Source organism: Yunchengibacter salinarum (assembly GCF_037658235.1).
Lineage (GTDB): Bacteria > Pseudomonadota > Alphaproteobacteria > Sphingomonadales > Kordiimonadaceae > Yunchengibacter > Yunchengibacter salinarum.
The window spans coordinates 57,466-172,808 of the sequence record NZ_JBBJLN010000006.1; the positions used below are offsets into that span (position 1 = coordinate 57,466).

96 protein-coding genes and 1 other RNA gene (2 of these 97 only partly in view) are annotated in these 115,343 nt (G+C 65.0%); 43 read left to right on the top strand and 54 right to left on the bottom strand.

What is annotated here, in order from left to right; translation table 11 throughout:
• Positions 1–338, bottom strand: the beginning of a protein-coding gene (locus WGH93_RS08045) for a zinc-dependent metalloprotease (RefSeq protein WP_374764362.1). The gene continues 2,146 nt to the left of window position 1, outside the view; only the first 338 of its 2,484 coding nucleotides appear in the window; it begins with the start codon at positions 336–338; its stop codon lies off the left edge, out of view.
• Positions 339–471: 133 nt separating this feature from the next.
• An RNA gene (rnpB, locus tag WGH93_RS08050) (RNase P RNA component class A) lies at positions 472–901 on the bottom strand.
• Positions 902–1,093: 192 nt separating this feature from the next.
• Here rnpB and WGH93_RS08055 point away from each other — a divergent pair.
• Positions 1,094–1,345 (top strand): hypothetical protein, encoded by a 252-nt coding sequence (locus WGH93_RS08055; RefSeq protein ID WP_374764363.1) that lies wholly within the window; start codon positions 1,094–1,096, stop codon positions 1,343–1,345.
• 61 nt (positions 1,346–1,406) lie between these two features.
• On the opposite strand, the gene WGH93_RS08060 is transcribed toward WGH93_RS08055, so the two are convergent.
• From WGH93_RS08060 to WGH93_RS08080, 5 genes are all read right to left on the bottom strand, one after another.
• Positions 1,407–2,087, bottom strand: a complete 681-nt coding sequence (locus tag WGH93_RS08060; protein ID WP_374764364.1) for a TetR/AcrR family transcriptional regulator — start codon at positions 2,085–2,087, stop codon at positions 1,407–1,409.
• A 111-nt stretch (positions 2,088–2,198) separates the two neighbouring features.
• The gene (locus tag WGH93_RS08065) at positions 2,199–3,455 is read right to left on the bottom strand and encodes a hypothetical protein (protein ID WP_374764365.1); all 1,257 of its coding nucleotides are present in this window, start codon (positions 3,453–3,455) and stop codon (positions 2,199–2,201) included.
• Positions 3,456–3,528: 73 nt separating this feature from the next.
• Positions 3,529–4,314, bottom strand: a complete 786-nt coding sequence (locus WGH93_RS08070) for an N-acetylmuramoyl-L-alanine amidase (RefSeq protein ID WP_374764366.1) — start codon at positions 4,312–4,314, stop codon at positions 3,529–3,531.
• Positions 4,315–4,321: 7 nt separating this feature from the next.
• The gene (locus WGH93_RS08075; RefSeq protein ID WP_374764367.1) at positions 4,322–5,215 is read right to left on the bottom strand and encodes a DMT family transporter; all 894 of its coding nucleotides are present in this window, start codon (positions 5,213–5,215) and stop codon (positions 4,322–4,324) included.
• Positions 5,216–5,352: 137 nt separating this feature from the next.
• Positions 5,353–6,087: a TerB family tellurite resistance protein gene (locus WGH93_RS08080; RefSeq protein WP_374764368.1), complete on the bottom strand. Its 735-nt coding sequence runs from the start codon at positions 6,085–6,087 to the stop codon at positions 5,353–5,355.
• A 247-nt stretch (positions 6,088–6,334) separates the two neighbouring features.
• On the opposite strand from WGH93_RS08080, the gene WGH93_RS08085 reads away from it, so the two are divergent.
• Entirely contained in the window at positions 6,335–7,474 is a 1,140-nt protein-coding gene (locus WGH93_RS08085; RefSeq protein ID WP_374764369.1) for a beta-ketoacyl-ACP synthase III, read from the top strand.
• A gap of 46 nt (positions 7,475–7,520) precedes the next feature.
• On the opposite strand, the gene WGH93_RS08090 is transcribed toward WGH93_RS08085, so the two are convergent.
• Positions 7,521–8,747 carry a GGDEF domain-containing protein gene (locus tag WGH93_RS08090; RefSeq protein WP_374764370.1) on the bottom strand — a complete coding sequence of 409 codons (1,227 nt, stop codon included), beginning with the start codon at positions 8,745–8,747 and terminating at the stop codon, positions 7,521–7,523.
• A 248-nt stretch (positions 8,748–8,995) separates the two neighbouring features.
• On the opposite strand from WGH93_RS08090, the gene WGH93_RS08095 reads away from it, so the two are divergent.
• Both WGH93_RS08095 and WGH93_RS08100 read left to right on the top strand, forming a co-directional pair.
• Positions 8,996–9,382, top strand: a complete 387-nt coding sequence (locus WGH93_RS08095; RefSeq protein WP_374764371.1) for an MAPEG family protein — start codon at positions 8,996–8,998, stop codon at positions 9,380–9,382.
• A 122-nt stretch (positions 9,383–9,504) separates the two neighbouring features.
• Complete coding sequence (locus tag WGH93_RS08100) at positions 9,505–9,690, top strand: hypothetical protein (RefSeq protein ID WP_374764372.1); 186 nt, start codon at positions 9,505–9,507, stop codon at positions 9,688–9,690.
• Positions 9,691–9,788: 98 nt separating this feature from the next.
• Here the strand turns inward: WGH93_RS08100 and WGH93_RS08105 are convergent, their stop codons facing one another.
• From WGH93_RS08105 to WGH93_RS08120, 4 genes are all read right to left on the bottom strand, one after another.
• A complete protein-coding gene (locus WGH93_RS08105) occupies positions 9,789–13,079 on the bottom strand; it encodes a glycosyl hydrolase (RefSeq protein WP_374764373.1) in 3,291 nt (1,096 codons plus the stop codon).
• A gap of 106 nt (positions 13,080–13,185) precedes the next feature.
• Positions 13,186–16,491 carry a VPS10 domain-containing protein gene (locus WGH93_RS08110; RefSeq protein WP_374764374.1) on the bottom strand — a complete coding sequence of 1,102 codons (3,306 nt, stop codon included), beginning with the start codon at positions 16,489–16,491 and terminating at the stop codon, positions 13,186–13,188.
• 48 nt (positions 16,492–16,539) lie between these two features.
• On the bottom strand, positions 16,540–17,130 hold the full coding sequence (locus WGH93_RS08115; RefSeq protein WP_374764375.1) for a PepSY domain-containing protein: 591 nt from the start codon (positions 17,128–17,130) through the stop codon (positions 16,540–16,542).
• A 102-nt stretch (positions 17,131–17,232) separates the two neighbouring features.
• On the bottom strand, positions 17,233–19,212 hold the full coding sequence (locus WGH93_RS08120; RefSeq protein WP_374764376.1) for a TonB-dependent receptor: 1,980 nt from the start codon (positions 19,210–19,212) through the stop codon (positions 17,233–17,235).
• A 172-nt stretch (positions 19,213–19,384) separates the two neighbouring features.
• On the opposite strand from WGH93_RS08120, the gene WGH93_RS08125 reads away from it, so the two are divergent.
• Complete coding sequence (locus WGH93_RS08125) at positions 19,385–21,565, top strand: TonB-dependent receptor (RefSeq protein ID WP_374764377.1); 2,181 nt, start codon at positions 19,385–19,387, stop codon at positions 21,563–21,565.
• A 17-nt stretch (positions 21,566–21,582) separates the two neighbouring features.
• Positions 21,583–22,245: a thiaminase II gene (gene tenA / locus WGH93_RS08130; RefSeq protein ID WP_374764378.1), complete on the top strand. Its 663-nt coding sequence runs from the start codon at positions 21,583–21,585 to the stop codon at positions 22,243–22,245.
• Positions 22,246–22,661: 416 nt separating this feature from the next.
• Here tenA and WGH93_RS08135 read toward each other — a convergent pair whose 3' ends face one another.
• Together WGH93_RS08135 and WGH93_RS08140 are read right to left on the bottom strand one after the other, a co-directional pair.
• The gene (locus WGH93_RS08135; protein ID WP_374764379.1) at positions 22,662–23,312 is read right to left on the bottom strand and encodes a TetR/AcrR family transcriptional regulator; all 651 of its coding nucleotides are present in this window, start codon (positions 23,310–23,312) and stop codon (positions 22,662–22,664) included.
• Positions 23,313–23,536: 224 nt separating this feature from the next.
• Positions 23,537–24,043, bottom strand: coding sequence for a hypothetical protein (locus WGH93_RS08140; RefSeq protein WP_374764380.1), 507 nt, complete (start codon positions 24,041–24,043; stop codon positions 23,537–23,539).
• Between the two features lie 206 nt (positions 24,044–24,249).
• Here WGH93_RS08140 and ispH point away from each other — a divergent pair, with 206 nt between their 5' ends.
• From ispH to rnhA, 3 genes are read left to right on the top strand one after another with little or no spacing between them, the layout of a single operon-like run.
• Positions 24,250–25,239 carry a 4-hydroxy-3-methylbut-2-enyl diphosphate reductase gene (ispH, locus tag WGH93_RS08145; RefSeq protein WP_374764381.1) on the top strand — a complete coding sequence of 330 codons (990 nt, stop codon included), beginning with the start codon at positions 24,250–24,252 and terminating at the stop codon, positions 25,237–25,239.
• The gene (gene thrB, locus WGH93_RS08150; RefSeq protein WP_374764382.1) at positions 25,239–26,195 is read left to right on the top strand and encodes a homoserine kinase; all 957 of its coding nucleotides are present in this window, start codon (positions 25,239–25,241) and stop codon (positions 26,193–26,195) included. The genes ispH and thrB overlap by 1 nt, the downstream gene beginning before the upstream one ends.
• Positions 26,188–26,631: a ribonuclease HI gene (gene rnhA / locus WGH93_RS08155; protein WP_374764383.1), complete on the top strand. Its 444-nt coding sequence runs from the start codon at positions 26,188–26,190 to the stop codon at positions 26,629–26,631. Before thrB ends, rnhA begins: the two co-directional genes overlap by 8 nt.
• Before the next feature lie 477 nt (positions 26,632–27,108).
• Here rnhA and WGH93_RS08160 read toward each other — a convergent pair whose 3' ends face one another.
• The 5 genes from WGH93_RS08160 to WGH93_RS08180 form a co-directional block, all read right to left on the bottom strand.
• Positions 27,109–28,815 (bottom strand): M20/M25/M40 family metallo-hydrolase, encoded by a 1,707-nt coding sequence (locus WGH93_RS08160; protein ID WP_374764384.1) that lies wholly within the window; start codon positions 28,813–28,815, stop codon positions 27,109–27,111.
• A 144-nt stretch (positions 28,816–28,959) separates the two neighbouring features.
• A complete protein-coding gene (locus tag WGH93_RS08165) occupies positions 28,960–29,292 on the bottom strand; it encodes a hypothetical protein (RefSeq protein WP_374764385.1) in 333 nt (110 codons plus the stop codon).
• Positions 29,293–29,385: 93 nt separating this feature from the next.
• Positions 29,386–30,681, bottom strand: coding sequence for a DsbA family protein (locus WGH93_RS08170; protein WP_374764386.1), 1,296 nt, complete (start codon positions 30,679–30,681; stop codon positions 29,386–29,388).
• 176 nt (positions 30,682–30,857) lie between these two features.
• Entirely contained in the window at positions 30,858–31,337 is a 480-nt protein-coding gene (locus tag WGH93_RS08175; protein WP_374764387.1) for a peroxiredoxin, read from the bottom strand.
• 155 nt (positions 31,338–31,492) lie between these two features.
• Positions 31,493–32,389: a protein-disulfide reductase DsbD domain-containing protein gene (locus tag WGH93_RS08180; RefSeq protein WP_374764388.1), complete on the bottom strand. Its 897-nt coding sequence runs from the start codon at positions 32,387–32,389 to the stop codon at positions 31,493–31,495.
• Between the two features lie 242 nt (positions 32,390–32,631).
• On the opposite strand from WGH93_RS08180, the gene WGH93_RS08185 reads away from it, so the two are divergent.
• Positions 32,632–33,210, top strand: a complete 579-nt coding sequence (locus WGH93_RS08185; protein ID WP_374764389.1) for a YqgE/AlgH family protein — start codon at positions 32,632–32,634, stop codon at positions 33,208–33,210.
• A gap of 66 nt (positions 33,211–33,276) precedes the next feature.
• Here WGH93_RS08185 and WGH93_RS08190 read toward each other — a convergent pair whose 3' ends face one another.
• From WGH93_RS08190 to coxB, 10 genes are all read right to left on the bottom strand, one after another.
• Complete coding sequence (locus WGH93_RS08190) at positions 33,277–34,524, bottom strand: M16 family metallopeptidase (RefSeq protein ID WP_374764390.1); 1,248 nt, start codon at positions 34,522–34,524, stop codon at positions 33,277–33,279.
• Complete coding sequence (gene thrC, locus WGH93_RS08195; protein WP_374764391.1) at positions 34,521–35,942, bottom strand: threonine synthase; 1,422 nt, start codon at positions 35,940–35,942, stop codon at positions 34,521–34,523. Before thrC ends, WGH93_RS08190 begins: the two co-directional genes overlap by 4 nt.
• Positions 35,943–36,032: 90 nt before the next feature.
• Positions 36,033–36,752, bottom strand: coding sequence for an SURF1 family protein (locus tag WGH93_RS08200; RefSeq protein WP_374764392.1), 720 nt, complete (start codon positions 36,750–36,752; stop codon positions 36,033–36,035).
• A complete protein-coding gene (locus WGH93_RS08205; RefSeq protein WP_374764393.1) occupies positions 36,749–37,198 on the bottom strand; it encodes a DUF983 domain-containing protein in 450 nt (149 codons plus the stop codon). The genes WGH93_RS08200 and WGH93_RS08205 overlap by 4 nt, the downstream gene beginning before the upstream one ends.
• 51 nt (positions 37,199–37,249) lie before the next feature.
• A complete protein-coding gene (locus WGH93_RS08210; protein ID WP_374764394.1) occupies positions 37,250–38,107 on the bottom strand; it encodes a cytochrome c oxidase subunit 3 in 858 nt (285 codons plus the stop codon).
• Between the two features lie 119 nt (positions 38,108–38,226).
• On the bottom strand, positions 38,227–38,769 hold the full coding sequence (locus WGH93_RS08215; RefSeq protein WP_374764395.1) for a cytochrome c oxidase assembly protein: 543 nt from the start codon (positions 38,767–38,769) through the stop codon (positions 38,227–38,229).
• Entirely contained in the window at positions 38,766–38,894 is a 129-nt protein-coding gene (locus WGH93_RS08220; RefSeq protein WP_374764396.1) for a cytochrome c oxidase system small membrane protein, read from the bottom strand. The genes WGH93_RS08215 and WGH93_RS08220 overlap by 4 nt, the downstream gene beginning before the upstream one ends.
• A 22-nt stretch (positions 38,895–38,916) precedes the next feature.
• On the bottom strand, positions 38,917–39,822 hold the full coding sequence (locus WGH93_RS08225) for a heme o synthase (protein WP_374764488.1): 906 nt from the start codon (positions 39,820–39,822) through the stop codon (positions 38,917–38,919).
• 93 nt (positions 39,823–39,915) lie between these two features.
• Positions 39,916–41,520, bottom strand: a complete 1,605-nt coding sequence (gene ctaD, locus WGH93_RS08230) for a cytochrome c oxidase subunit I (RefSeq protein WP_374764397.1) — start codon at positions 41,518–41,520, stop codon at positions 39,916–39,918.
• Positions 41,521–41,575: 55 nt separating this feature from the next.
• Positions 41,576–42,463 carry a cytochrome c oxidase subunit II gene (gene coxB, locus WGH93_RS08235; RefSeq protein WP_374764398.1) on the bottom strand — a complete coding sequence of 296 codons (888 nt, stop codon included), beginning with the start codon at positions 42,461–42,463 and terminating at the stop codon, positions 41,576–41,578.
• Positions 42,464–42,745: 282 nt separating this feature from the next.
• Here coxB and tldD point away from each other — a divergent pair, with 282 nt between their 5' ends.
• Positions 42,746–44,179: a metalloprotease TldD gene (gene tldD, locus WGH93_RS08240; RefSeq protein WP_374764399.1), complete on the top strand. Its 1,434-nt coding sequence runs from the start codon at positions 42,746–42,748 to the stop codon at positions 44,177–44,179.
• Positions 44,180–44,364: 185 nt separating this feature from the next.
• Entirely contained in the window at positions 44,365–44,910 is a 546-nt protein-coding gene (locus tag WGH93_RS08245) for a PAS domain-containing protein (RefSeq protein WP_374764400.1), read from the top strand.
• A 70-nt stretch (positions 44,911–44,980) separates the two neighbouring features.
• On the opposite strand, the gene WGH93_RS08250 is transcribed toward WGH93_RS08245, so the two are convergent.
• Both WGH93_RS08250 and WGH93_RS08255 read right to left on the bottom strand, forming a co-directional pair.
• A complete protein-coding gene (locus tag WGH93_RS08250; protein WP_374764401.1) occupies positions 44,981–45,607 on the bottom strand; it encodes a CoA transferase subunit B in 627 nt (208 codons plus the stop codon).
• Positions 45,608–45,609: 2 nt separating this feature from the next.
• On the bottom strand, positions 45,610–46,314 hold the full coding sequence (locus WGH93_RS08255; RefSeq protein WP_374764402.1) for a CoA transferase subunit A: 705 nt from the start codon (positions 46,312–46,314) through the stop codon (positions 45,610–45,612).
• A gap of 326 nt (positions 46,315–46,640) precedes the next feature.
• Between WGH93_RS08255 and WGH93_RS08260 the strand changes: the two genes are divergently transcribed.
• Entirely contained in the window at positions 46,641–46,913 is a 273-nt protein-coding gene (locus tag WGH93_RS08260) for a hypothetical protein (protein WP_374764403.1), read from the top strand.
• A 125-nt stretch (positions 46,914–47,038) separates the two neighbouring features.
• Here WGH93_RS08260 and ppa read toward each other — a convergent pair whose 3' ends face one another.
• Entirely contained in the window at positions 47,039–47,563 is a 525-nt protein-coding gene (ppa, locus tag WGH93_RS08265) for an inorganic diphosphatase (protein ID WP_374764404.1), read from the bottom strand.
• Positions 47,564–47,603: 40 nt separating this feature from the next.
• On the bottom strand, positions 47,604–48,548 hold the full coding sequence (gene ubiA / locus WGH93_RS08270; RefSeq protein ID WP_374764405.1) for a 4-hydroxybenzoate octaprenyltransferase: 945 nt from the start codon (positions 48,546–48,548) through the stop codon (positions 47,604–47,606).
• A gap of 139 nt (positions 48,549–48,687) precedes the next feature.
• On the opposite strand from ubiA, the gene WGH93_RS08275 reads away from it, so the two are divergent.
• Both WGH93_RS08275 and WGH93_RS08280 read left to right on the top strand, forming a co-directional pair.
• Positions 48,688–49,443, top strand: coding sequence for a 16S rRNA (uracil(1498)-N(3))-methyltransferase (locus tag WGH93_RS08275; RefSeq protein WP_374764406.1), 756 nt, complete (start codon positions 48,688–48,690; stop codon positions 49,441–49,443).
• 74 nt (positions 49,444–49,517) lie between these two features.
• Complete coding sequence (locus WGH93_RS08280; protein ID WP_374764407.1) at positions 49,518–50,879, top strand: glutamate--cysteine ligase; 1,362 nt, start codon at positions 49,518–49,520, stop codon at positions 50,877–50,879.
• Positions 50,880–50,979: 100 nt separating this feature from the next.
• On the opposite strand, the gene WGH93_RS08285 is transcribed toward WGH93_RS08280, so the two are convergent.
• From WGH93_RS08285 to WGH93_RS08305, 5 genes are all read right to left on the bottom strand, one after another.
• The gene (locus tag WGH93_RS08285) at positions 50,980–51,384 is read right to left on the bottom strand and encodes a DUF4168 domain-containing protein (RefSeq protein ID WP_374764408.1); all 405 of its coding nucleotides are present in this window, start codon (positions 51,382–51,384) and stop codon (positions 50,980–50,982) included.
• 173 nt (positions 51,385–51,557) lie between these two features.
• The gene (locus WGH93_RS08290; protein WP_374764409.1) at positions 51,558–53,831 is read right to left on the bottom strand and encodes a xanthine dehydrogenase family protein molybdopterin-binding subunit; all 2,274 of its coding nucleotides are present in this window, start codon (positions 53,829–53,831) and stop codon (positions 51,558–51,560) included.
• Positions 53,828–54,352, bottom strand: a complete 525-nt coding sequence (locus WGH93_RS08295) for a (2Fe-2S)-binding protein (protein WP_374764410.1) — start codon at positions 54,350–54,352, stop codon at positions 53,828–53,830. The genes WGH93_RS08290 and WGH93_RS08295 overlap by 4 nt, the downstream gene beginning before the upstream one ends.
• A gap of 98 nt (positions 54,353–54,450) precedes the next feature.
• Entirely contained in the window at positions 54,451–55,245 is a 795-nt protein-coding gene (gene yaaA / locus WGH93_RS08300; RefSeq protein ID WP_374764411.1) for a peroxide stress protein YaaA, read from the bottom strand.
• A gap of 28 nt (positions 55,246–55,273) precedes the next feature.
• Entirely contained in the window at positions 55,274–56,533 is a 1,260-nt protein-coding gene (locus WGH93_RS08305) for an MFS transporter (RefSeq protein ID WP_374764412.1), read from the bottom strand.
• Between the two features lie 226 nt (positions 56,534–56,759).
• Between WGH93_RS08305 and WGH93_RS08310 the strand changes: the two genes are divergently transcribed.
• The 3 genes from WGH93_RS08310 to galU all read left to right on the top strand — a co-directional run bounded on the left by WGH93_RS08310 (position 56,760) and on the right by galU (position 60,367).
• Complete coding sequence (locus WGH93_RS08310; protein ID WP_374764413.1) at positions 56,760–58,025, top strand: chondroitinase-B domain-containing protein; 1,266 nt, start codon at positions 56,760–56,762, stop codon at positions 58,023–58,025.
• Positions 58,026–58,206: 181 nt separating this feature from the next.
• On the top strand, positions 58,207–59,481 hold the full coding sequence (locus tag WGH93_RS08315; RefSeq protein WP_374764414.1) for a phosphoglucose isomerase-related protein: 1,275 nt from the start codon (positions 58,207–58,209) through the stop codon (positions 59,479–59,481).
• 7 nt (positions 59,482–59,488) lie between these two features.
• Positions 59,489–60,367 carry a UTP--glucose-1-phosphate uridylyltransferase GalU gene (galU, locus tag WGH93_RS08320; protein ID WP_374764415.1) on the top strand — a complete coding sequence of 293 codons (879 nt, stop codon included), beginning with the start codon at positions 59,489–59,491 and terminating at the stop codon, positions 60,365–60,367.
• Here the strand turns inward: galU and WGH93_RS08325 are convergent.
• Positions 60,358–61,404 (bottom strand): hypothetical protein, encoded by a 1,047-nt coding sequence (locus WGH93_RS08325; RefSeq protein WP_374764416.1) that lies wholly within the window; start codon positions 61,402–61,404, stop codon positions 60,358–60,360. The two genes, galU and WGH93_RS08325, sit on opposite strands and share 10 nt — an antisense overlap.
• Positions 61,401–62,588, bottom strand: a complete 1,188-nt coding sequence (locus tag WGH93_RS08330) for a glycosyltransferase (protein WP_374764417.1) — start codon at positions 62,586–62,588, stop codon at positions 61,401–61,403. The genes WGH93_RS08325 and WGH93_RS08330 overlap by 4 nt, the downstream gene beginning before the upstream one ends.
• 175 nt (positions 62,589–62,763) lie before the next feature.
• Here WGH93_RS08330 and WGH93_RS08335 point away from each other — a divergent pair, with 175 nt between their 5' ends.
• From WGH93_RS08335 to WGH93_RS08370, 8 genes are all read left to right on the top strand, one after another.
• Positions 62,764–65,193 (top strand): calcium-binding protein, encoded by a 2,430-nt coding sequence (locus WGH93_RS08335; RefSeq protein WP_374764418.1) that lies wholly within the window; start codon positions 62,764–62,766, stop codon positions 65,191–65,193.
• A 520-nt stretch (positions 65,194–65,713) separates the two neighbouring features.
• Positions 65,714–66,277, top strand: a complete 564-nt coding sequence (rfbC, locus tag WGH93_RS08340) for a dTDP-4-dehydrorhamnose 3,5-epimerase (protein WP_374764419.1) — start codon at positions 65,714–65,716, stop codon at positions 66,275–66,277.
• Between the two features lie 35 nt (positions 66,278–66,312).
• On the top strand, positions 66,313–67,377 hold the full coding sequence (rfbB, locus tag WGH93_RS08345; protein WP_374764420.1) for a dTDP-glucose 4,6-dehydratase: 1,065 nt from the start codon (positions 66,313–66,315) through the stop codon (positions 67,375–67,377).
• 50 nt (positions 67,378–67,427) lie between these two features.
• Positions 67,428–68,336, top strand: coding sequence for a dTDP-4-dehydrorhamnose reductase (gene rfbD / locus WGH93_RS08350; protein WP_374764421.1), 909 nt, complete (start codon positions 67,428–67,430; stop codon positions 68,334–68,336).
• An 86-nt stretch (positions 68,337–68,422) separates the two neighbouring features.
• Positions 68,423–69,307, top strand: coding sequence for a glucose-1-phosphate thymidylyltransferase RfbA (gene rfbA, locus WGH93_RS08355; RefSeq protein ID WP_374764422.1), 885 nt, complete (start codon positions 68,423–68,425; stop codon positions 69,305–69,307).
• Between the two features lie 67 nt (positions 69,308–69,374).
• On the top strand, positions 69,375–72,002 hold the full coding sequence (locus tag WGH93_RS08360; protein ID WP_374764423.1) for a glycosyltransferase: 2,628 nt from the start codon (positions 69,375–69,377) through the stop codon (positions 72,000–72,002).
• Positions 71,999–75,379: a rhamnosyltransferase WsaF family glycosyltransferase gene (locus WGH93_RS08365; RefSeq protein ID WP_374764424.1), complete on the top strand. Its 3,381-nt coding sequence runs from the start codon at positions 71,999–72,001 to the stop codon at positions 75,377–75,379. The genes WGH93_RS08360 and WGH93_RS08365 overlap by 4 nt, the downstream gene beginning before the upstream one ends.
• A 54-nt stretch (positions 75,380–75,433) precedes the next feature.
• On the top strand, positions 75,434–76,159 hold the full coding sequence (locus WGH93_RS08370) for a sulfotransferase family 2 domain-containing protein (protein WP_374764425.1): 726 nt from the start codon (positions 75,434–75,436) through the stop codon (positions 76,157–76,159).
• Positions 76,160–76,181: 22 nt separating this feature from the next.
• Here WGH93_RS08370 and WGH93_RS08375 read toward each other — a convergent pair whose 3' ends face one another.
• Genes WGH93_RS08375 through WGH93_RS08385 form a run of 3 tightly spaced genes read right to left on the bottom strand, consistent with a single transcriptional unit; the run spans position 76,182 to position 82,532 of the window.
• Positions 76,182–77,666 carry a Stf0 family sulfotransferase gene (locus WGH93_RS08375; RefSeq protein WP_374764426.1) on the bottom strand — a complete coding sequence of 495 codons (1,485 nt, stop codon included), beginning with the start codon at positions 77,664–77,666 and terminating at the stop codon, positions 76,182–76,184.
• A 10-nt stretch (positions 77,667–77,676) separates the two neighbouring features.
• A complete protein-coding gene (locus WGH93_RS08380) occupies positions 77,677–80,349 on the bottom strand; it encodes a glycosyltransferase (protein ID WP_374764427.1) in 2,673 nt (890 codons plus the stop codon).
• Positions 80,346–82,532 carry a DUF6212 domain-containing protein gene (locus WGH93_RS08385; protein WP_374764428.1) on the bottom strand — a complete coding sequence of 729 codons (2,187 nt, stop codon included), beginning with the start codon at positions 82,530–82,532 and terminating at the stop codon, positions 80,346–80,348. Before WGH93_RS08385 ends, WGH93_RS08380 begins: the two co-directional genes overlap by 4 nt.
• 197 nt (positions 82,533–82,729) lie before the next feature.
• On the opposite strand from WGH93_RS08385, the gene WGH93_RS08390 reads away from it, so the two are divergent.
• Positions 82,730–83,830, top strand: a complete 1,101-nt coding sequence (locus WGH93_RS08390; protein WP_374764429.1) for a sulfotransferase — start codon at positions 82,730–82,732, stop codon at positions 83,828–83,830.
• Complete coding sequence (locus tag WGH93_RS08395; RefSeq protein ID WP_374764430.1) at positions 83,827–84,588, top strand: WbqC family protein; 762 nt, start codon at positions 83,827–83,829, stop codon at positions 84,586–84,588. Before WGH93_RS08390 ends, WGH93_RS08395 begins: the two co-directional genes overlap by 4 nt.
• 369 nt (positions 84,589–84,957) lie before the next feature.
• On the opposite strand, the gene WGH93_RS08400 is transcribed toward WGH93_RS08395, so the two are convergent.
• From WGH93_RS08400 to WGH93_RS08410, 3 genes are read right to left on the bottom strand one after another with little or no spacing between them, the layout of a single operon-like run.
• Entirely contained in the window at positions 84,958–85,143 is a 186-nt protein-coding gene (locus WGH93_RS08400; protein WP_374764431.1) for a hypothetical protein, read from the bottom strand.
• Entirely contained in the window at positions 85,143–86,552 is a 1,410-nt protein-coding gene (locus WGH93_RS08405; RefSeq protein WP_374764432.1) for a lipopolysaccharide biosynthesis protein, read from the bottom strand. The genes WGH93_RS08400 and WGH93_RS08405 overlap by 1 nt, the downstream gene beginning before the upstream one ends.
• Entirely contained in the window at positions 86,545–87,243 is a 699-nt protein-coding gene (locus WGH93_RS08410) for a PepSY domain-containing protein (RefSeq protein WP_374764433.1), read from the bottom strand. Before WGH93_RS08410 ends, WGH93_RS08405 begins: the two co-directional genes overlap by 8 nt.
• A 156-nt stretch (positions 87,244–87,399) precedes the next feature.
• Here WGH93_RS08410 and WGH93_RS08415 point away from each other — a divergent pair, with 156 nt between their 5' ends.
• The 3 genes from WGH93_RS08415 to WGH93_RS08425 all read left to right on the top strand — a co-directional run bounded on the left by WGH93_RS08415 (position 87,400) and on the right by WGH93_RS08425 (position 90,390).
• Positions 87,400–88,560, top strand: coding sequence for a glutathione S-transferase N-terminal domain-containing protein (locus WGH93_RS08415; protein WP_374764434.1), 1,161 nt, complete (start codon positions 87,400–87,402; stop codon positions 88,558–88,560).
• 57 nt (positions 88,561–88,617) lie between these two features.
• Complete coding sequence (locus WGH93_RS08420; RefSeq protein ID WP_374764435.1) at positions 88,618–89,304, top strand: glutathione S-transferase family protein; 687 nt, start codon at positions 88,618–88,620, stop codon at positions 89,302–89,304.
• Between the two features lie 276 nt (positions 89,305–89,580).
• Positions 89,581–90,390: a substrate-binding periplasmic protein gene (locus WGH93_RS08425; RefSeq protein ID WP_374764436.1), complete on the top strand. Its 810-nt coding sequence runs from the start codon at positions 89,581–89,583 to the stop codon at positions 90,388–90,390.
• A 32-nt stretch (positions 90,391–90,422) separates the two neighbouring features.
• Here WGH93_RS08425 and WGH93_RS08430 read toward each other — a convergent pair whose 3' ends face one another.
• Entirely contained in the window at positions 90,423–91,997 is a 1,575-nt protein-coding gene (locus tag WGH93_RS08430) for an EAL domain-containing protein (protein WP_374764437.1), read from the bottom strand.
• Between the two features lie 224 nt (positions 91,998–92,221).
• Here WGH93_RS08430 and WGH93_RS08435 point away from each other — a divergent pair, with 224 nt between their 5' ends.
• The 7 genes from WGH93_RS08435 (at position 92,222) to hydA (ending at position 101,728) form a co-directional block, all read left to right on the top strand.
• Complete coding sequence (locus WGH93_RS08435) at positions 92,222–93,577, top strand: NAD(P)-dependent oxidoreductase (protein ID WP_374764438.1); 1,356 nt, start codon at positions 92,222–92,224, stop codon at positions 93,575–93,577.
• 45 nt (positions 93,578–93,622) lie between these two features.
• Positions 93,623–94,933: an NAD-dependent dihydropyrimidine dehydrogenase subunit PreA gene (gene preA, locus WGH93_RS08440; RefSeq protein ID WP_374764439.1), complete on the top strand. Its 1,311-nt coding sequence runs from the start codon at positions 93,623–93,625 to the stop codon at positions 94,931–94,933.
• A gap of 27 nt (positions 94,934–94,960) precedes the next feature.
• Entirely contained in the window at positions 94,961–96,289 is a 1,329-nt protein-coding gene (gene aptA, locus WGH93_RS08445) for an omega-aminotransferase AptA (RefSeq protein ID WP_374764440.1), read from the top strand.
• Between the two features lie 6 nt (positions 96,290–96,295).
• A complete protein-coding gene (locus WGH93_RS08450) occupies positions 96,296–97,795 on the top strand; it encodes a CoA-acylating methylmalonate-semialdehyde dehydrogenase (RefSeq protein WP_374764441.1) in 1,500 nt (499 codons plus the stop codon).
• A gap of 27 nt (positions 97,796–97,822) precedes the next feature.
• Positions 97,823–98,692: a nitrilase-related carbon-nitrogen hydrolase gene (locus tag WGH93_RS08455; RefSeq protein ID WP_374764442.1), complete on the top strand. Its 870-nt coding sequence runs from the start codon at positions 97,823–97,825 to the stop codon at positions 98,690–98,692.
• Between the two features lie 64 nt (positions 98,693–98,756).
• Positions 98,757–100,268, top strand: coding sequence for an NCS1 family nucleobase:cation symporter-1 (locus WGH93_RS08460; protein ID WP_374764443.1), 1,512 nt, complete (start codon positions 98,757–98,759; stop codon positions 100,266–100,268).
• Between the two features lie 17 nt (positions 100,269–100,285).
• Positions 100,286–101,728 (top strand): dihydropyrimidinase, encoded by a 1,443-nt coding sequence (hydA, locus tag WGH93_RS08465; protein ID WP_374764444.1) that lies wholly within the window; start codon positions 100,286–100,288, stop codon positions 101,726–101,728.
• A gap of 48 nt (positions 101,729–101,776) precedes the next feature.
• Here the strand turns inward: hydA and WGH93_RS08470 are convergent, their stop codons facing one another.
• Positions 101,777–102,091, bottom strand: a complete 315-nt coding sequence (locus tag WGH93_RS08470) for a DUF6768 family protein (protein WP_374764445.1) — start codon at positions 102,089–102,091, stop codon at positions 101,777–101,779.
• A gap of 228 nt (positions 102,092–102,319) precedes the next feature.
• Between WGH93_RS08470 and WGH93_RS08475 the strand changes: the two genes are divergently transcribed.
• Positions 102,320–103,669: a sensor histidine kinase gene (locus WGH93_RS08475; protein ID WP_374764446.1), complete on the top strand. Its 1,350-nt coding sequence runs from the start codon at positions 102,320–102,322 to the stop codon at positions 103,667–103,669.
• A 41-nt stretch (positions 103,670–103,710) separates the two neighbouring features.
• Here the strand turns inward: WGH93_RS08475 and WGH93_RS08480 are convergent, their stop codons facing one another.
• The 3 genes from WGH93_RS08480 to WGH93_RS08490 all read right to left on the bottom strand — a co-directional run bounded on the left by WGH93_RS08480 (position 103,711) and on the right by WGH93_RS08490 (position 107,692).
• Positions 103,711–104,304 carry a hypothetical protein gene (locus WGH93_RS08480; RefSeq protein WP_374764447.1) on the bottom strand — a complete coding sequence of 198 codons (594 nt, stop codon included), beginning with the start codon at positions 104,302–104,304 and terminating at the stop codon, positions 103,711–103,713.
• Between the two features lie 155 nt (positions 104,305–104,459).
• Positions 104,460–105,182, bottom strand: a complete 723-nt coding sequence (gene phbB, locus WGH93_RS08485) for an acetoacetyl-CoA reductase (RefSeq protein ID WP_374764448.1) — start codon at positions 105,180–105,182, stop codon at positions 104,460–104,462.
• Positions 105,183–105,304: 122 nt separating this feature from the next.
• Entirely contained in the window at positions 105,305–107,692 is a 2,388-nt protein-coding gene (locus WGH93_RS08490) for a glycoside hydrolase family 65 protein (RefSeq protein ID WP_374764449.1), read from the bottom strand.
• A 313-nt stretch (positions 107,693–108,005) separates the two neighbouring features.
• On the opposite strand from WGH93_RS08490, the gene WGH93_RS08495 reads away from it, so the two are divergent.
• Positions 108,006–109,913 (top strand): sodium:solute symporter family protein, encoded by a 1,908-nt coding sequence (locus WGH93_RS08495; RefSeq protein ID WP_374764450.1) that lies wholly within the window; start codon positions 108,006–108,008, stop codon positions 109,911–109,913.
• A 305-nt stretch (positions 109,914–110,218) separates the two neighbouring features.
• Here WGH93_RS08495 and WGH93_RS08500 read toward each other — a convergent pair whose 3' ends face one another.
• Both WGH93_RS08500 and WGH93_RS08505 read right to left on the bottom strand, forming a co-directional pair.
• A complete protein-coding gene (locus WGH93_RS08500; RefSeq protein ID WP_374764451.1) occupies positions 110,219–110,626 on the bottom strand; it encodes a hypothetical protein in 408 nt (135 codons plus the stop codon).
• Between the two features lie 84 nt (positions 110,627–110,710).
• Entirely contained in the window at positions 110,711–111,166 is a 456-nt protein-coding gene (locus WGH93_RS08505; RefSeq protein WP_374764452.1) for a nucleoside deaminase, read from the bottom strand.
• A gap of 89 nt (positions 111,167–111,255) precedes the next feature.
• Here WGH93_RS08505 and WGH93_RS08510 point away from each other — a divergent pair, with 89 nt between their 5' ends.
• The 3 genes from WGH93_RS08510 to WGH93_RS08520 all read left to right on the top strand — a co-directional run bounded on the left by WGH93_RS08510 (position 111,256) and on the right by WGH93_RS08520 (position 114,868).
• A complete protein-coding gene (locus WGH93_RS08510; protein ID WP_374764453.1) occupies positions 111,256–112,215 on the top strand; it encodes a pseudouridine synthase in 960 nt (319 codons plus the stop codon).
• A complete protein-coding gene (gene rsmD, locus WGH93_RS08515; protein WP_374764454.1) occupies positions 112,212–112,769 on the top strand; it encodes a 16S rRNA (guanine(966)-N(2))-methyltransferase RsmD in 558 nt (185 codons plus the stop codon). Before WGH93_RS08510 ends, rsmD begins: the two co-directional genes overlap by 4 nt.
• 122 nt (positions 112,770–112,891) lie before the next feature.
• Positions 112,892–114,868 (top strand): ATP-binding protein, encoded by a 1,977-nt coding sequence (locus WGH93_RS08520; RefSeq protein WP_374764455.1) that lies wholly within the window; start codon positions 112,892–112,894, stop codon positions 114,866–114,868.
• A 15-nt stretch (positions 114,869–114,883) separates the two neighbouring features.
• Here the strand turns inward: WGH93_RS08520 and WGH93_RS08525 are convergent, their stop codons facing one another.
• Positions 114,884–115,343 carry the 3' end of a glycoside hydrolase family 32 protein gene (locus WGH93_RS08525; RefSeq protein WP_374764456.1) on the bottom strand. 1,118 nt of this gene lie beyond the right edge of the window, so only the last 460 of its 1,578 coding nucleotides appear in the window; the start codon falls outside the window, past its right edge; it ends in the stop codon at positions 114,884–114,886.

Here is a 115,343-nt window from a genome sequence, read left to right on the forward strand (position 1 = left end):
ATCACGCGCTTGCCCTGCACATCAAAGCGCAGAAGCTGGCTGCCGGTTGGCAGGCTGCGATCCAGCCCCACGGGGTTGCTGCCAAGGCCCGCAGTCAGGTAGCGGGCATGGATATAGCGCCCGGCCACGCCGCGCGCGTCCGGCGCGGGCAGGCTCAGGAAAACGCGCCCCTCCTGCCGGTCCAGATACAGGGGGATCAGGCCGGGAAGGTGTTCCAGCGCCGCGATGCGGCTGTCATAATCAGCCGCTTCCTGTTCCGCCGCGCTGGCAACCGGGCCCGTTCCCGCCACCATCAGCAGCAGCCCCATCATCCGCACAAACCCTGTCATGCCGCTCATGGCATCGCCCCCGTCGATTGTTGCTGTTCAAGGGCTCGATCCTAAGCATGGTCCGGCGAAATGAAAAGCACCCCGATCCGACGATCACGGGCCGCGAGCGGGCGGCGGGCAGAGCGCGAACAGGGCGGGAAAAGTGCGGCGAGGGCCTGTAAGCCGGGTTCTGTCCAGCCCGCGATACGGGCCTGGTCAACCATTCATCTAGGCGCGCCGTTGCCGACGCGCTCCAGCGACCGACCTGAACAACAGCCCGGAAGGGGGCCTGTCCGGCCAAGGCCGGACCCGTCGTTCCACTTGGTCTTGCTCCCGGTGGGGTTTACCTGGACCGCCCCCGTTGCCGGGGGCGCGGTGCGCTCTTACCGCACCCTTTCAGCCTTACCGACGCGCCGCCGCCTGCCCCAAGGGGCGGGCGCGGCGCCGGTCGGCGGTTTGCTTTCTGTGGCACTTTCCCTGAAGCGACGCACAAGTGCGCCGCCCCGCCGGACATTATCCGGCACCGTTCTTCCGTGGAGCCCGGACTTTCCTCTCCCGGCTCAAAAGCCGGCAGCGGTTGACCGGCCCCCGCCGCGCACCTCATGTAAGACCTTTGGGGGCCGAGCGCAATCACCCACAGGGCAAATCCGGGGCAAAATGCCCCGCGCGGCATGATCGGCCCTTGCAAGGGGGCCGGGCTTTGGGGCAGGCTCCTGACCGCGCGCCCGTGGGACGCAGGCTCAGGGTGGCGCGGATGGCAGCCAGCAACGCAAGGATCGTCACGCATGACCAACCGCCTCAGCACTCTCGTCCGCATCAGCGCGAAAAGCGGCCTTGCCGGGCTCGCCCTGCTCGGTCTGGCGGCCTGTGGCGGCGGCGGGGACGCCGTGGTGTTCGACACCACCCTCGGCCCGCGCACCAACAACCAGATCAAGGAACTGCCCGGCGGCCTTGCCGGTGACCAGGACAATGCCAATTATTCCGGCAGCATCCAGGGCAAGGGCATGACCGACCCGGATGGCGACGACGGGCAATAAGCGCCCGGCCGGGCCGATCGGATCAAGCCCGTCAGGTAACATTCGTCAGGAATAGCTTTCTTCAGGCGCGGTACAGATCCAGGAATGTGCGGGTGCAGTCCGCCGCGTGGCGGCGAATGTCATCCTCGTCCACCTTGTCGATCAGGCCGATCGCCAGCAGAAAGTGATAGCGCCCCTGCAACAGGGCGATAAGCTGGTTGGCGGCCCGGTCCACATTGTCGATCCGCAGGCTGCCCTCATCCACCCGGCGGCGCAGGAAATCCGCCAGGCTCAGGATCATGTCCTCAGGCCCGGACGCCCAGAAAAGGCGCGCCAGTTCCGGCCCCTGCGGCGCGCCGGATACCAGCAGGCGGAACATGGATATGGCTTCCTGTGACAGCAGCAGCCGGGCATATACCAGCGATATGGCGTGAATCTGGTCCTCCACCCCGGCGCCCTCAATGCCTTCAAGCGCCTGTTCGGCGAAGCTGTCCTGCATCCGGTAACGCACGGCGGCGCTGAAAAGCTGTTCCTTGCCGCTGAAATGGCTATAGACGGTCTGCTTGGACACACCGGCGCGGCGGGCCACCTCGTCCATGCTGGTGCCCTCGAACCCGTTTTCCATGAACAGGTCCACCGCCGACTCCAGAATCGCCGTGTTCTTGGCCTCGCAGCGGGGGCGCCCGCGACCGGCCGACTTGGACCGGCCAGCCACGCCCACGGGCGAGGGATGCGGTGTCAGCATTTCAGCTTTGCTCACCATGACTCTCCATCATATGCAGCCGATGGGCCGCATTGGCCGTGCCCCTTCAAAACCGGGGCCTGACCGATTTATGGCAGCTTTTACCGCTGACTGCAAAAGGGGAAACGACCGTCAGGATGCCGGATCGCCACCGTCGCCGGGTGACAGCATCACCGCCATGCGGGCAAGGCCGATGGCCTGATTGTCGTCATCTTCCATCGCCTTGACGATCGCCCCGGCCTGATCCACCGCGCCGCTGGCAACCACCGGCGCCATCAGGGACAGGCGAAGCTGATCACGCTCATAGCTGTCGTCGATTTCGGACTCGATGGCGGCCAGCAGCACCGACACCCGCTCCAGAAAGGCGGGCGTGGCATCCGTTGCCGACAGCGTCTGGAAATAGCGCACGCGCTCTTCCAGATTGCCGAAATCGTCCAGCCGCTCAAGGGCGGCGGAAAGCGCCCCGGTGCCCGCTTCCGCCGGGCCGATCAGCCGCGCCATGGTCTGCCGGGCGCCGGTGGAGCGCAGATTGGAAATGGCGGAGCGCGCCGCTTCAAGCGCCGGGGCGAACAGGGCGCTGTCACCGAGGTCCGCGTCATACAGGGCCCGCACCTTTACCGCGGTGGCCCGTGCGCTGGCAGGGTTGCCGACGGCACCGGTCAGCAGCGCATCCGCTTCATCGAACAGGGCGTCCCGCTGCTTCGCCTGGTCCAGCCGGTGATGCAGAATCCCCACCAGCACCAGCCCGCGATACCGGTCCAGCATGGCATCATGGCCACGCACCTTGTCCGCCAATGCGGCAAGGTCGCGCGCTTCGATCTCGGCCACGGGGGCGCGGCTGAGCAGCTTCATTTCCCGCCAGAAGGCCCGGCGCGCATCATCCATCCGCGCCAGTGCCTTTTGCGCGCCCGACATGTTGCCCGCATTCGCCGCTTCCTCGGCAATGCCGGCATAGACCTGATCCTGAATATTGCCGATATCAATGCTTTCGGCCAGCTTGAGCGCCTGATCCACCTGGCCCGCGCGGGCCAGAAGCGGTGCGATCTGGCGGGCCTTTTCCTGCATCACCAGCGACAGCCCGGCGGATCGGGCCTCCTCCAGCGCCAGGGTCAGGGTCTGGCGCGCGCGCCCGGTCTGGCCAAGATCGATGAGCGACTCCGCAACCGCCGTAAGCACGCGGGCCCGTTCCAGCGCCAGGCTTTCATCCACCACCGTCTGCAAGGGCGCATTCAACGCGCACTGGCGGGTGGGCGCCGTCAAACAGCCCAGGGTGTGTTCATTGGGCGTGTGGGTGCTGGTGAACCCGTTTTCATCTGACTGGTCCTGCACGGTGGCAAACGATGGCAGCGCCAAGGCCACCGCCATCAGGGCCGGTGTGAAAAGACTCATGAAACCTCGCATCGTCAAAAGGGCGCGCCGCATTCCGGCGCAGTCAGTGCCCAAACGCCTGCCCGGCCTGTTTTCAGGAACGGCTGAGTGCGGCGATGTGATCCACGGCATTGCGGGTCTCCTCATCCATGATTTCGGTTACAATTTCGTGACAGGCGGGCACATCTTCCACGCCCGGATGGGGGGTGCGCGCCATGAAGTGGCGCTGAAACGCCCCTATCAGCGGGGAAAGCGCGCCTGTCATGCCATCAAGCGCGGGAACCTTGTAGCCGATCCGCCGCAGATCACGGCAAAGCCCATCCACCGCCGGGCCGCTGGCGCCCGGTGCCAGTTCCGGCAGCGGCGGCCCCGGCGGGCCGGATACGGGCACAGGGGGCAGGCCATACCCCTGCCGCGCCAGCCGCCCCCAGGGAAACAGCTCCCCCGGATCGGCTTTACGGCCCGGCGCCACATCGCTATGGCCCACCAGGGCGGCGGGCGGCAGATCGTACCGGTCGAAAAGATCAGCCAGCAGCGCTTCCAGCGTGGCGATCTGCCCTTCCGGGAAGGGGCGATAGCCGAATTCCACGCCCGGATTGACCAGTTCTATGCCGATGGACGTGTGATTCACATTGTCCCGGCCCGCCCAGCAGGACACACCCGCGTGCCAGGCCCGGCGCGTTTCTTCCACAAGCTGGAACAGGCGGCCATCTTCCTCGATCAGATAATGGGCGGATACCTTTGCCGCCGGGTCCCGCAGCCGGTGCAGCGCTTCGGCGCCGGTTTCCATGCCGGTATAATGCACCACCACCAGATCCACTTCGGCCCCTTCGGGGCGGGCATCGTGATTGTCCGACGGCGCAAGGAGGATATTCAGCATGAAAGACCTATTGTTCCTGTTCCAGAATGTCCCGTTCCAGCCGAACCGAGCGGCGGCTGTTGCGCAGCGTGACGATGGCCACGCCCAGCAAGGTCAGCGCACCGCCGATCACCATGCGCAGAGTCAGCGTTTCCCCCAGAAAGACAATACCATTGATGATGGCAAAAAGCGGCATCAGCAACAAATAGGGGGAGATCACGGAAACCTCGTATTTGCGCAGCAGATAATTGACCCCGCCATGGCCGATGATGGAACTGGCCACGCCACTATAGACCACCGCCACAAAGGGCACCCAGTCCGCCCCGGCCAGGGCCGCCGCCTGCCCGCTTTCCATCATCATCGAAAGCAGCGCGGACCCGCTGACCCCGGCCACCGCCACCCATGCCTGCGTGGTGGTGGCGCGCACCGCGTGAAGGCGGCGCATCAGGATGGCGGCGACGGCATAGACAAGGGCGGAAAACACCACCAGCGCCAGCGCATCCAGATAGGCAAAAACGCGCGGATCGAAGCCCAGCAGCACCACCCCGGCAAAACTGAGCGCGATCCCCGCCACCCGTTTCCAGCCCACCTGCTCGCCCAGGAACAGCACGGCCAGCAGGGTGGCAAAGGGCACATTGAGCTGGGCGGCAATGGCCACGGCGGAAATATGCTCGGCCAGCGACATGGCGACAAACACCGTGCCGAAATGCAGGAAGCCGAGCGTAAAGGCCACCAGCAGCAGATCCTTCATGCGGCCCGTCACGATTTTCAGCCAGGGCAGCAGCAGAACCAGCACCACGGTAAAGCGCAGCGCATTGGCCAGCAGGGGCGGCAGATCCTCCACCGCCAGCTTGACGGCGATGAAATTGAGCCCCCAAAGAAAATTGATCACGACCAGAAAGGCCATATCCCGGATCGCCACGGCAAAGCCCCCTTAATCCTTGTGCTCGTGATTGCCGGGCGGAAAAGGCCCGGTTCGCGGCGGGGCGCAACCGTCCGCCCCAAGGCCGGCCAAGTCAAGCGCGGAAAGATACGTGGGTGGGGTGGCGCAAAGGGGCTTCAGGCGGGCTTCGGCGCGCGGTCCCCCACGATGCGGTCATAGGCGGCGTTGATCTCCGCCACACGGTCGGTGGCCACGCGAATGAAATCGCTGGGCACGCCCGCCGCCATCAGCTTGTCGGGGTGATTGTCCCGCACCAGGCTGCGATAGCGCTTCCTGACCGTGGCCATGTCCACATCGGGGCTCAGGCCCAGCACCGCATAGGGGCTGGGCGAAACACCGGGCTGATGCCGGCTGGCGACCCGCGCGAAGCAGGCATCGGAAACGCCGAAAATTTCGGCCACGGTGGCCAGATAATCTTCCTCTTCCGGGCTGATGCGGCCATCGGCGGCGGCGATGTGGAACAGCACGTCCAGCAGGTCTTCCAGCACGGCGGGGCGATCCGCCATCAGGCGGGCGATCTGGCGGGCATAGGCATCAAAACCCGCGGTATGCTGGCGGGCCAGGTTGAACACCCGCTCCATATGCGGCACATCCGCCGGCGGCACCTGAAACACCCGCCGGAAAGCGCGGATTTCGTCCTGGGTGACCTCACCGTCGGCCCGCGCCATCTTGGCGGCCAGCGCGATCACGCCAATGGTGAAGGCCACCTTGCGGGTCGCATCCGAATCGGCGCGGAAATGGTCCACGCCCGCATCCACGGCGCCGCCCAGGGCAAGCCCCAGAAGCGCACCCAGCGGGCCGCCCATGGCCAGCCCCGCCGTGCTGCCGACAATTTTCCCCCAAGCGCTCAATCCCCCGTCTCCTTTCCGCCGCAAACCGCCATTTTAACACCATATGCGGGTGGACACTATGATGCGCGCATAACCCTGCGGTGAACAGCCGCACATGCGGCGGCGCCAAAAAAGGCGCAAACACGGCCTTGGCGTGCGCGTGCAAACCTTTTATGACTGTGCGCCCGGTTCGGCAATGATTGACCGGGTGAAGCGGGAAACAGGGCAGCGGCGCGCCGCGGCCCGCAAGCATTTGAGGGCAGATCATATGAGCGATGTGGCGATCACCGGAACCGGCCTGTTCGTGCCGGAAAATGTGCTGACCAATGAGGCCATGGTCGCCGCGTTCAATGCCTATGTGGACCGCTACAACGCGGAAAACAGCGCCGCCATTGAGGCTGGCGACCTGCCCGCCAAGCAATATTCCAGCACCGAATTCATCGAAAAGGCTTCCGGCATCAGGAAACGGCACATGATCTCCACCGAAGGGCTGGAAGATCCCGAACGGATGCGGCAGGTGCTGCCGGAAGACGTGCACGGCAAGGCGGACGGCGCCCCCAGCCTGCAAGCGGGCATGGCCCTGAAGGCTGCCCGCCAGGCGCTGGAAGCCGCCGGGCTTGAAGGCCGGGACATCAACAAGATCATCCTGTCGGCGGCGGTGGTGCAGCGCTCCTTCCCGGCTGTGGGGATCGAGGTGCAGCAGCATCTGGGCGCGGGCGGCGCGGCGGAAGACATGCTGATGGGCTGTTCCAGCGCCACCTTCGGCATCATCAACGGCTATGCCGCGATCAAGGCGGGGCTGGTGGACCGGGTGCTGATGGTCAACCCGGAAATCTTCACCACCATGGTGAATTTCACCGACCGGGACAGCCATTTCATCTTTGGCGACATTGCCAGCGCCGTGGTGCTGGAGCGGGCGGACCTGGCCAGGGACAAGCCACACTGGCTGATCCGGGACGTGAAGGAATGGACCGGCATGTCGGACAATATCCGCTCCAATTTCGGCCCCATGACCCGGTTCGAGAAAGACGGCCTGTCCCGCGCGGACAATTTCTTCGTGCAGGAGGGGCGCAAGGTGTTCAAGGAACTGCTGCCGCTGGTCACCGATTTCATTACCGACCAGATGGCGCGCAACCAGATGACCGTGGCGGACCTGAAGCGCATGTGGCTGCATCAGGCCAACATCAATATGAACAAATATGCCGCCAAGAAACTGCTGGGCCGGGAACCCACGGAAGACGACGCCCCCACCGTGCTGGACAAATATGGCAACATCGCCGGGGCCGGGTCCGTAGCGGCCTTCCACGAACGAGGCGACGGCTTCGCCACCGGTGAGCGGGGCTATCTGTGCTCCTTCGGCGCGGGTTATTCCATCGCCGGTATCCTGGTGGAGCGCGCCGGGCCCTGATCCGGGCGAAGACAGAGGCTCCGGCAGGGCCTCAAACCGCGGGGCCTCAGGCGGGCTCCATGCCCGCTGTCAACACCGGCTGGCCAAGAGGTTCCGCCGACACGACCCGGTTCCGCCCCTGTCTTTTGGCCGCGTAAAGCGCATCATCCGCCGCCCGCATCATCGCTTCCATGGACAGATGATCCCCCCAGGCGGTGACCGTGCCGATGGATACGGTAAGCGGCCAGCCCTCGTCCGCCGTATCCCGGATTGTCTCGGTCGCCCTGCGGATCGTCTCCGCCACGATGGCGGCGCCCTTTTCCGCCGTGTCCGGCAGCAGGACCGCGAATTCCTCCCCGCCTATGCGGCTGATGCTATCCTCCGCGCGGCGCCCTTCCCGCATGGCGGCGGCGAAACATTTCAGCGCCCGGTCCCCGGCGGCGTGACCGTGAAAATCATTGACCGCCTTGAAGTGATCCAGGTCCAGCATCAGCAGGGATACAGGCCGCCCGCCCCGTCGGGCCGCCGAAATCGCCATCTGCGCCACGGACACAAAAGCGCGCCGGTTGAAAAGCCCGGTCAGTTCATCCGTGGCGACAAGGCTTTGCAAGCGGTCCCGCAGTCGATCCGTGGTCATCAAAATGGTGCCATAGCCCAGCATGGACAGAACGAACATCAGGCCGACCAGGAATACCGGGTCCACCAGGTCCATGAATGTGGCCTGTGGCGGCGGGTCCATCGCCCACCAGCGGCCAAACCGGTAGCTTTGCATACAGCCGCGCAGAAACACCACGACCATCACGAAAACAAGCCCCACGGGCAGGCTGTGCCGTGTCAATTGCCTGCTGCGATGCTGCCGCAGGGCCTGCGCCAGCGTGACCAGCGTGCCGAAGGACATCAGCGCCACCGCCGCCGCATAGACCAGCGTTCGCGCCCGGACACCCTGATCGGTCAGAACGAAAACGGAAAACACCGCCATCGCGATCAGCGGCAGGCCCAGCGCCACCGGCAACAGGCGCGGTGTGTACACATCCCAAAGCCGCGCCATGGCAATCCAGATCAGGCCGGGGCCCACAAGAAAAGTGGCGTTGGGCAACAGGATTCCCAGATCGGGGTCCAGCATGTCGCGCACCCAGAACACCACCAGCCCGAAAGCGGACAGGCCAAATGCCGCCGCGATCCCGCCAAGCCCGCGCACCCCGCGATTGCCCAGATAATGAACCCCAAGCGCCAGCGCGGCGAGCAGCAGCGTTACGGAGGCCGCGAAAAACATGGACTGAGCGTGCAATGACATGAAGGCGATCCTGACAACTTCCCCTTTATCCGCCTTTACCATGGCGCGGGGCATGATGCCATGCCCGCCGGACTGACTTTTGCCAGATTTCAGGGGCGCGCCTGCCGGGGGGTATCCCGCCGGCAACAATCGGCATACCGGCCCATGCGGGATCGGGCCGGGTATCTTGTGGCACCGCGCGGAACGGCGTAGGGTTTTCATCGGTAAAGCGGGCGGCGCCCCCGTCCGCCCCAGGGGAGGGCCTACACATGACCACCGATCTGACCATGCTGTTCCTGAGCACCATTCTGTATTTCGTGCTCATCATCATTCCCGCTTATGAGGCGATCCGGCGCAATGGCCGCGCGGCACAGGCGGGGCCACGGGATGACCTGCCACCGCCCAGCACGTTCAATCTGCGCGCCACCCGGCTGCATCAGAACATGCAGGAAAACCTGCTGATCTTCGCCGTTCTGGTGCTGACCGCCCATGTGGCCGGGGTTCAGACCCCTCTGACAATGCTGGGCGCCCAGGTTTTCTTCTATGCCAGGGTCATTCATGCGGTGATTTATCTGGCGGGCTGGCCCTGGGTGCGCCCGCTGGCCTGGCTGGCGGGCGTGATCGGGATGGTGCTGGTAGCCCTGCCAATGGTCTGAGGCCGGGCAGGGAAAACACAATTCTGTCATTGTCGCCAACGAGCCCTTGCGTCTGGGCGGCGATGCGAGTCAATCTGGGGGTGGTGCCGGGTACCCATGGTAGAAAGTAGAGGAGGCTCACAATGAGCGCACTCGGAAGTATCGGCGCACAGGCTGCAACCCAACAACTGGCAAGCGCGCAGGCCAATACCGGCCACGGCAACACGGCTCAGGCCGCGTCTTTGCAGTCTGACTCCAATCAGTCCACGAGCCAGGTTCAGGCCGCCGCCGGTGAGGGCAAGGGCCAGAATCTGGACATCAAGGCCTGACCACAGGGTACCCCTTAAGGGAATGAGAAAAGCCCCCGCCGCTGCCTGCGGCGGGGGCATTTTCGTGCCGGGAATCGTTCCGGCTTTGGGGCGCCCCCCTATTTCAGTTCGGGGGAACGGCCCGGTGTCCAGGGCGCGCCCATGGCATTCATGCGCGCCTCGAAAGCGGCCAGGTCGGCGCTCAGTTCTTCAAGGCGGGCCAGTTCGCCGGTCAGTTCGGCGCGGGCGATGTCATGGGCCTGCCGGTGCAGGTCGGTCACCGGCTGCTGGCTGTACCAATGACCGAACACGATGCTCTGCACCCGCTGACGGATGGAGAAGGGCACCGGTTCATTGGTTCCGGCAATCACACTGTCCCCGTTCACCGCGCGATCAATGGCGGTGAGCCGGTCCCGAAGCCCCTGATGCGCCTTGAAGCTGGCCTCACCCGCTTCCGGTGTGCGGGTCAACGCCTTGCCCAGATGCTTCAGGCGGCTGTCCAGATCGTCGATCATGCCACGGGCGCCATCCAGCGCACGGGAAAGCGCCGCCGTTTTCTGCTGGAACGCCTTCAGCCCGGCGCGATCGTCCGTCACCAGGCCGCCGCGATCCAGCGGGGTCAGGTCAAAGCTCCGGCTGTCGCCCATGGGGGTCAGCTCGCCGCCCCGGCGCACCGCCATGGACACGCTGTAAGTGCCGGGCGTGGCCAGCGGCCCCACGGGGTCCGGCAACCAGCTTGGCCGGTCGGCGGCGTTCAGTTCCACCTTGTCCGGCGCGGGGTGGCGCATGTCCCAGGCCACACGGTGCACGCCTTTGGTGGCGGGCCCGATAATGCGCCGCACCACCGCCCCGTCCGCATCGCGCACGGTCAGCACCATTTCGGGCGCGGGTTCCGTCGCCTCCGCGCGCAGGGTCTCGTCGCTGGGATAGGGGTTGTCCCCGCCCTCCTTGGCGCGCTTGCGCTCGGCCTCGCGGCGGCGCTCCTTTGCTGTGGTCCGGCTTTCCGGCAGATAATAGGTGAACACCGCACCATAAGGCGGGTTTTCAGCGGTGTAGAAGTCATCACCCTGACTGCCCTTTTCGCCGCCGCCAACGCGGTCATCCTTCATATAGATCAGGGCGTCCTTCACCGGGAACAGGGTGGCATCGCCGGATGCCAGTGCCTTGGGGTCGGCCTTCAGCGGGCGGTAATCATCCAGGATATAGATACCGCGCCCGAAGGTGCCCACCACCAGATCGTTTTCCCGGCGCTGGATTTCCAGATCCCGCACGGCGATGGTGGGGAAATTGCCGGTCAGCTCATGCCAGGTCTCGCCGCCATCGCGGGTGAAATGCAGGCCGAATTCGGTGCCCACGAACAGCAGATCCGGGTCGTCATGGTCCTGCACGATGGTATGGGCGGACCCCCGCTCCGGCAGGTTGCCGGTGATCAGATCCCAGTCCTTGCCGCGATTGTCACTGCGCAGCACATAGGGCGCATAGTCCCCCTTCTTGTGGTTGTCCATGGTAGCATAGACCACGTCCGGGTCGTGGAGGGAGGGGAACACATCGCTCACATAGGTCATGTCCGGCACGCCATCGAAATCGGTGACTTTGCGCCATGTCTCGCCGCCGTCCTCGCTGATCCCGACCACGCCGTCATCGGAGCCGGTATAAAGAAGCCCCGGCTCCAGCGTGCTTTCCTCCACCGCGATCAGGCTGCCATACATGGACGTGCTGTCATTCTTGGCCACCGCATCGACGGACCAGACACGGCCCATCACGTCCAGCCTGTTGCGGTCGAGCTGGCGGGTCAGATCGGGGCTGACGGCCTGCCAGCTTGAGCCCATATCGGTGGAGCGGAACAGCTTTTCCGCGCCGTAATACAGGGTCTTGCGGTCGTGCGGGCTGATCAGCAGCGGCGTGTTCCAGTTGAACTTGAATTCCTTTTCGCCGCTGGCGGGCTGGGGCGCGATATAGGTGCGCTCCCCCGTGCGCCTGTCGAACCGGGCCAGGCCACCATACTGATACTGGGCATAGATGATGTTGGGGTCCACCGGGTCGATCTGCGGCTCGTAACCGTCCCCGCCCAAAATCAGCCGCCAGTCCGCATTGGTGATGCCGTGCACGCTGGTGGTGCGCGACGGGCCGCACATGGAATTGTTGTCCTGCGTGCCGCCGCACACATTGTAGAAGGGCTCGGCATTGTCCGGCTCCACCCGGTAGAACTGGGTGATGGGCAGATTGCGCACATGGCGCCAGCTATTGCCCCGGTCATGGCTTTCATAAATGCCGCCATCGCCACCGATCACCAGATGGGCGGTGTTGTCCGGGTCGATCCACAGCGCATGATCGTCCACATGGCGGGTTTTGGTGCTCAGGCGCGACCAGGTCTTGCCGCCGTCCTCGCTCACCTGTGTCCAGGTATCCAGCGAATAAACGCGGTCGGGATTTTTCGGGTCCACCACCAGTTCATTGTAATATTGCGGGCTGGTGGTCATATGGCCGGAGCGCTTCTCGAAGCTGGCCCCGAAATCGGTGGACCGATACACCCCTTTGGCTTCTCCCTCGGCCTCGACGATGGCATAAATCGTATCCGGTGCCGACGGTGCCATGGCGAGCCCGATCCGGCCCAGATCGTTCTTGCCCTTCACGGTGGCCGTCACGTCATCCCAGGTTTTGCCGCCGTCCGTGGTGCGGTGAATGCCGCTGCCGGGGCCGCCATTGATCAGCGTCCACACATGGCGGCGGCGCTGATAGGTGGAAACCACCATGCTGTCCGGGTCGTTCGGGTTCACCACGATTTCGTTCACGCCGGTATGGGCATCGATCTCAAGAATGCGGTCCCAGGTCTCGCCGCCGTCCGTGGTCTTGTACAGGCCGCGATCGCCGCCCTTGTTCCACAGCGGCCCCTGCACGGCCACGACCACCGTGTCATGGTCTTGCGGGCTGATCCAGATATCGGAAATATGGCCGCTGTCCTTCAGGCCCATATGCTCCCAGCTTTTGCCGCCATCCAGTGACCGGTACACCCCGTCGCCATAGCCCACGCTGCGTTGGGCGTTGTTTTCGCCCGTGCCGAGCCAGACAATATCCGGGTTGCCGGGCGCCAGTTCCACCACGCCCAGCGCATAGGACCCGTGATTGTCGAAGATCGGCGACCAGGTGGTGCCCGCATTGTCGGTCTTCCACAGATTGCCTGAAGCCACGGCGACGAAATAGCGATGCGGCGCGCCCGGCACCATGGCGAAATCGGAAATCCGCCCGCTGGTGAGCGCCGGGCCGATATTGCGCAGCTTCAGGCCGGCCAGCGGGTGGCTGTCATCGGCACGGGTGGCGGGCGCTGGCGCGGCGGCCAGGCCGGCGGCCAGTGCCAGCAGGGCGGTACCGCGCGCAAGCGCGGGCAGCAAAGTGCGAGCTTTGAACGTCATGATGATTTCCCCCTCTTGATCCCTGTGACCAGCCTTGATCCCTTTGGCCAGCCCCTGGGCTATGCAAAAGGCCCGGCCACCCATATGGCCGGGCCCCGCGATCGTCTTACTGTTCCAGCGCCAATGGCGCCTGGGACAACAGCCCCACACCGGCACTGGCCGCCGCATCCCGCAGGGACGGCAGATCCTCGCTCAGAACCCGGTTCAGATCGCCGGTCACGGTCTCCAGCGTCCGCTCGGCGCGCCCGATCTGGTCAAGCGCGGCCTCGCTTGGCCGGTCATAGGTGGAGCCCACATAGAACTGCGCCAGCCCCAGCCTGTCGGCCACCTTGTCCTGGCTATAGACGATGCCCACCGTCTTGGGCGGCACGCGGAAACGCTTTTCAAGCTCTGTCAGCGTCTTTTTCAATGCCTTGGCCGACTCGGACAGCTCATCCAGCGTCTCGTCTTCGCCGTCGTCCTTCCGGGCATCCTTGATCAGGGTCATCAGCGTGCCGATATCCCGGCGTGCCTGCGTGATCCGCTCAAGCCCGGCCACCATGGTGCGCTGCATGTCCTGAAGGCGCAGCAGCGTGGCGTGATTGGCTTCCATGGCCGCGCGGTCATATGGTGTGCGCGGGTCCTTAAGCACACGGGCTTCAGCCGTTTCGGTGATGTCGTCAAAGGACATCTCCACGCCATAGGTGCCCGGCAGCACTTCCGGCCCGGCGGGCAGCGTGCCGTCCTCGTTCGGCTTGGCGGGCGGCGCGCGGCGCACACCGTCCCGGCGCATGTTCCAGACCACCCGGTTGAGGCCCTGATGCACGTCCGCCTTGAAGGTGCGGATCACGGTGCCCTCATTGTCCTTGACCTTGACGGTCACCTTTTTCGCGTCCTCATCCTTTTTGGCCTTTTCATCGCCCGCGTCGTCATCGCTTTCCGGGTCGGCCTTTTCCGTATCCTCGTCCCCCGCGAAGCGGCGGGCCTTGATACGGCGGGCGCGGTCCTGCTCCGGGTCCGGGTGGGTCAGATCATCGCCGGATGCCATGAAGGTGAGCATGACGCCGTAAGGTTCATTGTCGGCCCGGAACTCCCCGGAGCCGGGGAAGCGGTTATTGGGGGTCTGGTTCGGGTCGTATTGCTGGCCATTGGTCACGGACAACAGCTTGAAGCGCTCATCGAAATCGTCCGCGTCCAGCCCGCGAAGCGCGCTGTAATCGTCGATCACATAAATGGCGCGGCCATGGGTGCCCAGCACCAGATCGCTTTCGCGCTGCTGGATCGCCATATCCCGCACGCTCACCGTGGGCACGCCCTCGGTCCATTTGGTCCAGTCATCGCCGCCATTGAAGCTGACCCAAAGGCCGAATTCGGTACCGAGGAAGATCAGATCCTCGTCCACCACATCCTGGCGCACGCTCTGGGCATAGCCCTTGACCGTATCGTCATTGATCCGGTCCCAGTCATCGCCAAAATCGCTGACGCGGAAGGCATAGGTGCCCATGTCCCCCCGGCGGTGATCGTCCACAGTGATGAAGGCGGCCTCCACGTCATGGGGGGACGGCTGGATCATCTCAACCCAGGCCCCGTCCGGCGCGCCGGACATATCGTCCTCCACGCTGTCCCAGCTTTCCCCGCCATCGCGGGTCACATGCACGCGGCCATCGTCCGTGCCCACCCAGATGACATTCTCATCCAGCGGGCTGGGCGAGATCACGGTGATGGCGGTGTAATTTTCCGCCGCCGTCACATCGGGGGTCAGGCCGCCGCTTTCGGTGAAGGTCTGCTTGTCCGGGTCATTGGTGGTCATGTCCGGGCTGATCACCTGCCAGGTAACACCCCGGTCGGTGGATTTGTGCACGAACTGGCTACCATAATAGATCGTCCCCGCGTCGTGGGGGGACTGGGCAAAACCCGAATCCCAGTTGAACCGCAGGGTCACGTCATCGGCGGGCGGATTGGGCCGGATCAGCCGCATTTCGCCGGTATCCAGATTCCAGCGATACAGATTGCCGCCCTGGCTCATGGCATAGCCGCGGCGGGAGTTTTCCGGGTCCGGGATGGTGTCGAACCCGTCGCCAAAGGCCACTTCCTGCCAGTGCAGATTGCGGATGCCGCCGTTTTCGAACACCTCCGCCGGGCCGCGCCAGGAACCGTTGTCCTGCAAGCCGCCATAGACGTGATAGGGGTGATCATTGTCCACCGCCACGTGATAGTACTGGGCCAGCGGCAGATTGCGCACGAAACGGAAGGTCTCCCCCTTGTCGCGCGAAATGGCCAGCCCGCCATCATTGCCATCGATGATATGGCGCGGATCGTTCGGATTGATCCAGAAGGCGTGATTGTCGATATGGATGGTGTTGGCGGGCGCGCAGCAGTCAATGGCGGGGATGTATTCGAACGTCCTGCCGCCATCGATGGACAGCTTCACCCGCGAGCCCACGCGGTACACCCGGTTGGGATCGCGCGGGTCCACCTTCAGGTCATTGTAATAGAAGGGCCGGTCATTGATGTCATGCTCGGCATTGACCGTCCGCCAGCTTTCCCCGCCGTCGTCAGAGCGGATGAGCGCGCTCTTCTCGGCCTCCACCAGGGCATAGATGCGATTCGGATCGGCCTCGGAAATGGCGAATTCGGATCGGCCCAGCGTGCCTTCCGGCAGACCGTCCTCCTCCGTCAACTGATGGAAATTCTCGCCGCCGTCATGGGTCACATACAGCCCGCTGCCCGGCCCGCCGGACTTGAAATACCAGGGCCAGCGGCGGAACTGCCACATGGACACGAACAGCTTGTTGGGATTGCCGGGCACCATTTCAATGTCCGTGGCGCCGGTGCTGTCATTCACATACAGGATTTTCTCCCAGCTTTCGCCGCCATCGGTGGTCTTGTACACACCACGGTCCTTGCCGTCCCCCCACAAGGGGCCGAGCGCCGCCGCATAAGCGATATCGGGATTGTCCGGGTGCAGAACGATGCGGTTGATCCGCTCCGTCCCCTCAAGGCCCACGGACTGCCAGGTCTTGCCGCCGTCCAGGGACTTGAACGCCCCGCAGCCGACCGAGGTGGAGTTGCGGGTGTTGCCCTCCCCCGTGCCGACCCAGACAATATCGGGATTGTCCTGATTGATCGCCACCGAGCCGATGGAGGCACAGGGCATGTCATCGAACACCGGCGCCCAGTTCAGGCCGCCATTGACCGACTTCCACACGCCGCCCGTGGCCGCACCCACAAAGATGGTGCCCGGATCATCCGCCACCGCGTCAATGGCGGCGATCCGGCCGGACATGCCCGCCGGGCCGATACTGCGCGCCTTCAGGCCCGCCAGCAGGCTGCCATCCACCGCATCGGCCAGCGCGGGCGCCCCGGCCAGCCCGGCCATGGCCACACCGGCCATCAATGGCCGCAGAAGCTGTCTTGAAAACTGTTTGATCATCTGATCCCCCCTTGAGCGCCCGTCAGACGCCATAGTGTTCATACCCAGTCACTCCGCCGCCCGGCGCTCCACCGGCCCGGCCCTTTGCGATCCGGCCCCTTGCGACATGGCCGCTCGCCGTGCCCGACGCTTGCGCCGTTTCTGCCACCGCTTCACATGGGGCAGGAAAAACAGATACAGGCCGGTGCACCATAATACCAACAGCGCCACCCCCACCGGCAGAAACAAGCCCAGCTTCGTCCAGTCGGCGAAATAACTGCCGTCGTGCAGTGCCTCAATCACATCCGACCGGCGCCGGGCCACTTGCAGCACGGTGCCGGTGTGGGTATCCACCTGCACTTCCATGCCGCTTTCACTGACGAACTTGACCATGCCCTTGCCGGGCTTGAAATCCACGCGGTCCAGATCGACCCAGCGGTCTATGCCGGCCCCTTCCACACTGCGGGCCGCATCCAGAAGGCGTTCCATCGATATGACGGGCTGCCCGGTGCTCACCCCCCGCTGGCTGGGTGGCTGAATCCAGTCCACATCCTTTTTCAGCATCAGCAGCAGGCCCGCCACGATCATCAGGCCAAGCGGCAAGGCGATGAGGATGGACGCCCAATGATGGATTTTCCTGAGCAGAACCTGTGGCTTCAATGCGATGCTCCCCCCGACATGGCGGCCTACTGTATAGGGCCCCGCATCATGCTCAACCAATCTTAGGTTTAGGCCCCGCCCGCAGGCAAGCCTTATCGGTTGTCAGAAACCGAAATCCAGCCCCGCCCGCACGACCCGCCCCGCGGCGGGAAGGCCGCTTTGCGGCAGCACCAGTTTGTCGAACAGATTGTCGGCCCTGAGATAAAGCGTCGCAGGCCCTGCGCCCGGCGTCCAGCGCGCCGCCATATCCAGTGTAACCGCCCATGGCAGCGGTTGCAGGGTGCCAAACCGGTCCGGTGAAAAGGCCCGCCCCCGCACCTGTACGCCCAGCGCCAGTTCCAGGCGCTCATGGGGCCTGATCGTGGCATCGACCCGGCCCAGCCAGTCCGGTCGTTCCACCAGCTTGCGGCTGCCCGCGGCGGTGAGCGTGTCCCGGCGCGGCGCCATCCAGGTCATGTGGCCCTGTATGCTGGCAAAGGTCGCCGGTTGCCAGCGCCCGTCGATCGTCACCCCCGCCACCCGGCTGCCGGACAGGTTCACCCGCTGGCGCAGCAAGCGCCCGTCCCGGCGCACGAACCGCTGGTCGATGGTGTCGTCGGTCAGGGCGAGAAAGGGTATCAGGTCCACACGCAGGTCACGGCTTTCATAGCGCGCCACCAGTTCGATCTGATTGACCCGCTCCGCCTTCAGGTCGGGGTTAAGCAGGAAACGGTCCAGCGCCGCGGAAAACAGCTCCCGCATGGTGGGCATCCGCGCCTTCGTGGCCAGCCCCAGCTTCACCGACCAGGGACCATCCGGCCGCCAGGCGAGCGAGAGGGTGCCCCCCGGCTCGCTGAAGGCATCCCCGCCCGGTCGCCCCGCCGTGGCAGTGGGGTTCAGACTGTCTATGACGACCCCGGCGCTGAGCCGCCAATGCGCCCCAATATCGCGTGCCGCCTCCAGCCCGGCGCTGACGAGCCAGTGGGTGAACACCTCTTCCCCGCCGGGCGGTGTTTCCACCCGGCGGTGGCGGCTGTGCAGGGCGGACAGGCTGGCATCCAGCGACCAGCGGTCCGTCTCCAACCCGGCAATGATCCGGCCGCCAAGGCTGCGGTCCCGGTCCTGCTGGCGGGTATCCAGCACCGCCAGGTCCGGGCCATCGAAACTCAACGTGGTCTGCTCCGCCACCTGTCGCCACAGCGCCGTTTTCACCCGCCAGTCGCCCCGGTCTAGGCCGTGGGACAGCACCCAGATCGCCTGCCGGTCCCGCGGCAGACGCCAGAAACGCGCCTCATCCGGCGGGCGGTCCCCTTCCGGCGCCACGCCGCGATCCCGGTCCACCAGCAGATAGCTGGCGGCGAAGCGGCCCCAGTCCGCATCCGTCAGTTGAAGCCGGGCCAGTCCCCCTGCCCGTTCCCGATCCGTATTGAAGCGCAGCCCCCCGGCCTCCGGCGTGAAGGGCAGATCGACGCCATCCGGCAGCGGCATCCCGTTCTGGCGGCGATAGCTGCCCGCCAGCGTCAGGCCCACGGCCCCGGCCCTCGCCGTCAGGCCGCCACGGGTCAGAAATGCGCCGCCGCTGCCCCGTTCCGCCAGAAAACGGCCTGATTCCAGCCCGTTTGCCGACAGCGCGGGAGCATCGGGCAGCAATTCCACCGCGCCGCCCGTGGTATTGGCGCCGTACAGCACGGATACCGGCCCGCTGGTCACCCGCATACCCGCCAGCCCCGCCACCGGCACGCGGGACAGGTCCAGCCGATTGTCCCACGGCACATTGATGGGCGCCCCGTCGAAATAGGCGGCCACCTGCCGCTCCCCGGTGCCGCGCAGAAACAGCAGGGTCTGCCCCCGGCTGTTGGTCTGCACCAGCGCCGCCGGGGCCAGAGCCAGCGCATCGCCCATGGACCGTGGCCGCACGGCGGCAAAGCCGGACCGATCGATCCGCACGCTGCTGCCCTGATCGGTGGCGGACCGGATGGGTGTGCCGGTCACGGGGATGGTTTCCACCGACCCCAGGGCGGCGGGCGGCGGGCACAGGGCACCGGAACCCAGCACGCCGAGGGCACCGACAGCCAATTGAATCGGGCGGAATAATGCGACCATGCCCCCGGCCTTACGCCAGAAACATACCCCTGACAAGATTCCGCTACGCGACGTTTTGACATTCCCCGATCCCCCTGTTAAAGAGCGCGGCAGGGGTGCTGCCCGGACAAGCGGGCGGCTGAGAACATACCCTTTGAACCTGACGGATAATGCCGACGTAGGGAGACAATTCATGACCTTGTTTTATCGCCCCGCCTTTGCAGGCGCGGGCCTTTTCCTTTTGAGTGCCACAGCCCTGACGCCCCCCGGTTTCTTCGGTGGCGCAGCGCAGGCGAACGCCCCCGAAACACCGGAAGAAATCACCGTGACCGCGCGGGGCCGGGCCGAAAAGCTGGGCGACCTGCCGGACAGCGTAAGCGTCTTCACGCAGCGCGCATTGCGGGACCGGCGCATCACCACGGTCAACGCCATCACCGACCATACCGCCGGTGTCTATATGATCGACGATCAGGACTTCGGCACCAATCTGATCACCGTGCGGGGGGTGTCCACCAACCGTCAGCAGGCGCCGTCCATCGGCTATGTGACGGACGGCGTGCAACTGGCGGACAGCGAGCTGTTCACCCGTCCACTTTATGACGTGGCGCAGGTGGAGGTGCTGAAAGGCCCGCAGGGCGCCCTGTTCGGGCGCAGCGCCATTGCCGGGGTGTTCAATGTGACCACCCGACAGCCCGAATCCGAGCCCTCCGGCTATGTGCAGGCGGGTATCGGCACCGGCCTCACATGGCGGCTGGAAGGGGCCGCGGGCGGCGCCCTGTCGGACAAGGTGGCAATCCGCGCTTCCGGCCTTGTGATCGACAGCAACGGCTTCCGCCGCAATACCTTTCTGGATAAGAAGGTGGATGGCTTTGAAAGCCTGAATGGCCGGGTGCAACTGCGTGCGGAACTGACGGACGCCCTGACCGCCACCGCCAAGATCAGCGTGCTGGACGAGCGCGGCGGGGCCGCCTTCATTTCCAGCGGCAATGTGACCGGCGATTTCGGCGGGCGGCTGGCGGGCGATGCGCTGACCCGCCCCTTTGGCGATTTCGAAGGCCGCGCCAACCGGGATTGGATACAGGGCTCGCTCAGGCTGAACTGGACTGTGGCGGGCGGCACGCTCAGCAGCGTCACGGCCCACGATTCCTATGACAAGGATTTCATCGAGGAACTGGACTTCCGCAATGACACGCCGATCACCCTGTTTGGCGCGCCCCTGTTCCCGAACGGAATCCAGCCCATCAGCCAGCCGGTCAGCCTGGACGTGACCACCCAGGAAGTGCGCTATACCAGCGATGACGACAGGCCGATCCGCTTCATTGTGGGCGGCTTTTATCAGCGCATCGAAAAGGACCGGGTGGACGATTTCGGCCCGCTGCTGTTCGGCGCCCCCGCCCCGCGTTTCGAAACACGCACCGATCAGTTCGCCGCCTTCGGCCAGATCACCGCGGACCTGACCGAGCGGCTGGAGCTGAATGCGGCGCTGCGCTATGACCGGGGCGAAAAGGATCAGAACACGAAGGTCAATGCCACGGACGCCCTGATCGAGGCGCGCTCCGAGACCTTTGACAAGGTGCAGCCCAAGCTCAGCCTGTCCTATGATCTGGATGGCGGGCACATGCTCTATGCCACCGCCGCGCTCGGCTTCAAGCCGGGGGGCTTCAATGTGCCGCCGGGGCCGGGAGACATCCAGCAGGCCGTCTTCCCCTCGGAAGAGACGGGAACCCTGGAAGCCGGGGCCAAGCTGCGCTTTCTGAACGGTCGGGCACGGCTGAATCTGGCGGGCTTCATCACCGATTATGACAATTTCCAGGCTACGATCTTTCTGAACGGGGTGAACACCGTGCTCAGCGTGGACCGGGTGGAGGTAAAAGGGCTGGAAGTGGACGGCTTCCTGCAACTGAACGATGCCCTGAGCCTGGATGCCAATGCCGCCATCACCGACAGCACGATCAAGAACTTCGTGGCGCCCAACCCCCTCAACTCCGCCGAAACGGTGGACTATAGCGGCAATCGCACGCCGTCCGCCCCGCGCTTCCAGATCAATGCGGGGGTTCAGTGGCAGCGGGATGTGGGGCCGGGCCAGCTTATGGTGCGGGCCGATTATCACCATGTGGGCCAGGTCTTCTTTGAAGTGGACAATGTGCTGTTCACGCCGGATCGGGGTTTTGCCGACCTGCGCGCCAGTTTCACCGCCGGGTCCACCGAATTTTCTGTCTGGGCGAAAAATATCACGGACAAGCGCTGGGCCATTTCCGCCTTTGGCCAGACGCAGTTGGCGCTGCTTCAGGGGCTTGGGCCGGGCGGGCCGTTCGACAGCTTCACCATCAATCGCGGGCGGCGTATCGGCGTCAACATCCGTCAATCTTTCTGATCGGGGAGAGATAAGCCATGAGCTTTTGCAAAACCATCTGGGCGGAAGCCGCGCCACTGCGTGAGACCATCCGCACCATGCCCTTCAACCGGGAACTGGCCGATGGCACGCTGCCGCAGGCCACGTTCCAGCATTACATGCTTCAGGATTCGCTTTATCTGGAATCCTACAGCCGGGTGCTGTCCATATTGTCGGCCCGCGCGCCGGAAGTGGACATGATGCTGGAATTCGCCGATGCCGCCAAGATCGCGCTGGTGGTGGAACGGGAACTGCACAACGGCTTTTTCGAGAAATTCGGGCTGAATGCGGAAACCGTTGCGGCGGCAAGGCCCACCCCCACTACGCACACTTACTGCAACTATCTTCTGGCCAAAGCCTATGGCAGCCCGTTCGCCGAGGCCGTGGCCGCCATTCTGCCCTGCTTCTGGGTGTACCGGGAAGTGGGGCTGGACATCCACGAAAAGGCCGCCAGCGAGCATCCCTACCGCGCCTGGATCGACACCTATGCGGACACGTCCTTTTCCGATGCGGTGGACCGCATGATCGCCATTACCGACCGCGTGGCCGCCGCCACCACACAGGAAGGTCAGACCGCCATGTCAGACGCCTTCCTGACCTGCACCCGGTTCGAATACATGTTCTGGGACGCAGCCTGGCGCCGGGAAACCTGGCCACTCTGACCCGCCCCGGTCAAAAGGCGTGAGCACAAATCCATCTCTTGGTCGCGACCGCGCCCCACCCATACTGACGTTGCCCCTACCGCCATCCCGCACACACGGCAGCGCCGGAGGCCACGACCGTGGCCCGCCGCCCATGCGGCGCCCTCGCGGAGCCGCAGCGCGAAGCGCTCAGGCGTGAGCGGTAACAAACCCTACCGGTGCTGCCACACGGCAGCGCCGGAGGCCACGACCGTGGCCCGCAGCCCATGCGGCGCCCCCGCGGAGCCGCAGCGCGAAGCGCTCAGGCGTGAGCGGTAACAAACCCTACCGGTGCTGCCACACGGCAGCGCCGGAGGCCACGACCGTGGCCCGCCGCGAGTGCGGCGCCCTCGCGGAGCGCGCGCGACAGCGCGCTTGCGTGAGCGAAAACAAACCAATCAGGGCCTTAAGGCCCTGATTGTATCCTCAAGATGGTCAATCAGGCGGTGTGCCTGGTCGCCGCTGAGCGCCCCGGTCATATGGTTGAACGCCATGCCTTCCATCAGATTCTGCGTCAGGGTGAGCGCCAGATCGAAGCGCTCCCGGTCCCGCCGCCAATGGGGGAACAGGTCTTCCGCCAATTGCCGCCATATCTTGTGAAAGGCATCCTTGCGGGGCTGAAGCACGGCCCGCAGCCCCTCATCGGTTCGCGCAGCCACGGTCAGTTCATAAAAGGCGATGAAATAGGGGTGGTTGACCTGCTCCCAGTAGCGGTCCAGCACGGCCCGCGCACCATCCGGGCCGGGTGTGACACTTTCAACCATTGATCGAAACGCCCTTAACCGCCGGCCGTGAAGATAGTCTATCACGCCGGTGATCACCGTGAGTCGGTTGGAAAAATGGTGCATCATGGCACCGCGCGACAAACCCGCCTTTTCCGCGATACGGGGCGTGGTGATGCCGGCATACCCTTCTTCCAGCAGAACCTGTATGGCGGCCTTGATGATCCGTTCGCGCGTCAGGGCGCTTTTGCGCGCCTGCGGCCCGGCATCTTCGGGCAGGTCGGAAGGAAGGGGCATGACTGCACCGGGGGAAAAAGCCTCATCCATGTGACCGTCTCCGAACGCGGATTCAAACGGCGGACAAGGCCGCCATCGGCAACACACCCGCCCACGGGTAAAGGCGGCCCATGAAGGCCCTGACGCGGGTACGTGTATTTTTATAGCAAGCTATTGTTTTGATTGTCGATGGATAAGTGCAATTGAATGCAGAACACACGCGGGCCGCGTTTGCTGGCCGTGCGCCCGATGATCATACCCCGGTGCCGCGCCCCTTAGCGCTGCATGTTGAAGACGGCTTCCTGGGGGTTGAGCTGAAAGCCCAGCAGCACTTCATAATCATAGCGGCGGGCCTGCTCGATGGTGGGGATGTGCTGGCGCACCGTCTGCTTGGCGGTGGCGCGGCCCTTACCGTCAAAGGTCAGCACGGTTTCAAACCGCTTCTTGGAGACGATGCGGGCATTGTCTTTCACCACGGCAACGAAATAAGGCACCGTGATCGTGCGGCCCTCCATCGCCGGGCCAGCCGTGGCCGCGATTTCGAAACTGACGGAGGCATCCACGTCATCGCCCTGATCGCACTGGCTGGTCACGCCCATGATACTGGCGGTGAAAATCTCGTTCGATGCGCTCGGCTCATTATCGACGAAACGGGTCATGGTCCCCGCATCCCCCACCACGGCCACCGCCGGGCAGCGGGAAACCACCACTTCCAGCGGATTCTTGTTGCAGGCGGCCAGCAGCAGGGCCAGCAGCATCAGGGCAGAGAGTCGCACGGACATGAACAGCCTTTCCGTAACACATGCATCGGGCGGCCCAGGCTCCGAAGTGCGGAACCCGGCGGGCCGGACGGCGCCGGATCATAGGGTCTGTACCGGCAAAGGGCAAGCGCAGCCTTGGCCGATGCTTTTCTGACCGGATCGCCGCGCCTTGACCCCAAGGGTGGCAAGGGTTAGCTACAGGGGAAACAGCCCAAGGACGGTTTTCGATGACTGACGCCGATTCCCAGACTTCCGGCCCGACCGGCACGCACGGCGCGCCCCCGTTGAGGGTGGTGCTGGCCAATCCGCGCGGCTTTTGCGCGGGCGTGGACCGGGCCATCCAGATCGTGGAACTGGCGCTGAAAAAGTTCGGCGCGCCAGTCTATGTGCGCCACGAGATCGTCCACAATCGCTATGTGGTGGAAAGCCTGGAAGCCAAGGGCGCGGTGTTCGTGGACGAACTGCACGAGGTACCGGATGACCTGCCCGTTGTTTTTTCCGCCCACGGCGTGCCCAAGGCCGTCCCGGCGGAGGCCGAACGGCGCAAAATGATCTATGTGGATGCCACCTGCCCGCTGGTGTCCAAGGTGCACCGGGAAGTGGAGCATCTGGCGGCGCGGGATCAGCACATTCTGATGATCGGCCATGCGGGGCACCCGGAGGTGGAAGGCACCATGGGCCAGTTGCCCGACGGCGCCATGACCCTGATCGAAACGCGGGACGACGTGGCCAGTTTCACGCCGCCCGAAGGGAAAAGCCTGGCCTTTGTCACCCAGACCACGCTGAGCGTGGACGACACCGCCGGAATAGTGGCGGCCCTGAAGGCGCGCTTTCCCGAAATCCGCGCGCCGAAAAAGGAAGACATCTGCTACGCCACCACCAACCGGCAGGAAGCGGTCAAGGAAATGGCCGCCAGCGTGGACCGGGTGCTGGTGATCGGCGCGCCCAATTCATCCAACAGTATGCGGCTGGTGGAAGTGAGCGCGCGCATGGGGTGCCCGGCCCGCCTGGTGCAGCGCGCCGCCGACATCGACCATGACTGGCTGAGCGGTGCCGGCGCCGTGGGCATCACCGCCGGCGCCAGCGCGCCCGAAGTGCTGGTGGACGAAGTGATCACCGCGCTGAAAGAACGCTACAGCGTTACCATGGACACCCTGACCACGGCGGAAGAAGACGTGGTGTTCAAGGTGCCGCCCATCCTGAAAGGCGTGGCCTGATGGCCGTCTATACGGCGGTCTCCGGCGCCGATCTGGAGAGGTTTCTGGCGGCCTATGATCTGGGCGCACCGCTCAGCTTCAAGGGCATCGCCGAAGGGGTGGAAAATTCCAACTATTTCCTGGAAACGGAGGCGGGGCGCTTCATCCTGACCCTGTATGAAAAGCGCGCCAACCCGGATGACCTGCCCTATTTTCTGGACCTGATGGCCCATCTGGCCGCCCATGGCCTGCCCGCGCCGCCCCCCATACCCGATCGCACGGGGCGGATGCTGCAAAGTCTCGCCGGGCGCCCGGCCTGCCTGATCTCGTTTCTGACAGGCACCGAAGCCGCCACCATCACCCCGGACCATACCCGCGCCGTGGGCGCGGCGCTGGCCCATATGCACCGGGCCACAGCCGATTTCCCCCGGCAGCGGGCAAACGACCTGTCGCTGGCGGGCTGGCAGGCCCTGTGGGCGGAAATCGACCCGGTGGCGGCGGAAAGCGTGCACGCCGGCCTTGGCGGTCGCATCGAAGCGGAACTGGCGCATCTGGCCACAGCCTGGCCCGCCCGCCTGCCCACCGGCACCATCCATGCGGACCTGTTCCCCGACAATGTGCTGTTCACCGGCACCACTGTCACCGGCCTGATAGACTTCTATTTCGCCTGTACGGACTTTCTCGCCTATGATCTGGCCGTGTGCCTGAATGCCTGGTGCATAAACGATGCGGGCACGCTGGACCCGGCCCTGCAAGACGGCCTGATCGCCGGATATGAAAGCGTGCGGGCGCTGGACGGCAAGGAAAAGGCCCATCTTCCCCTATTGGCGCGCGGCGCGGCGCTGCGCTTCCTGCTGACCCGCCTTTATGACTGGCTGAACCCGGTGGAAGGCGCCATGGTGCGCGCCAAGGACCCCCGCCCCTATCTGCACCGGTTGACCACCCTGCAAGCGCTGGACGGCCAGCCCCATGGCTGACCCCGGAACGGTGGACATCTATACGGACGGCGCCTGTTCCGGCAATCCCGGCCCCGGCGGCTGGGGCGCCGTGCTGCTCTATCAGGGCCACGAAAAAGACCTGTATGGCGGCGCCCCCGACACCACCAATAACCGCATGGAGCTTCAGGCCGCCATCGAGGCTCTGAACGCCCTGAAACGGTCCTGCCATGTGCGCCTACACACGGACAGCACCTATGTGCGCAACGGCATCACACAGTGGCTGGAAGGCTGGAAGGCAAAAGGCTGGAAAACCGCCGCCAAAAAGCCGGTAAAGAACGAAGACCTGTGGCGCGCCCTGGACGACGCCGCCCGGCGTCACCGCATCGAATGGATCTGGGTCAAGGGCCATGCCGGTGACGCGGGCAATGAACGCGCCGACGCACTGGCCCGAAAAGGCGCCGAAGAAGCGCGGTAGGGGGCTTTATTCCGCTCACGCAAGCACGCTGGCGCGTGCGCTCCGCGAGGGCGCCGCATAGGCGGCGGGCCACGCTTGTGGCCTCCGCGCTGCCGTGAGGCAGCACCGGTAGAGGCAACGTCGGTGCGGGCGGGAAGCGGGCTTGTCTGATTTCACGCCTTGGCCGCTTACGCGGCCCGGCTCCAAATGGGCGCCGCATAGGCGGCGGGGCGCGGTCGCGCCCGTTGGTTTACCGCTCACGCCTGAGCGCTACGCGCTGCGGCTCCGCGAGGGCGCCGCAGGGGCGGCGGGGCGCGGTCGCGCCCGTTGGTTTACCGCTCACGCCTGAGCGCTACGCGCTGCGGCTCCGCGAGGGCGCCGCAGGGGCGGCGGGGCGCGGTCGCGCCCGTGGGATAGGCTCGTGCTTCTTTTTTGCGCGCGTGCAAGGGGGCTTGTGGCCCGCGTCATCCCGCGCGGGGCGGGATGACGCGGGGGCCGCTAGTCGTCCGCCATGGGGCCGTTGAAGGTTTCGCCGAAAAAGTCCCCGGCGTTCCAATGCGGCGTGTCGACGGCATTGGCCAGGTCGCGGATGATCAGCCAGTTCACATGGGCGAACTTGGCGCCCGCCTGATAGTCGATCGGCTGGTTCAGGTCATCCTTGGGCCCGTGATAGGTGTTGGCCAGAAAATCGCGGAACTTCGCGCCGCCATCCACGCCGTCCGCCGTTTCACCCCAGCCGGTCATCAGGAAGATGGCGGGCACGCCCTTTTCCACGAAGCGGTAATGGTCGCTGCGGGTGAAGATGCCCTCTTCCGGCATGGGGTCCGGCGACAGGGTGACACCGGCCCCCTTCACCGCCTTTTCCGCAATGGGGCCAAGGCTGGACCGATCCGCCCCGAAGGCCACCACATCGCTGAAATCATAGAGCAGAACCGGCATGTCCAGATTCACATTGGCCACCAGCCGGGGCATATCCACGGTGGGATATTCGGCATAATATTCAGCGCCGAGAAGCCCCTTTTCCTCCGCCGTCACGGCCAGGAACAGCAGGCTGCGGGCCGGGCGGTTTTCCGGCTCGGCGAAAGCGCGGGCCACTTCCAGCATCACCGCCGTACCCGCCGCATTGTCCAGCGCGCCATTGGCGATCTTGTCCTCGCCTTCCTCATGATCCTGCACGCCCACATGGTCCAGATGGGCGGTCATCACCACCACTTCATCCCTGAGCGCGGGGTCCGTGCCCGGTAGCATCCCCGCCACATTGGCGCCGTGCACCACATCACCCAACTGGCTGTTGCGGTGCATGGCGACCCGCGCATTCAGCGCGGCCCCCTGCGGTGCGCCCGTCTCGGCGGCGGTCAGCACACTGTCCAGCGACAGGCCGCCGCTCGCCAACAGGTCCGCCGCCACGTCATGGCTGATGGAAGCGCTCATCTCAACGCGGGCGGCGGCGCCGCCCTCATCACCTTCGCGGCGCACCCAGTCAAAGCTTTCATGGCCGATATAGCGCTTCATCCGGGCGAACGGGCGGCGCTTTTCATCCACCCGTGTCTTGACCACCAGCACCCCCCTGGCGCCCCGTTCGGCCAGTTCCTCCGCCTTGGTGCCGGTGGAGCCGTGATGCGCGCGCACTTCACTGTTGAAACTGCCCGGCGCCCCGGACAGCACCAGCGCCACCTTGCCGTGCAGGTCCAGCCCGGCCAGATCGTCATGGCCCAGTTTCGGTGCGTGAATGCCATATCCGGCGAACACCACCGGCCCTTCAACGTCGGCCTGAGGGTTGGCAACGCTGCCAAAGGTGATGAAGTCCGGCCCCATTTCCAGTGTTCGGGTTTCGCCGTCCACGGTCAGGCTGATGCCCGCATCCTCAGCCGACACGCTGGCGGTGCGAAACGGCACCTGCTGGAAATAGCTTTCACCCTCGCCCGCGGGCGCCAAATCCAGCGCGCGAAAACGGCTGGCGACAAAATTGGCCGCGATACGATAGCCGCGTGTGCCCACTTCCCGGCCCCTGAGGCTGTCATCGGCCAGGAAGCGCACATCCGCTTCCAGCCGGTTCGCATCGAACAGGGCGCCGGTTGCCGCCGCGCCCGGCCCGGTGCCGGATGCCGCCCCGTCCATATCCCGCTCCGCCCCGGCGCACGCCGCCACGGTCAGCATAAGCAGCCCGGCACCGAAAAGCCGCAGGCTCCGTTTTCCATCAATCATGATCGACTATCCTCCCCCGCTGTTTCTGTCTTCACGGCCACACTATAGCGGCACAGTCCAAATACAAAAGGACCGCGACAGGGTTTTTGTCGCGGTCCCGTGTTCTGATATCTCCGGCATGACCGAAATCAGCGGTTACACCCCTCAGCGCCCCGCCGCCGGGCAGCCGCGCGGGCGGGTCATGTCGCACTTCGGCATGGGGATATGGCTTGTGCGGTCAGGCTTTGTGCGCACCGGATCATGCAGCAGCATGGTGGGCGCCTTGGACACATGGCCCGGCGGCACCACGCCAACACCCCGCGCCACTTCCGAAACAGACACCTGACCATTGGGCACCGGCACGCCCTTTGCCACCACTTCGACCGTTACCATGCCGAGCGGCAGGGTGACCTCGGCGGCGGCGGGCCGGTCATGGGCAAGCAGACCCGCAGCCAGGCCGACAAGGGCCACAAGGCCCGGAACCACAGCATTCTTCATGAGTCCTCTCCTCCGTTATTCCCGGAATGAGAGATAGGGTGGGTGTGCCGGGCTACCAGCCCCTTTCCGCCGGTGAAAAGCAGAAAACGCGGCCTATGATAGCTTTTGACTATGATCAAGATGGTCCAGAATGGCCCACAACCGGTCCTGCCCCCAGAAAACACGGTCATCCACCCGGAAGGTGGGCACACCCCAACTGCCCGCCCGCAGCATGGCGCTCTGATTCTCGGCGGCCAGGGCGCGCCAATCATCGCCTGGCAGGCCGCCGCGCACATACCGTTCCGGCAGCCCGGCGCCGCGCAGAATTTTCATCATGCCCTTTTCTTCCGCCCCGTCGACGCCCTCGGACCAGACGGCGGCCATGAAACGGCGGAAAAAGGGCAGCGCCTCATCGGTGTCCATCAGCTTGAAGCCGATGGACAGAGCCCGCTCCGTGGCGGTGCCGAGCGGGTCCACGATGCGGCCAAAGGGGATGTCTTCCAGCCGCGCCTCGCGGGCGGCATCCATCAGGATATAGCGCGCCTTCAGGGGCGGCACCTTCAGACCGCGCATCACCATGGGCAGAACCGGTCTCAGGCGCAGCTTCACGCCCGTGCGCTCGGCAAATTCGACGATCTGCTCCAGCCCCAGATAGCTGTACGGACTGCGCGGAGAGAAAAACAGCTCCACCGTGCGGCCAGGGAATGTGCGCGGGCTGCCTTCCAGCTTTTCCCGCCAGCGCCGGGTCTGGTTGAACCGCACCTGCCCGTCCCCGGCGCCAAGCCAGTTAAGATCCCGTTCCAGATGGTCCAGCCGGTCGAGACCGGGATAGAACACCCCCTGATGATACAGCGTGCCGCTTTGATAATGGCCAAGGCGGCGCAACAGGCTCTCATTCTCGCGCAGGCGGGATTCGGCCATGTCCGCCTGCACGGCAAGCGCCTTGACCGCGGCCATGTCCTGCCGCCAGAGCGCGCCCCCCACTTCCTGCGCCACATCGAAAAAGGCGGGGTCCGTCTCCAGCGCGGCAAGATGGCGGGTGGCCATGCCCACGGCCAGCCGATCCGGCACCAGTGCATGGCCGGGAAACCCCAGCCCGTACAATTGCGCCAGCCGCGTGGCATCGATGATGGTCAGTGCCTCATAGCGGGCCGGGTCCGGGTACATCTGGGCGGGCAGCCGCTCCACCACGCGGGGGCGAATCCGCACATCAAAGCGATCCGCCAGTTCCGGCAAGACCTGCACCATAAGCTGGGAAACCGGATCATCCACCCGGTGAAAATAGATCACCTCGCGGGGCTTCCGCGCCAGGCGTCGGCGCCAGTCCGCCCGGCGCGCCCGCCACCGATCCCGCCGGGCGCTCACATGGGCGGCCACCAGCCGCGCCTTGATGGCGGTGGCGAAACTCATCGTGTTGCTTCCTGGCCGGTGATCCCCATATGCCCCTGCCCCTTTGCCCGCACCCTTGCGGGCGGCTGCATGTCCCGCGATCATTGCCCCGATAGCGCCCAATATGCAAGCCGACCATACAAAAACGGGCGCCCCGAAAGGAGCGCCCGCGCCGCAAGACCGTAATCAGGCCGCTTTTAAAGCTGGCCCAGCATGTAATCGGCGCTGGACACCTCGAAGGCGCCCGGCTCTTCCACGTTCAGCGCCGTGACCTTGCCGTCTTCCACGATCATGGAGAAACGCTGTGCGCGCGGCCCCATGCCCAGCTTGCTGCCGTCGAAATCGAGCCCCAGGGCACGGGCATAATCCGCATTGCCATCCGCCAGCATGATCACGTCATCCCCCACGCCAGCATTCTTGCCCCAGGCATCCATGACGAAAACATCATTCACCGAAAGGCAGGCAATATGGTCAACGCCCTTGTCCCGCAGGCTGGCCGCCTTGTCCACGAAGCCCGGCAGGTGGCGGGCGGAACAGGTGGGTGTGAACGCGCCGGGTACGGCGAAAAACGCCACCTTCTTGCCCTTGAAAAGCTCATCGGCGCTGATCGGCCCCGGCCCGTCGTCGGTCATCACCATGAATGTGCCCTCAGGCACGCTATCGCCCACTTTGATCATGCTCGATCCCCTTGTGATAAATTGGCTATGGCAGCGCCGCATTGGCGGCACTGTCCCGAATGGACTGTCGATGGCGGAACCGCCATCGCCCCGTCAGGGTAAGGCCGTCGCGCGCCCAGACAAGGGCGCGTTTCAGGATATGGCAGGATCGCGGCTCAACCGAGAGACCGGTCCCGCTCGATCGCCTGCCCGTCTCCGCGCACCAGGGTCAGGCGCACATCCCGGCCATTCAGGTCGTGCACAGTCTCGCCCTGCCGCATCACCGGCACGACGAACCGGGCACTGGTGCCATCGCCGCGCAACTGCACCGTGGCCGGCGCGAACTGAATACCGTCACATTCCACCAGCAGCCGGGCGCCATCCAGCGATTGGCCCGCACTGGCATCCACGATCAGGCGCTGATGGCCCTTGGGCCCCACCACGCGCGCACCGTCAATGGCGAGCCCCGCACCGGCACCCCCCTGCACATCGGGCAGGCGATCGGCCCAGGCGTTCAGCGTCACATCGGCGACGGGATCGCCGCTACCCAACTGATCCCGGTTCAGGGTGTATTGCTGTTTGAAAGGCAGGCACACATCCTTGCAGGCCATGAACTCGGCCTCGATGGTCAGGCTGTCGCCGCTCACCCCTTCCGGCAGGCGGAAAGGCATGACCACCTGATCGCCATAGCCATATGTGGTTATGCCGAACAGGGTGAACTTCCTGGGCACGGGATAGCGCAGGTCCACCGGCGTTCCATTGACCCGCACGCGCACGGGCAGGCCCGCTTCGCCGGGGGAGCGCCAATAGGTCTTCCAGCCGCTGTTCATGTCCGCCTGCCAGGCGATCACCTGACCGTCCAGCCCCTTGACGGGCTGATCCATCACACCCGTGATCAGGCGGGTGCGCATGGCCTCGTCATGGCTGGACCAGTCGGTGGTGCCGGCATGGGAAGCGCCCATGGTGGCGCCAAGCAGCAGTCCACCCGCCAGCATCAGGTGCCGGGCCAGTCGCCAGCCCGGTTTCCGGGGCCGTTCCAGGGTCAAGACAGGGCCAGAGCCAGTCCGCGTCATAGGTGTTCCTCGTTGTCATGCACCGCGCATCCAGTGGTGCGCGCATCATTTCACTCTGTGTTTGTTCTACCAACCCGCAACCGCCCCGGCCAGTTACACCGACTCACGAAAGCGTGTGCATGGGGCGGTTTTTTTGCCGTGACCTCTTTTACGCGCGCCTGTCATACCCCAGATCAATGGTCTGATCGCATCTTTGCTTTCAATGTTTGTTCGCGTCACCGGAAAGGGATAGACTTGATCTCATGAGCAGTACCCCATTACCCACCGGCGCCTATCTCACGGGTAGCCTTCTTCTGGCCATGCCGGGGATGGACGACACCCGCTTTGAAAGCAGCGTGATCTATATTTGCAGCCATGACGACTCCGGTGCCATGGGACTGGTGATCAATCAGAGCTTTCCCGACCTGAGCTTTCAGGGCCTGTTGCAGCAGCTTGACATCCCCACGGATGACGCCTGCCCCGATACCACCGTGCATCTTGGCGGCCCGGTGGAACCGGGGCGCGGCTTCGTGCTGCACAGTGCCGATTACGCACAGGAAAGCACCCTTATCGTTTCGGAAAGCATGGCGCTGAGCGCCACCATCGACATTCTTCAGGAAATCGCCGCCGGTCGCGGGCCGGCGCACCATCTGGTGGCGCTGGGCTATGCCGGCTGGGGGCCGGGCCAGCTTGAGCAGGAAATCCAGCACAATGGCTGGCTGACCGCCAGCGCGGACGAGGAAATCGTCTTCAACACCGATCTGGACCATAAATGGCCCCGCGCCATGCGGATGCTGGGCATTGAACCGGCCATGCTGTCCACCGAAGCGGGCCACGCCTGACCCGCCCGGCTGTTACACCCGGCTGCCCCGCCCGACTGCTCCGCCTGAAAACCCCGCCCCGGACATTCAAACGTCCAGCGACGGCAGATCCCCCGCGCCCACGGCGGCGAAAGCATGTGTCTTGCTGTCCAGCAGGTCGCGCGCCATTCGGGCCACGTCGTCAGGGGTCACGCTGGTCACGTCCTTCAGGATTTCTTCCACCGTCACCACACGGTCGAACACCAGAAGCTGGCGGCCAAGCTGTTCCATGCGGGACGTGGTGGATTCCAGCGCCATCATCAGCCCGGCCTTGAGCTGATTGATGCTGCTGGCCACTTCCTCCGCCCCCGGCCCGCGCGCCAGATCCTCCACCTCCGCCCGCACCAGCGCCAGCACCTCGGCGGCGGCTTCGGGGGCGGCGGCGGCATACAGGCCGCTCATGCCCGTGTCCCGGTGCGCATTGGCGAAGGAAAAGATGGCATAGGCCAGCCCGCGTTCCTCCCGGACGGTCTGAAACAGGCGCGAGGACATGCCGCCACCCAGCAGGGTGGTGAAAACCTGCGCCGGGTAATAATCCGCATCGAAATAGGAGACGCCCGGCCAGCCCAGCGTAAGATGCACCTGCTCAAGCGGGCGGGAATCCAGCTTGCGACCACCGGTGAACACACCGGGCGGCGTGGGCCCGCCATCGCCCGGTGGCACATCGGCCAGCGCCTCGGCCACCAGCGCCACCAGCCGGTCATGATCCAGATTGCCCACCGCCGAGACCACCATGCGCCCCGCCTGATAGCGCTCGGCCATATAAAGGTTCAGATCGTCGCGGGTAAAACCGCCGACGGTTTCCGGCGTGCCGAGAATATTGTGCCCCAGCGGCTGATCGCCATACGCCGCTTCCTGAAGATGGTCGAAAATGATGTCATCCGGCGTTTCCACCGCCTGCGCCAGTTCCTGAAGGATCACTTCCTTTTCGCGGGTCAGTTCCGCCGGATCGAATACGGAGCGGGTGAGAATGTCCCCCAGCAGGTCCACCGCCAGGCCCATGTCGTCCTTCAGAACGCGGCAGTAATACAGGGTCTGGTCGCGGCTGGTGAAGGCGTTCATCTGGCCGCCCACGGCTTCGATCTCCAGCGCGATGTCGCGCGCGCTGCGCCGCTCGGTGCCCTTGAACAGCATGTGTTCAAGGCAATGGGTGATGCCCTGCTCCCGCGGCCCTTCCAGCCGGGAGCCCGCATCCACCCATACACCGACGGAAACGGTCTCCAGCGCCGGGCGTTGCTCGCTGATGATGCGCAAGCCCCCCGGCAGCCTCGTCAGGCGCACACGGTCATCGCTCATGCGGACCCCCGAACCGGTCCCGGCGTCGCCCCCTTGAGCATCCGGGCCTTCAGGGCCTCCAGATCGGCGGGCAGCGTATCATAGCGTTCCGGCGCGCTCATCAGATCGGCCAGATGGGGCGGCAGGGGCGCGGGGCCGTCCTGCACCCTTGTGACCGCATCGGCGAACTTGGCCGGATGGGCGGTGGCCAGCGTTACCCGTGCCGCGCCGTCTTCAGGCAGGGTGCGGCGCGCCACATCGAAACCGATGGCGGTGTGCGGGTCCAGCAGCAGGCCCGTATCGGCCAACACATCCTTCATGGTGGCAACCGTGCCCGCATCATCCACGCGCGCGGCGGTGAACAGGCCCCGGAACCGGCTGACGGCCTGATCCGGCAAGGTGAAGCCGTCGCTCTGTTTCAGGCTTTCCATGTGGCCGCGCACGGCACCGCTGTCGCCGTCCAGCAGGTCGAACAGCAGGCGCTCGAAATTGGAGGAAATGCCGATATCCATGCTGGGCGACAGGGTGGATGCCACCGGCCCGCGCTCATAACGCCCGGTTTCCCGGAAGCGGGTCAGGATGTCATTGGCATTGGTGGCGATGGCCAGCATTTCCACCGGCAAGCCCATGCGCCGGGCCAGATAGCCGGCGAACACATCGCCGAAATTCCCGGTGGGCACGGAAAAGGACACGGGCCGATCCGGCGCCCCCAGCGCCACGGCGGCATAGACATAATAGACGATCTGCGCCATCACCCGCGCCCAGTTGATGGAATTGACGGCGCTGAGCCCCACCTGATCGCGGAAGGCCGCATCGGCAAAAGCGGCTTTCACCAATGCCTGGCAGTCGTCAAAGGTGCCATCCACGGCGATATTGACCACATTGGGCGCGTCCACGGTGGTCATCTGGCGGCGCTGCACTTCGGACACGCGCCCCTTGGGGTGAAGCATGAAGATATCCACCGCTTCCGCCCCGCGGCAACCCTCGATGGCCGCCGAGCCGGTATCGCCACTGGTGGCACCCAATATGGTCAGCCGACGGCCCTGACGGCGGGTAAACAGGTCGAAAAGCTGCCCCAGGAATTGCAGCGCGAAATCCTTGAACGCCAGAGTGGGGCCGTGGAACAGCTCCAGCACCCAGTCATTGGGGCCAAGCTGCACCAGCGGCGCCGTGGCGCTGTGGCGGAACCGGTCACCGCCATAAACCCGGCGGGTCAGCCGGTCCAGCGTGTCACCGTCCAGCGCGTCGGCCAGAAAAGGCCGCATCACGGCGGCGGCCACGGCGTGATAGGGCTGCCCGCGCAGGGCCCGCAGATCGTCCGCCGACCAGTGCGGCAGATGATCCGGCATGTAAAGGCCGCCATCCGGGGCCAGCCCGGTCATGATGGTATCTTCAAAGCCGAGGGCGGGAGCTTCCCCGCGGGTAGAGCTGTACTGCACCGAAACGCCCTTTCTCAGATTGCCGGATTGACCCGGCCGCGAGTCATAGTGCCCGGCGCGCCCCGGCGCAAGAGAGGGCTTCGGCCCGCCTTATCGCGGATCGGCCGACCGGCGCGCCCTGGCCAGGCCATAAGCCAGATAGACCGCCACCAGCGCCAGCCCAAGGCCATACCAGGTCAGGGCATATTCCAGGTGATTGTTGCGGATCTGAACCCGCACCTGCCCCGCCCGCAGCGGCGCGGCGGTCCAGTCCCCAGCTTGCAGAATCACCCGGTAAGGCAGAACCCGCGCAAGGCCGAAATGATCGGCCATCTCGTCCATGCGGGCGGTGAACCAGTCCCCGCTTTCCGGCTGATTGACCGGGGTGAACGGCCCCGGCTGTGCACCGCGCCGCAGCACACCGGTCACCGTTAGACGATCGGTGGGCAGGGTCACCGGGGCCGTGCGATCCGCCACCCAGCCGGGGGAGACGAGCACGGGCCGCGATCCGTCCCGCAAAAAGGGCAGATAGAGATGATAGCCGCCCTCCCCGTCCAGATTGGTGCCGAACACGGCGATCGGGGGGGTGTCCATGAACCGCCCGGTGATCGTCACCCGGCGATAGGGGGCGAGCGTGCCCGCCGACTCCAGCCGGTGGAGCGGCGCGGGCGGCGCGGCAAGGCCCGCTTCCAGCTCGGCCACGCGGGCGGTTTTCGGCCCCACCTTGCGGGCCTGCCAGGTGCCGAGCACAATCAGGATGGCCAGCGCCACCAGCGTGGCAACGGTCAGGCCGCGGCCCGGTTGGAAGCGGGGCTGGTCAGCCACGGTCATCGGCTTTGGTCATCGGGTGCGGGGTCATCCGCGTCCCCGGCGGGATCGATTCGGCCCTCATGGGCATCATGGCGCAATTCCAGCGCCACCAGGATCACCTTGACCACGCGCAGCATCCAGAACCCGGCACCGGCGATGAACAGCGGCCACAGGATCATGTGCACCCACATGGGCGGACGCACCAGTCCGCCGATGATGAACGCCAGAACGGCGGTCAACGCCCCCAGAATCAGAATGACGAAGACCGCCGGGCCATCCCCCGGATCGACCTGGCGAAGATCCAGCCCGCAGGCCGGGCAGGCGGGGCGCAGTTCCAGGCCCTTGTGCAGCACCTTGCCCCTGAAGCAGCGGGGGCAGCGGCCCGCAAGCCCCGCCTTTAACGGCGACACCGGCCCCGCATGGGCCGGGCCGGTGTCCGTGTTTTCGGTTTTATGGTCCTGAGCCATGCGTGCCGCCTTTCAGCAGATGAACCGGGCGGGCCGCCGGGCCGGGGCGCCCTATTGGCCGCCCCAGATATAAACGGCAAAGAACAGGAACAGCCAGACCACGTCCACAAAGTGCCAGTACCAGGCCGCCGCTTCAAAGCCGAAGTGATGGTCCGGGCTGAAATGGCCCTTATAGGCACGCCCCAGGCACACGGCCAGGAAGATGGTGCCCACCACCACGTGGAAACCGTGGAAACCCGTGGCCATGAAGAAGGTGGCGCCATAGATATTGCCGGAAAACTCGAACGCGGCATGGGTATATTCATAAACCTGCAACAGCGTGAAAATGAAGCCCAGTATCACGGTGAGCCAAAGGCCCTTTTTCAGGGCGTCCCGGTCACCTTCCATGACCGCATGGTGCGCCCAGGTCACGGTGGTGCCGGACAGCAGCAGGATCAGCGTGTTCATGAAGGGCAGGTGCCAGGGATCGAAGGTTTCCACGCCTTCGGGCGGCCAGGGGGCGTCGGTGCCAAGGCTGCCCCAGAAGGCGAAGATGTCCGGCGTGGGCTGGGCGGGATACAGCGAGGCATTGAAGAAAGCCCAGAACCAGGCGACGAAGAACATCACCTCCGACGCGATGAAAAGGATCATGCCATAGCGCAGGCCGATCCGCACCACCGGCTTGTGGTCCCCGGAGAGCGCTTCCTTGATCACATCCTTCCACCAGGCATACATGGAATACAGCACGCCCAGAAAGCCGGTCACCAGAATATAGGTACCGAAGCTGCTGCCCTCCACGCCGAAGAGCGCCGCATCCGGCTTCATGGTGAAAACGGCCCCCACCGTCAGCAGCAGCACGAAAGTGGACATCACCGCCGGCCAGGGGCTTGGGTCCACCAGATGATAGTCGTGTTTGACGTCACCCGCCATTGTCTCGTCTCCTCAACGCGCGGCACCGGGACTGGCCCCGGTACCCGTTTGCCCGCTCCCCGACGGCTGGCCGGGGGCGCGACGTTCATGATGTTCGCCGGTGCCGGCCCCCATGCCGGTCAGCCGGTCTCCTTCACGAAGAAGGTATAGGACAGCGTTACCTCTGTCACATCGCCCATTTCCGGGTCGTCCGCAAGGGCCGGATCAATATAATAGATCACCGGCATGTCAACCCGCTCACCGGGCTTCAGGGTCTGCTCGGTAAAGCAGAAACAATCCACCTTGATGAAATAACTGCCGGCCTTGAGCGGCGTGACATTATAGGTCGCCGTGCCGGTGATGGTCCGGTCGGTGGGATTATAGGCTTCATAGACCGCGATGGTCTTTTCACCCACCTTCAGGGACTGGGTATTCTGCTTCGGCTTGAACCGCCAGGGCATGTCCCGGTGCGTGTTGGACGCGAAACGAATGGTCACGTCCCGGTCGGTCACCTGCGGCCCGGCGCGATCCCCCGCTGTCTGGGTGGTGCCGCCATAGCCGGTGACCCGACAGAACAGATCGTAAAGCGGCACCGCCGCAAAGGAAAGCGCCACCATGGCGGCCACCACCCCCCCGACAATCAGCGCCACGCGCCCGTTCTTTCTGGCAAGCGCTTCCGTCATGGCGAGGCCACATCAATCTTGAAATAGCTGAGCACGCCAATGAAGATCACGAGCCCGGCCAGCGCCAGGCCAAGCGCCCGGTTGCGTCGCTTCATCCGTTTGTGCATCGGGGAGCGTTCATCCATGGTCGAGACTCCTGATAAAGGGTCAGATCCGGCCTGCCAGGCTGTCCACGGCAAGGGCGCCGAAAAGCGCGAACAGATACAGGATGGAAAAGCCGAACAGCCGCTTTTCCGCCCCGTCCCGCGCGCGCCAGACCGCCCAGGCCAGCCACAGGAAACCGGCGCTCATCATCGCGGCGACACTGCCATATATCCAGCCGCCAAGGCCCGTGGCCACGGGCGCCAGCGCCACCGGCACAAGCGCCACCGAATAGCCCAGAATCTGCGCCCGTGTGTGGCGCCGCCCGGCCACCACCGGCAGCATGGGCACGCCCACGGCCTGATAGTCCGTGGTGGTGAACAGGCTGAGCGCCCAGAAATGCGGCGGCGTCCACAAAAAGATGATGGCGAACAGGATAAGCGAATCCAGCGTGACGCTGCCGGTGACCGCGGCCCAGCCGATCATGGGCGGGAACGCCCCGGCGGCGCCGCCGATCACGATGTTCTGCGGCGTGCGGCGCTTCAACCACATGGTATAGACCACCGCATAGAACACGATGGTGAGCGCCAGCAGGGCGGCGGCGGTCAGATTGATCATCAGCCCCAGCAGCACCACGGACCCCACCGACAGGCTGAGGCCAAAGCCCAGGGCTTCACCGGGGCTGATGCGCCCCGCGGGCACCGGGCGGGATTCGGTGCGGCGCATGGCGGCATCGATATCCGCATCCCACCACATGTTCAGCGCACCGGATGCCCCCGCCCCCACCGCGATCAGCAAGATAGCCGACAGGGCCAGCACCGGGTGCAGGCTTCCGGGAGCGGCGATCAGGCCCACGATCGCCGTGAAGATCACCAGCGACATGACACGGGGCTTCAGCAGCACCCAGAAATCGCTGGCTTCCGCCACCGGGGGCTCACCGACGGGCGCCACCGGTGCGGGTGCATCGGTCATCCGGGGCATATGGGCGTCGGAAGAAGCGGACACGGTAGCGGTCATCCTGTTGTAAAGCCGCCGCCGGGCATATCCCGGCGGCGGGGGGTTTTGTTACTTCACCTTGGGCAGTTCATTGAACTGGTGGAACGGCGGCGGGGAGGACAGCGTCCATTCCAGCGTCGTCGCGCCTTCGCCCCACTGATTGGCCGCCACGGTCTTCTTCTTGAAGAAGATCGTATAGGCCATGATGCCGATGAACAGCACCACACCGATCGAGGTGATCTGGTAGCCCAGGCTGGAGATCTTGTTCCAGTAGGCATACTGATCCGGGTAATCCACATAGCGGCGCGGCATACCCTGAAGACCCAGGAAGTGCTGCGGGAAGAAGATCAGGTTCACGCCGATGAAGGTGATCCAGAACTGCACCTTGGAGATGAATTCGGGATACTGCTTCCCGGACATCTTGCCGATCCAGTAATACAGCCCGGCAAAGATGGCGAACACCGCCCCCAGCGACAGCACATAGTGGAAGTGCGCCACCACATAATAGGTATCGTGCAGCACCACATCCGCGCCCGCATTGGACAGCACCACGCCGGTCACGCCGCCCACCGTGAACAGCAGGATAAAGGCGATGGCGTACAGCATGGGCGTGGTGAAGCGGATCGAGCCGCCCCACATGGTGGCGATCCATGAGAAGATCTTAACCCCCGTCGGCACGGCGATCACCATGGTGGCCGCCACGAAATAGGCCTTGGTGTCCACGTCCAGGCCCACCGTGTACATGTGGTGCGCCCACACCACGAAGCCGATGAAGCCAATGGCCGCCATGGCATAGGCCATGCCCAGATAGCCGAACACCGGCTTTTTGGAAAAGGTGGACACGATATGGCTGACGATCCCGAAGGCGGGCAGGATCATGATGTAAACCTCCGGGTGGCCGAAGAACCAGAACAGGTGCTGGAACAGGATCGGGTCACCGCCGCCCGCCGGATCGAAGAAGGTGGTGCCGAAGTTGCGATCCGTCAGCAACATGGTGATGGCGCCCGCCAGAACCGGCAGCGACAGCACCAGCAGAAAGGCGGTAATCAGGATCGACCAACTGAACAGCGGCATCTTGTGAATGGTCATGCCCGGCGCGCGCATGTTGAAAATGGTGGTGATATAGTTGATCGCCCCCATGATCGAGCTGGCCCCGGCCACGTGCAGAGACAGGATCGCCAGATCCATGCTCGGCCCCGTATGGCCATAGGTGGACAGCGGCGCATAGGCCGTCCAGCCACCGCCAAAGCCGCTCATGCCCGCGGTGCCTTCCACCATGGTGGACAGCAGCAGCAGGATGAAAGCGGGCGGCATCAGCCAGAAGGACACATTGTTCATGCGCGGGAACGCCATGTCCGGCGCGCCGATCATCAGCGGCACGAAATAGTTTCCAAACCCGCCGATCAGGGCGGGCATGACCATGAAGAAAACCATGATCAGGCCGTGCCCCGTGGTCAGCACATTATACATGTGCCGGGCATGGTCTTCCGTGATGCCGAAGAAGGAGGGCAGGAACTGAAGGCCGGGCTCGGCCAGTTCCATGCGCATCAGGCCGGACATGCCGAACCCGATCATGCCGGCGATGAAGGCGAACCACAGATACATCACCCCGATGTCCTTGTGGTTGGTGGAATAGACCCACCGTTTCCAACCGGTCGGATTTGCGTGAGCCATCGCTCTTCCTTTCACTCAGGCCTTGAACGGCCACAGTCCATCAAATCTTGGATGCTCAGCGGCCAAGGGCGGTGCGCCCGGCCCCGGCAGCATACATTTCCCTGGCATTCTCGACCCAGGCATCGAACGCCTCGCGGCTGACCACTTCCACCGCGATCGGCATATAGGCATGGTCCTTGCCACACAGCTCGCTGCACTGGCCGTAATAGGTGCCCACTTCGTTCACCTCGAACCAGGTTTCGTTCAGGCGGCCCGGAACGGCATCCATTTTCACGCCGAAGGACGGCACCGTCCAGCTATGGATCACATCGCTGGCGGTGATTTGCAGGCGGATCTTGGTGTTCACCGGCACCACCACGCGGTTGTCCGTATCCAGCAGGCGGTGATTAAGCTGCGCTTCGCGGCCCAGAAACTCGCTCAGGCCCTTTTCATATTCGCCGCGCAGGCTGGCATCCGTGAAGGCGGCATCGGGCACGATGGTGGACGTGAACTGGATATCGCCATGGTCGGGGTAATTATAGGTCCAGTTCCACTGATTGCCGGTGACCTGAATGGCAAATTCGGTTTCCGGCACGTGCTCCTGATAATAAAGCAGCGGAATGGACCAGAAGCCGATGGCCACCAGAATGCCGATGGGCACCACGGTCCAGATGAATTCGATCAGCGTGTTGTGGCTGGTCTTGCTCGGCTCGGGGTTGGCCTTTTCCCGATAGCGAATCATGGCCCAGAACATCAGGGCGAACACGAAAATCGTGATCGCGGTGATGATCCACATCAGGAATTCGTTGAAATCGGTGATCCTGGCCATTTGCTCATTGGCGGCATCCTGAAGCCAGAGCCCCTTGTCCTCTGCCGCGCCGACGCGATCGGCCAGCGCGGCGGGCGCCGTGGCCAGCGACATCAACGCCAGACCCGATACGGTCGTCAATCGTTTGACGGTCATGTTCATCGGTCCTTTATTCCTCAAACCCAACCCCGTGCCGGGACCCCTCCATCGGGTGATGGCAGCGGGGCGCCCATGGCAACAATCTGCGCCCTTATACCAGAGGCTGCCGCGCGCTCAAGCCCGCAGGCCCGCCTTGCGACGAAAAAACCATGGTGTTCCAGCGGGCTTTCTTGGCATTTCGCAGGCAAGATGCTAGCTCACTCACCATGAAGCGGCACTGCGGTAAACAGCCGCAAGGCCCCGCACGGCAGCCAAGGACTCATACAGCAAGGAGCCAGCATGACCAAAGGCGACAGCGGCCTTTCACCCTTTTTCGACGGCACCGCCCTGGATGCGGCGCGAACCGAGCGCCAGGTCTCGGATGCGCTCAGGGGCATGGATGACGGGGAACTCTATCTGGAATCCAGCCAGAGCGAGTCCTTCACATTCGACGACGGCCGGCTGAAAGCGGCCAATTTCGACTCCGGGCAGGGATTCGGGCTCAGAAGCGTGCTGGACGAGACCACCGGCTTCGCGCACGCCAACGAGCTGTCCCATGACGCCATCGCCCGCGCCGCGGACACGGTGGGCGCCATTCGCCTGGGCCGCAGTGCGGTGATGAGCCCGGCGCCGGTGCGCACCAATCGCCAGCTTTACACCGATGCCAACCCGCTGACCGGCATCGACTTCAAGCGCAAGGTGGCCCTGCTGGAGGAGATCGACCGCTATGCCCGCGCCCGCGATCCGCGCGTGGCGCAGGTCAGCGCCTCCCTGATCGGAAGCTGGAAGGCGGTGGAAATCCTGCGCGCGGACGGCCAGCGTATGCGCGATATCCGCCCGCTGGTGCGGATGAACGTGTCCGTTGTGATGGCCAGCGGCGAGCGCCGGGAAAGCGGCTTTCAGGGCCTGGGGGGCCGGTCTGGCTATGATGATTTCTTCAATGAAGCCACCTGGCAGGCACAGGTGCACGAAGCGATCCGGCAAGCGGAGGTGAACCTGGAAAGCGTGGACGCCCCCGCCGGGGAGACGACCGTGGTGCTCGGCCCCGGCTGGCCGGGCATTCTGCTGCACGAAGCCATCGGCCACGGGCTTGAAGGCGATTTCAACCGCAAGAAAACCTCCGCCTTTGCCGGGCTGATGGGGCAGCGGGTCGCCGCCCCCGGCGTCACGGTGGTGGACGATGGCACCATGGAAGGCCGTCGCGGCTCGCTGACCATCGACGACGAAGGCACCCCCACCGACCGCACCGTGCTGATCGAGGACGGCATCCTGAAAAACTACATGCAGGACCGTCACAATGCCCGCTTGATGGGGATGGACGCCACGGGCAACGGGCGCCGCCAGAATTATGCCCACGCCCCCATGCCACGCATGACCAATACCTTCATGCTGGCGGGGGACAAAGACCCCGGCGAGATTCTGGCCAGCGTGGATGACGGCCTCTATGCCGTCAATTTCGGCGGCGGCCAGGTGGACATCACCAGCGGCAAGTTCGTCTTTTCCTGCACCGAGGCCTATCGCATCCGTGGTGGCAAGGTGGCGGAACCGGTCAAGGGCGCCACCCTGATCGGGAACGGGCCGGATGTGCTGACGAAAGTATCCATGATCGGCAATGATCTGGAGCTGGACCCCGGCGTCGGCACCTGCGGCAAGGGCGGCCAGAGCGTTCCCGCCGGCGTGGGCCAGCCCACCCTGCGCGTGGACGGCCTGACCGTGGGCGGCACGGGCGGCTGAGGGGCCGCTGAACCGGCGGGGCCGCGCCGCCGCCTTCACACCTTTATGGGCGGAATCGGGAGACAGGCGGAAAATCACGGAAATTCCGGAAGGGCGCTGGGCAAATCGTTAAAAATTTGTTAACAAGGGGATGTCGGCACCGGTGTCCTCTTGTCTGGTGCTTTGATGCGTAAGGAGTTTCTTTGATGCCAAAGAGCGAGACACCGGACATCTGGCAATCCGGGGGCCCTCTGCTGCAACCGCGGGTCGCGGATTTTTCAGCGATCGAGGGGGAATCCCTGTTGTTGCCGGATGATGTGGCGGCCCCGGAACAGGGCTTCGCACTGGGCAGAACGCTGGCCAGCCGGGTTGCCGCGCTGGGGCGCCCCTTACAGGTCCACGACCTGACCCCCGCCTTTTTCGGCAGCGCCCTGCTGCCACACGTCACGCTGCTGGATGTGATATCCGGCGGCGAGGATTTCCGCTGGCGCATTTTCGGCACCGCCCACCGGGATGAATATGGCCGCGACCTGACCGGCTGCCAGTTGAGCGAATTGAGCGCCAGCAATCCCACGCTCGACAGCCTGTGGCCCATATTTCAGGCGGGCCTGAAAAGCGATACGCCGCGCTATTTCCAGATCACCTATTTCGCCGAAGGTCTGGTGCGCAAAACCGCCCGCGGCGCCGTCTGCCGCGCCCTCGACGCCAAGGGCGTCCCCCGCCGCATCGTCACGGTGTGCGACTGGGAGTGAACGGGGCCAGTCTTACCGGCCATGGCGCGGCCCGACCAGGCGGAGCAACGCCGCCTGACCGGGCGGAACGTCACACAATGGCGGCTTCCGTCTTTTCCCGGATTTCCGCTTCGGAGACCTCATGGGCCAGTTCGACGATTTTCAGGCCGCCTTCCACCACATCCAGCACGCCCAGATTGGTGATGATCCGGTTCACCACGCCCTCGCCGGTCTTGGGCAGGGTGCATTCCTTCAGCAGCTTGGGCGCGCCCGCCTTGTTGGTGTGGTCCATCACGATCACGCAGCGCTTCACGCCGGCCACCAGGTCCATGGCGCCGCCCATGCCCTTGACCAGCTTGCCGGGGATCATCCAGTTGGCCAGATCCCCGTTTTCCGCCACTTCCATGGCGCCCAGAATGCACAGATCGATGTGCCCGCCGCGAATCATGGCGAAGCTCTCGGCATTGGAGAAAAAGCTGGAATGGGGCAGCGAAGTGATGGTCTGCTTGCCCGCATTGATCAGGTCCGGGTCCACCTCGTCCTCATAGGGGAACGGCCCCATGCCCAGCATCCCGTTCTCGGACTGAAGCGTCACGTCCATCCCTTCGGGGATATAGTTCGCCACCAGGGTGGGAATGCCGATCCCCAGATTCACATAAAAGCCGTCCTGAAGTTCCCTTGCCGCGCGGGCGGCCATATCATTGCGATCCCATGGCATAATCAAGCCTCCTCCCGCTCGCGCACGGTGCGCTTTTCGATACGTTTCTCAAACGACCCCTTGACGATCCGGTCGATGAAAATGCCGGGGGTGTGGATGAAATTGGGGTCCAGACCGCCGGGCTCGACGATCTCTTCCACTTCCACCACGGTCATCTTGCCCGCCGTGGCCATTTCCGGGTTAAAGTTCCGGGCCGTCTTGTTATAGACCACATTGCCGCTGGTATCGGCTTTCCAGCCCTTGATGATGCTCACATCCGCCCTCAGGCCGGTTTCCAACACATAGGTCTCGCCGTCGAACTCTTTCAGTTCCTTGCCCTCGGCAATGCGGGTGCCCACGCCGGTCTTGGTGTAAAAACCGGGGATACCGGCACCGCCCGCGCGGATGCGCTCCGCCAGCGTGCCCTGCGGATTGAACTCCAGCTCCAGCTCACCTTCGATGAACTGGCGCTCGAATTCCTTGTTCTCCCCCACATAGGAGCTGAGCATCTTCCGAATCTGTTTCGCGTCCAGCAGAATGCCGAGGCCGAACCCGTCCACCCCGCAATTGTTGGAAATGACGGTCAGATCCTTCACGCCCGCCTTGTGCACGGCGCCAATCAGGTTTTCCGGTATGCCGCACAGGCCAAAGCCCCCGGCCATCAGGGTCATGCCGTCTTTCAGCAGCCCGTCCAGCGCCGCTTCCGGGCTGTCATACACCTTGTCCATCGCTGTCTCCCACGCTTGAACCTTGCTAAAACGCGCGTGACAGGAAAGCACCTATGCCAGGCCATCCGCCACGCTGGCGGCGGCTTGGCTTTTGCGTGTCCCCCGTCTATACTCGGTCGCGTCCATACTCCCACTGCATGGGATAGCCGTCTTTTCTCGCACGTGCAACATTTTGCACCGCAAGAAAGCCGGGGGCAGGAGGCAACACCCGCACATCGGGCCGATAAACAAACCGCCCCGCCCCGCGACGGGCTGCGCCGAACAGGGCAGCCACCAACACGACAGCCCCGGCCCGGTGCCGGGAACGGATAACAGGAGTTAATCGCATGAAATATCTATGCCGCCTGATCGGCAGCCTGCTGTGCCTTGTGGGCCTGCTCGGCATGTTGACGCCGATTCCCTTCGGCCTGATCTTCTTCGTTCTGGGGCTGATGTTCCTGATTCCCAGCACCCCGTCGGCGGCGCGCCCCATTCAGGGCCTGCGGGGGCGCATCGCACCGCTGGACCGCGCCATGATGGCCATGACCCGGCGGCTGCCGGTGCCCTTCAAGCGGGTGCTGCGCCAGACCGAACCCATACGCGGCGACCTGATCCTTTAAGCCGCGCGCGCCCGGCCCGCCGAAAAGAAAAGCCCCGCCCGGTCGCACTGGCCGGGCGGGGCTTTGATGTTGCATGGTTTCGGGCCGGGACATGGTGATCCGGCCAATCGGGCCGTCAGCGACGGTTATTTGCCGTTTTCAAGCGCCTGCATGATCAGCTCCCCGGCCTTTTCCGGGCCTTCCCAGCCAACCACTTCCACCCATTTGCCATTTTCCAGATCCTTGTAATGCTCGAAAAAGTGCTGGATCTGGTTCAGAAGGATGTCCGGCAGTTCCTTATAGCTGGTCACATCGTCATAAAAGGGGTGCAGCTTGCTGACCGGCACCATGAGCAGCTTTTCATCCTCCCCCGATTCGTCGCGCATCATCAGCACGCCCAGCGGGCGGCAGCGCACCACGGCGCCCGGCATGATCGGGGTCCGGTTGGCCAGCAGCGCATCGATGGGGTCGCCGTCATCCGCCAGCGTATGGGGAATGAAACCATAATTGCAGGGATAGCGCATGGCGGTGTGCATGATGCGGTCCACCATCAGGGCGCCGCTTTCCTTGTCCATCTCGTATTTGACGGGCTCGGTGCCCACCGGCACTTCGATGATCACGTTCACGTCGTGCGGCGGATTGGCGCCGGCGGAAATCTTGTCGATATTCATGGAAAATCCTTAAAAGCTGTTTGGCCCTGCGGCAGCCGGATCACAGTGCCTGCCCGGCCACCTGCCCCGCCACAAGGGCGCCGAGCACGATGGCGCCGAAGCGGATATTGGACCGGAATACCGTCAGACACTGATCCGGGCGGTCGATATCGGTGCGGGCCACCTGCCAGATCAGATGTGCACCCGCGAAAACGAGACCCGCATAATAGATCGGATGCAGCTTTGCAAGCTGGCCGATGATCGCAAGAGCCAGCAGGAAAAGCCCGTAGAACAGGGCCACAGCGGGCCGGGTGCGCCGCCCCAGTGCCAGCGCGGACGATTTCACCCCGGCCAGAATGTCATCCTCGCGGTCCTGATGGGCATAGATGGTGTCATATCCGATGGTCCAGAAGGCCGCGCCCAGATACAGCACCAGCGGCGCCGGGTCCAGGCTGCCGCGGGCCGCCGCCCAGCCCATCAGCGCGCCCCAGTTGATGGTCATGCCCAGCCATATCTGCGGCCAGTATGTCACCCGCTTCATGAAAGGGTACAGCGCCACCAGCCCCACCGAGGCAACCCCCAGCACGATGGCAAAGGCGTTGAATTGCACCAGAATCAGCAGCCCCACCGCGCATTGCAGGCCCAGAAAGGCCACCGCGCCGGTCACGCTCACCTCCCCGGCGGGCAGGGGGCGGGCGCGGGTACGCTCCACCCGCGCATCGATATGGCGATCCGCCAGATCATTGATGGTGCAGCCCGCGCCGCGCATGGCCACCGCCCCGATGGCGAAAAGCGTGGCATACAGCACCAGCATTGCCGGTGGCAGCACGCCCCATCCCCCCAGCACCAGCGACCAGAGCGACGGCCACAACACCAGCCACGCACCCACGGGGCGATCCAGGCGCGCCAGCTTCAGATAGGGGCGGGTCCGCGCCGGGGCATGGCGATAGACCCAGCTTCCCGCGACCGCATCAGCCGTCTTGCGTATGGGGGGGTGCTCACTCATGCCAATCAGCTAGCCAGCCAGCGCGCCAAGGTCAAGCGGGCAAACCGCCATGCCGGGCAACAAGGCGGGGATGCGGCGGACTTGACGGCTGCATCCCGCCCGGCCCATGGTCCCCCAAAGCCGCACCATGAGGACAGCCATGAGCGCAGACATCAAGACCCGCCTGGCCATCACGAACGATCTGCCGGGCACCGGCCCCATCCATCTTGATAAGGACCAGAGCCATTATCTGGCCCATGTGCTGCGTGCCCGCCCCGGCGAGCAGATCGGCCTGTTCAATGGCCGGGACGGGGAGTGGCTGGCGCAGATCACCGGGGTGAACAAGAAGGCGGTGGAACTGGCCGTGCTGTCCCTCAGGCGCGGGCAGCGACCAGAGCCGGATATCTGGCTGGCCTTTGCCCCGATCAAGAAGGCACGCATCGACTTTGTGGCCCAGAAAGCCACGGAGCTTGGCGCCGCCCGCCTGATGCCGGTCATGACCCGGCGCACCCAGGTGGACCGGGTGAAGACCGACCGTCTCGCCGCCAATGCACGGGAAGCCGCCGAACAGTGCGAACGGCTGAGCCTGCCGCGGGTGGATGAGCCCACAAGGCTGGACGATCTTCTGGCGGCCTGGCCCCATGACCGGCACCTGATGTTCTGCGACGAAGACCTGAGCGGCCGCCCGGCGCTGGACGCGCTCACCCGTTTCGATCCCGAAACGCCCGGCCCGTGGGGCATTCTGATCGGGCCGGAAGGCGGGTTCGACCCGGCGGAGCGGGACGCGATCCACCGCCTGCCCCATGTGGTACCGGTCAGTCTTGGCCCCCGGCTGCTGCGCGCCGATACGGCGGCAATGGCGGCCCTGTCGCTGTGGCAGGCGGCCCTTGGCGACTGGGCGGTCACGCCAAGGTGAGCGCATACGGGCTTGATTATCCCCTTTGACCGCCCTACCCATAGCCACATTAACCTTTTGCGGGGCGGCCTGATATGGACACATCACACATCATTGAGGACAAGACCGATCTGGTCGCCCATCTGGAGCGTGGCAGCCTGCCCGATCCCGCGGATTGGCGCATCGGTTCGGAACACGAGAAATTCGTTTTCCATCAGGATACGCTGGCGCCGCTGGCCTATGAGGGCAGCGGCGACCGCCCCGGCATCCGCGATGTGCTGCAAGCCTTCGCGGAGCGGGGATTCGAGCCGGTCACGGAAGACGGCAAGCTGATCGCCGCCAAGCAGAACGGCGCTTCCATCACGCTGGAACCCGGCGGCCAGTTCGAGCTTTCCGGCGCGCCGCTGGTGGACCTTCACCAGACCTGCGCGGAGACCAGCGACCATCTGCACATTGCCAAGGAAATCGGCGAAACGCTGGGCGTGGGCTTTCTGGGGCTCGGCTTTCATCCCACGCTGAAGCGCGAGGACGTGCCGGTCATGCCCAAGGGGCGCTATGACATCATGCGCGCCTATATGCCCAAGCGCGGCACGCTGGGGCTGGACATGATGCTGCGCACCTGCACCGTTCAGGTGAACCTGGATTTCGCCGACGAATCGGACATGGTGAAAAAATTCCGCATCGGCCTGGCCCTGCAACCGCTGACCACCGCCCTGTTCGCCAATTCCCCTTTCAAGGAGGGGCGCCCCTCCGGCCTGCGGTCGCTGAGAAGCCAGGTTTGGACCGATACGGACCCAGACCGCACCGGCATGTTGCCCTTCGTGTTCGAGGACGGTTTCGGCTTTGAACGCTATATCGATTATGTGCTGGATGTGCCGATGTATTTCATCCAGCGCGAAGGCCGTTTCATTGACTGTTCCGGCCAGAGCTTCCGGGATTTCATGGCCGGAAAGCTGCCCGCATGGCCGGGCGAGAAGCCAACGCTGAAGGATTTCGACGACCATCTGACCACCATTTTCCCGGAAGTGCGCCTGAAAACCTTTCTGGAAATGCGCGGCGCGGATGGGGGGCCGTGGTCGCGGCTGTGCGCCCTGCCCGCCTTGTGGGTGGGCCTTCTGTATGACCGGCAGGCACAGGACGCGGCCTGGGATCTGGTGAAGGACTGGACGGACGAAGAGCGCGAGACCATGCGCGCCGATGTGCCCCGGCTGGGGCTGGCCACCGAAATTCGCGGGGAAAACTTTCAGGATCTCAGCCGCCGCGTGCTGACCATTGCCGAAGGCGGCCTGAAACGGCGCGGTTTCCTGTCTTCGGAGAAAGAGGACGAAACCGCCTTTCTGCACAGTCTCTGGCTGACGGTGGAAAATGGCGAAAGCCCGGCGGATACGCTGCTGCGCAAGTTCCACACGGACTGGGGCGGCGATGTGACCCGCGTATTCCGGGAATGCAATTACTGACCGCACGAAACAGGCCAAGCGAAAAGGCCCGAATGAAAAAGGCGCCGGGTGGATCACCCGACGCCTTTGATATTCAGAAAATTCCGAACTGCGCTGTGTCTTATTCCGCGTTCTGGAATTCCTTCACATAGCCCATGACTTTTTCATAGACTTTCTTGTCCTGCTTGGCCGCGGTGGCGATGGTGTTGTAGCTTTCCAGCGTCAGGCCGCCTTCCTTGATGGCCCCAACCATTTTCTGGCGCATCTTCTGCTGAATCTGCTGCTTTTCCTCTTGGCCTTCAGCCTGCTGGAATTTCTGCGCGTGCTTGTTGTTGATCTTTTGCAGTTCAATGGCCGTGCGCGCATAGGCTTTCAGGTCCATCTTCATGACCTGTTCAGTGCTCGGTGCCTTGGTCTGCGGCGCCGGAGCCTGACCCTGTTGCCCCTGCTGTGCTGCCACGGCAGGAGTCAGCACCAGTCCAAGAGCCAGAGCGCTCGCACCCATCAGCTTAGCGAAATTCATCATCAATCTCCTTTCCATCATTCTTGCAGTATTCCCCCTGCCACATCTTTTCGGGGGCTTCCAAGGGGGATTTTGCCCAAAAACGGTCACATTCCTCTGGCGTGGCCAGGAAAAATGGCCTTTTTCGGCATGAAATATCCGGCACACACAAGCCGGGGCCAACAACCACGCCGCCGTCAGGCCGTAAGCTGATCCCCCACGGGCAGCCGGCGCAGGCGCTTGCCGGTGGCCTGGAAAATCGCATTGGCCAGCGCGGGCGCCACCGGCGGCACGCCGGGTTCCCCCACACCGCCGGGGGGCTGATCGTCCATCGGCATGATGGCGGTCTCCACCTCCGGCGCATCGCTGATGCGGGCAATGCGATAGCTGTCGAAATTGTCCTGCTGTATCACGCCGTCCTTTGCGGTGATCTCGCCGTAAAGCGCATGGCTCAGCGCGAACACCACCGCCCCTTCCATCTGGGCGCGCACCCGATCCGGGTTGATGGCCAGGCCGCAATCCACCGCCATCCAGGCGCGCGGAATGGAAAGCTGGCCATTATCCACCACCACTTCCATGGCGCAGGCCACATAGCTGACAAAGCTGCGATGCACGGCAATGCCAAGGCCCCGGTTCTCGCCCGGATCGCGGCCCCAACCCGCCATGTCAGCGGCTTTTTTCAGCACGCCCTTCAGCCGCGCTGTCTGAATCGGAAAGCGGGCCGGGTCTTCACCATAATTGCTATAGGGGGCACCCTCGGCCTTGGGGTCCACCACCCGATCGGAGCCGATCATCTCCAGCCACTGGTCCACCGGGTCCACGCCGCGCTTGTGGGCCAGTTCGTCCACGAACGATCCGATGGCGAACGCCTGCTGAATATTGTTCACCGAACGCAGCCAGCCAATGCGCGTGCTGTTGGTGTGAAAGCCCCGCTCGATCCGCAGATTGGGGGTCTCGAACGGCACATCCAGCAACCCCAACGACAGTTCGAAATCCGCCGGCCCCTTGTTGTCCGTGCTGAAGGTCCAGCCGATGGAGGGATAGACCGCCTTGTGGCGATAGGCGGTGACCCTGCCCTCGCCGTCCAGACCGGCCTGAACACGCTGGGCCGCGATGGCGTGATAATAGTCGTGCATCACGTCGTCTTCGCGCGTCCACACCATCTTCACCGGGCGGCCCGCCTGTTTGGCCAGCACCGCCGCCTCGGCGCAGAAATCCGGCTTGGACTTGCGCCCGAACGCGCCGCCCAGCAGCGTCGCCTCCACGTAAATGTCCTCGGCCTTTTCATCCACAAAGGGCGCCACCGTGCTCTGCACCGCCTGCGGGTCCTGGCAGGGGGCATGGATGTGCAGCCGCTTCCGGCCATCGCCGTCGTCCTGCCAGAAGGCCAGCGCGGCGGGCGGCTCCATGGGCACATGGCTGTGATAAGGCACGAAATAATCCGCCGAATGGCTTTCCGCCGCGTCGGCCATGGCGGCATCCACGTCGCCGCGATCGCGCTTGGTCTCGGACTCGCCGTCAATGGATTGCCAGAGCGCTTTTTCCTCCGCCTCGGTGGACCAGTCCTTGAAGCGGCCTTTCTTGAACCGGGCTTTCAGCGCCTCCCGCCCCTTCATGGCTGCATGGGTATTGGTGGCCAGCACCGCCACCCCGCCCATGGGGTTGAACGCCACGGGCAGCCCCGATGACGGCAGTTCCATCACCGCTTCCACCCCCGGCACGGCCAGCGCGGCTTCCCGGTCATAGCCATCCAGCCGGGCATCCAGCTCATCGGGCCGGGCGGCCACGGCATAGAGCATGTCTTCCATGACCGCATCCTGCCCGAAACGGGTCTGGCCGGTGACAATATCCATCATGTCCACAATGCGTTTCGGCTTGCCCACATAGGCGCGCTCCGACGGTTTGCGGAACACAAGGGCATCGTCCTTCGGCACGTCCAGCCGGGCGGCGGCGGCCACGAAGTCGGCAAAGGGCGCCGTTTCGCCGCTGTCCAGATTGGTGAGCGTGTGATTCGCTGCCCGCACCCGGTCGGGCGACACGCCCCAGGCATCCGCCGCGGCGCGTTCCAGCATCATGCGCGCCGCCGCGCCGGTGCGACGGAAGGCTTCATAGAATTTGCGGATGGATGTGGAGCCATCGGTATTCTGATCGCCGAACTTCTTGTCCCCATAGGCGGGCACCAGATGCAGCCGGTCCCATGCCGCGCCCAGTTCGTCCGCCACGATCTGCGGCAGGCCGGTGCGGCTGCCCTGGCCCATTTCCACCCGGTGCACATAAATATGGGCGGTGCCGTCCACATCCAGCGCCAGATAGGCGGACGTGGCCAGCTTGCCGGCCTTGCCGGTGGCCTCGGCCCGCACCTTGTCAGCGAAAACCGGCGCCGCCAGCACCAGACCGCCCGCGGCCACCAGCCCCTGCAACACGCCGCGCCGGGTAGGGGCGGCGCCAAGTTTTTCCAGTGTGTCGGTCATGCCGTTTCCCCTGTCGTCTCGGTTCCGGCAGGTCCGGTTGCGGCGCTGTCTGCCCCCGTGTCACCGCCATTGCCATTGCTGGCCGCCCTGATCGCCTTGCGAATGCGCTGATAGGTGCCGCAGCGGCAGAGATTGCCCCACATGGCGTTTTCGATCTCGTCGTCCGACGGGGCGGGATTATCGCTGAGCAGGGCCGCCGCCTGCATGATCTGGCCCGCCTGGCAATAGCCGCACTGGGGCACGTCATGGGCGATCCAGGCTTCCTGCACCGGATGCAGACCATCCCCGCTGGCCAGCCCTTCGATGGTGGTCACCTCGGCGCCGTCCTCAAGGCTGCTCATGGGGGTCTGGCAGGATCGCACCGCGCCGCCGTCCAGATGGACGGTACAGGACCCGCACAGGCCCTTGCCACAGCCGAACTTGGTGCCGGTCATGCCCGCCAGATCGCGCAGATACCAGAGAAGCGGCATCTCGCCGTCGCCGTCGAACCGCACGGTTTCGCCGTTCAGGGAAAATTTCACTGGCCTGCTCCCTCAGCCTGAAGTTGGATCACTCTCCCGGCGGATTATAGGGCAGGAAAGCCGTCTTGTCGAAGTGCCCGCGCCCCAGGGCGCATCAATCAGCCCTTTTTCGGCGGCTGCGGGCGGGTGAACAGCCACTCGGTATCGCCGGAGGTGTCGGGATCGAAGCTGTATCCACCGCGATCAAAGACTTTCAGATCCTCCGCGTGCACGAGTCGCCCGTCCACCGCATAGCGGGCCATCATGCCCCGCGCCTTCTTGGCGAAAAAGGCCAGCACGCGGGCCTTGCCGTCTTTCACTTCCTTGAAAACCGGGGTGATCACACGCACACCCGCCGCGCGCAGGCGGTCCATGTCCACGGCGGAAGCATATTCGTTGGACGCCAGGTTGACGATGGTGCGATCCGCGTGATCCGACAGGTCCGCCACCAGCGCATCCGCCAGCCGGGGCCGCCAGAAGGCGTACAGGTCTTCCCCGTCGGGATTGGGAAATTTTGTCCCCATTTCAAGGCGGTAAGCCTGCATCAGGTCCAGCGGTCGCAACATGCCATACAGGCCCGACAGGATGCGCAGGCGCTTGTCCGCCGCCGTCCGGTCGTCCGCGCTCATGCTGTCCGCATCCAGGCCCTGATACACGTCACCGCGAAAAGCATCCAGCGCGGGGCGGGCATTGGCGGCGGTAAACGGCGTTTCCATGGCCTGAAAGCGGCGCACGTTCAATTCGGCCAGCGCATCCGATATGCCCATGAGCCGCTTCAGGTCGGCGGGTGTCATCGCCCTGGCCCGCTCGATCAGCGGGGCGGCTTCCTGCAAAAATGCGGGCGCGCGGGTGCTGTCGGCAAGGTTCTCGCTGTCGAAATCCAGCTTTTTGGCCGGGGAAAGCAGAATCAGCATGGGGTCTCTCCCTTCATGCGCACCCGTTTCAGGGCACGGTGCGCGGCGCCGGGCGGGCACCGCTCATCACATAAATGATGGTCACAAGCGCCACCACCGCCAACAGGGCGAAGGAGGCACCCGCCACGCTTTCCCAGCCGAAATAGCGCAACACCACCCCGGAGGCAAAGGACCCCGTGGCCGACAGGGTGAACACAACCAGTTCCCCCGCCCCCTGCACGCGGCCCGTTTCCTTCGGTCCATGCACACGGGTCAGCAGGCTGGTGCCCCCCACAAAGGTGAAATTCCACGCCACGCCCAGCAGGATCAGCGACACCGAGAAATTGGCCAGCGCCACTCCGTCCAGCGCCGCCAGCAACGACAGCGCGAACAGCCCGTGGCCGAGCAGCAGCACCGGCTTCACACCCAGCCGGGCGATCAGGCCGCCGGTGAACAGGCTGGGAATGAACATGGCCAGTACATGGCCCTGAATCACCTGCGTGCTCTGGCCGCTGCCAAAGCCGCACCCCGCCATGGCCAGCGGCGTGGCGGTCATCATGAAGCTCATCATGGCATAGCCGAGCCCCGCGTTCAGCACCGCCACCAGAAAGCCCGGCGTAACCACGATCCGGCTGAGCGGCCTGTCCCGCCGGTCCTCAGTGCCCCCCTCCGCCACCGGCGGCGCGGTATGGGCGGGATCGACCGGGCGATAAAACGCCAGCGGCACGAAGGTCAACGCCGCCGCCAGCGCCACGAACAGGAACACGCCCATGAAGCTGTAGGGCAGAAAGGCGGCGTTGAAGGCTTCGCTCAGCCCCGGCACGATCAGGGCGGCCAGAATGCCCCCCACCAGAACCAGGCTGATGGCGCGCGCCCGCTGATGGGCGCCCACGCTTTCCGCGGCGCCATAGCGGAAATACTGCCCGGCAGCATGAAACACCCCCATGCCCGCCGCGCCCACCAGCATCAGGCCGAAGCTGCCCTGCCGGATCGCCAGCGCCACGATCAGCGCCCCCAGCACGCCCGAACCGGCGCCGAGAAAATATCCCGTCCGGCGGGAAGTGCGCGCCATCAGCAGCGACAGCGGCACCGTGGCGATGGCATTGAAACTGTTGATGACAAAAACCGGCACCGTGGCCAGCGCCGCATCCGAGGCCAGCATGGCCCCCGCCAGCCCGGCATAGGCTACGCCCGCCATGCTGGAGCACAGGAAACCCGCCTGCGCCAGCGCCAGAAACAGCACATTGACGGGCCGGGTGCCCTCGCCCCATCCGGCTTGCTGACTTTGCGACTGTGATGTGGTTGTCATGGCGGCGGACTCTCCGAAAAAGCGGCGGGCTGATGCGCCGGGGCTCCCTGTCTGCCCCCCTTGCACGATTTTGGCAAGAGCATGGCCCTGACAGCCTGGGCGCCTGTTTGAGGGCTATTCGTCCCGCCCCCTCTCGACAAGGCGGCAAATCGCGTCATAATCTGAAAGCATGAATAAAAATCCAGCGCCCTACACGCGATAAACGTGCAGATGGAGAAAAGCTAAAGTGTCCGCCAGCCTCAGCATCAGCCAGCTCCCCCATATCCCCAAAGCCGGCCTGTTCCGGCGCATCGCCGTGATGGCCGGGTTGGGCCTGATGCTGCTGCGGGGCGGGGCGCTGATGGCGGAGGAACGCACGATCTTCGACGCCGAGGGGCTGCGCCTCGCCGTGCGGGAGGCCGAGGCGGGCGACACGCTGCTTCTCGCGCCCGGCGATTATGCGCTGGAAGGGAAAAAGATCAAGGCCAGCGCCAGCGGCACGCCGGAAAGCCCCATCACCGTGCGGGCGGAAACACGCGGGACGGTTACCCTGAATGCCCGCATGATGACGGTCTTTCACGTGACCGGCGCCAACTGGGTGTTCGAGAATCTGGACATCAACGGCACCTGCCCGCGCCATGGCTGGTGTGACCATGCCATTCATCTATCCGGCAATGCGGACGGCGTGGTGATCCGGGACAATCGACTGCGCAACTTCAATGCCGCCATAAAGGGCAATGGCGAAATCATCGACGGGCAACAGGTCTTCCCCGACGATGTGGTCATCGCGGGCAATGTGATGATCAACGAATCACCGCGGGAAACCCGCAAGTCCGTTACCGTGGTGGACGTGGTGGGCGGGCGCCGCTGGATATTGCGGGATAATATGATCGCCGATTTCGCCAAGACCGAAGGCAACCGCGTCAGCTATGCCGCCTTCTTCAAGGGCAACAGCTATGACGGGGTGATGGAACGCAATCTGGTGATGTGCGAGTGGAAACACCGGGGCAGCACACGGCTCGGCCTGTCGCTGGGCGGCGGCGGCACCACCAATCCCGATTTCTGCGAAGGGCGGCTGTGCCGGATCGAACACACGCGCGGCATCATCCGCAACAATGTGATCATGAACTGCCCCAATGATGTGGGCATCTATCTGAACAATGCCGCCAACAGCCAGATCCTGCACAACACCATCCTGAACACCCGCGGCGTGGATGTGCGCTTCAATGGCAGCTTTGCCACCATCGCCAATAATGTGATCACTGGCCGCATCAAGAACCGGGACGGGGGCCGGCACCGGGCCTTTGCCAACAGTATGCTCGATGATCCGGGCCTTCTGTTCGAAGAATGGCAGAACCTGAACTTCACCCCTGTTGACCAGGGCCGCCTGAAGAATACGGATCGGCGCTTTCCGGGCCGTGCCTTTTGCAGCGGAACCGAAACCAACAGCTTCAGAGGCGCCTTTCGATTGCCCATAAGCTGTTCGCCCGAAGCCCGCCTGAATAAGTGGTAACGGAACGACACGGGCGGCTTCGAATCGCGGTCAGCCCCCGTCAACAGGCTTGATCCGCAGCCGCACATTGTGTTCAGTACCGTCAAAGGGAAATCCGCCCCCTGAGGCGGGCACACTTCACCCGAAAAGCGGCGCGGATTTCATGGGCACGGGTTTTATGGATATTTCAGATGGGGGCGGCATGATCGATTATTCCCTGGGCGGGGGCAAGCTGGATGACACTCTTCAGGAACTGGGCGTGGCGGAACGGTTCGGGGCCAATCTGGCCCGGCTGACGGACTGGCTGCACACCTTCGAAAAGGACATGCCCGGCTTTGCCAACCGGGCCGGGGAACAGGCGGATCTGGATGCCATCGCCGCCGCCGCCGAGCGTATCCGCCAGCAGGCCAGCGACCTGATCGTTCTGGGCACCGGCGGGTCCAGCCTGGGCGCACAGGCGGCGCTGGCGCTGGCGCGGGTCTTCAAGACGAGCACTGTCACCATCCACACGCCGGACAGCCTGTGCCCGTTCGAGATGGACCGGCTTTTCGCCGATCTGGACCCCGCCCGCACCCATGTGCTGGCCATTTCCAAATCCGGCTCCACGGCGGAAACGCTGGCGCAGCTCATCACGGCCCATGACTGGATCGTCGGCGCCGCCAGCCCCGCCAATCCGGCGGATCATTTCACCGTCATTACCGAACCGGGGGAGCGTGCGCTGAGAACCTATGCGGACAGGCTGGGCAGCCCGGTTCTGGATCATCCCACCGATGTGGGGGGGCGCTTCAGCGTGCTGACCAATGTGGGCATGTTGCCCGTGGCCGTGGCCGGGCTGGACGTGACCGCCTTTCGCGGCGGCGCCAGCCAAACGCTGAACCATGTGCTCAGCGGCGGCGGCGAAGGCAGTATGCCCGTGGTGGGCGCGGCGCTGGCCCACACTTTTGCCAGCGAAAAGGGCATGAACATGGTCCAGCTCATGCCCTATGCGGAAGCCCTTCGGCCTTTCACCCGCTGGCACGGCCAGCTCTGGGCCGAAAGCCTGGGCAAGGATGGCAAGGGCACCACGCCGATCCGCGCCGTCGGCCCGGTGGATCAGCACAGCCAGTTGCAGCTTTATGCCGATGGCCCGAACGACAAGTTCTATACCCTCATCACCATTCCCAGCCACGGCAAGGGGCCGGTGGTCTCGGCGGATCAGGCGCGTGAATACGGCCTGGATTATATGGCCGGGCGCACCATTGGCGATATCGTCACCTGCCAGGCCCGCGCCACGGCGGAAACCCTGCGCAGCAAGGGGCGCCCGGTGCGTATGCTCACCATTGATGCCCTGAACGCGGAAAACATGGGGCGCCTGTTCATGTCCTTCATGCTGGAAACCGTCTTCACGGCCCATCTGATGGGCGTGGATGCCTATGATCAGCCGGGCGTGGAAGACAGCAAGATCCTGACCCGCAAATATCTCTCCGAACTGGACTGAAACATTCATGGCGCACAAGCCCATTCGCAAGATCGTGCTGCCCGTGGCGGGCCTTGGCACACGCTTTCTGCCCGCCACAAAGGCAATCCCGAAGGAAATGCTGCCGGTCCTTGATCGGCCCCTGATCCAGTATGCGGTGGAAGAAGCGCTGGAAGCGGGGATCGAAAACATCATCCTGGTCACCGGGCGCAACAAGCAGGTGATGGAAGATCATTTCGATCACGCCTATGAGTTGGAGCGTATCCTGCAGGAACGCGGCAAGGATGCCGGGCTGGCCGCGGCCCGTGGTATGCTTCTGGAAGAAGGCCGCATCAGCTATGTGCGCCAGATGCGCCCGCTGGGGCTGGGCCATGCCATCTGGTGCGCCCGCGAACTGGTGGGGGACGAGCCCTTCGCCGTGGCCCTGCCGGATGACCTGATTCTGGGCCAGCCCGGCTGCCTGAAACAGATGGTATCCGCCTATGAGCGGCTGGGTGGCAATCTGGTGGCCAGCATGGAAGTGGCGCTGGAAGACACCAGCAAATACGGCATCATCACCCCGCGCGGTGGCGACACCCGGCCCATGGCCGTGGCCGGGCTGGTGGAAAAGCCCCACCCGGCGGACGCGCCGTCCCGGCAGGCGGTGGTGGGGCGCTATATCCTTCAGCCGGAGGTGATGCGGCACCTGTCCACCCAGTCCGCGGGCGCGGGCGGCGAAATCCAGCTTACCGATGCCATGGTGCCCCTGATCGAGAACCAGCCCTTCCACGCGCTGGATTTTGACGGCGAGCGGTTCGATTGCGGCAACAAGATCGGCTGGCTGCGCGCCAATATCGCCATGGGCCTGAGAGACCCGGACGTGGCGCAGGAGCTGAAAAACATGATCACGCTCCGCGTTCAGGACTGAGGCGGCAGGACCAGCGTGGCGGCCAGCGCCGGGTCCAGCGCGTCCAGAAACGCGCGGGCACCGGGAAACACAAGCCACCGATCCAGTGCCACCGGCCCGGCGGGAAGACGGTCAACCAGCACGCGACCCCCGGCCTGTTCCGCCAGATGGGTCGCCACGATCACATCGGCCATGAAATTCGGCCCACCCCCCACATGATAGCGTTGCCGCGCCCCAAGACGCACCCCGACCTGCCCGGCCATCAGGGTCAGCCATTTGCGCGGCGCCACATCCTGATCCGGCAGCGGCACCGAAACCGTCACCGCCCCGCCATGCGAATCAGGCGCGGCCCACGGTGCCGCCCCGCCGCCTGACACGTCGCCTGACGTGCCGCCCGGCACGGCGCCCAACAGGCGAAAACCCGCCGCCGCCCAAGCGCGGGCATCATCCAGATGCATCAGGGCGCGCCGATCCGCCGGTCGCCGCCACAGCAGGCAGGCATGGGCCAGCAGGGCCCGCGCACCGTCCAGGTCGCGCGCCGCCTCGCATTGGCTCAGGGCCTTGTCCAGCAACAGGCGGTCGCGAGCGGCCAGCGCCGCGGCCACGCTGACCTTTTCATGCCCGGCCCGTCGTTCCGGCTGAGGGGCGAGATCGGCTTCCACCGCCACCGGAACACCACGGGCACGCAGCGACACCACGACCCAGACAGCCTCGGCGGGCGGATCGATCCACAAGCGTTGCGGCGGCTGACCAAGGGCATGATCGGGCGGCTCGGCAAACAGCTCCACCCTTTGAATACCCCCCGGCAAAAGACGCATGAGCCGGTCATAATAACGCAGACGGGCCACCACCGCGCCGCGTTCCAGGCCCTCATCCGCACCAGCGATGCGCACGTCCATGAACAAGCGCCCGCGCCGCCGCAAGGGGCGCAGCGGTACCAGACGGCGCAGGGCCTGATCCCGCATCGCCACCCGCACACGCCCGATGGCCGACAGCCGGATCGCCGCCCGCAAGGCGTGCCGCCATCCGAAAGAGGGAAAATCCGTCGCCATCGTCATGCCGTTACAGCCGCACCATGGCGCCGGGCAGCAAGGGCCTTGAAGAAACGATCCGACACATGCGCGGGGTCATGATCGGCCACGAAAGCCTGTAATTGCCCCCGCGCGCTGGAATCATCCGCCGCCGCGAGCGCCTGCGCCAGCGCCCCGTCCAGGCTGTGGAACGCTGCCGGATCAAAGCCCTGCACCATCGCGCCCGCCCCTGAAAAGACGGCCATCAGACTGTTCGGAACCACCACGGGCCGCCCGAAGCTCACCCCCGTCATGGCAACGCCGGAATTGAGCGACACGGGATAAGGGCAGGCCACCACATCCGCCGCGCGGAAATAGGTCTGCACCGCCTGATCGGACACATGGCCCGCATAGACGGACACATCGCTGCGGGCGGCGGTCAACTGCTCCAGTTCGGCCATGAAATGATCGGGGCCCCGGCCACCCGCCAGAATCAGCCGCACCTGGCCGCCGGGGCGTGCCAGCTTTTGCAGGCTGTCCAGCCGGGCGATCGTCTGGCGGATACCTTTATAAGGCAGCAATGCCCCGAACAGCAGGATCGCCACGTCCGCCGGGCGCAGTCCCAGGTCCAGCCGGGCCTGTGCACGCCCCATATAGGCGCCGTACACGGGGCCATAGGCCGGATGGGGTACATGAAAAACCTTGTGGGCGGGCAGTTGATAATGGCTGGCGGCCAGCGCCACCGTATCCGGGTTCATCACATGGATGCTGTCCACCAGGTCCGCCAGCCGGGCGCAGGTGTCCCGCTCCACACCCGGAAAATCGGAATGATGGGCCAGCAGATTGTGCACCGTCCACACCAGATGGGTGCCATCCGCCTGAAGCCCGGCCAGCCTGTCCAGAAAGGCATCGGCGCGGGCGACGGCCTCCCGGCGGCGGGTGATGCGCGAAAACAGGCGGTGAATCCAGTGGATATGCACGGTCACCGGCACCCCGGCCTGACCCAGCGGGCCGCCCACCTCGTCCAGCGGCAGCACCGCCCAGTCATTGTCGAAACCGCGCGCATACAGCGTGCCATGGAACGGATTGCTGGCCACCTGCGGCCAGTAAAGCAGCAGCCCGCCGCGCGCCGGGTCTCGCCCCGCCGCCTGAAGCGCCAGAACACCATCCACCATGCGCTCAAGCTGGCTGCGCACATGACGGGTTCCTGATATGGCACTGCCAGACAGCATGGGCCCTCTCTCGGCTTGGATCGCGGGCAGTCCAGCACTTCCGCGCGCGCCGCGCAAGCCCCGCTGAACCAGCCTGCCCGGCATGATGTGGCGCGGAAATTGCTTGAATACAGCCATGGCAAGCGGCGTGTGCGCCGCGACGCCAACAGGAAATAAACAAGAAAACGGGTGCGTGATGGTGGAAAGAACCGGCAGCAACGGCGCGGACAGCCTGTCCGGCGGCAATGGCGACGATCTGATCCGGGGGCTGGGCGGCGATGATACCCTTTCCGGTCTCGGCGGCGCGGACAATATCGCCGCGGGCGACGGCGACGACGTGATAAACGGCGGCCCCGGCAGCGACACGCTGGACGGCGGCGCCGGGCGCGATCTGTTGGCCCATGCGGATGCGTCGGCGGGCGTGTCGGTGGACCTGCTTCAGGGCACTGGCCGGTTTTCCGACGCAGCGGGCGACGTGCTTTTCCGCATCGAGGATCTGAGCGGCAGCGCCCATGACGACAGCCTGTCGGGCGACAGCAGCGATAATCGGCTGATCGGGCTGGGCGGCAATGACAGTCTGGTGGGCCGGGGCGGCGACGACAGCCTGATCGGCGGCGCGGGGGACGACACCCTGCGCCCGGATGCGGGCCGCGACCATCTGGATGGCGGCAGCGGCACCGATACCGCCACCTTCGCCGCCCGCGATCAGGCGCTGGTGGTGGATTTGCGGCAGGGCGCCATGTATCTGGCCGCCGATGGGCCGGATGGCGGTTCCCGCCTGACGGGCGTGGAAAACATTGCCGGTGGCCGGGCCGAGGACACCCTGTTCGGAAACGGGGCCGACAACAGGATCACCGGCGGCGGCAATGACGATCTGCTGGCGGCCTTTGGCGGGCGTGACACCCTGGCCGGCGAGGCGGGCGCGGACGAATTGCGCGGCGGCGGCGATGATGACAGCCTGACCGGCGGCAATGGCGACGACACCCTGATGGGTCAGACCGGCGCCGACACGCTGCACGGCGGTACGGGCAGCGACAAGTTGCGGGCCGGCTTCGGTGACGACACGCTGAATGGCGGCACTGGCGCGGACCTGCTGCGCGGCAATGCCGGCGACGACACGCTGAATGGTGGCGGCGGAAACGACACCCTGTTCGGCGGGCCGGGCGCCGACCTGTTCATTGGCGGCGGCGGCGCGGGCGACCGGGTTAGCTTCAACGACCAGTCCAGCGGTGTGTTGCTGGATGTGGCGCACCCGTCGGAAAGCCTTGGCTCGGCCACGGGGGACCGGTTCCGGGACATTGCGATCATTCAGGGATCACCCTTTCGGGATACCCTGACCGGTGGCGCCAATGACGACCGGTTCCAGGGCGCCGACGGCGATGACGGCCTGTTCGGGCGCGACGGTGATGACCTGCTGGGCGGCGATGGCGGCGATGACAGCCTGGTGGGCGGCGCCGGTCGGGATACACTTCGGGGTGGCATCGGCAGCGATCTCGGCTTTGGCGGCGGCGGTAATGACAGCCTGTCCGGCGCGGCGGGGGCCGATACGCTCTGGGCGGGCGGTGGCAATGATGACCTGACCGGCGGCGCCGGGCGCGACATGCTGGGCGGCGGCGACGGCGCCGATACGCTGGCGGGGGGCGACGGGGTGGACCGGATTTTCGCGGGCAGCGGCAACGATCTGGCCCTTGGCGGCAATGGCGATGATGAACTGTTCGGCGGCGACGGCGCGGATACGTTGCTGGGCGCGGCAAATGACGACAGCCTGTTCGGCGGCGATGGCGGCGACAGCCTTGTGGGGGACGCAGGGATCGACCGGCTGCGCGGCAATGACGGCGACGATACGCTGACAGGCGGCGATGCGCAGGACTTCCTGTTCGGCCAATTGGGCGACGATGTGCTGCTGGGCGGCAACGGCAATGACCGATTCTGGGCGGGTATGGGCGATGACAGCCTGTCCGGCGAAGACGGCGATGACCTGCTGCGCGGCGGCCTGGGGAATGACAGTCTCACAGGCGGGGCGGGCGCGGACACCTTGCGCGGCATGGAAGACAACGACAATCTGGCCGGGGGCGACGAGGCCGACAGCCTGGCCGGGCAGGCGGGCGGCGATACACTCGCGGGCAATGCGGGCGGCGATACGCTCGACGGCGGCGATGGCGCGGATCTGCTGTTCGGCAATTCGGATGCGGATTTTCTCTTTGCCGGGGCCGGGGCGGACACGCTTTCCGGCGGCACGGGCGACGACCAGGTCAATGGCGAAGCCGGAAACGACCTGGTGCGCGGCGGCACGGGCGACGACATCGTGCGCGGCCAGCGCGGCGACGATACCCTGGAAGGGGGCGCGGGCGCGGACACCCTCACCGGCGGCGCTGGCGGCGACACCTTCGTGTTCGCGGCGGGCTCGGGAACCGATGTGATCACCGATATGAACGCCGATGCGGACAGCCTGGACCTGACCGCCGCAAGCGCCGGTTTCGCCGCCACATCGGATGTGGTGGCCGCAGCTTCCCCCACCACACAGGGCGGTGTGGACGGCCTTTTGCTGGACTTGGGCGGCGGCGACACGGTGTTCCTGGAAAACATGGACCTGGTGCTGCTCTCACAGGTCGCCATCCTGCTCTGAGGATGGGGGCTTTATTCGATCTCACGGCAGTTCGCTCACGCGAACGCCTCCGATGGGGCGGCAAACCATTGCCGGGCCGCGGTCGCGGCCTGCGACCGGCACGCCAACACCAGGGGCACGCCGGTCGGTATTCGATCTCACGGCAGTTCGCTCACGCGAACGCCTCCGATGGGGCGGCAAACCATTGCCGGGCCGCGGTCGCGGCCTGCGACCGGCACGCCAACACCAGGGGGCACGCCGGTCGGTATTCGATCTCACGGCAGTTCACTCAAACGAACGCCTCCGATGGGGCGGCAAACCATTGCCGGGCCGCGGTCGCGGCCTGCGACCGGCACGCCAACACCAGGGGCACGCCGGTCGGTATTCGATCTCACGGCAGTTCACTCAAACGAACGCCTCCGATGGGGCCTTGCGCACTCAACGCCCCCTCGACAGGCGCGGCCAAAGCTTTATAAAAGCGGGTCGGGGCCCGGCACCAACCAGGCCGGGGAATATGCGTCTCAATCAAGGGCAGACTATCATGCAGGTGGAAAAACTGGCGCTGGACGGGGCGTTCGTGCTCACGCCCAAGCGCTTCGGCGACGCGCGCGGTTTCTTTTCCGAAACCTATAACAAGCGCGCCTTCGATGCCGCCGTGGGGCCGGTGGACTTCGTGCAGGACAATCACAGCCTGTCCCGCGATGCGGGCGTGCTGCGCGGCCTGCATTTCCAGACCCCGCCGCACGCACAGGCCAAGCTGGTGCGCGTGCCGCGTGGCCGGGTGCTGGACGTGATCGTGGATTTGCGCGGCGGCTCCCCCACCTATGGCCAGCACGCAGCGGTGGAGCTGAGCGGCGAGAACTGGAAGCAGCTTTTCGTGCCCGAAGGCTTCGCCCACGCCTTTCTGACGCTGGAGCCGGACAGCGAGTTCTGCTACAAGGTGACCGATTTCTACGCCCCGGATCATGACAGCGGCCTGCGCTTTGACGACCCGGATCTCGCCATTGACTGGCCCATGCCGTTGGCGGACATCACCCTGTCGGACAAGGACCGGGCATTGCCTGCCTTCAGGGACTTCAAAAGCCCGTTCACCTATCAGCCCTGATATTTCAACCCTGACATCATCAGCCGAGGTTTGCCATGAGCGCTCATACCCCCGCCCTGTCCGGCCCCATTCTCGTCACCGGCGGCGCCGGATTCATCGGCTCGGCGGTCTGCCGCCATCTGGTGAAAAGCGGCGTGCCGGTGGTGAATGTGGACAAGCTCACCTATGCGGGCACGCTCACCTCGCTCAAGGAGGTTGAGGACAGCCCCCTTTATGCCTTCGAGCAAGCGGATATCTGCGACGCGGACGCCATGGCCCGCATCTTCGCCGCGCACAGGCCGCGCGGTGTGATGCATCTGGCGGCGGAAAGTCATGTGGACCGGTCCATCACCGGCGCGGCGGACTTTATCCAGAGCAACATCACCGGCACTTTCATCCTGCTGGAAGCCGCGCGGGATTATTTCAACGAGCTGGACGCGGACGGTCAGGGCGCCTTCCGCTTTCTTCATGTCTCCACGGACGAAGTATATGGCGAACTGGGCGACACGGGCCTGTTCACGGAAGAAACGCCCTATGCGCCGCGCTCCCCCTATTCCGCCAGCAAGGCCAGCGCCGACCATCTGGCGCTTGCCTGGCACGCCACCTATGGCCTGCCGGTGGTGGTGTCCAACTGCTCCAACAATTACGGCCCCTATCACCTGCCGGAAAAGCTGATTCCGCTGATGATCCTGAACGCGCTGGACGGGCGGCCCCTGCCGGTGTACGGCGACGGCTCCAATGTGCGGGACTGGCTCTATGTGGACGATCACGCCCGCGCCCTTCATCTGATCTGGGCCGAGGGGCGGCTGGGCGAAAAATACAATGTGGGGGGCCGCAACGAGCGCACCAATCTTCAGGTGGTGCACCGCATCTGCGACGCGCTGGACCGGCTGCGCCCCAAAGACGACGGCAGTTACCGCGACCAGATCAGCTTCGTGACGGACAGGCCCGGCCACGACGCCCGTTATGCCATCGACGCCTCCAAGCTGGAGGGCGAACTGGGCTGGCGGGCCGAGGAATCCTTCGAGACCGGCATCGACAAGACCATCCAGTGGTATCTGGACAATGACTGGTGGTGGCAGCCGCTGCGCCAGCACGCGCAGGAACGGCGCGGCCTGTAGGGGAAAAGCACCGGTTGAACACCCACTGACACACCGCCGAGGGGGGACATATGCATCGTATCGCCATTATCGGAAAGCAGGGTCAGGTGGCCCGATCGCTCGCCGAAGCCGCCCCGGCCCATGGCCTTGAGGCTGTCTTTCTGGCCCGGCCCGCGCTGGACCTGGCCCGGCTGACACCCGCGCAAAGCCCGGCGCTGACGGACATGCTGGCCGGGCTGGGCGTGGATGCGGTGATCAATGCCGCCGCCTATACCAATGTGGACGGCGCGGAGGGCGACGAGGCCACGGCCACCACTGTCAACGCCACCGGAACCGCCGTTCTGGCGGATGTGGCGGCACGGCTGAACGTGCCTTTCCTGCACATTTCCACCGACTATGTGTTCGACGGCAGCAAGCCCGGCGCTTATGTGGAGCATGATCCGGTGGCCCCCATGGGCGCCTATGGCCGCTCCAAGCTGGCGGGGGAGCGGGCCGTAAGGGCCGCCAATCCGCATGCCTTCATCTTTCGCACCGCCTGGGTTTACAGCCCGTTCGGGAAAAACTTTCTGAAAACCATGCTGCGGCTGGCGGCGAACCGGGACGAACTGGGCGTGGTGGCGGATCAGCACGGCAATCCCACCTATGCCCCCGCCATTGCGGACGGGCTGCTGGCCGTGCTGGCGGCGCTGCCGGAAAGCGGCTGGCAGAAACGGGCCGGGCTGTATCACATGACCGCGACGGGGGACGCCACATGGCACGCCTTCGCCGAGGCCATTTTCGACGAGGCCGCCCGCTTCGGCCATCCGCGCCCCGCCGTGAAGGCGCTGACCACCGCCGATTTTCCCACACCCGCCGCGCGCCCCGCCAATTCGCGGCTGAACAGTGCGCGCCTGGAAAGCACCTTTGGCGTACGGCTGCCCCACTGGCGGCTGAGCACACGGGCCTGCGTGCGCCGCCTTTTCCACCAAGGCGGGCTTTGATCCGGCGCGCGCTTTGGGCTAAGGCTTGAAGCCGGACAGGCAAAGACCGGGGCGCCGGGGCGCGCCACAGTGTAACAGGGGGTTTCATGAAGGGTATCATTCTGGCGGGCGGCAAGGGCACGCGGCTCTATCCCATCACCAAGTCGATCAGCAAGCAGTTGCTGCCGATCTATGACAAGCCGATGATCTATTACCCCCTCAGCACGCTGATGCTGGCGGGCATTCGGGAAATCCTGATCATTTCCAGCCCGGAACATCTGCCGCTCTATGAAGACCTGCTGGGCGACGGCAGCCAATGGGGCATCCGGCTGGAATACCGCGTTCAGGAAGAACCCAACGGCCTGGCGGAAGCCTTCCTGATCGGGGAGAGCTTCATCAATGGGGAGCCCTGCGCGCTGGCGCTGGGCGACAACATCTTTTATGCGGCGGGCTTCACCCAGTATCTGCAACAGGCCAGCACGGTAACGAACGGCGCCTATGTGTTCGCCTATCAGGTGGGCGACCCCGGCGCCTTCGGCGTGGTGGAAGTGGACAGCACCGGCAAGGCCCTGTCGATTGAGGAAAAGCCCGCCAACCCCAAAAGCAATCTGGCGGTGACGGGGCTGTATTTCTACGACCACAAAGTGGTGGACATCGCCAGAACGGTGAAGCCCAGCGACCGCGGCGAGCTGGAGATCACCGCCGTGAACGACGCCTATCTCAAGGCCGGGACGCTGAACGTGATCAGCCTGCAACGGGGCACCGCCTGGCTGGATACGGGCACGGTGGACAATCTGCTGTCCGCCAGCCAGTTCGTGCAGACCATCGAGGCACGCCAGGGCCTGAAGATCGCCTGCCCGGAAGAAGTGGCCTGGCGATCCGGCTTCATCACGGGCCGGCAGTTGAAGGCCATCGCGGATGGTTACAAGAACAGTTACGGGGATTATCTGGCTGGCCTGCTGCGCTATGGCCCCATGGATTCGGACCTGTAGCAACGGATCGGCTGCCGCCCCTGCCTGATCGATGTGTGCGGGCGGCCCCTGCATCAAGGAACGCGGTGTGAAGGCACTCGGCGGCAAACGGTTGAAACAGGCGGATGCACAAGCCCTGCTGATGCTGGTGCTTGGCCGCCTGCCCACCGGCCCGGCGGACACAGCCCCCCTGCTGAAACAGCCCCCGCGCGCCGCCCTGCGTGCGCTGGTCAATCGTCCGCTTTATCGCCATGAAGTGCTGCCCCATTTGATGAGTGGCCGCCATGTGCCGCATCTGGGCCTGCCGCGGGAAACTTTCCGCACCGTGCGGCGCCGCGCGGCACACCTGCTCGCCGCCCGCCACCGCCGCACCACGCGCCGACGGCTGGCCTTTGCGGAAAGCTGGCCCGATCTGCTGCGGGCGGCATATGAAACCCGCCCGCTCAGGCGGGCCTTTCTGGACCGGTTCACCGCGCTGGACGGGCCGCAGGGCGCGGCGGAGCGGTTGGAACAGGTGGTCGCCGCCCTTGGCCGCCTGGCCAGAACGCGCAAGCCGGGCCTGGTGGCCGAGATCGAAGCGGTTCAGGGCCACCATGTGCGCGGATGGGCGGTGGACGAAAACCGCCCCGACCAACCGGTTTCCCTGCTGTTCATGCTGAACGGGGTACTGGCCGGAACGGTGCGCGCGGATGGCTTCCGCCGCGACATTCAGGACCGTTTCGGCGGCAGCGGCACCTTTGGCTTCGAACAGGATGTGAGCCTGCCCCCGGCGCTGATGAGCGCACGCAGCCTGACCCTGTCCGTGCTGGAAGCCACCACCGGCCTGCCCGTCTGCCCGCCGGTCACGCTTTATGGCGACATGGCGGCACCGCTGGCCCATACGCAAAGACTGGTGCACCGGCTGGAACGGCTGGGCGCCACGCTTGCAGCCCGCACAGACGGGAAGACGGCTCCCCTCGCCCAAGAGATCCGGGACACGCTGAACCGGCTGGAAAAGCGCCTGCCCCGCGCCAGCCAGTTTGCCGCTTTCCCGCTGGAAAATTTCGACCTGTTCGCCGCCTGCCACGGCCCCGGCACACCGCCGGAGGAACCGGGCCCGCCCAAGGCAGACAGCCCCGCCATTCTGCTGGTGGGGCCGCCGACGGAAACCGACGCGGCCCGCGCCCGGCTGACCGATCAGACCCGCCCTCCCGGCACGGTCATCCCGGTTCCCGACGGGCCGGGCCTGGCCGAGCGGGCCGGGCAAGCCCTGGCGGACCAGCCGCAGGATGCCCCGATCATGCTGTTGCGGGCCGGGGACCGGCTGGCCGCGCCCGCCTGTGACTGGATGGCCCGCATGGTCGCCCGCGTGCCCGACTCAGGCGAAGCGCTGATCACCGCCGACCATGACCGTTTGGCATCCGTCGGCGAAGATCATGCCGACCCTGGCTTCAAGCCGCTGTGGCCGGATCGGGACATGCTGATGGCGCGGGACCCTTACGGCCCGGCGCTGGCCTTCACGCCCGCCCTGCTCGCCCGCATATCGGGAACGGATGCGGTTGAAAGCGCGGCGGGCCTGGCCTTTGCCCTGATGCTGGCGGCGCCGGATGGCCACTGGCACCATTGCCCGGAACGCCTGTGGCATTTCACCGGGCCGCCCCGCGCGCCGCACGCGGAACGTGCGGCGCTGCTGAACGCGCATTTCAAGGACGGGGGCCGCGCTGTCAGCATAACCCCGTGGGACTGCCCCCTGTCCGGCCCGGTGGACGACGCGCTGGATGTGCGCCCTGCCGCGCCGGACGGGCACACGCTCAGCATCATCATCCCCACCCGCAACGGGCTGGATCTACTCGCCCCCTGCCTGGACAGCCTGTGGGCCACGGCCAGCGGCACGGTGGCGCTGGATGTGATCATCATGGACAATGGCTCGGACGATCCGGCCACGCTGGACTGGCTGCAAAAGGCGGAACAGGATGGCCGCGCCCGTATCATCCGGGATGACAGGCCCTTCAACTGGTCGGCCCTGAACAATGCGGGCGCCGAGGCCGCGCACGGGGATATGCTGCTGTTCCTGAACAATGACACCGTGGCGCTCAGCCGGGACTGGGACCGGCAGGTGGTGGCGCAATTATCCCGCCAGAATGTGGGCGCGGTGGGGGCGCGCCTGCTCTATGAAGACGGCAGCCTGCAACATGCCGGGCTGGTGCTGTACCCCACGGGCGTGGCGGCCCATGAAGGCGCGGGCGACCGGGTGGAGGACGGCCTGTACCGGCAGCGCACCCGCCTGCCCCATGCCACCGCCGCCGTCACGGGCGCCTTCCTGGCCTGCCGCAAGGGGGACTTTCAGGCGCTTGGCGGGTTCGATGCCGACCATCTGGCGGTATCCTTCAATGATGTGGATTTCTGCCTGCGGCTGACGGAACGGGGGCTGGTGGCGATCTATGATCCGCGCATCACCTTCAATCACCTGGAAAGCAAAAGCCGGGGCTATGACTTTCAGGCCAGCGACAAGGCCGCCCGCGCCGCCGGGGAGCGCACCTGGATGGAACAGCACTGGCACCACCGCCTAGCCATGGACCCGTATTACCCACCGGTCTTCGTGCGCCGGGGTCAGCCCTTCGCGCTTATGGCGCCGCCGACGCGGGCACGCATGGCACAGGCCATTGACACCGCCGCACCGAGCGCCCAAAAGGCAGGAAATGAAGGGGTCAACCGCGCGGGTGGAGATGGGGCATGACGGGGGACGACAGAACCATTATCCGGCAAAGCGGGCTGTTCGACCGGGACTGGTACCTTGAGGCCAATCCCGATGTGTCCGACGGGGGCATGGACCCGCTGACCCATTATCTGCGCTATGGCGAAGCGGAAGGCCGCCGCCCCAACCCCTTTTTCGACCCGGATTATTACAAGCGCGCCTTTCGCTGGCGCAAGCCGAAGGGCGCCCTGCTGGCCCATTATACGCGCAAGGGCTGGCGCAAGGGGATCGACCCGTCCCGCGAATTCAGCCTGCGGCACTATATGAAAGCCTATCCCGATGTGGCCGACGCGGGCGTGGAACCGCTGGCGCATTTTCTGGCCCATGGCATGGCGGAAGGGCGCCAGCGCTTCGATGCAAAAAGCGGTCTGGCCCGCGCCGCAGGCGCCAGCCCGGTGGATGAACGCAGCCTGAGCGAAGACCAGCGCCAGCGCTATGACGCCATCAGGGAAAGCGGCCTGTTCGATGACGGCTTCTACCTGTCCCACCATCAGGACCTGAGGGGCAAAAGCCTGGACGCGCTGGCCCATTATGTGATGACGGGCAGCGGCGAAGGGCGCTGGCCCAACCCCTATTTCGACCCGGCCTGGTACCGCCGCACCCATATGCGCACCGACAGCACGCTGGAACCGCTGCTGCATTATGCCCGCTTCGGTACCGACCCGGACTTGATGCCCAGCCTGCGTTTCGACAGCCGCGCCTATGTGACGGACCACCCGAAAGCGGCGGACAGCGGCATGACCCCGCTTGGCTTTCACCTGAACCGGGGGCGCAAACTTGGCTACAAGGTGAAAAGCCTGGTGGACAGCAAGGGCCTGACCGCCCGCCAGCGGGAGACCTATAACGCCATCAAGGCCACCGGCCTGTTCGACGAGGCCTGGTATCGCCGCGCGCACCCGGACCTGAAAGACAGCAAGCTGGATCTGCTGGCCCATTATGTGGTGGCGGGCACGGACGAAGGGCGCCGCCCCAACGCCTATTTCGACACCGGCTGGTATGCCACCCGCTTCCTGCCCGCCGCGAGCGGCGAGGCGGATGACAGCGACGAGACGGGCGATGCCACGCCCCACCCGCTGGTGCATTATGCCGAGACCGGCTGGCGTTACGGCTTTCCGCCAAGCCCGGAATTCAGCGGCGCCGCCTATCTGCGTGAAAACCCGGACGTGGCCGAGGCGGGCATGAACCCGCTGAAGCATTTTCTGAAATTCGGCGAAAAGGAAGGCCGCCGCTGCCCCACCGGGGACGGCGAAGGCACCCTCGTTCCGGCCAGCCCGGACAGCAGGCTGCCCATGGAGGCCAATCTTCGGGGCATGGTGGACCAGCCACGCAATGCGCTTGCGCCGCGGTCGGACAGCTTCGACAGCCGCGCGCTGCACCTGCACTGGGTGATGCCGGATTTCGCCCGTGGCGGCGGCGGACACATGACCATTTTCCGCACCCTGCACCGGCTTGAGCTGAAAGGGCACCGGATCACGGTATGGATCAACAATCCGAACCTGCACGAAAGCGAAAACAGCGCCTATGACGATGTGGTCAAGCATTTCCGCCATCTGAAAGGGGATGTGCGCTTTATCGAAGGCGACCTGTCCCACATTGCCGGGGACGCCGTGGTGGCCACGGACTGCTGGTCCGTCTGGCCCGCGCTGAGCGCCACCAATGTGCATCGACGCTTCTATTTCGTGCAGGACTTCGAGCCCTATTTTCACCCCATGGGCACGCATTATCTGGCCGCCGAGGCCACCTATCGCCAGGATCTGGACTGCCTGTGCGCCAGCCCCTGGCTCGCCGACATGGTGCGGGAAAAATATGGCCGCTGGGCCACCCATTTCTGGCTCGCCGCCGACCCGGACATCTATTACCCGCCCGAAGAGCCGCGCCGGAACGACGTGCCGCGCATCGCCGTTTATGCCCGCCATTTCACCCCGCGCCGGGTGGTGGAAATGGCCATGCTGGCGCTGGAAACGCTGGCCCGGCGCGGCGTGGCCTTCGAGGTGGACTTTTTCGGCGCGCCGCTGGATTTCACGGTGGCGCCCTTCCCTTTCCGCGACCACGGCGTGGCGGACGCCGAAGCGCTGGCGGACCTGTTCCGCACGGCGGATGTGGGCATGGTATTCTCGGCCACCAATTATTCGCTGGTGCCACAGGAAATGATGGCCTGCGGCCTGCCCTTGCTGGAACTGGACGGGGCGAACACCCGCGCCATCTTCCCCGATAATGCCGTGACCCTGGCCGCGCCGGACCCGCTGGCCATCACCGATGCACTCGCCGCCCTGCTGGCGGACCCGGACAGGCGCGCGGCACAGGCACAAGCGGCGCTGGACTGGGTGAGGCAGTTCAGTTGGGATCAGGCGGCGGACATCGTGGAAGACGCCATCATCCAGCGCATCGGCGAAAACGCGACCGACCGTGCCGCCGCGCCGGGCGCGCCCGCGCTGATCGGGGAAAAGCCCCATGCCTCGGTGGTGATCCCCACCCTGAATGCCGGGCCGGTGCTGGACAGCGTGCTGGACGCGGTGCAGGCGCAGGAAGCCCCCTTTGCCCATGACGTGCTGGTGATCGACAGCGGCTCCACCGACGGCACGCTGGACAAGGTGAAAAGCCGGGGCATCCGCCTGCACCAGATCCACAAGGCGGATTTCAACCACGGGGACACCCGCAATCTGGGCGTGGAACTGACGGACGGCGATTTCGTCGCCTTCCTTACCCATGACGCCCTGCCCAAGGGGCGGGACTGGCTGTTCAACATCGTCACCGCGCTGGAACATTTCGGGGAGCAGGCGGGCGGCGCCTTTGGCAAACATCTGGCCTGGTGGGACGCGGACCCCTTCACCAGGCGGGACATGACGCGCCATTTCCGTGGCTTCGATCAACACCCGGTTTTCCTGACCAGAGACAGCGACCCGGAACGCTATGCACTGGACGAAAGCTGGCGCCAGTTGCTGCATTTCTACAGCGACAACAACAGTTGCCTGCGCCGCAGCGTGTGGGAAAAGGTGCCCATGCGCCGCACCAAATTCGGCGAGGATCAGCTATTCGCCCACGACCTGATCGAAGCGGGCTATGGCCGCGTCTATGCCCCCCAGGCGGTGGTCTGGCACAGCCATGATTACGGGCCGGAGGAAACTTTTGAGCGCACGCGCACGGAAAGCGCCTTTTTCCGGCATTTCTTCGGCTACCGGCTGATGAAGAACGCGGAAACGCTGGAAAAAACGCTGACGGCGCTGAACGCCGAGGACCGGGATTATGCCGCGCGCCACGGCCTGTCGGATGATGTGCTGGAAAGACGGCTGACCAACAATGAAGCGCGCCTGAAGGGCCTGCTGGCGGGCGCGGAGGCCGACACCACGGACATGTTCTAATCCAGTCCCGGAACACTTTTCCCAGCAATAACAAACAGGACCTTCGGACCCAGCATGAGCAGTTACCGCCAGATCATCGAACATCACGGACACCCCAAGGCCAACAGCTATATCTTCATCTCGCTGAAGAACAAATATGTCTGGTTCAAGAACCCCAAGGTGATGTCCTCCACTCTAGCCGCCACCCTGCAATCGCTTGAAATCCAGGACCTGCCGGGCCGGGAAATCCCGCCACACCCGGAAATCCAGTGCTGTGTTCACGTCAAGCCCTATCAACTGACCGAAGCCCGCAACAACCAGATCTACGGGGGCCCGCTGTTCAGGAAATTCGCCTTTGTGCGCAATCCTTATGCCCGACTGGTCTCCGCTTACAAAGACAAGGTGGAACGAAACGAGGCGGACAAGCGCAACATCCTCACCTTTTCCACCAACCCGGATAAGACATTTGAACGCCCGGTATCGTTCGAGGAATTCATCGAAACCATCCACGCCATGCCGGTGCGGCGCATGAACCGGCACTGGGAGCCACAGGTTTACACCACCTGCGCCCACTGGGTGAAACTGGATTTCGTGGGCAAGATCGAAAACGCCAATGACGATCTGAAAGCGCTGGAAACGCTGACCGGGATCGATCTGTCCGCTAATCTGATCGACCACCGCCCCCACCGCACCGGCGGCAAGACTCCGTGGCAGGATTATTACACCCCGGAGTTGAAACAGATGGTCATGGAAACCTATGCGGCCGATTTCGAAACCTTCGGCTATGATACGGACTTCTAAGGGGCCGCCCAGACCAGGCCCGTCACGAGAAACCGGCGCTGGCCGCATCCCGCACGAAGCGGGCCTTCCAATCCGCATTGTGTTCATTGGCAAGCCTGACCATGCGGCGCGCCTTTTTCGGCGGCGCCGCCGGCAGCCCGGCCAACCGGCCCAGCAGGTCCAGATGCGCCATATGCAGGTCATCCGCCACATCTTCATAGATCAGGCGCGACGGCGTGATCCCGTTCGCCTCGAAGAAATGTTCCCAAAGCGCGTTTTCCCGCCGAATAGCCAGAACATGCGCCTTGATCCGCTCAAAATCATACACCGCCTGCGTATTGTAATTGCGGTCATAACCATGCGCCACATGACCCGCGAAATGAGGATCGTCGGGCTTGCCCGTCGCGTGCTGAATACCGGTCTGCTCCGCCATGGCGCGTGAAACCGCCTGGGCCACCTGATCCCGCCTGACCAGATAGACCCATGCCGCATCCTGAAACGCCGCCGCCAGCCACCGATGGTCGGGCGTGGGGGCAGCGCCCCCGCCCAGACAGGCATCCACCGCATCCATCTGATCCGCCATCAGTTTTGCCGCCATCACGCCATTATCGCTGCTGGCCTGCTCGCACAGGCGCACCAGTTCCTCCTGCCAGCCCCTGTCCGACTGCGCCGGGTTCCAGCCAAGGAACCACTCTTTCGGTCGGCCCAGAACACCGCTGTTGCGCATGTCTTCCACAATCATGGTGGAGCCGCAACGCTGGGTGGCGCACAGCATCAGCCGGGCTTTGGCCTTGCGCGCCGTGCCTTCCTGTCCGGCCTGCATGGTCGGGCTGCCATGCGCCTGTTTAGCTGGGCCGCCATGCGGCAGGGGGGTATCCAGAACCGTCTGCACCGCCGCCCGGTCCATGGTCTCGCCCAGTGCCTGGAACAGCGGTGCCAGCGCCGCCGCATCGTCGCGGTAGTCCTCATACTGAACATGGCTGGTGGCACCCGGATGGGCGGCGGCATAGTCCCGGTACCAGCCGTCCCATTTGGCGACCCATTCTTCCACATCCGCGGGGTCTTCCTTCTGCCAGAAGGCCGACCGGGCCACGTCTGCCCCCCGGCGGCTGTTGAACAGGATATGGGCGCCGGGAAAGAAGCGGCGGATGAAATCGAGGAAAGCATCGAACTCCGCCTGTCCATGCACCTCATGATAGCGCACTTCCTTGAAGCCCAGTATGCGGGTGCCCCCGGCGGGCCTGAGCACGGTGCGCACGAAACCGTCCACCAGGCTGGCGCCGAAGGCATCCGGGTCGAAGCCATCCATGCCGTACCAGGGGCTGGCGGGGCCGGTATCCCCCGCCGCGTGCCTGCCATGCCCGCGCGCGGCCCGCTTCCAGGCACGAAAGAGCGGCAGCAGCAGATTGTTGTTCTCACCCCGGATGCAGGCGCCCGGCAGGGTCTGCAACACCGCCTGCAACAGGGTGGAGCCGGATCGGCCATAGGTGACGATGAAGACCGTCTTGTCCACGTTGTCCAGCATCATGCGCGCCTCCTCAATGTTTCAGCCGGCGGGCCATGGCGGCGGCCACACGGTCCTGATCAAAGGGGGCATCCAGAAAATCGAACAGCGGCGCCAGCGCCCCCGGCCTGTCCGTATAGTCGTCATAGCGCACCGTGAAACTGCTTTCCGGGTGGCGCGCGGCATAGGCGGCAAAGCGCGCGTCCATGTCCGCCACCATGGCTTCCACCTTTTCCGGCGGGGCATCGCGCCACCAACTGCTTTTCGCCACCTGCCGCCAGTCCCGCGTGTTGAAGACCAGCTTCAGTCCGGGAAAGGCCAGTCGCAGGAAGTCCAGGAAGCTGTCGAAATGCCCGTCCGTCACCTCGCTATAGCGGATTTCCTTGAAGCCCACGCGGGTGGCCTCCGGCGCGGGGCGAAGCACCTGCCGGGTGAAGCCGTCCGCCAGTGTGCGGGCATAATCCCCCGGCGCCACCTCGTCCGCGCCGTACCAGGGGCCGGTGGGCGGCACCGGGCGGCGGAAATTATAGGCAAGCTGCATGTGCAATATGTTCAGATAGCTTAAATAAAGCGGCCACAGGGCGCCGCCATTCTCGCCGCGGAAATGCATTCCCTCAATGGTCTGAAGCACGGTCTGCAACAGGGTGGAACCGGATCGGCCATAGGTGACCACGAACACATAACCCAGTCGGGGCCGCCAGCCGGGGCGCACCCGGCCCGGCGGCATCACGCCCGGCCTGTCCGGCAGCAGCCGCGCGGCCAGGCTTTCCGGCGCCACCAGCTTAGCCGCGGGCACCCCCGCCGCCGACAGCCGCCGCCGAAGCCCGGTATCGGCCAGCGCGATGGCATCCGGCGCATGTTCATAGGCCAGCAGGCGAGCCACAAGGTCGTCCCGGCCCAGGCCATCGGGCAGCAGGGCATCTTCCGCCCACACAAGGGGCCGCACCCCGCGCGCCCTTGCGGCGCCCAGCACCTCCAGAAAGCCGCCACCGCCCAGCGCCAGAACGGCGGAAAACGGCACCAGCAAACTTTCCGCGCGCAGGCCCTCCATCTCCCCCAGCATGACCGGCACCGACCGGCCCAGATAGGGCCGCACCCCGGCACCGCCCTGCGGCAAGCGCAGCACGAACACGTTTTCCAGCATGGCCAGCAGGTCGGGCGGCACCATGTCGGACGCGGCGGCACCGCGCTGCGTCTCCACCAGCAGGGAAACGGACCCGCCCCGCTCGGTCAAAGACGTGATCAGCGCCCGCAGCCTGTCCGGCGCCGTCAGGGCCCGCTCCGGCGCGGCAATCAGCACCGGGCGCGCGCCGTCCGTCACCACCATGGGCAACGGCGCCATGCCGTCATCCGGCGTGCAGGCCCGGTCCACCTGTGTGCGGCGCACCCGATCCGCCGCGGGCCCGGCATAGCGACGGTCCTGATGACGGCGGCTGAAGGGCCGCGCCCGCACACGGCTGAGCAGGGTTTCCGCCATGGCGGGCACACCGTCCGGCGCCAGGGCATCGGGCGACCGGGGAAACGCCAGTTCCAGCGTCGGGGGCAGGGTTTCCAGCGGCGCGCCGTCGAACAGGCGCGCGCGACTGAGCGACAGCATCCGCCCCCCGTCCGAACCCTGGCCCGCGCCACCAGCGCCATAACAGGCCACATCCGGCCCGGTCATCAGTGCCCAGGCCAGCCCCCGCGCATGGGGCCCGGCGCCGGTCAGCGCTTCCAGCATGGCGGCGGGGCCGATCAGAACCCGATCCGGGAAGAAGGTGCCCACCGGGTCCGCCACCCTTTGGTCGATCAGGGCCAGAAAGCCGTCCAGATCCAGCATGGTGGGCGAAAACAGCGGATCGGTGAACAGCGCCGCGCCGTCCCGATCCGTCATCACAAAGGCCAGGTGCGGCGCTTCCCGGTGTGCGGTCTCCAGCAGGAAACGCGGTTGAAACAGGCTGCCATGCTTGGCCCGCATATGGGACAGCAGCGCCTGCTCCCCCCGCCGGGCATCCGCCAGCATGGATTCCGGGCGACGACGATAGAAAAAGCCGCTATCCGCCGCGCGCACGCCGCGATAGCCCGCCGCCAGGGCGTTGAGCCAGAAATCCCAGTCCTCGAAACCGCTGCGCATCTCCTCGTCGAACCACACGCCCTTGTGGAACAGATCGGCGCGCACCAGCGACCCGGCCTCGGAAATATTGCCCTGCAAGTGCTTGAGCACTGAATAGTCCGGCGCGGTCTCGCGCACGTCAAACCCTTCAAGCCCCCAGCTCTGGCCAAAAAAGGCGATATCGGGATAGGCCCAGCCAAGCGCCGGGTCATCGCCCAGCGCGTCGCGGTAACGGGCCAGGCTGTAGGGCGCCAGCCGGTTGTCCGCATCCAGAAAAAACAGGCTGTCCATTTCCGGCTCCAGCGCCAGCAGGAAGCGCACCCCCGCATTGCGCGCGCCGGGCAGCCGGGTATTGGGCTGGCGCAGGCCATGAACCGTACCGGGATAGCGCGCGGCCATGGCGGCGATCACGGCGGCGGTATCCGCGTCCCGGCAGCCATCATCCACCACCACCACGCGCACGGCGAACGGCCCTTCCTGCTCGGCGGCGCTGACAATGGCCTCCACCAGAAAGCGCGGATGGCCGAAGGCGGGGATCACCACGCCGATCACCGGCCCGTCAGGGGCCGGGCGCGGCACGGCGCCGAATTCGGATATGGCACCCGCCGCGCTCATTGGGGCCCGTCGTCGCCGGGCAGCGCATCCAGCCCCGCGCCCACCAGGTCGATGGCAGTCCAGCGGCACCAACCAAAGCTGACGCTGTCCGACACCGGGGCGACGGTCACCGCCAGATGATAACCCCAGTCGCTTTCCGGCGAGAGCGCGTCACGCTCGAACCGGAAATGCCCCTCGTCAAGCGCGGACAGCGTGCAGACCCGGATCAGAACCCGGCCATCCGCCCGCACATGCAGCCCGTCATCCAGCCCGTGGGCCACCGCTCGGCACGCCTCGGCGGCCTGCGTTTCCGGCTCGGCCATGTCTTCCCGCACCAGAATGGCCGCATAGCGGAAATCCGGCGCCGCCTCATGAGCGGTGGAAGCGCGCAATGTCACGCTCAGCGTACCGGACGGCACCACCCGATCGATAAAGGCGGCGGAGACTTCCTCCACCAGCGGGTGGGTTTGCAGATAGCCCGCGTCCTCGCTTACCAGAAGCGGGCGAAAGCCTTTCTCGGCGGTCAGGGCTTCCAGCCGATCCGCGCCGGGCAGAAACCGGGTGCGGCCCATCAGTTCGGGAAAGCGGATGGCCCGGATCAGGCGCGGCGGATCGGGCCGCATATCCCGCATCGGCGCGGGGTCCAGCCTTATCTGCGTGCCGTCAAAAGCCTGCTCCACCACCACACCGCGCCAATGGCACCAGCCATAGGCCACGCTGTCGCCCATGGCGCCCACCCCGATCACCAGCCGCGCGGGGCTTTCCAGCGGACGGGCGGGCACAAGGTGCAGATCGCCCACCGCCCCGGCGGCCAGAACCAGGGTGGTGGCGGCAAGGGCGCCGTCCGGCACACTGTCCGGGGCGTCGGCGAGCGCCGTCAGCAGGGGGCGGGCGGCCACGGCATCCACCGTTTCCGGCACCAACAAAGCCATGAACCGCACGGGGGCCGCCTGCGGGTGATTGATCTCCGCCGCGATACGCACGCGCGCCGTGGCACCGGGCACCTCATGGCCCGCCATCAGCCCCACCGGGGCCGCCAGGGTTGGGTGGGTCTGCACCACGCCGCCATCCAGCATCTGCACAAGGTCCACGCCCGCATCTTCTTTCAGCGCGGCGTGATGATCCGGCCCGCCCGCAAAGGTCCAGTCATCGCCGAGAAAGGCGGATGCCGACCATTCGGTGTGCCACAGATCAAGGGCGCCGGTGGGCAGATATGCGTGCACCGGGGCCGTGGCCGGGTCCGTCACGCCCTTGAGAACCCGAAGCGCCAGACCAGGCCGCCCGTCTGCCCCCGTGCCCACACCGCTTTCCGGTGTGCGCACGTCCGTCAGCGACAGAAGCGGCGGTGTGTCGGTCGCATCCACGGGGTCGAACGCCAGGTCCAGAATCACTTCGCCGCGGCCATGCAGGGGGGGCAGGCCGCGCACGGCGTGCCAGCCCCCGGCCAGCGCATGGAACGGCACGCGGCGGCTTAACAGCAGGGCGCCATCCGCCGCGCGGATCAGCCGCATCGCCAACGCCCCCCGCCCGCTGGCCGGGCGGGCCACATGCAGGGCAATGCCGGTCATGCCCGCGCTGTCCACCGGCAGGTTTTCCCGCACAAGGGTACAGTCCACATCGCCGGCCGGGCCGACAGTGCGATCGCCCACGGGGGTTTCCATGACCACCAGGTCGGTGTCGAATCCCACCCCGCCCAGCATGGCCCGCGCCTTGGCAAGGCCCAGCGCCAGCCGTTCGCTCTCAAGGCGCAGCGCGGCCATGTCCGCCTCCCGCGTGCCGAGGGTCCGGTGCAGGCGGGTGGCCTCCTCCGTCATGGTGCGGGTCAGGAACGCGGCCAGGGTCGCGCTGTGGCCGGGGGTGGCTTCCTCCACATAGATGGCAAACTGCCGGTGCATGGCCGACAGCCGACCCTGCGCCCCCCACGCATGGGCCACATTGCGCGCCGCCGGGGTCACTGCCACGGCCACCAGCCCCGGCGGCATCCCGGCGGGCGGGCTGAGACGGTCGCCATTGTGGGCCGCCTTGCCCGCCGCCTGACCCGGCAGACGCACCAGGCCGTCCGGGTCCGTGGCCACGACCGGCACATGATCCGGCAACAGGCGGCGCACCTGCCCGGCCAGGGCGGCATCGACCGCCACCGACACCGGCGCCCCGTAAAGCGCCCCCAGCGCCGCCGGTGTGATGATCAGATCCAGCTTGTCCATGAAACGCCTGCCCCCAAAAAAACACGGTGCACCGGCGCGAAGCGTGCGCCCGATGCGTGTTCCAAAGGTGATAATCCCCCCGCTCAAGCCCCGTCAAGCGGCGCTTGAACCGCCGCGGGCGCTGTGCCAGAACCGTTGCAAATCCACTGTGCCGCCAAAAGGGGCCCGTTGTCCCCAACAAAAGGGAAATCCGCCCGATGACAGAGCCCGACCCGCCAGACGGCCACGGCCACCCCGCACAGGCCGGATCGACCCCCGCCCGGCACGCCGGGATGGCGGCGGGGCGCACGGCGCGGTTCGCCCGTTCATCCACGCTGGAAACGGTGCTGGACGAGATCGGCGGAGCCATTGACTGCGCCCGCGACGACGCGCTGCATCCGCCCTATGGCACGCCCCGACAGCCGCCGGTGATGATCGTGGGCGCCCCGCGCAGCGGCACCACGCTGATGCTGCAATGGCTGGCCCGGCAGGCGGCCTTTGCCTATCCCAGCAATCTGGCGGCCCGCTTCTGGCGCAACCCCTATTTCGGCGCGCGGGTACAGCAGGCGCTGGCCGACCATGACAGCGCCAACATGCTGGGCCTGAACGGGGGGTTCGACTTCAAGTCCGACCTTGGCCACAGCAGGGGAGCCCTGGCACCCAGCGAGTTCTGGTATTTCTGGCGCACCTGCTTTGCCTTTCCCGAATCCGGGCCTTTGCCCCCCCATGCGCTGGCACAGGCCGACTGGCCCCGCTTTCTGGAAGGGCTGGCGGGGCTGGAAGCGGCCTTTGACAAGCCGGTGGCGCTGAAGGCCATGATCGCCAACTGGAACATTGCGGACATCAGTGCCCGGCTGGACAAGGGCCTGTTCATCAATGTGGAGCGGGACCCGGTATCCGCCGCCCTGTCACTTCTGAGCGCGCGGGAGCGCTTTTTCGCGAACCGGGCGCGCTGGTACAGCTTCCGCCCGGCAGAGGCCCCCGCGCTGGACCGCCTGAGCCCGCCGGAACAGGTGGCGGGCCAGGTGTTCTTCACCCGGCTGGCGGTGAAGGCCCAACTGGCCCGCCTGCCCCAAGGCCGCCATGTCACCGTGTCCTATCGGGATTTCTGCGCCGACCCGAAGGCCCTGCGGCAACGGATCGAGGCCGCCTTTGCCGATCAGGGCGCCGCGCTTTCCCCCGGCTATGACGGCCCGGCGGCCTTCGACCATCGCGGCCATACGGGGGACGCGGGCGACCGTGCCGCCATCACCGCCATGCTGGACCGGCTGGCGGCGGAACACGGATCGTCTTCCATGCTGGACGAAAGCAGCCCATGACCCGCACCCCCATGACCCGCACCGTCGCCATCATGCAACCCTATCTGCTGCCCTGGATCGGCTATTTCCAGTTGATGGCGGCGGCGGATCATTTCCTGATCTATGACGATGTTACCTTCATCAAGGGCGGCTATATCAACCGCAACACCCTGTTGACCCGACAGGGGCGGCAACCCTTCACCCTGCCCGTGGCGGGGATCAGCCCCAATCGCGCCATTGCCGACCACCGGCTGGCGGCGGGGCCGAAAAAGCTGTTGCGAAGCATCGAGGTGGCCTATGGCCGCGCCCCCTGTTTCGAGCAGATCATGCCGATCCTGACGGACGCGCTCGGCGGGCCGGATGCCTGCCCCGGCGGGGACCTGGGCGCGTTTCTGGCCCGGCAGCTTCGCGTGCTGGCGGACGCGCTCGGCCTGACGGCACGGCCCGGTTGGCAGATCACGCGCAGCAGCGCCCTTGCCGACGACAAAGCCCACCGGGACCGGCGCGCGGCGGATCGGGTGCTGGCGCTGACACGGGACCTGAACGGCGATCATTATGTGAACGCGCCGGGCGGGCGGGCGCTGTATGACCCGGCGACTTTCCACGCAGCGGGGGTGCGGCTGTCCTTTCTGGAAAGCACGCCCCGGCCCTGGCCGCAATGGAACAGCGATGCCCCGTTCGACCCCTATCTGTCCATCATCGATCCGCTGATGTTCACCGGCCTGACCGGCACCCGCGCCCGACTTGCCGACTATCACCTGGACACGCCCTCAGCCTGAAATCCCAAACAAGCCCCATCCGCACCCGGCGTTGCCTCTACCGGTGCTGCCCACGGCAGCGCCGGAGGCCACAAGCGTGGCCCGCCGCCAATGCGGCGCCCCCGCGGAGCGCACGCGACAGCGTGCCTGCGTGAGCGAAAAGGAGCCTCTACCGGTGCTGCCCACGGCAGCGCCGGAGGCCACAAGCGTGGCCCGCCGCCCATGTGGCGCCCCAGCGGAGCGCGCGCGAAGCGCGCTTGCGTGAGCGAAAAGGAGCCTCTACCGGTGCTGCCCACGGCAGCGCCGGAGGCCACAAGCGTGGCCCGCCGCCAATGCGGCGCCCCCGCGGAGCGCGCGCGAAGCGCGCTTGCGTGAGCGAAATAAAAGACCTTAAAAAATTCCCCGCACGGAGTGGCGGGGGTTCGGGGTGAGCCAATCGGGCCAGCCGACGGTTTCCTCCACCAGCCAGCTCAGCAACGCCAGAACCAGCACCACGCCCACGGTGATGATGAAGTTCCGGCTGATCCCCCGGCGCAGCCACAGGCTGGCCCGGACCAGGGCGTTCATGAAATCCATCAGGCGTCCTCCTGTGTGCCGCCGGTGGGGCGCGGGGGGCCTGGAATGCGGCGGACCAACGGCGCCAGTGCCCAGCTTGTCACCAGCCCGGTTCGGCGGCGGACCATGATCATCATGCTGCCATGAACCGCGACCATGGCAAACAGAGTCGCCAGTGCCGCGCCCCACGCGCCAAGGGGCGGGATCAGCACCGCGTTCAGCGCCACATTGCCAAGCGCCGCCAGCGCGGTGGCGGCCAGCGTAACGCGCTCATGCCCGGTCATGTTCAGCACCAGGCCGCAGGGGCCGGTCAGTGCATTGGCCAGCTTGCCCGCCGCCAGCACGGTCAGCACCGGCGCGGCGGCCAGAAAGGCATCGCCATAAAGCAGGCTGATCAGGTCCCGGTTGGCCGCCAGATACAGCGCGAAAAAACCGATGGCCGCCAGCGTCACAATACGGCTCTGGCGCCGGATCAGGGCCTGTGCGCCCGCCAGATCCCCCGCCCGGTGCAGCATGGCGATGCTGGGCTGAATCACCATGTTCAGGGCTTCCTGCACCATGAGCACGAAAGTGGAAAGCTGGAATCCGATGCGGAAAAAGCCGGTCTCCGCCGGGGAACTGAGGAACCCCACCATCACCCCGTCGGCGTGCAGATTGACCGCATTGGCCCCGGCGGTGAGCGCAAATGGCAACAGGGCCAGCGACCAGTCCCGTGCCTGCATGGGCGCGCGCGGGGGCAGCGGACGGGGCAGGCGGCGGCGCATCAGGACAAAGGCCAGTATCAGGCCCGCCAGCGCGCCGCCGAAGCGGGCCATCAACGCCTCTTCCGGGCTGTCCATCAGGGTGGGGGCCAACAGCACCACGACCAGCGCCAGCCCCACCACTGCCACGGGCCGTATGCCCATGGTCGGCACCAGCCCCAGCGCGGGCCGCCCCAGCGCGCGAATGGCCGCCGCCCGGCCATTGCCCAGCACGATGATGAAAATGGTGGCCAGCACCAGCGCCAGCGCCAAAGGCGTGATGCGGTCCTGAAAAGCGGTGCTGAGGGTGTGGGCGGTGAACAGCAGCGTCGCCCAGAGCCCCACGGACACCACCGCCAGCAGAACGGCAAAGCGCATCAGGGCGCGGATCAGGCCCCAGTCGCCGGACAGTCGCCACTGGGCCACATTGCGCACCACCAGCACGGGCACGGCCAGTTGGGCAAAGAACAGGCCGAACTGGATCAGCCCCGCGGCAAAGGCATAACGGCCATAATCCGTAACGCCCAGAAGGCGGGAAAACAGAATGGTGGACAGGGTGATGAATACCACGCTCACCAGCCTGAGCGCCACCGCCGGGGCGCCGCTTTTCAGCAGGTCCGGCAAATCCGGTGGCGGGGCGCCGCCGCTGGCCGGGCCCGGATCGCCGTGATGGGAAGGCCGCTCAGCCACGGCGCGGCCTCAGGAAGAAATCGCGGCGGCGCAGGCGATAGAACAGCAGCCCCACCCCGGTGATCACGAACAGTACCGCCGTCGCGGCAAACAGCATCAGGAGCGGATTGTTGATATTTTCGCGCTGGTCGTAATCCATGATGTGCAGCATCCAGACAAAATCGAACAGGCGCCACAGATCACTGCGCCGGGCCGTGACCCTGGCGCTGTCCTTCGACACATAGACCACCAGCCCTTCCGGGTCGTCGAACACCACCTGATAGGCGGGCATGGGGCCGCGATAGGTGACCGGGTTATGATCCAGCGCCCGCACCGCCCTGACCGGCGGGGCATCCTTCACATGCTGCCGGGCAAGCGTGGCGGCCTCATCCGCGCCGAGGGGGCCGCGGGGGGTGCCATTGGTGCCATCCAGCAGGCGCGGGCCATCGGGGGTTTCCGCCACCAGCAGAGCGGCATCGCCGAGCCGCGCCAGCCGAAGCCCGCGCACGTCCAGCGGCCCGGCGACGGCGAGCAGATCGGCCATCCGCGCGGCGGGCAGGCTTGCGGGCGGCAGGGCGGCCAGACGATGCTCGCTGCGCACGGTTTCAAGCTGAAGCCAACTCATCACCGCGCCGGACAGGGTCCAGAACAGGAACTGCACCGCCAGCAACAGCCCGCCCCATTTGTGCAACCGGCTGAACCACTTGTGCATCGTCGCCTCTCCATCTCGGTTGTTCGGGCCCCGGCATCGCGCCGAAGAACGCCGCCCGCTTGTACGCCGTCGGCTCCGCCCTTGGCAAGCCGCCCGCGGGCGCATAGGCTGACCGGCGTGCCGAGTGTATCGGCGCACTTTCGGATTGGGGGGACCATGTCAAAGCCGCTGCACTTCTATGCCACGCCCTTTTCGCTGTATTCCGGCAAGGTGCGCAGTTATCTGCGCAAGGCCGGGATCGCCTTTGAGGAGCGCCTGCCAAGCCACAGCGATCACATGACCCATGTGGTGCCCAGGGTGGGCCGGGTGGTGCTGCCCACCGTTACCATGGCGGATGGCACGGTTCATCAGGACACCACGGAAATCATCGACGCGCTGGAACCGCAAAGCCGCGCGCCCGGCGTTTACCCGGACAGCCCCCGCCAGCGTATTACGGCGCTGATCCTGGAACTGTTCGGGGATGAAGGGCTGCTGCGCCCGGCCATGCACTATCGCTGGCATTACCGGGAAGCGCACGATCATTATCTGTCGCTGGAATTTGCCCGCGCCATGAACCCGAAAGCCGACGGGGTGGAGGCGGACAACATGGCCGAACCCATGAAGGCGCAGTTTTCCGGCTATCTGCCCATGCTGGGCGTGACCGCGCAAACCACCGACCTGATCGAGGACACCTATCTGGACCTGCTGGCGGATCTGGACCGGCATTTCCGCGACCAGCCCTATCTGCTGGGCTTTCGGCCCTGCATTGCCGACTATGGCATGATCGCGCCGCTTTATGCCCATCTGGGCCGCGATCCGGTGCCCGCGAAGCTGATGAAGGAAAAGGCGCTCCGGGTCTGGCGCTGGGTGGAGCGGATGCAGACAGCGGGCGCCGACATGCCCGAATTCGCGGGCGCCGAGCCGGTTCTTTTGCCCGACGATGTCATTCCCCACACGCTGAAGGCCGTGCTCAGGCTGGTGGCCACCGATTACCTGCCGGAATTGCGGGCGCTTTCCGCCTTCATGGATAACTGGCTGGACCGGCACGGCAATGAGGTGCGCGAAGGCGCGCCGGTGATCACGGAAAAAGGGCAGCGCACGCTGGGCACCATGGAAATCGACCTGCGCGGCACACCGGTGACGGTGGCGGCGCGGCACTTTTCCCTGTGGATGCTGCAACGGGTGCAGGATGCCTATGACGGGCTGGACGCGGCGGGCCGGGCCTCGGTGGATGCACTGCTGGCCGAAACCCGCCTTCAAGAAATCGTGACCCTGCGCCCCGCTCGCAGGATCGAACGGAAAGACTATGTGGAAGTGTGGGGCGCGCAGCGCTCATGACGGATCGCACAGCACCCCATTGCGCGCCCGCGCGCTGAAACCAACAGGAGCCGAGCCATGATCGAACTGTATACCGCCGCCACGCCCAATGGCTGGAAAGCCTCCGTCGCGCTGGAGGAAATGGGCCTGCCCTATGAAACGCACAAGATCGACCTGATGGCCGGCGAGCAGAAAAAGCCGGACTTTCTGGCCCTCAATCCCAATGGCCGCATCCCCGTGATCCGGGACCGGGACAATGCGGACCTTGTAGTGTTCGAATCCGGCGCCATCCTGCTTTATCTGGCGGAAAAGACGGGCCGGTTCCTGCCCACGGACACGAAAGGCCGCTATGACGTGATCCAGTGGCTGATGTTCCAGATGGGCGGTGTCGGGCCAATGATGGGTCAGGCCAATGTGTTCTATCGCTATATGGAGGAAAAAATCCCCACCGCCATCAATCGCTACCAGTCGGAAAGTCGCCGCCTGATGGAAGTGCTGGACGGTGCCTTGAAAGAGCGGGAATTTCTCGCCGGGGACTATTCCATCGCGGACATGGCCAACTGGTGCTGGGTTCGCACGCATAAATGGTCCGGCGTGGAGACGGACGGGCTGGACAATCTGCAACGCTGGCTGGATGCGATCGAGGCCCGCCCCGCCGCGCAGCGGGGCATCAAGGTGCCCGAGGACATCAATGAAACCAAGCTGAAAGAAGGCAAGGACGCAGACGACTTCGCCAAAAATGTGCGCAGCATGGTGCAGACCTGAGCCCCGGCCTGCCCCCTGCCCCGGCCTGAGCCATGGCTCATCCAGACCCGAAATGGAGGGCATGATCGCTAAAATCTTACGAATTCTTTTACCCCATCGCCGGGTAGTGTTAATCTTTGCGTGCATTACCCGGCTGGAAAATGCTTCCCGGCCAGGTTGACGTGAAACGCATGACGGCCCGTGACCGCAAGGGACGGCATTGCCCATGCGGCCAGATGATGGCCGCATCCGGGCAGGCAATACGTCATCTCAGGCCAACGGGCTGTTGGGAGGATAATGCGACGACGATGGCACATATGGGCCATGGGGCTGATGACAGCCCTGGCCGTTCCGGTATCCGCGAAGGCGGATGAAGAGCCGCCCGTGCGGCTGGTCACCGGGGACCGCTATCCCCCGTTCGCCGGGCGGACCCTGCCGGAGGGCGGACTTGCCACCCTGCTGGTGCGCCGTGTGTTCGATAAGATGGACCGAGAGGTGAAGATCACCTTCAAACCCTGGAACCGGGGCCTGAAGGGTACATTGCAGAATCGGTATGACGGCGCCTTTCCCTTTATCCGCTCAAAGGATCGGGAGCGGAAATTTCTCTTCTCCGACCCCGTGGTGGAAGCGGTGCAACGCCCGCTGGTGCGCAGCGGCACGGGCTTCAAGGCGCAAACCCTGAAGGATCTGGAAAGCCACAGCTTCTGCCTGCCGGTAAGCTATGCCCCCCCGCCCGCCATAGATGCTCTGGTCAGGCGCCGGGCCATGGGCCACATCAGTGCCAACACGATGACCGACTGCCTGCGCCTGCTGGACAGGGGGCGCGTGGCCTTCATACCGCTGAGCGAACGGGAAGGCCGGGCCATGCTGCGCCGGAATGCGAACGCCAGCACGGCTCGCGTGCAATTTCTCGACATGGTGATCGCCTCGGTGCCTCACCATGTGCTGTTTGCCCGCGACAATCCCCGAACCATGAAGCTCAAGAGCCGCTTCGACAGCATTCTGAGGGCCATGCATTTCGATGGCAGTCTTGCCCGGCTGAAAAAGCGGTATATGGCACGGCTTCAAAAGGCGGATGAAGAACGCCGCGAGTCTCGCGGGCGCTGACCCCGCATCCCTTTTCTGGCAACGGGCGCCGGTCAGGGCTGATCCATGCGGCGCCGGCTGCTGATCAGCCCCTCCGTGGGGCGGCCAAAATAAAATCCCTGCCCGAACGTGACCCCCATGTCCCGAAGCAATTCCGCGTGCTCGCGGGTCTCCACCCATTCGCCCACGGTCTCCACCCCCAGTTCCTTGCACAGCGTGACCATGGATTTCAGAAAAGCCCTGTCGCGCGGGCTGGTCAGGGCGTTACGGATATAGGCGCCGTCAATCTTCAGCGCATCCACCTGAATTTCCCTGAGATACTGGAAACCGGCCGCCCCGGCGCCGAAATCATCCAGATACACCCTGAAACCATGGGCGCGAATCATGTCCACCGCCCTGGCAAGGCGCGGCACATCCGTGATGCGGGCGCTTTCCGTCACTTCAAAGGACAGCCCGTCAGCCAGATGCCTGTGGGCTTTCAGGCGATCTTCCAGCGCGGCACAGAAAGCATCATTGGCCAGCGACCGGCCCGACAGGTTCGCCGCCAGCGCGGGGGCGCCCGCCCCGCCCGATTTGCGCAACTGGGCGTACTTCTCCAGCGCCCTGTCCGTCACCGCCAGGTCGAAGGCATCCACAAGCCCCACCTCCTCGGCGAAGCAGATCATCTGGAAGGGACTCATGGACTCCTCGGTGGAAGCAAAGCGGGACAGCACCTCGAAATGATGGGTGTGGCCATTGGAAAAAGCCACAACGGGCTGATAGACCAGCGTGAAGTTACCATCATCCAGAATGTCCCGGAATGCTCGCACGCGGCGGGCGTTTTCCGTGATCAGATCGGGGCCGCTGCGAAAATCCTCAAGAGTCATGCCCCCGGTGCCCGCGGCAAACTGTTGCAGCGAAAAGATCAGGGCGCGCACACTGTCTTCCTCGTTCAGATGGGCGGCACCCGCATCGATGGAAGCGGCATCCAGCGCCACGCCGGTGGCCTGCCCCACCCTGTCCGCGATGGTCTCCGCGCTGCCATTGTCTTCATGCACCAGGGCAAAGCGCCCCTCACCCAGATGGGCGGCCTGATTGCCGCCAAGGGAAAAGGTTCTGAGATAGGATTCGATCGCCGACTGCTCGGACTCGCTCAGTCCGTCCGTTCCCATGGCCGCAAGGACACTGACCAGCAGGTCTTCATCGCCGCTGGTGTCGAACAGCTCCTCCAGCCCGGCATAAAACTGCTCCCGCCGCTCTGTGTCGGACAGGGCCTCGGGCGTGCGATCCAGGGTCATGCCGAGCCGGGCGGGCCGGGACAGAACCGCATAGATTCGCTTCGACGGCGACGGCAGGCGGGAGAGGAACAGCACCGCCGGTTCCCTGAGGCCACCGGGGTGCGCGGCGATGCGAAAGGGGCCAAGGCGGCGGGCCGGGGTCAGCATATCCGCCGCCGCGCGCAGGCGGTCAGCGGCATCAACGGGGATCAATGACAGAAAAGGCTGCCCTGCCAGCGCTTTCGCGGTCTCGCCGAAAAAGCCGGTGGCCGCCCCGTCCAGACTGGAAATGGTGAAATCCGGTTCCAGTTCCAGCAAAAGATCGCCAACGCAGAACGCATAACCCAGAAATCTTTCGGGCACTCGTGGCATATAGCCCCTCCCCCATTAACCAAACAGTCTTTCACAAAAAACCGCCGAATGGTAGGGCGCTTGTGGGGGCCGGAAATCACCGCCCCGCACCGGCAACCAAGAAGCGTTAGCGAATATTTCTGACCAAACGGTCAAGATTGGCCTTGACCAAACCTTGAAACTGACAAAAACTTGTCCGACAACACCCATGAAGGTCGGGACAACAGGGCAGGCAAGGACGGATCATGTCGCAGCGTTATCACTCTTCCTCCACCGGGTGCGGCATGACGGATGCCGATATTCGGGCCAATTTCCAGGATCTGCATCCGCCGCTGGACCGGATGCAGGCGGCTGTGGAAGCGGATCGCTGCCTGTTCTGTTTCGATGCCCCCTGCATCACCGCCTGCCCCACGGCCATCGACATCCCCAAATTCATCCACCAGATCAGCACCGGCAATCTGGAAGGGTCCGCCCAGACCATTCTGGAAGCCAACATCATGGGCGGCACCTGCGCCCGCGTCTGCCCCACCGAAGAACTGTGCGAACAGGCCTGCGTGCGCAATACCAGCGAGGATCAGCCGGTGAAGATCGGCCACCTTCAGCGCCACGCGGTGGACCATCTGATCGACCGGGTTCTGGACGGCGCCGCCCCCAACCCCTTTGTGCGCGGCGAACCCACCGGGAAAACCGTGGCCATTGTGGGCGCGGGCCCGGCGGGTCTGTCGGCGGCGCACCGACTGGCCATGGCGGGCCATGACGTGATCGTTCATGATGCGCGCCCCAAGGCGGGCGGGCTGAACGAATACGGCCTGGCCGCCTACAAGATGGTGGACGATTTCGCGCAAAGGGAAATCGCTTTTCTGATGGATGTGGGGGGCATCACCTTCCGCTTTGACAGCGCCCTGGGCCGGAACATCACGCTGGACACGCTGGCCGCGGACCATGACGCCGTGTTCATAGGCATCGGGCTGGGTGACACCAACCATGCCGCCATTCCGGGCCGGGACCTGCCCGGCGTGCAGGATGCCATCGCCTTCATTGAAGCGCTGCGCCGCGCCGACGATCCCGCCGCCATGCGCATGGAAGGCGACGTGGTGGTGATCGGCGGCGGCAATACCGCCATCGACGCCGCCGTGCAGGCCCGCCGCCTAGGGGCCGACAGCGTCACGCTGGCCTATCGCCGCGGGGAAGGCCACATGCCCGCCACCGACTGGGAGGTGGACCTGGCCCGCACCAATGATGTGGCCATCCGCCTGTGGTCCCGCCCCACCGAATTTCGTGGCACGGACAGCGTGGAGAGCGTCACGCTGGAGCGCACGGAACTGAAGGATGGCAAGCTGACCGGCTCCGGGCGCACCTACAGCCTGCCCGCGGATCATGTTATGCTCGCCATCGGGCAGACCCTGGCGGATACCGGGCTTGACGGCCTGACGCTGGCGGCTGGCAAGATCACCGTGGACGAGCACTTTCAAACCAGCCGCCCCGGCGTTTATGCGGGCGGCGACTGTATCGACCGGGGGGTGGACCTGACCGTTCAGGCGGTGGAGGACGGCAAACAGGCCGCCGCCGCCATCCATGCCCGGCTGACCGGCACGGCATGAGCCGCGCGCCGGGGCAAGACCGCCGAGCCTAAGGAGGGCCGAGCCATGAGCCTGCTGAACCTGCGCGCCAGACCCGATCTGCGCTGCACCATCGCCGGGATTGACAGCCCCAACCCGTTCTGGCTGGCATCCGCCCCGCCCACGGACAAGAAATACAATTGCGTGCGCGCCTTTGAAGCGGGCTGGGGCGGCGTTGTGTGGAAAACGCTGGGCATCGACCCGCCGGTGGTGAATGTGTCCAGCCGCTATGGCATCCACAAGAATGACGGTGGCCATATTGTCGGCTTCAACAATATCGAGCTGATTTCCGACCGCCCGCTTGAGGTGAACCTTCGGGAGATCGAGGAAACCCGCGCCGAATGGCCGGATCGGGTGATCATCGGCTCCATGATGGCACCGATCGACGAGCAGGCGTGGAAAGAACTGGCGGTGAAGATCGCCAATGCGGGCGTGCACGGGATCGAACTGAACCTGGGCTGCCCCCATGGCATGTGCGAACGGGGCATGGGCTCCGCCGTGGGGCAGGTGCCCGAATTCGTGGAAAAAACCACGCGCTGGGTACGGGAAGCCACCGGCCTGCCCGTGTTCACCAAGCTCACCCCCAATATCACCGACATTCTGGAGCCGGCGGAAGCCGCCAAAAAAGGCGGTGCGAACGCGGTATCGCTGATCAACACGGTCAATTCCATCGTCTCGGTGGACCTGGACCGCATGGCCCCCACCCCCGTGGTGGACGGCAAGGGCACCCATGGCGGCTATTGCGGCAGCGCGGTCAAGCCCATCGCCTTGAACATGGTAGGGGAAATCGCCCGCACGCTGGGCTATCGGGACATGGAAATCTCCGCCATTGGCGGCATCGAAACCTGGCGGGACGCCGCCGAGTTCATCGCGCTGGGCGCCAGCGGGCTTCAGGTGTGCACCGCTGCCATGCTCTATGGTTTCCGCATCGTGGAGGACATGAACGAAGGTCTCCAGACCTTCATGGAAGACAAGGGCTATGACAGCCTGCACGCCTTCCGGGGCATGGCCGTTCCCAATGTGGTGGACTGGAACGAGCTGAACATGAACTTCGACACCAAGGCGAAGATCGACCCGGATAGCTGCATCGAATGTGGCCGCTGCTATATCGCCTGCGAGGATACCAGCCACCAGTCCATCGCCATGAAGGACAAGCCCGGCGGCGGCAAGCTGTTCGAGGTGATCGAGGAAGAGTGCGTGGGCTGCAATCTCTGCTACCATGTGTGCCCGGTGCCGGACTGCATCACCATGGAACCGGTGGAGACGACCGAACCCTATCTCACCTGGCCGGATCATCCGCTCAATCCCATGGGTAAAAAGACAGAAGCCGCCGAGTAAAGCGACGTGGCAGGAAAGGGCACCGACATGAGCGACCAAGCACACCATATCCCGAACGATCTGGACGCCTACTGGATGCCCTTCACCGCCAACCGGCAGTTCAAGGACAAGCCGCGCATGGTGGTGGGCGCGGACGGCATGTATTACAAGCTGGCCGATGGCCGCGACCTGATGGACGGCATCGCCGGCCTGTGGTGCTGCAATGCGGGCCACAATCGCCCGCGTATCACCCGCGCCATCCGCGATCAGGCGGGGCTGCTGGATTATTCCCCCGCCTTCCAGATGGGCCATGCCAAGGCATTTGAACTGGCCGCCCGGCTGGCGCGCATGATGCCGGGGGATCTGAACCATATCTTCTTCACCAATTCCGGCTCGGAAAGCGTGGAAACGGCGCTGAAAATGGCGCTGGCCTATCACCGCCTGAACGGCGAGGGGCACCGCACCCGCCTGATTGGCCGGGCCAAGGGCTATCACGGGGTCAATTTCGGCGGCATGAGCGTGGGCGGCATGACCGCCAACCGCAAGATGTTCGGCAGCCTGGTGGCCGGTGTGGACCATCTGCCCCACACCCACGGGATAGAGGCCAATCTGTTCACGCGCGGCCAGCCGGAACACGGCGCCTGGCTGGCGGATGACCTGGAAGAGCTGTGCGCCCTGCACGACCCCAGCACCATCGCCGCCGTGATCGTGGAACCGCTGGCCGGGTCCGCCGGTGTCATATTACCGCCCAAGGGCTATCTGGAGCGCCTGCGGGAGATATGTGACAAGCACGGCATATTGCTGATTTTCGATGAAGTGATAACGGCTTATGGCCGTCTTGGTCAGCCCTTTGCCACCAGCTATTTCGGTGTTCAGCCGGATATCGTCACCACCGCCAAGGCGCTGGCCAATGGCGTTATCCCGGCGGGGGCGGTGTTTGTGCGCGACCATATCCATGATGCCTTCATGACCGGGCCGGACCATGTGCCGGAATTTTTCCACGGCTATACCTTTTCCGGCAATCCCATGGCCTGCGCGGCGGCGCTCGCCACGCTGGACACCTATGAGGAAGAAGGGCTGCTCACCCGCGGCACGGACCTGTGGGACTATTGGGAGGACGCGGTGCACTCCTTGGCGGACTGCCCCCATGTGATCGACCTGCGCAATATGGGCCTGATCGCCGGGATCGAAATGCGCCCCGGCCCAAGAGGCCCCGGCACGCGGGCGTTCGATGCCTTTCTGGCCGCCTATGAAAAGGGCCTGCTGATACGGACCACCGGCGACACCATCGCGCTGTCGCCCCCTCTCATCATCGAAAAGCATCATATCGACTTCGCCTTCGACACGGTGCGCGCAGTCCTCAAGGAAATCGAGTAGAAGCCCATGACCCTGATCCGCCACATCATCGCCGGCACGCCCACAAGCGGAACCGGCATCGGCACCACGCCGGTCTTCAACCCCGCCACGGGCGAACAGAGCGCCGAAGCGGTCACAGGCGGCACCGAGGATGTGAACGCCGCCGTCGCCGCCGCTGCCGAAGCCTTCCCCGCCTGGGCCGACACCCCCGCCGCCCGGCGCGCGCGGATCATGTTCAATCTGCGCGGCGTGCTGGACCGCCGCCGGGACGAGGTGGCCCGCACCATTTCCGCCGAACATGGCAAGACCCACGACGACGCGCTGGGCGAAGTGGCCCGCGCCATGGAGGTGGTGGAATATGCCTGCGGCATCGCCGAGCATCTCAAGGGCGATTTCAGCCGTGATGTGGCCCCCGGCATCGACAGCGCCGCCGAGCGCCAGCCGCTGGGCGTGGTGGCCGGGATCACGCCGTTCAACTTCCCCGCCATGGTGCCGCTGTGGATGATCCCCATGGCGCTGGCGGCGGGCAATACATTCGTTCTCAAACCCAGCGAGCGGGACCCCTCCTCCGCCAATCTGATCCATGACATGTTCGCCGAGGCCGGGCTGCCGGACGGCGTTCTGAACGTGGTCCATGGCGGGCCGGATGCGGTGAACGCGCTGCTGGATCATCCGGTGGTGCAGGCGGTGAGCTTTGTGGGCTCCACCCCCATTGCGCAGCACATCTACAGCCGCGCCACGGCGGCGGGCAAGCGGGTGCAGGCGCTGGGCGGCGCCAAGAACCATATGGTGGTGATGCCCGATGCGGATATGGACCAGGCCGCCGATGCCCTGATGGGCGCGGGGTACGGCTCCGCCGGGGAGCGCTGCATGGCGGTGTCCGTGGCCGTGCCGGTGGGGGAGGAAACCGCCGACAGGCTGGTGGCGGCCCTGAAGCCCCGCGTGGCGGCGCTGAAGATCGGCCCCAGCACGGATGAGCGCGCCGAAATGGGGCCGCTGATCACGGCGGAAGCGAAAGAGCGCGTCGAGGGCTTCGTGGCCCGCGCCGTCGCCGAGGGCGCCGAAGCGGTGGTGGATGGCCGCGGCTTCACGCCGCCGCAGGGCTATGAAGGCGGGTTCTGGACCGGCGGCAGCCTGCTGGACCGCGTGACCCCGGAAATGGAAGTGTATCGCCAGGAGGTGTTCGGCCCCGTTCTGTCCGTGGTGCGGGCCGGGGATTTCGACCAGGCGCTGGACCTGACCAACACCCATGAATATGGCAACGGCGCCGCGCTGTTCACCCGCGACGGGGATGCGGCGCGCACCTTCGCCAAGCGGGTGCAGGCGGGCATGGTGGGCATCAATGTGCCCATTCCCGTGCCCGTGGGCTTTCACAGTTTCGGCGGCTGGAAGCGATCCAGCTTCGGCGGCCATGGCATGTACGGGCCGGAAGCGGTCCATTTCTACACCAGGCTGAAAACAGTCACCAGCCGCTGGCCCACCGGCATCCGGGCGGGCGCGGAATTCACCTTTCCCAGCATGGGATAACCCCATCCGATCAAGGAGTGAGAGAGCATGACCAAGCTGCGCGGCGGGCTGATCCAGATGGCCCTGAAATCCAGCACCGACAACGACCCGGAGACCATTCGCAAGGCCATGATTGATGCCCATATTCCCCTGATCGAGGAAGCGGGGAAAAAGGGCGTTCAGGTGCTTTGCTTCCAGGAAGTGTTCACCCAGCCCTATTTCTGCCCCAGCCAGGACACCAAATGGTATGCGGCGGCGGAAAAAATCCCGGACGGTCCCACCACGAAACTGATGCAGGACTATGCGAAAAAGTTCGGCATGGTGATCGTGGTGCCGATCTATGAGGAAAGCGAGGTTACCGGCATTTATTACAACACCGCCGCGGTGATCGACGCGGACGGGCGCTATCTTGGCAAATACCGCAAGACCCACATTCCCCAGGTAAAGGGCTTCTGGGAAAAGTTCTTCTTCAAGCCCGGCGCCAGCGACTGGCCCGTTTTCCAGACCCAGTTCTGCAAGCTGGGCGTCTATATCTGCTATGACCGCCACTTCCCCGAAGGCTGGCGGGCGCTGGCCCTGAACGGCGCGGAATATATCGTCAATCCCAGCGCCACCGTGGCGGGGCTGAGCGAATATCTGTGGAAACTGGAACAGCCCGCCTCCGCCGCCGCCAATGGCTGCTATATCGGCGCCATCAACCGGGTGGGCACGGAAGCGCCCTGGGACATCGGCGAATTTTACGGACAGAGCTATTTCGTCAACCCGCGCGGCCAGATAGAGGCGGAGGCCAGCCGCACGGAGGATGAACTGCTGATCCACGACATGGACATGGACATGGTGCGGGAGGTGCGCAATCTGTGGCAATTCTTCCGGGACCGCAGGCCGGAAACCTATGGGCCTTTGACGCGGCAGGAATGACGGGTCACACTCGCCGGGCCGAACGATCGATCCGGCACCAGTGTTCAAGGGAAAGGGGCAGCCCATGAGTGAAACGCAGAGCACCGCGGCACCGGCCACGGGCACCACGCAGAGCCGGCAGCGGCCCGAAGGACTGGACGCGGACCTGTGGAACCCCGATCTGGCGCCGGTGGACGCATCGGAAAAGACCTGGGACTGGCGCGCCTATGCGGCCCTTTGGGTGGCCATGGTGGCCTGCGTGCCCACCTATCTGCTGGCGGCGGGCCTTGTGGGCGCGGGCATGGCCTGGTGGCAGGCGGTCATCACCGTGTTCTTAGGTAATGTGATCGTGCTTATCCCCATGGTTTTGGTGGGCCATGGCGGCGCCAAGCACGGCCTGCCCTTTCCGGTGCTGCTGCGGTCGGCCTTCGGCACCACGGGGGCGAAAATTCCGGCGGTGGCGCGGGGGCTGGTGGCCTGCGGCTGGTTCGGCATCAATACCTGGCTGGGCGGCAGCGCCATCTATCAGATTCTCAACAAGCTGACGGACGGCGCCTTTATCGGCGCGCCGCTGCCCGTGATCGATATCGACACGGCGCAGACGCTCAGCTTTCTGGGCTTCTGGGCCATGCACATCTATTTCATCCGCAATGGCACGGACAGCATTCGCTGGCTGGAAACCCTGGCCGCGCCCTTCCTGTTGCTGATGGGGGTCGCGCTGCTGGGCTGGGCCTATGTGAAGGCGGGCGGCTTCGGGGAAATGCTGTCCGCCCCCAGCCAGTTCGTGCCGGGCGGCGAGAAAGAGGGCCTGTTCTGGCCCACCTTTTTCGTCGGGCTGACGGGCATGGTGGGCTTCTGGGCCACCATGTCGCTGAACATCCCCGATTTCACCCGCTTCGCCCGCGACCAGAAAAGCCAGATCATCGGTCAGGCCGTGGGCCTGCCCATTCCCATGGCGCTGTACACCTTCATCGCCGTGGCCGTTACCTCGGCCACCGTTACCATTTACGGCGAGCGCATCTGGAACCCGGTGGAACTGGCCGCCCGCATGGAGGGCGTGACCGTCATCATCGCGCTGGTGGCGCTGGTGATCGCCTCGCTCACCACCAATCTGGCGGCCAATGTGGTGGCACCGGCCTATGGCTTTTCCAACCTGGCGCCGGAAAAGATCAGCTTCCGCACCGGCGGCTATATCACCGCCTTTATCGGCATCGCCATATTCCCGTGGAAGCTGATGGAATCGGCGGGCGCCTATATCACCACCTGGCTGGTGGGCTATTCCGCGCTTCTTGGGCCAATCGCGGGCATCCTGATCGCGGACTATTTCCTGGCCCGCAAGACGGATTTGGACGTGCCGGACCTTTTCCGGCATTCTGGCCGCTATGGCAGCGGCGGCGGCTGGCACGCGCCGGGCATCATCGCGCTGGTGGTGGCCGTACTGCCCAACCTGCCCGGCTTTCTGGCGCAGGTTCAGCTACTCGGTGACGTGCCGGATGCGTTCGACGCCATCTATCGCTATGCCTGGTTCGTGGGCTTTTTCCTTGCCATCGCCATTTACATGCTGCTGTGGCACCGCGACCGGCTGAAACACGCTTGACCTTCAGGAGAGATACCATGGCCATGATCATCAAGGGCGGAACGGTTGTGAACGCGGACCAGCGTTTCAAGGCCGACGTACTGGTGGAAGGCGGCAAGATCACCGCGGTGGGCGAAAAGCTGGATGCCCCGTCCGACGCGCGCGTGGTGGATGCGGCGGGCGCCTATGTGATGCCCGGCGGGATCGACCCGCACACCCATATGCAGCTTCCCTTCATGGGCACGGTGGCGAGCGAGGACTTCTTCACCGGCACCCGCGCGGCGCTGGCGGGCGGCACCACCATGATCATCGATTTCGTGATACCCGCGCCGCAGCAGCCGCTGATGGAAGCCTATCGCCAATGGCGGGAATGGTCCGAAAAGGCGTGCGCGGACTACAGCTTCCATGTGGCCGTCACCTGGTGGGACGACAGCGTTCACAAGGATATGGAAACCCTCGCCACACAGGAGGGGGTGAACAGTTTCAAGCACTTCATGGCCTACAAGAACGCCATCATGGCGGAGGACGAGGTGCTGTTCAACAGCTTCAGCCGGGCGCTGGAACTGGGCGCCATCCCCACCGTGCACGCGGAAAACGGGGAGCTGGTCTGGCAGCTTCAGCAGAAATTCCTGAAAGCCGGGCTGACCGGGCCGGAAATGCACCCGCTGTCCCGCCCCCCGGCGGCGGAAGGCGAAGCGGCCAACCGCGCCATCCGCCTGGCGGAGGTGATCGGCGTGCCGCTCTATCTGGTGCATGTGTCGGCGAAAGACAGCCTGAACGAGATCATCCGCGCCCGCGGCGAAGGCCAGCGCGTGTTCGGCGAAGTGCTGGCAGGCCATCTGATGATCGACGAAAGCGTCTATCGCCATGAGGACTTCGAAGTGGCTGCCGCCCATGTGATGTCCCCGCCCTTCCGGGAGAGCTCCCATCAGGATGCTCTGTGGAAGGGGCTGCAATCGGGCAATCTGCAAACCACGGCCACCGACCATTGCTGTTTCTGCGCCGACCAGAAAGCCATGGGCGAGGATGACTTTTCCAAAATCCCCAACGGCACCGGCGGCGTGGAAGACCGGTTGGCCGTACTGTGGACGGCGGGCGTGAACACCGGCAGGCTGACGCCGGAAGAGTTCGTGGCCGTCACATCCAGCAATACGGCGCAGATTTTCAACATCTATCCGCGCAAGGGCCATATCGGCGTGGGCGCCGATGCGGATATCGTGGTCTGGGACCCGAAAGCCACCAAGACCATCAGCCGGGACAGCCACCACCAGAATGTGGATTACAACATCTTCGAGGGCATGGAGGTAACCGGCCTGCCCGCGCACACCATCTCGAACGGCAAGCTGAAATATTCGGCTGGCGTGCTGGATGTGGAAGAAGGCGAAGGCAACTATGTCAAGCGCCCCACCTTTCAGCCGGTGTTCGAGGCACTGGGTAAGGTGGCCGCCGCCAACAAGGTGGCGCCGGTCAAGCGCGGCTGAAAAACACCCGGCGCTGAGAAACCCGGCCCGGCGGGCTGCCGCCGGGCCTTATTCAGCCCGGTCCAGACGGCGCAGAATGCGGTTGGTCTCGAAATGGCTGACCATGAAACCGCGCAGAAACACCATGAACTGCACCAGCACAATGGTCGCCACGCCCCACTGGATGGTGGCGGTGATCTGATGGCTGTGCAGCATGGCCACGGCACAATAGACAGCGCCCGCGAAAAACAGAATCTGGGCGACGAAGGCCACCTTCATGATCCAGCCGAGCGGCCCGCGAAACAGGGCACCCACCTGGGCGATATAACCGGGTTCCCCGGCCTCGGTTGCGGCGGGGTCGGATGCGCTTGTGTTGAGGGTCATCGCACTCTCCCATTGACGATTGCGGACAAGCCCGCGCTGCATCGGACAAGCCGGGGCAAATCTGTCGCACCCAGCATTCCGGCCTGAAACCTTAACCACATCTTAATAAGTTGCCCATTACAAATGGGAACAGGCTTGTGGATAATCACAGGTGCGCGCACCCTTGTGCGCACTTTTCGGGGCGCCCGTCTTATGCCCCCGCTTCAAGGGATACCCCCGGAAGACAGAATGATCAGGCACATACACTCCCTCAGTCCGGTTCGCAAACGCCTGAATTCCCTGCTCGCGCTGGTGTTGTTGTCGGGGTTGATCAGCATTCTGGGCGCCACCGAAATTTCCAAGGGCGCGCACCTCTTGAGCCTGAACTATCAACACATCGCGGAAGAACGTCAGCTTTCCAATCTGGTGGAGGATCTGGAACCCGGCGACCTGCGGGCCAATATTGCCCGATTGCAGCAGAAAATCCGGGATGTGCAGAAATTCTCCCAGGCGTGCCTGGATGCCCTGAATTTGATGGACCGGGCCATATTGAAAGGTCTGGGAAACGGGCGGATCATCACCCTGTGCGAGGATGACGTGGCCCTGGCCGACCGGATGCTGGAAACCATAGAGGGCTGGTCCACCCATCCGCTGGACCCGGCGGGCCTTCTCACCGCCATGATGCAGGGCACACGGGAATTCCGGGAAAACTCGGATGCCTTTCAGCCGCTGGTGGTCAGCAGTGAGCGCATCATTTACTGGAGCGTGCTGGCCCTGCTGCTGTTCAAGGCGCTATTGATCCCCGCCATCGGGCTGAAGATCACCCAACAGGTAAACCGGGATTATGGCCGACTTGAAATGGCCGAGGAAACCGTGCGCCAAAGCCGGGACGAGGCCGTGCGCGCCTCCCGCCTGCGGGACGAATTCGTCGCCAACCTGTCTCACGAGCTGCGCACCCCGCTGAACCCGATCATCGGCATGTCGGAAGCCCTGGCCGATGGGCTGGTGAAGGATACGCCGGAAAGTCGCCGCGAATATCTGATGGACATCAACCAGTCCGCCCGACACCTGCTGGAATTGCTGAACCGCACCTTTGACTGGGAAAAGCTCAAACGCGGCCAGTTCACCGTGGTGCTGGAACCCCATGATCTGGACCGCCTGATCCGCTCCACCCTGGCCGAGCGCACCAAACAGGCCGAAGACCGCCGGGTGACCCTGATTTACGACCCAGAATACGGCCAGGACCCCACCGCCCTGATCGACACCACCGCCTGCCGCCAGATTCTCAGCAACCTGCTGGGCAATGCCATCAAGTTCACCAATGCGGGCACGGAAGTGCGGGTCACCCTGACACGACAGGAAGAAACCCTGACCCTGACCATCACGGATCACGGGCCGGGCATCCCCGAAGACCAGATGACCCTGGTGGCGGATGCCTTCTATCGCCGCGAAAACCCGCATATCGCCCCGGAAACCGAAGGGCTGGGGCTGGGCCTGGCACTGGTGACCATGCTGGCCCAGGCAACCCGCGCAACCTTCGCCATGAAGAACCGCCCCGGCGGCGGGCTGCACGTCACGGTACGCTTCCCCGCCGCGTGAAATACCCTGTTGGCAAATCCCTGCCCCGCCCCGCAGGCTTTCTATTCCGCCTGCCGCGGGCTTTCTCGCGGGCTGGGCCCCTCCAGTGCCGCGCCGCGCCCGGATATCAGGCTATGGAACAATCCCCGATTCAACGAAACACGAATCGGCGTGCGACCGGCCCGGTCCAACATCAATGTGGCACCGACCTTTGCCAGAGTCTGCACTTGCTCAGGGTCCACATTGACAATCAGCACACGCTTATAACGAAGCCACTCTTTGATGGCCGGGCTCATGGAACAGCGCACGCACTCGTTTTGCCCATTCCACGGCATGGGGCGCGTGCGGCCTTCGGCCACCTCCTGCCACTGGGGCATGGGGGCACCATTCAACTGAACAGACGTCATCTGAAGGTTCTCCCGCTCCAAATGACGGATAACCATCCAGACTCGACGATCCTGACCGCTTGCAGGATCGGCAGGCATATCCACCAGGCTCACCATGCCGCCATTCAGGGCCTGCAACTGGTCACTGTGAACCATGGCCACCGAGTCCATATCCCGATCAGGTGAGGTCGCCAACCAGCCCGGCTCCCCTTTCGCTGCACATGCCGCCAGAAGCGGGGCAACCAAAAGGACATGCACTATACGAATCATCAGCTTCTCCTATTGCGAAAGAAAGAACATCCCATGGTGGTCTTCATGAAAGCCACACGCAACAAATTTTCGCTCACAAAGCCGTGCAAACAGACAAAAAAAGAGGCACCCGCCTGGGGTGCCCCCGTGATGTGAATAGCCGCTGGCGGGCGGGGTCAATACATGTGCTGACCGCCATTGATGGACAGGGTGGAACCGGTAACGAAACCGGCATCCTCCGCCGCCAGAAAGGCCACGCCGCGGGCGATCTCTTCCGCCTTGCCAAGGCGCCCCACCGGAATTTTGGCCACGATCTTCTGCAACACTTCCTCAGGCACGGCGGCCACCATGTCCGTGTCGATATAGCCGGGCGCCACGGCATTGACCGTCACCCCATAGCGCGCGCCTTCCTGCGCCAGCGCCTTGGTGAAGCCGTGAATGCCGGACTTGGCCGCCGCATAGTTCACCTGGCCATACTGCCCGGCCTGCCCGTTGATGGAGCCGATATTGATGATGCGGCCATATTTACGCTCCCGCATACCGGGGAAGGCCGCCTTGGCCATGTTGAAGCAGGAGCCGAGATTGGTGTCGATCACCGCTTCCCAGGCGTCCCGGTCCATCTTGTGCAGCGTGGCATCCCGCGTGATCCCCGCATTGTTCACCAGCACATCCACCGGGCCGAGTTCCTGTTCGATGGCGGCCATGCCATCCTGAACCGCCTGATAATCGGCCACGTCGAAACGGAAGGTCCGAATGCCGGTCTCTTTCTCGAAGGCTTCCGCCTTTTCCACATTGCCCGCATAGCAGGCGGCGACCTTCATGCCGTCCGCCTTCAAGCGCTGGGCGATCGCGGCACCGATGCCGCGGGTGCCGCCGGTGACAACTGCAACTCGTGTCATATGGGCCTCCTTGTCTTTCCCCGTCGAATCGAAACTATGCCGGGGGCGACGCCCCCGGATCAGGCTGGAAAGGCTCACACGGCCATGAGCTCAAGCGGACACGGCCTCAAGCTGATGGGGGATCACGCCGGCAAAACGGGCGCATCGGGTGCCTTCAAGCTGGCGGTACCATCACTGACCCTGAAATCCTCCCCTTCCACAAGCCTATGGGGCCCGTTTCCGGTATCCACGTCAAGGGGTTCACCCGCCACAAGCGCAATGGTCACGGATTTTTCATCAACCGTCAGACGCAGGCGCCGCCCCCGATAGGTGAGCGGCAGCGTGAAGCCGTCCCACCCTTCCGGCAGCCAGGGGGACAGGTCCAGCCGGTCGGGATGCAGCGTCACCCCGCCAAACCCCGAAGCAAAGGCCAGCCAGGCGCCACCCATGCAGGCGGTATGCACCCCGTCGCCGGTATTGCCCTTGGTGTTGGCGATATCCACCAGCGCTGTTTCGCGGAAATAGTCCATCGCCCGGTCCTTCATGCCGAGTCGCCCGGCCATGATGCTGTGTATGGGCGGCGACAGCGAACTGTCATGAACGGTGAGCGGCTCATAATAGTCATAGGTGGCGCGGATCTGATCGGCGCTCAGCCCGTCCGGCGTCATGAAGGTGGCCATCACCGCGTCCGCCTGCTTGCACACCTGATGGCGATAAATCACCAGCGGATGATAGTGCAGCAAAAGCGGATAATGGTGTTTGGGCGTCTCGTCGAACGGCCAGACCGGGCGGGACAGGAAGAAATCATCCTGCGCGATGAAGCTGCCGTCCGGGCTCATGGGCAGATACATTTTGTCCGCCGCGTCCTGCCAGAAGTCCAGCTCGCTGTCTTTCAGGTCCAGCCGCTGGGTCAGGGCCGCGTAATCCTGCGGATAATGTTCCTTCAGCCAGCGGGCGCTGGAAACGGCGAATTTCAGGTGCATCGCCGCCATGGCGTTGGTGTAATAATTGTTGTCCACAATGGCGGTGTATTCGTCCGGCCCGGTCACGCCGGGAATGCAGAAACGGTCATCGCGGGCGGGGTTGAAAAAGCCCACATCGGCCCATACCCGCGCCGTTTCCAGCACCACTTCCAGCGCCGTGTGGCGCAGGAAATCCGTGTCGCCGGTGGCCAGCACATATTGCCGGATGGCATAGGCGATATCCGCATTGATGTGATATTGTGCCGTGCCCGCCGGGAAATAGGCGGAACACTCCTCGCCGCCAATGGTGCGCCACGGAATCAGGGCGCCTTTCATGTGGCCCAGATCGCGCGCGCGGCTGCGGGCCTTTTCCAACATGGAACAGCGATAGGCCAGCAGGCTGCGGGCAATGTCGGGCCGGGCATAGGTGAAGAAGGGCAGGATATAGACTTCCTTGTCCCAGAAATAGTGCCCGTCATAGCCGTTGGACGACAGCCCCTTGGCGGCAATGCCCCGCCGACCGTCGAACCCCGCGCCCTGCAACAGGTGATATCCGGCAAAACGCAGCGCCCGTTGCATGTCCGGGTCGCCGTGCAGTTCGATATCGGCGCTTTCCCAGAAGGCGGCCAGATAGCGTTTCTGCTCCTCCGCCAGCATATCGATGCCGCCTGCCCTGACCCGATCCAGCGCCCCCCAGGCGCGGCGTTCGGTCTCGGTGGCGGCCGCGTGATTGTCGTGGGTGATGGCGATCAGCTTGTCCAGCCGGGCCGAGCCGCCCGCATCCAGCGCCGCTTCGAAGACAAAGCTGGCGGCGCCGCGGTCGCTGGCCACATCCACCGGCTCCCCTTGGCTGAACACATGATCGATGGCGGTGACCACGCCGAAGTCCGCGCCGGTGGCGCCGGTGAACATGGCCGCCGCCCGGTCCCGCACATCCGTGATATGGCTGCGATTGGCGAAATCCGCGATGGTGGTGCCCTTGCGGCTGTCCGTGGCGTCGCTCTGGGCTTCGTCCTCCAGGTCGCCATGATCCCTCAGATGGGAAACCAGCCGGATGGTGCAGGGTGTGACGGCCTCCATATCCATACGCTGGGCGATGATCGCCCGTTCGCAGAAGGATGCGAGCCTGAGGAAGCGCAGCCGCACACGGGCGCCGGACGGGGCTTCCCAGTCCAGCGTGCGGCGCAGGATGCCTTCGCGGTAATCCAGATGCCGTTCATAGGCGTGCAGCGTGCCACGGGCGATATCCAGCCGTTCCCCGTCCACCCATATTTCCACCGCCTTGCCGTCCGGCCCGGTGAAGATGCTCTGGTGGGTGCGCGCCAGCCCATAGGCGTTTTCGGGATAGACGATACCCCCCTGATCATAGATGCCGTTGAGGAAAGTCCCCTCCGCGCCGCCATCGCGGGTCAGCGAGGTGCCCTCCTCGAACGTGCCCCGCGTGCCCAGATAGCCGTTCCCCAGGGCGAACAGGGTCTCGTTCAGCAAAAGGCTTTCCCGCGTCGGGTCTGTCTCGCTCACCGACCAGACGGCGGTGTTCGGCGGCACGGTGGTATCACAAGCGGCCATGGTCCTTGTCCCTCATATCGTACAAAACACGCTGATCCCCCTGCTGCCATCGCTCCCCTCGCCCGGCAACAGGACATTTCTGTCTTATGCCGAAAGCCGGACCCAATTGCAATCGATTGCAAACGCTGTCTGCATCGGGTATGGCTTGTCGGCATCTGTTTTTTGCCGCGATCTTGCCTTGCTCTATGGCACGGGGAGCGGTGTAAGCTGTGTGTCGGTATTCAGTTCGGTTCGGGTGGCAGACACCCGGCGATCGCAGTAAGAGGGGCGCGATCACCGGTGCCACGTCCGACCTTGGGGAGGGAGACGGGTCATGCTCGATCTGGCGATCATTCTGGCCTTTGTGGTCTATGCGGTTGGCAGTGGCTTTGCCGCCAAAAAGGAAGCGTCACGCGATCTGGTCGATTATTTCCTGGCCGGGCGCACCATCACCGGCTGGCGGGCCGGCTTTTCCATGGCCGCCACGCAGTTCGCGGCGGATACACCGCTGATCGTCATGGGCCTGATGGCCACTGGCGGCATTTTCCTGGTCTGGCGTTTCTGGGTTTATGGCCTGGCCTTTCTGATGCTGGGCTTCCTGATCGCCGCGCGCTGGCGCCGCGCCAATGTGCTGACCGATGCGGAGCTGACCGAAACCCGCTATAGCGGGCGCGGCCTGCTGGGGCTTCGGGCGCTCAAGGCGGTCTATTACGGCACCGTGATCAACTGCACCGTCATGGCCTTTGTGATCGTCGCCGCCGTGCGCGTGGCGGAAGTGTTCCTGCCCTGGCATCTGTGGCTGCCGGAGGGGCTGTTCGGCGCGCTTTCCGGTGCGGTAAGCTCTCTGGGCATGACCCTGACCGCCGGCTCGCAGGCGCTGGACCCGGTGACCGCCACCACCAATAATGTGCTGTCCATCGCCCTGATGCTGATTTTCATTTCCACCTATTCCGTCACCGGCGGCCTGCGCAGCGTGATCGCCACGGACGTGGCCCAGTTCATGATGGCGCTGGTGGGTACCGCCGGTTTTGCCTGGGTGGTGGTGGCCGAGAATGGCGGCCTTGGCAACATGCTGGCCCGTATGGAAAACCTGTACGGCATCGACCGGGTGGAGCAGATTCTCTCCTTCTCCCCCGGCGCGGGGGAGGCCCTGGTGCCCTTCATCGCGGTCATGGGCCTGCAATGGTTCTTTCAGGTCAATGCGGACGGCACCGGCTATCTGGCGCAGCGCTCCATGGCCTGCAAAACGGATCGGGATGCCCGCATTGCCGCAGTGGTCTTCACATGGATGCAGGTGGTGGTGCGCAGCCTGTTCTGGCTGATCATCGGCATCGGCCTGATGACGCTCTTCCCCTTCGATACCGGCGCCACGGTGAACGAAGCCTTCAAGTCCGACCGGGAGATGACCTTCATCCTGGGCATTGACCAGTTGTTGCCGCCCGGCATCAAGGGGCTGATGCTCACCGGTATGCTGGCGGCGCTGGCCTCCACCATCGATACGCATCTGAACTGGGGCGCCAGCTATTATTCCAACGACCTCTACAAGCGCATCCTGTGCCAGCACTATCTGAAGCGGGAGCCGGACAACAAGGAACTGGTGCTGGTGGCCCGGCTGTCCAACATCCTTATTCTGGGCATCGCGCTGTTCATCATGACCCAACTGGGCTCGATCCAGACCGGCTGGCAAATCTCGCTGCTGTTCGGTGCCGGGGTGGGCGGCGTGATCGTCCTGCGCTGGTTCTGGGAACGAATCAATCTCTACAGCGAAATCGCCGCCATGGCCGTCTCCCTGGTGCTGGGGCTGTTCCTGCTCACCTTCCTGCCCGGCGCGGAGAATGACTGGCTCCGTCTGGTCATCATGGCCTTCGGCTCCACCGCCACCGCCATTCTGGTGGCCTATGTGACCCCGGCAACCAACAAGGAAAAGCTGGTGGCCTTCTATCGGCAGGTGCGCCCGGCGGGCTTCTGGAAGAAAACCGCCGAAGCCGCGGGGGAAGACCCGCGCCTGGCGTGGCACGACCTGAAAGCGGGCACCATCGCCACCCTGACCACGGCGCTGTCCATCTTCACCGCGCTGGTGGGCCTGAGCAAACTGATCATGCCCAGCCCCGGCGAAGGGATCTGGTTCCCCATACTGTTGCTGGTGATCTCGGCGGCGCTGGTGCCAGTCTGGTGGCGTTACGGCCAGTTGGGCAAGGCACATGCCGACGGGCCGGATGATCCGCTGGCGCGGCATCTTTAGGTCTTTTGCCGCTCACGCTCTGTTCCGCTCACGCAAGCGCGCTATCGCGCGCTCCGCGGGGGCGCCGCACTGGCGGCGGGCCACGCTTGTGGCCTCCGCTCATCCCGCGCAGTGGCGGGATGGCGGTAGGTTTTTTTACCGCTCACGCCTGAGCGCTGCGCGCTACGGCTCCGCGAGGGCGCCGCATGGGCGGCGGGCCACGCTTGTGGCCTCCGGCGCCGCCGTGGGCAGCACCGGTAGAAGCAACGCTGGTGCAAGTGGGTTTTGGCGGCGGGGGCGACAATCGTTCAGATAAAGCTGCCTTGTCAGCCTTCACCCTTGGGCCGGTAGAGAAACGTGATGAACAGCGCCACCAACACGCCGAACACCAGATGCATGGGCGCCATTGAAACGATCAGACCCGGCGGGACGATATCCAGCGAGCCCAGCATCACCAGGTCATTGCCAAGGAACAGCAGACCGGTCATCAAGCCATAAAGCGCGCCATGGCCATAATGGCGCGTCTTCACGAACAGAAAGAAGATCGTCACGATCGCCACGGTCTGCACCATGTGACCGGGCATCACCAGCCAGGCATAGGGTTCCCCCTCCGCGCGCAGATTGGTGGTCATGCGATCATAATACTCGCTGAGCAAACCCTGCGGAATCGCATATAACAGGCCATAGAGCACAAACGCCCCAACCAGGGCCGCCCCGTACCGTTTCCAGTTCATTTTCCCCTCCCCAACATGCGGACCCCACCGCATTCACGGCTCTCCCCAAGCTGCGCCCCCACTATACCAGCCTGCCGGTCAGCTTCAATCGCGTCGTGCCCGGAAGAAATCCCGCAACAGCGCCGCCGCCGCGCGGTCATGGATGCCGCCATAGATGTCCGGGCGGTGGTGCGTGGTGGCCCGATCGAAGATGCGCGCCCCATGGGCCACCCCGCCACCCTTGGGATCATCGGCGCCATAATACAGCCGCCTGATGCGGGCAAAGGCGATGGCCTGGGCACACATGGCGCAGGGTTCCAGCGTCACGAACAGGTCGCAGTCCACCAGCCGCGCCGAACCAAGCCGGGCACAGGCGGCGCGAATGGCACGGCATTCCGCGTGGGCGGTGGGGTCGTGGTCCGTCTCGACCCGGTTGGCCGCCTCCGCCAGTACGGTGCCATCCGCCCGCACCACCACAGCGCCCACCGGCACCTCGCCCGCCTGTGCGGCGGCGCTGGCCAGGCTCAGCGCCCGGCGCATATGGGGAAAGGTGTCGATCATGGGGCGAGAGCATCCCCCCGCCGGGCCAAAGCGTCAAGCCTGCGAACAGCCGATTGCCACGCCCGCGCGGCTCGCTTATGGTGCGCGCCATGACAGACAAGCAGACACATACGCCCCCGTCCGACCGAGGCGATCGCATCGCCAAGGCGCTCGCCCGTGCCGGGGTGGGCTCCCGGCGCGATGTGGAGACCATGATTCAAGACGGGCGCGTGGCAATCGACGGCACGCCGGTGAAAACCCCGGCCACCTTCATCACCACGCTGGATGGCATCACCGTGGACGGCCAGCCGGTCGCCGCCGTGGAACGCACGCGCCTGTGGCGGCTGAACAAGCGGCGCGGCCAGCTTACCACGCACAAGGACCCGGAAGGGCGGCGCACCGTGTTCGACTCCCTGCCCGCCCATATGGGCCGGGTGGTTTCGGTGGGACGGCTGGACATGAGCACCGAGGGCCTACTGCTGCTGACCAATGACGGGGCGCTGGCACGCTGGCTGGAATTGCCGAAACACGGCCATGTGCGCCGCTACCGGGTGCGCGTGCATGGCACGGTGGAACCCCGCCGGCTGGACGCGCTGAAGGATGGCATCACCATTGACGGCGTTCAGTACGATTCCATCATTGCCACGCTGGATCAGCAGACCGGCGCCAATGCCTGGCTGTCCGTCGCCATAACCGAGGGAAAGAACCGGGAAGTGCGGCGGGTGATGGAGCATCTGGGCCTGAGCGTGAACCGGCTGATCCGGGTCGCTTACGGCCCGTTCACGCTGGGCAAGCTGCCCCCCGGCGCGGTAAGCGAAGTGCCCACCGCCCAGCTTGTGGACCTGATCGGCACCTATTTTGAAGACGCCCCCAAGCCCGTGGTGGCGGATACGCCCCGGCTAACCCCGTCCAAATGGGCCAAGGCGAAAAAGCGCCCCACCAAGCCGGGGGACAGGCGCCGCGCCGCCCGCCCGAAAAACGCGGGCCCCAAAAGCGCGGTTCCGAAAGGCGAAAAAGCAGCGGACAAACATCCCAAAGACGGCAAAAAGCAGGGACGATCCCGGCCATGACCCGGATCATCGCCGGGCGATTCCGGGGGCGTCGGCTCATGGTACCGTCGGGCCGGGATACCCGTCCCACCACCGACCGGATGCGGGAACGGCTGTTCGCCATACTGGAAGGCGGCGCGTTCGGCGGCCTTGCCGGGGCGCGGGTGGCCGATCTGTATGCCGGAACCGGCGCTTTGGGGCTGGAAGCCCTGTCACGCGGGGCGGCCCATGTGAGCTTTGTGGAAAAGGCCCCCGCCGCGCTGAAGGCGCTTCAGGCCAATCTGGATGCGCTGGGGGTCCGCCGCGAAACCCGCGTGCACCGGCTGGATGCCAGCCGCACCGCGCCGCCTGACGGCCCGTTTGACCTGATCCTGATGGACCCGCCCTATCATGGCGGCCTGGCGGCGCCCACGCTGGCCCGCCTGGCAGCGGCGGAAAGCCTGGCCAGCGGCGGCCTGATCGCGCTGGAAACCGGCGCCGATGAAATCCCCGACACCAACCCCTTTCATCTGCGGGATCGTCGGCGACAAGGGCGGCAACAGATTCTGTTGCTGTCACTGGACAGCCCCGAATAACCACCGCCCCTTCAGGGGCGCCCTCTCTCCAGGGCTTGACGTTTCGCACCGGATGCCCTCCCCTGTTGCCATGGGGGAGTACACTCCGGCACCTGAGTCGGAAAGGGAGGAAGAAGGCCATCATGTTCCGGCCAAGCGCAGCACTGGGCGACGAAAGCGGCAATGCGGACGCGAAGCGCTGGCTGGGCGCCTGCTGGTTCGGGCGCAAGCCCGACTCGCCCCGCCTGTACAGGCGCCTGCAACTGGAACAACAAAAAGAGCTGATCTCCCAGGCGCCGTGGGTGTCGGCCATTGTCTGGATCAATGCCACCCTGATCCTTGCGGTCTTTTTCAGGATCGCCCCCCTGTCACAGGGGCTGATCTGGTATGGCCTGATCGCCGCCATTGCCATGATGCACCTTTATGGCTGGCTGCGGCTGCGTGGCCGGCCCGATCCGAAAACCGTCACCGGCAACACCCTGCGCAAATCCGGCTTCTGGTCCGCGATTCTGGGCGGCCTGTGGGGCATGACACCGCTGATCTTCTTCACCCCCGACATGCTGCATTACCAGTTTTTCGTGGTGGCGGTGATTGGCGGCATGATGGCGGGGGTGGGCTCCATCCTCCACCCCGTACCGCAGATCGTGAACGGCTTTCTGCTAACGGCGGTCATCCCGATCATCGTGTTCTTCGCCACCCGCGACAGTGTGCTGCACCAGGTCACGGCCTTCATGCTTCTGGTGTATCTGGTGGCGCTGATGGTCATGGCCCGGCGCAGCTATAACCGCTTCGCGGAACTTGTCGTCACCCATGACAAGGCCGAAGCCGCCAATCGCGCCAAGTCCGATTTCCTCGCCACCATGAGCCATGAAATCCGCACGCCGCTCAATGGCATTCTGGGGATGCTGGACCTGCTGATGGAGGAGGACCTGCACCCGCGCCAACAGGATCTGGCGGACACGGCGCGTCGATCCTCCCGCTCGCTGATGCGGGTGATCAATGACATTCTGGATTTTTCCAAGATGGAAGCGGGGCGGCTCAACATCCACGGCGAAGCCATGACACTGGACGGGTTGTTGGATGACCTGCTGCCGCTGGTGGAGCCCGCCGCCCGGCAAAAGGGGCTGAACATCCGCGTGGAGCGGGCCCCGGACGCGCCGAATGCCTTTGTGGGCGACCCGCTGCGCCTGCAACAGGTGCTGCTCAATCTTCTGGGCAATGCGGTCAAATTCACCGATGAGGGCACGATTTCCCTGGCCGTGCGGCGAACGGATGCCGAAGCCGGGGACCGGCCCGTCCGGCTGTCGCAATCACCGGATGATCAACCGGGCGAACCCGGCCCCGCCAGCGACGTGCTGGTTTTCACCGTCACCGATACCGGCATCGGCATCCCGCAAGACAAGCTGGGAGAGCTGTTCCGGCGTTTCACTCAGGTGGACAGCTCCCGCGCGCGCCGCCATGAGGGTACCGGGCTGGGGCTTGCCATCTGCCGGGAACTGGTAAGCCGCATGGGCGGCGTCATCTTTGCCACCAGCGAGGACGGCAAGGGCAGCACCTTTACGGTCACCCTGCCGGTACAGGCCTGCGAGGCGCCGAAACCATCGGTCGCCCCCGAAGCCAGCGCACCCGTGCCCCTGTCCATTCTGGTGGCGGAAGACAATGACGTGAGCGCCAAACTGATGGGGCGCCTGCTCAGGGCCGATGGTCACCGCGTGACCCGCGCGGAAAATGGCCGGGTGGCGGTGGACCTGATCACCGCGGGTGGCCATCAGGAAAGCGCCGAGGGCACCACCGGAACCCCCGACACGCGCTTCGATCTGGTGCTGATGGATGGCCGAATGCCGGAAATGGACGGGATAAGCGCCTGCCGGGCCATTCGGGACGCCGGATATGACCTGCCGATCGTGGCGCTGACCGCCGACACGGACGACAATCAGGCGGAAGCCTTTCTGGAAGCCGGGATGCAGGCGGTGCTGACCAAGCCGGTCGATCGCCACATGATCCGCAAGACCCTGGCGCAGTTCAGCGCCGGGCCTAAGACCACGCCCCCGCCCGAAACAGGCGCGCCGCCACCGGCTGGCAATACGGACGCGCTGGACAGCCTGCTCGATCGCATCTGAAAAGCCGCGGCGCCCCTAGCGCCCGGCTGGCTTCCCCTCGCCCGGCGCCCGCACCGTCAGCCCGCTGACCCGCGCCACGCCGCCTTTGGCATAGAGGAACATCCCGTCCGCCGATGCAGGGGCGAATACACGCTCGGAAAAGACCAGCGTGCCATCCTCGGCGAAGACCTCAAGCGTGCTGTTGTCCAGCACCAGCGTCAGGTCGATGGGGGTCTGGCCGGACGCCAGCGGCGCGCTGTGCCGGGCGGGGAAATGTTCCGCCATCACCGCATTATGGGCCGGGCCCGATCGGCGGCGATCCACATAAAGCGTTTCCCCCCTGGCATCATAACCGATGCGGGTTTCCACCCCCGCGCCCGCATAAACGGCAATGCCGCTGTCCGTCGCCGCGCCTGGGTCCAGTGTCAGGCTGACCACCATCTGGCGCCCGCTGACGGCCTCCCCCGCCACCATGAGCGGCTGGCGGCCCGTTACC

What these genes read in the sequence shown, in the direction of transcription:
- ubiA (WP_374764405.1), bottom strand. Translation starts at nt 48,548, where the DNA reads ATGAGTGAGCACCCCCCCATACGCAAGACGGCTGATGCGGTCGCGGGA.
- WGH93_RS08185 (WP_374764389.1), top strand. Translation starts at nt 32,632, where the DNA reads ATGAGCAGTACCCCATTACCCACCGGCGCCTATCTCACGGGTAGCCTT.
- ctaD (WP_374764397.1), bottom strand. Translation starts at nt 41,520, where the DNA reads ATGGCTCACGCAAATCCGACCGGTTGGAAACGGTGGGTCTATTCCACC.
- WGH93_RS08500 (WP_374764451.1), bottom strand. Translation starts at nt 110,626, where the DNA reads ATGAACTGGAAACGGTACGGGGCGGCCCTGGTTGGGGCGTTTGTGCTC.
- rfbC (WP_374764419.1), top strand. Translation starts at nt 65,714, where the DNA reads ATGCAGGTGGAAAAACTGGCGCTGGACGGGGCGTTCGTGCTCACGCCC.
- WGH93_RS08425 (WP_374764436.1), top strand. Translation starts at nt 89,581, where the DNA reads ATGCGACGACGATGGCACATATGGGCCATGGGGCTGATGACAGCCCTG.
- WGH93_RS08450 (WP_374764441.1), top strand. Translation starts at nt 96,296, where the DNA reads ATGACCCTGATCCGCCACATCATCGCCGGCACGCCCACAAGCGGAACC.
- coxB (WP_374764398.1), bottom strand. Translation starts at nt 42,463, where the DNA reads ATGACCGTCAAACGATTGACGACCGTATCGGGTCTGGCGTTGATGTCG.
- tenA (WP_374764378.1), top strand. Translation starts at nt 21,583, where the DNA reads ATGAGCTTTTGCAAAACCATCTGGGCGGAAGCCGCGCCACTGCGTGAG.
- WGH93_RS08215 (WP_374764395.1), bottom strand. Translation starts at nt 38,769, where the DNA reads ATGACGGAAGCGCTTGCCAGAAAGAACGGGCGCGTGGCGCTGATTGTC.
- thrB (WP_374764382.1), top strand. Translation starts at nt 25,239, where the DNA reads ATGGCCGTCTATACGGCGGTCTCCGGCGCCGATCTGGAGAGGTTTCTG.
- WGH93_RS08260 (WP_374764403.1), top strand. Translation starts at nt 46,641, where the DNA reads ATGAAATATCTATGCCGCCTGATCGGCAGCCTGCTGTGCCTTGTGGGC.
- WGH93_RS08105 (WP_374764373.1), bottom strand. Translation starts at nt 13,079, where the DNA reads ATGACGTTCAAAGCTCGCACTTTGCTGCCCGCGCTTGCGCGCGGTACC.
- WGH93_RS08125 (WP_374764377.1), top strand. Translation starts at nt 19,385, where the DNA reads ATGACCTTGTTTTATCGCCCCGCCTTTGCAGGCGCGGGCCTTTTCCTT.
- WGH93_RS08435 (WP_374764438.1), top strand. Translation starts at nt 92,222, where the DNA reads ATGTCGCAGCGTTATCACTCTTCCTCCACCGGGTGCGGCATGACGGAT.
- WGH93_RS08180 (WP_374764388.1), bottom strand. Translation starts at nt 32,389, where the DNA reads ATGACGCGGACTGGCTCTGGCCCTGTCTTGACCCTGGAACGGCCCCGG.
- WGH93_RS08400 (WP_374764431.1), bottom strand. Translation starts at nt 85,143, where the DNA reads ATGGATTTCATGAACGCCCTGGTCCGGGCCAGCCTGTGGCTGCGCCGG.
- WGH93_RS08495 (WP_374764450.1), top strand. Translation starts at nt 108,006, where the DNA reads ATGCTCGATCTGGCGATCATTCTGGCCTTTGTGGTCTATGCGGTTGGC.
- rfbB (WP_374764420.1), top strand. Translation starts at nt 66,313, where the DNA reads ATGAGCGCTCATACCCCCGCCCTGTCCGGCCCCATTCTCGTCACCGGC.
- WGH93_RS08190 (WP_374764390.1), bottom strand. Translation starts at nt 34,524, where the DNA reads ATGAGCGATGACCGTGTGCGCCTGACGAGGCTGCCGGGGGGCTTGCGC.
- WGH93_RS08420 (WP_374764435.1), top strand. Translation starts at nt 88,618, where the DNA reads ATGATCGAACTGTATACCGCCGCCACGCCCAATGGCTGGAAAGCCTCC.
- rsmD (WP_374764454.1), top strand. Translation starts at nt 112,212, where the DNA reads ATGACCCGGATCATCGCCGGGCGATTCCGGGGGCGTCGGCTCATGGTA.
- WGH93_RS08490 (WP_374764449.1), bottom strand. Translation starts at nt 107,692, where the DNA reads ATGGCCGCTTGTGATACCACCGTGCCGCCGAACACCGCCGTCTGGTCG.
- WGH93_RS08395 (WP_374764430.1), top strand. Translation starts at nt 83,827, where the DNA reads ATGACCCGCACCCCCATGACCCGCACCGTCGCCATCATGCAACCCTAT.
- WGH93_RS08220 (WP_374764396.1), bottom strand. Translation starts at nt 38,894, where the DNA reads ATGGATGAACGCTCCCCGATGCACAAACGGATGAAGCGACGCAACCGG.
- WGH93_RS08110 (WP_374764374.1), bottom strand. Translation starts at nt 16,491, where the DNA reads ATGATCAAACAGTTTTCAAGACAGCTTCTGCGGCCATTGATGGCCGGT.
- WGH93_RS08140 (WP_374764380.1), bottom strand. Translation starts at nt 24,043, where the DNA reads ATGTCCGTGCGACTCTCTGCCCTGATGCTGCTGGCCCTGCTGCTGGCC.
- ppa (WP_374764404.1), bottom strand. Translation starts at nt 47,563, where the DNA reads ATGAATATCGACAAGATTTCCGCCGGCGCCAATCCGCCGCACGACGTG.
- WGH93_RS08275 (WP_374764406.1), top strand. Translation starts at nt 48,688, where the DNA reads ATGAGCGCAGACATCAAGACCCGCCTGGCCATCACGAACGATCTGCCG.
- WGH93_RS08470 (WP_374764445.1), bottom strand. Translation starts at nt 102,091, where the DNA reads ATGACCCTCAACACAAGCGCATCCGACCCCGCCGCAACCGAGGCCGGG.
- WGH93_RS08475 (WP_374764446.1), top strand. Translation starts at nt 102,320, where the DNA reads ATGATCAGGCACATACACTCCCTCAGTCCGGTTCGCAAACGCCTGAAT.
- yaaA (WP_374764411.1), bottom strand. Translation starts at nt 55,245, where the DNA reads ATGCTGATTCTGCTTTCCCCGGCCAAAAAGCTGGATTTCGACAGCGAG.
- WGH93_RS08170 (WP_374764386.1), bottom strand. Translation starts at nt 30,681, where the DNA reads ATGAGTTTCGCCACCGCCATCAAGGCGCGGCTGGTGGCCGCCCATGTG.
- WGH93_RS08365 (WP_374764424.1), top strand. Translation starts at nt 71,999, where the DNA reads ATGACGGGGGACGACAGAACCATTATCCGGCAAAGCGGGCTGTTCGAC.
- aptA (WP_374764440.1), top strand. Translation starts at nt 94,961, where the DNA reads ATGAGCGACCAAGCACACCATATCCCGAACGATCTGGACGCCTACTGG.
- WGH93_RS08385 (WP_374764428.1), bottom strand. Translation starts at nt 82,532, where the DNA reads ATGGACAAGCTGGATCTGATCATCACACCGGCGGCGCTGGGGGCGCTT.
- WGH93_RS08065 (WP_374764365.1), bottom strand. Translation starts at nt 3,455, where the DNA reads ATGAGTCTTTTCACACCGGCCCTGATGGCGGTGGCCTTGGCGCTGCCA.
- WGH93_RS08370 (WP_374764425.1), top strand. Translation starts at nt 75,434, where the DNA reads ATGAGCAGTTACCGCCAGATCATCGAACATCACGGACACCCCAAGGCC.
- WGH93_RS08325 (WP_374764416.1), bottom strand. Translation starts at nt 61,404, where the DNA reads ATGACGATGGCGACGGATTTTCCCTCTTTCGGATGGCGGCACGCCTTG.
- ispH (WP_374764381.1), top strand. Translation starts at nt 24,250, where the DNA reads ATGACTGACGCCGATTCCCAGACTTCCGGCCCGACCGGCACGCACGGC.
- WGH93_RS08460 (WP_374764443.1), top strand. Translation starts at nt 98,757, where the DNA reads ATGAGTGAAACGCAGAGCACCGCGGCACCGGCCACGGGCACCACGCAG.
- WGH93_RS08095 (WP_374764371.1), top strand. Translation starts at nt 8,996, where the DNA reads ATGACCACCGATCTGACCATGCTGTTCCTGAGCACCATTCTGTATTTC.
- WGH93_RS08430 (WP_374764437.1), bottom strand. Translation starts at nt 91,997, where the DNA reads ATGCCACGAGTGCCCGAAAGATTTCTGGGTTATGCGTTCTGCGTTGGC.
- WGH93_RS08055 (WP_374764363.1), top strand. Translation starts at nt 1,094, where the DNA reads ATGACCAACCGCCTCAGCACTCTCGTCCGCATCAGCGCGAAAAGCGGC.
- WGH93_RS08330 (WP_374764417.1), bottom strand. Translation starts at nt 62,588, where the DNA reads ATGCTGTCTGGCAGTGCCATATCAGGAACCCGTCATGTGCGCAGCCAG.
- WGH93_RS08285 (WP_374764408.1), bottom strand. Translation starts at nt 51,384, where the DNA reads ATGATGAATTTCGCTAAGCTGATGGGTGCGAGCGCTCTGGCTCTTGGA.
- hydA (WP_374764444.1), top strand. Translation starts at nt 100,286, where the DNA reads ATGGCCATGATCATCAAGGGCGGAACGGTTGTGAACGCGGACCAGCGT.
- galU (WP_374764415.1), top strand. Translation starts at nt 59,489, where the DNA reads ATGGCGCACAAGCCCATTCGCAAGATCGTGCTGCCCGTGGCGGGCCTT.
- WGH93_RS08315 (WP_374764414.1), top strand. Translation starts at nt 58,207, where the DNA reads ATGATCGATTATTCCCTGGGCGGGGGCAAGCTGGATGACACTCTTCAG.
- WGH93_RS08120 (WP_374764376.1), bottom strand. Translation starts at nt 19,212, where the DNA reads ATGGTCGCATTATTCCGCCCGATTCAATTGGCTGTCGGTGCCCTCGGC.
- WGH93_RS08245 (WP_374764400.1), top strand. Translation starts at nt 44,365, where the DNA reads ATGCCAAAGAGCGAGACACCGGACATCTGGCAATCCGGGGGCCCTCTG.
- preA (WP_374764439.1), top strand. Translation starts at nt 93,623, where the DNA reads ATGAGCCTGCTGAACCTGCGCGCCAGACCCGATCTGCGCTGCACCATC.
- rfbD (WP_374764421.1), top strand. Translation starts at nt 67,428, where the DNA reads ATGCATCGTATCGCCATTATCGGAAAGCAGGGTCAGGTGGCCCGATCG.
- WGH93_RS08210 (WP_374764394.1), bottom strand. Translation starts at nt 38,107, where the DNA reads ATGGCGGGTGACGTCAAACACGACTATCATCTGGTGGACCCAAGCCCC.
- WGH93_RS08255 (WP_374764402.1), bottom strand. Translation starts at nt 46,314, where the DNA reads ATGGACAAGGTGTATGACAGCCCGGAAGCGGCGCTGGACGGGCTGCTG.
- WGH93_RS08100 (WP_374764372.1), top strand. Translation starts at nt 9,505, where the DNA reads ATGAGCGCACTCGGAAGTATCGGCGCACAGGCTGCAACCCAACAACTG.
- WGH93_RS08205 (WP_374764393.1), bottom strand. Translation starts at nt 37,198, where the DNA reads ATGGCTCAGGACCATAAAACCGAAAACACGGACACCGGCCCGGCCCAT.
- WGH93_RS08480 (WP_374764447.1), bottom strand. Translation starts at nt 104,304, where the DNA reads ATGATTCGTATAGTGCATGTCCTTTTGGTTGCCCCGCTTCTGGCGGCA.
- WGH93_RS08415 (WP_374764434.1), top strand. Translation starts at nt 87,400, where the DNA reads ATGTCAAAGCCGCTGCACTTCTATGCCACGCCCTTTTCGCTGTATTCC.
- rnhA (WP_374764383.1), top strand. Translation starts at nt 26,188, where the DNA reads ATGGCTGACCCCGGAACGGTGGACATCTATACGGACGGCGCCTGTTCC.
- WGH93_RS08505 (WP_374764452.1), bottom strand. Translation starts at nt 111,166, where the DNA reads ATGATCGACACCTTTCCCCATATGCGCCGGGCGCTGAGCCTGGCCAGC.
- WGH93_RS08225 (WP_374764488.1), bottom strand. Translation starts at nt 39,822, where the DNA reads ATGACCGATGCACCCGCACCGGTGGCGCCCGTCGGTGAGCCCCCGGTG.
- WGH93_RS08060 (WP_374764364.1), bottom strand. Translation starts at nt 2,087, where the DNA reads ATGGTGAGCAAAGCTGAAATGCTGACACCGCATCCCTCGCCCGTGGGC.
- WGH93_RS08135 (WP_374764379.1), bottom strand. Translation starts at nt 23,312, where the DNA reads ATGGATGAGGCTTTTTCCCCCGGTGCAGTCATGCCCCTTCCTTCCGAC.
- WGH93_RS08175 (WP_374764387.1), bottom strand. Translation starts at nt 31,337, where the DNA reads ATGATCAAAGTGGGCGATAGCGTGCCTGAGGGCACATTCATGGTGATG.
- WGH93_RS08160 (WP_374764384.1), bottom strand. Translation starts at nt 28,815, where the DNA reads ATGATTGATGGAAAACGGAGCCTGCGGCTTTTCGGTGCCGGGCTGCTT.
- WGH93_RS08380 (WP_374764427.1), bottom strand. Translation starts at nt 80,349, where the DNA reads ATGAGCGCGGCGGGTGCCATATCCGAATTCGGCGCCGTGCCGCGCCCG.
- WGH93_RS08520 (WP_374764455.1), top strand. Translation starts at nt 112,892, where the DNA reads ATGTTCCGGCCAAGCGCAGCACTGGGCGACGAAAGCGGCAATGCGGAC.
- tldD (WP_374764399.1), top strand. Translation starts at nt 42,746, where the DNA reads ATGACCAAAGGCGACAGCGGCCTTTCACCCTTTTTCGACGGCACCGCC.
- phbB (WP_374764448.1), bottom strand. Translation starts at nt 105,182, where the DNA reads ATGACACGAGTTGCAGTTGTCACCGGCGGCACCCGCGGCATCGGTGCC.
- rfbA (WP_374764422.1), top strand. Translation starts at nt 68,423, where the DNA reads ATGAAGGGTATCATTCTGGCGGGCGGCAAGGGCACGCGGCTCTATCCC.
- WGH93_RS08390 (WP_374764429.1), top strand. Translation starts at nt 82,730, where the DNA reads ATGACAGAGCCCGACCCGCCAGACGGCCACGGCCACCCCGCACAGGCC.
- WGH93_RS08455 (WP_374764442.1), top strand. Translation starts at nt 97,823, where the DNA reads ATGACCAAGCTGCGCGGCGGGCTGATCCAGATGGCCCTGAAATCCAGC.
- WGH93_RS08070 (WP_374764366.1), bottom strand. Translation starts at nt 4,314, where the DNA reads ATGCTGAATATCCTCCTTGCGCCGTCGGACAATCACGATGCCCGCCCC.
- WGH93_RS08090 (WP_374764370.1), bottom strand. Translation starts at nt 8,747, where the DNA reads ATGTCATTGCACGCTCAGTCCATGTTTTTCGCGGCCTCCGTAACGCTG.
- WGH93_RS08200 (WP_374764392.1), bottom strand. Translation starts at nt 36,752, where the DNA reads ATGACCGTGGCTGACCAGCCCCGCTTCCAACCGGGCCGCGGCCTGACC.
- WGH93_RS08250 (WP_374764401.1), bottom strand. Translation starts at nt 45,607, where the DNA reads ATGCCATGGGATCGCAATGATATGGCCGCCCGCGCGGCAAGGGAACTT.
- WGH93_RS08510 (WP_374764453.1), top strand. Translation starts at nt 111,256, where the DNA reads ATGACAGACAAGCAGACACATACGCCCCCGTCCGACCGAGGCGATCGC.
- WGH93_RS08085 (WP_374764369.1), top strand. Translation starts at nt 6,335, where the DNA reads ATGAGCGATGTGGCGATCACCGGAACCGGCCTGTTCGTGCCGGAAAAT.
- WGH93_RS08335 (WP_374764418.1), top strand. Translation starts at nt 62,764, where the DNA reads ATGGTGGAAAGAACCGGCAGCAACGGCGCGGACAGCCTGTCCGGCGGC.
- WGH93_RS08410 (WP_374764433.1), bottom strand. Translation starts at nt 87,243, where the DNA reads ATGCACAAGTGGTTCAGCCGGTTGCACAAATGGGGCGGGCTGTTGCTG.
- WGH93_RS08280 (WP_374764407.1), top strand. Translation starts at nt 49,518, where the DNA reads ATGGACACATCACACATCATTGAGGACAAGACCGATCTGGTCGCCCAT.
- WGH93_RS08165 (WP_374764385.1), bottom strand. Translation starts at nt 29,292, where the DNA reads ATGAAGAATGCTGTGGTTCCGGGCCTTGTGGCCCTTGTCGGCCTGGCT.
- WGH93_RS08290 (WP_374764409.1), bottom strand. Translation starts at nt 53,831, where the DNA reads ATGACCGACACACTGGAAAAACTTGGCGCCGCCCCTACCCGGCGCGGC.
- WGH93_RS08305 (WP_374764412.1), bottom strand. Translation starts at nt 56,533, where the DNA reads ATGACAACCACATCACAGTCGCAAAGTCAGCAAGCCGGATGGGGCGAG.
- WGH93_RS08375 (WP_374764426.1), bottom strand. Translation starts at nt 77,666, where the DNA reads ATGATGCTGGACAACGTGGACAAGACGGTCTTCATCGTCACCTATGGC.